The following is a 113,876-nucleotide window of genomic DNA, read 5'->3' as shown; positions in this document are numbered from 1 at the left end:
TCGAGCCGATGCTCGGCCGGCCGCTGCTGTTCCTGCCGCTCGTCCTCATCGGCCACGTGACCTGGCGAGTTCTCGACCGCACGTTGCCGGCGGGGGCGGGTGTGCTGCTCGGCGTCTGCTGTGTCGCGGCGATTCTCGGTGTGGAGCGGGCGTTCCCGGAGCTGGCGCGGTGGTGGTACCCGGTCGCCGCGAGCATCGCGGTGCCGTTGTTCCTCGCCGCCGTGCGCACGGCCGGTCCGACGGCAACCCGGCTCGCCGCGCACCCGGTCACCCGCTTCCTCGCCGGCTCCGCCGAGTGGGCGCTGCTGGTTGGCGGGGTCGTCACCTTCGCCGTGCTCGGACTGGTGACGTCATGAGATATCTCCACGGGTTGAACGTCCTGCGCATCCTGGCGTCCGTCGTGGTCTTCTACGACCACAGCCGCGGCTGGTTCGCGTTCGGCGGGCAACGGTGGTACGTCGACGAGACGCTCACGGACACCGTGTTGGGGCCGCTGCACCTCGACGCACTCGTGGGTGCGTTCGGGATCGCCACGTTCTTCGTGGTCAGCGGGCTCGTGATCACCTACTCGGCGCACCGGGAGAGTCCCGGCCGCTTCCTCGCACGGCGTGCCGTGCGGATCCTGCCGGTCCTGTGGGTGGTGCTGCTGGCGGTGTGGTTCCTGACACGGGCCGGCATCCCGGTCGGCGTGTTCGAACGCGTCGACACCGGCGACCTGTTCGCGAACCTGACCCTTGCGAACTTCTTCCTGTCCGGTCATCCCGGTCTCGACCTCGTGACGTGGACGCTCGTCGTCCAGATCGCCTACTACCTGTTCGTCGCGGCGACGATCCCGTTGCTGCGCCGGTGGCCGTGGCTGCCGCCGGCGCTGGCGGTCGCGCTGGTGGCGGTGCTGCTGTCGGTGGCGGCCGACGAGTCCACGACCGCCACGCACATGGTGCGCGTGGTCATCACGTTCCTGCCCATCCTGTTCATCGGTCAGCTGATCGGGTTGGTTCAGCTCGGTGTACTGCACCCGTTCGCCGGCGTGGCGTACGGCGTGTGCCAGTGGCTGCTACTCGTGCGGGCGGATCTCACGAGCGATCTGACGCCAGCCATTCCGGGATACGGCCAAATGGTGGTATGCATAGCGCTGCTCGTGATCGTCTGTGCTCGGCTGACCGGTCGCCTGGTGGCGGGGCGTTGGACCAGGGGCGTCGCCAACAGAACTTATGCCGTCTTTCTCGTGCATGTGCCGGTTCTTTACGTGACACCTCACCTACTCTCGACAACCACGGGTACGACGATGGCCTTCTTCGTCGCGATAGCTGGTACCGCGGTCGTCGCCGACCTGCTGTACCGCCTTGTCGAGGCGCCGGCGGCCCGGTGGTACCGCAGATGGGAAAATCGCGGACAGGACTCCGCAGAAAGGGCGCCGGATGACCTGGCAGGAAGAGCTGAGGCAACTCGATAGCGCACTTGCCGGTGGGGAGCTCTCGGCCAACGATTACCGCAAGCGACGGGACGAGATCCTCGCCGCGGCATCGTCCGCGCAGCCGCCCTCGCCGGTCATCGGTCCGCCGACCGGTCCGCGACCCGCGGTGCCGCCGGAGGACAAGCCGGACAGTCCCGACGCCGCCGAGGTGACGCAGGTCGTGAACGTCGACGGCGCCGAGTCCGCCGCCGAGGTGACGCAGATCATCAGCAACCCGATCAAGGGCAACAACGGGGCCAAGGCGGCGCCGGCAACGCCGGACGAGCCAACGTCACCGGCGCTCCAGCCGCCGCAGTGGGCTTCCCTTCCGCCCACTCACAACTCGCAGACCACCGTCGCCTCCTTCCCGCCCGTGCCGCCCCCGCCGCCGCAGGTCACCGGCCCCGCCGTCACTCCGCTGGACGCGCAGGACCTGTTCACCAGCAACAAAGCGCCGACGGGCGGCAAGAAGCCGCTGCTGGTCGGGCTCGTGGCGCTCGTCGTGCTGGCACTGGCCGGCGCCGCGGTGTGGTTCTTCGCCTTCAACGGCGACGAGCCGGCGGACACGGCCGGCGGCACGGGCGAGTCGACCGAGCAGACCACAGAGGAGCTACCGGAGCCGGTCGACATCACCAAGATCGAGCTGCCCGGCGAGGCGGCCGCGAACAGCGGCGAGATGGACATCACGCGGGCGAGCGAGCTGGCTGTCATCGCCCCTGCCGAGGCGACGCTCCTCGCCGACGCCGGCGCGAAGGCGCTGACCTACATCGGTCATGCCGACGGGAACTACCGCTTCCTCCTGTACGCGTACAAGAGCGACAGTCCGGCGGCGGCCAAGGAGCTCACCGGCAAGATCCTCGGCGTCCAGAAGCAGCTCGGCTTCACCGACACCACGGTCGAAGGCGTGCCGGACACCGTCACGGTGACCACGGTGAGCAACAGTGAAGCGGCCGCCGTCCGCGGCGTCTACACCTACGGTGACACGACGATCCAGCTGAGCGTGCTGCAGATCCCGGTTGGCGACCCCGCCGAGATGCACGCGCAGTTCCAGACGGCCATGACGGCCATCACGGACGCCGCGCCACCCACCAAGTAAGCAGCGACCCGACACCGCCGCCTCACTCCGCACCCAATACCCTTTGCCAGGTTATGGCGGGGTAGGGGCGCTGTCGGTGCACCATTTGTGTTGGAGGGCGAGTCCATGTCCTGGCAAGACGAGCTGGCGCAGCTGGACAGCGCGCTGGCGTCCGGGCAGATCTCCGCGGACGAGTACCGCACCCGGCGGGACCGCGTGATCGCCCAGGCCTCCGGCCAGAGCACGCCGGAACAGCCTGCGCAACCCCAGCAGGGCGGCGAGCCGACGGCCGTGTTCCGGCCGGTCCCGCCGCAGGGACAGCCGGGGTTCGGGGACCGCACGCAGGCCGTCGGCGGCGACCGCACGCAGGTGGTCGGCCAGGGCCATGGCGACGCGGACAGCACGCAGATCGTGCCGAACATGCCGCAGTTCCCGCCGCCGCAGCCGCCGCCGGCATGGGAGACCCACCAGCCGCAGCAACCGCCCATGACCCCACCCCCGTGGGCGAACGAGGAGCTGCCGCCGGAGTTCGGTCAGCAGAGCTGGCCGCGGCAGGGCCCGGAGGTCTTCGAGGAGAAGTCCAAAGGGGGCGGCGGCCGGACCGTCGGCATCATCGTCGCGGTCGTGCTGGTGCTCGCCCTCGCGGGCGGCGCGGTCTGGTTCTTCGGGTTCAGGAACTCCGACAACAACCAGGCCAACAACAACCCGGGCACCAACCAGACCCAGACCAAGGACCAGCCGACCACCACCACGCCGCCACCGCCGGACCTCCCCGATGGGCCGTTCATCGAGCTGCCCGGCGAAGAGGTGCTGAACCGCACCGAGCCGATGCAGGAGGCGGTCGCCAACAAGGAGCCGACCGACGCGGAGGCGCAGCTGCTGTCGTCCGCCGGCGTCTCCGAGGTCAGCGGCCTCGTCACCGAGGAAGACGGGCTCAGGCGCGGCATCTGGGCGTTCAAGATCGGCCCCGGCGGTGACCCGGCCGCGGTGCTGCAGGCCATCGACGAGTACTACCAGCAGGCGCAGTACGAGCTGATCAGCGACCAGAACGGGGTGCTCGCCCGCAAGAAGTCGCCGACGCCGCCGAACGAGACCGCGACCGCCTTCCGCGCCCACTACATCACCGATGGCTACGTGGTCCGAGTCGAGGCATACAGCGATGACTCGGCCAACGCGGAGGCGGAGTTCCAGGAACTGCTCGAGAAGCAGACGGAAGAGTTCCCACCCAGCTCATGATCACTAGCAGATGACGATCGACTACGCCGACGGCGCCGAGTCGGCTGTCCTGGCCGCGTTGCGGTCCGCCTCGGATGTCACCGCAGGGTCGACCGAGTTGTCGACGCTGGTCAGGACGTGGGAGACGGCGTACCACTTCTCGCCGGCCCGGCTCGGTCTGCTCGCGCCGCTGCGGATCACGCCCGGCATGCGGGTGGTCGACCTCGGCTGCGGGTCCGGCGTGCTGTCCAGAGCGCTCGGCGAGGCCGGCGCGTCGGTGGTCGGCATCGAGGGCGTCCCGGACCGGGCGGCCGCCGCACGCGAACGCTGCCGCGACCTGCCCAACGTGCGCATCGTGTCCTCGACGCTGGCTGACGGGCTGGCCACTGCGGACGGACCGTTCGACCTGGCGCTCATCTGCGGGGTGCTGGAGTACAACGACCCGTACGCGCTGCTGCCCGCGGTGACGAACGCCTTGTCGGACAACGGTGTCGTCGTGCTCGCGATCGAGAACCAGCTGGGGTTGCGGTACCTGCTGGGTGGGATCGAGGACCACCACAGCAAGGGATGGGTCGGGCTGACCGACTACCCGGGTCCAAAGGGGAGCCCCCGGACGTGGAACCGGCAGATGCTCCACCGGCTGCTCGCTGGTGCCGGTCTCACGGCCCAGCGGTGGCTGATGCCCTATCCGGACTACAAGCTGCCGAGGGTGGTGCTGGACGAGTCCGCGTTCCGGTACGGCCCGGAACTGGTGGAAAAGCTCGTCCGCGACCCGTTGCAGGGCTCGTTCGGCGGCAACGACGCGGCGGTGAACGGCCGGATCGCGCACCGGCTCACGATGGCCGAGGGCGTCGGCCACGTGGTCGCGCCGTCGTTCCTGGTCGTCGCGTCCCGGTCCCCCGAGGCGTTGGCGCAGGTGGTCGAGCCGGGGGTCGCGTGGCTGATCAGCGGTGCCCGGCGGCCGGTGTGGCGGCGGACCAGGAAGCTCACCGAGGACCTCACGCTCCAGACAGTCCACAGTGGACCTGGTGACGCGCGTTCCTGGCTGCGGCAGGAACATCTGGGGTCCGAGCCGCTGCACCCCGGCCGGGCCATGGACTCGTACCTGCTGGACGCCATGCGCCGGCACGACCTCGGTGAGCTGACGCGGCTGCTCGACCTGTGGCACCGGACGTGCCTCGCGGCGGCCCGACCACTCGACCCGGCCGACCTTCCCCACGCGTACCTGCCGCACCAGCCGACCGTGCCGGTCCTGCCACCGGACCACCTGGACGTGCATCCCGGCAACCTGATCATCGGCCAGGACGGCGGCGTCACCCGCGTGGACCTGGAATGGCACGCGGGAAACGGTGTCGACGCGGAGCTCGTGATGCTGCGGGCGCTGCTGGAGTTCGCACGTGAGGTCGTGCAGGGGCACTGCCCGCACCCGTGGTCGTCCCGCACGACCGTGCGCGGTGTGCTCGCGGAGCTGTGCCAGCTGACCGGGCTCGGCGACGCGCTGGACGGCCGCTGGGCCGAGCTGGTGGCGGCCGAGGCCGCGTTGCAGGAGCAGGTGACCGGCCACCCGGCGGAGCGGATCGCGGAGGCCATCGAGCACGACGTCACCGCAGACCACGGCGAGCCGCTGTGGCAGCTCCCGGGTGGGGTCCAGTCGCTGCGGACCGCCCGGCAGGCACAGCGGGACGCCGAGCACGAGCGGGACGCGGCGGTCGCGCGGGAACAGGAACTGACCGTCGAGCTGGCCCGCCAGGGCACGCACATCGACGACCTCACCGAGCGGTTGCAGCAGGCCGAGCACGGGCTGGCCATGGCCCGTTCTGAGCTGGACCTCAAGGACGACCGGATCGGGCGCGCGTTCAACGAGCTGTCCTCGGCCGTTCAGGAGGCGGCGGTCGCGTGGCAGGCCAACGAGCAGACGGAGGCGGCCCGCGCGGCACTCGACGCAGAGGCCACCCAGCTGCGGGCCACGCTGAACAGGACCCAGGCACGGCTCGACGCACTGGAGAACTCCACGCTCGTGCGTGCCGCGCACAAGTCGGTGTGGCCCGCCGGTCGGCTCGTGCGTGGCGTCCGCGACCTCGCACTCGGCCGTCCCGGTGACGAACCGGACGGGTTGCTGCGCCGGCTGGGCCAACGCGCGCCAGGCCTGACCGCCCGACTCACCGGCCGGTACCGGTCGCGTGCTGCGGCGGCACGCGAAGCCGGACTGCACTTCGACCTGCCGGTGCCGTCGTCGCTCGCGGTCGGCGCCGGCCAGGTGCTCGAGCTGAACGGCTGGGTCACGCACGCGTCGATCGGGGTGCATTCGGTTTCCGTGCGTGCCGGCGTGCGTGAGGTGCCGGCGAGCCGCGGCCACTACCGGCCCGACGTGGCGGCGGCGCTGCGGCCCGGTGGGGTGCGGGTGCCGGACGGAAGCGGCGTGACCGTGCGGATCCCGGTCGCCGGCGCGGACGCACCCGGCCCGCTGCCGCTGACCCTGGTCGTGACGCTCGACGACGGCACCGTGCTGTCGCGTGAGCTGCCCCCGATCGCGTTGCGGGAAACGAACCTCAGCCCTGCGGACGTCCGGTGGCCCGCCGACGGTCCGAAGGTCGCGATCGGCATGGCGACCTACCGGCCGGACCCGGACTTCCTTGCCCACCAACTGGATTCGATCCGCGCCCAGAAGCACGACAACTGGGTGTGCGTGATCTCCGACGACGCGTCCGGCGCCGACCACGTGGCGACGATCCACCGCCTCGTCAACGGCGACAGCCGGTTCGTGGTGGTGGCGAACGAGGACAACGTCGGCTTCTACCGCAACTTCGAGCGGGCACTCACGCATCTGCCCGCCGACGCGGACTTCGTGGCACTGTCCGATCAGGACGACGTGTGGGACGCGGACAAGCTCGACACGCTCATCGAGCGGTTCGACGACCCGGCCGTGACGCTCGCGTACGCGGACATGCGGCTGATCGACTCGCACGACGAGGTCGTGGCCCCGTCGTTCTGGCGGCACCGCGAGAACCAGTGGACTGACCTGGACTCGTTGCTGTTGCTGAACACGGTGACCGGCGCGGCGTGCATGGTGCGTGCCGACGTGGTGCGTGATCTCGTGCTGCCGTTCCCGCCCGGCACCCCCTCGGCGTTCCACGACCAGTGGATCGCCGCTGTTTCCCTTGCGGCGGGCCGAATCGAGTTCGTCGACCGCCCGCTGCACTCGTACCGGCAGCACGACGACGCGGTGAGCGGCCGCCGCGACAACCGGTTGGACGAGGGCATGCCGAAGGGCCTCGGCTGGCTACGACTCGCCCTGGGTGGCCGGCGCGAGGACCCCGAACTGGAGGCGGTGGCGGAGTACGAACTGCGCCGGGTCGCCCAGTTCACGACCGTGCTGCTGATGCGCCAGTGGCACCGCCTCGCCGCGGTGCGGGAACGGCTTGCCGAGCTGACCAGGGTGGAGCACGACCTGAGGCCACTCGTGACCAGGACACGCGCCGACCGCCAGCAGACGGCCGGCGCGGAACGCCGTCTGCTGGCGGCAGCGATTCGGTGGAAGTCGTTGCGGGGTAAGCGGTTACGTCTTCCGACGCGGCTGTCCTGACTCCTCCCGGTCCAGCTTTGAGTTGAGGATGTGCTGCTGGCCGAGCGTCCAGACGTTGTTCGCGAGGAAGTACACCAGCACGCCGATCGGCAGCGGGAAGACCAGACCGGACACGAGCAGGCCGGCCGGCGCCACGTACTGCATGAACCGCAGCGCCTGCGACTCCTGCCGGCGCAGGCTCATCCGGATCGTGAAGAACGTGGCCAGGCCGGCGAGGAGCATGAGCGGCACCGCGAGGCCGGCCGCGAACTCGCTGATCCACTGCGCGTCCGAGTTCCGCAACACCCAGTAGAGGCTGAGGAACACCGGGATCTGCAGCAGCGCGGGGAGGCAGCCGGCGAACGGACTGGTGCCGGCCTCGGCGTGGAGTTTCTGGATTTCCCTGGCCATCCGCTGCCGGTCGTCGCGGTACCGGTCACGAACCTTCTGCATCTGTGGGGCGAGCTTCCGCACGTTCCGTCCGGCCCGCAGCTGGCTGAGCGCCGGCCGGACCAGCAGCGCGCGAACGGTGAAGGTGAGGAAGACGACGGCCAGCGTCCAGGCCGCCGCGGGGGCGAACAGGGTGGCAAAGGCGTTGTGCCAGAAGGAGAGCAGGGCGGAAACCGGGTACAGGAAGATGTCGGACAAGGGTCGCTCCGTGAGTCGTCGGGACAGGCGGAAGCGACTGCCTGTGGATCAGGCAGTCGCGCTGTCCGATGACGGAGCTCGTGGCCGGGTACGCCCCGGCGCGTCGGGATCACGGAGACGAACCCGCAGCTGTGCCCGTTCCCGCAGGCCGATCCCGCGGAGGTGGACGGGAACCGCGGCCTCGACAGGCGCGGACAACACGACGGCGACGACAAAGGCGGCGGCGATACCCGCGGTCACGACGGTGGCCAGGCCGAGCGGGCCCTGTCCACCGAGGACCGGAAGCATCAGGAAGAGCGCGGGCAGCAACAGGGCGAGGACGAGCTTGACCCGCGCCACCACTGTCACGCTTTCCACACTACCCGGGGTATTCCGCGCTTACCTCGCCGTCGAACAGCCGCCAGTAGAAGTCGTTCATCCTCGCGGCGGCAGGTGCGTGCCGGGTCAGGATCGCTGTCACGGTGGGTGGCACGTCGTCCGGGACGTGTCCCGCGGCGCACCGGCGCACGTACTCGTTGCGGGCGATCGGAGGATGGTCCATCGGCGCTCCGCAGACCGCGATGACCAGCCAGTTGACCAGCCGCATGGCCGCGTAGTCGGCGTCGTGTGTCGCGTTCCGGTGGGCGAAGTCGCGTTCGGCGGGCGACAGGTCGAACCGCGGGGACGTGGCAAGCCCGAAGTCGGTGAGGTAGAGCCGTTCGCCGTCGGTGCGGATGTTCTCGAAGTGCCCGTCCATGTGCAGCAGCTCGCGCTGGCGCAGGACCGTCACGATCTCCGACAGCTGCCGCTCGACGGTGGCGGCCTTGCCCGCCGGGTCGTCGCGCAGCCAACCGTGCACGGCGTGGGGGATGTACTCGCTGAACAGCACGAGGCTGTGTGACGCGGCGGCCAGCGCTTCGAGCCGGGCGCGGACGGCGGGGTGGCCGTCCAGCCTGGCGACGACCGCGTCGATGTTGGCGTGCTCGGTGGCGACGGGTGGGCGGCCAGGCAGGATCCGCCAGTGGTGGAGCAACGGGAAGGACTCGGTCTCGCCCGCCAGCACCGCGTCGGTGACGGCCATGTTCGCGGCCAGCTCGCGCCACGTGTTGAAGCCCGGGCTGACGACGCCGTACTGGCAGAACGTCGGCACGTCGAAGAGGTTCGCGGTGGAGTGTGGGTTGGCGCGTTCCAGGTTGGTCAGTGGGATGCGCTTGGCGAACACCGGCACGCCGTCGACATCGACTCTGACGGATCCGCCGCCCACGCCCACGCTGCCGTCCCGCCCCGAGTCGACGAGCGCGGCCAGCTCGACGTCGTCGCGTGTGGCGAGGGAGGTCGAGATTCTCTCGTGGCGGGCCCGCCTCTCGGGCGACATCATGCCGTCTCTCCATGTGCGATCAGTGCGCTGAGCGCGGCGGCGCCGTCGAGGAGGGCTCTCGACCGGGCTTCGATGTTCGCGTCCCTGGCGGCGAGTGCGGTCGTGACCTCGTCCCACTGCCGCAGGTTCGGTACCAGTGTCTGGAGGGTGGGGATGCGGTAGCCGGCCAGGCGGAGCTGGTGGACGATCCGCGCCTGCCGGACGTCGGCGGGTGAGTACATGCGCCGGCTCGCGGTTCGGCCGGGTACGACGAGGCCTTCCGCTTCCCAGTGCCGTAAGGCGGATGGGCGGATGCCGAGTGCGTCCGCCAGCTCGGTGATGGTCATGGTGTCCGTCGGGCGTACGTCGTCGATTGGTTCTGCCGCGATCGCCTCGGCTGCCTCTCGTGCCAGTGCCAGCTCGCGGCGTTCGGTGTCGAGCCGGGCGTGTGCCGCGTCCAGGAGGGCGAGCAGGTCCGAGGCCGGGTACGCGTGTGCCGCCCGCACGATCCGCTTGGCCTCGACCGGGCCGGCGGCGACCGCGAGCACCCGGTAGGCCAGCGCGGACCGCACATGGCGTTCGTCGTAGGCCCGGTAGCCGGTGGCGGTGCGGGTTGCCGGCGGCAGTACACCGTCGCGTTCGAGGTTGCGTACCTGCTGAACCGAGTACCCGGCTCTACGCCCGACATCGACGGTGCGCATTTGCGACTTCTCACCAGCTTCCCTGCGGATTCCGCGACAAAGTCTCCACAAGCACTTGAATGAAACACTAGAACACATGAGCATCGAGGAGATCATCGAGTTCGTTGACGGCCTCGGCGGGGTCCTGACACTCCAGCCGGCACCCGGCGACGGTTCACCCGAGATCGCCTGGGGTGATTCGTTCTTCTACTACGCGCCCGACGGTGTGACCCCGAAGAACACACAACCCTTCGCCACGATCGTGACGAAGGACTACCCCGGCGACGAGTCGTCCCGGCTGAACCGGCCCGACACCTTTCGCGTGAACGTCTTCGCCGGGAAGGACGCCTTCGTCAGCTGGACCGGCCGCGCGCCCCGGGAACCGGCCACCGACGACGTCGACCCGAGCGTGGCCGACGTCGTCGTCGCCCATCCCGTCTACGGCGAGCTGGGCTGGCTGGCCGTGGTGAACCCGGGCCAACGGACGGAGGAGGCGATCCGGGAGCTGCTCCGCACGGCCCACGACCGCGCCCGCACGCGCTACGAGCGTCGAGCCACGCGGTGACCTGCGGTAACAGCCTTGGTGCCGGGTCCTGGGCGGTGCTACCGTCGGTGGACGGGCGTCGTCCTGCGCCCAACCTCCGGTTCCGGTGCTCACGCCGCCGGCGTCGCGGGGGCAAAGGGGGCCGCTGCCCTCGGGGTGCCGGTTGAGCACAGCCCTTTCCGGCGGGGATGCGCGAGCGTGAGTCGCGGGTCGCCGCCACGGAGAGGACATGTGATGACCGAGCACCGTTCTTTCAAGAAGCTCGTCCGGGCCCGTATGGCGAAAACCGGGGAGAGCTACACCGCGGCCAGGGCCAAGCTGCTCGCCGCCTCCGATCCCGGCCCCGCGCCAGTACTCGTCACGTCCGACGACACGATCCGAGTGCGGACTGGGCGTGGCTGGGAGGAATGGTTCGACCTGCTAGACGCCGAGGGCATGGGCGAGCGGACGCACCGGGAGATCGCCAGGTGGGTCGCCGACCAGCTCGGTGTCGTCCCGCTGGCCTGGCCAGCGCAGGCGGTGACCAAGAGCTACGAGCGTGCCCGCATCGGCCACGCCGTCGGCCAGAAGGACGACGGCACGTTCACCGTGAACGTGTCGAAAACCGTCGCGGTACCCGCGGAACGGCTCTACACGACGATCGTCGACGACCCGGCCCGCTGGTTCGGCGAGGACCTACGGCCACGAACGGCCACCCCGCCACGCACTGCCCACTACGACCGAGGCACGACCCGGGTCGCACTGTTCGTGGACGCGAAGGACCCCGCGAAGGCCACGGTGACCGTCCAGCAGACCCGCCTGGCCGACGCGGCCGAGGCCGACCAGATGCGTGCCTTCTGGCGGGAACGACTGGCGGGCCTCAAAACGATCGTGGAGAAGGCCGAAGTCTGAGCGCCGGGCCGCCACCCCGTCACGTGCGGGGTGGCGGTACCGCGCAGGCGGCCAGTACGTCACGCATCGCGCTGCCGAACGTGGTTGGTGAGAAGTAGGTTCGGCAGATCTCCATCAGGCCCTGCTGCACCTCGGTCCACAACACGTGGTCGGTCAGCAGCTTGTGGCACAGCTCCACCAGTTCCGACGAGGAGGCGCCGATCAGGTGGCGGGCCGTCCAACCCAGATGCAGGCCCTCGCCGCCCACCGGGGTCGTCACGAACGGTAGGCCCGCGGCCATCGAGTCCACGAACTTGATTTTCACGCCGGCGCCGTACCGCATGGGGACCACGTGCAGCAGTGCCGACTCCAGCAGCGGCCTCGGGTCGGGCACCTTGCCGACGACCTCGATCTCCTCGCCGTCCAGCGCCAGGACCGCCGGGGACGGGTCCGCGCCGACCACCCGCAAGCGCAGGTTGGGGTGGCGTTCACGCAGTGGTGGCAGCACGTCTTCTGCCAGTTCCAGCACCGCGAACTCGTTGGGAGTGCGTGGGGTCGAGTCGAAGCCGCCGAAGAACACGATGTCCCGGCGTCCTTCCCGACCTGGCACCGTCGGGGGCACCTGCGCCGGGTAGCACGCCACATGCACGTCCACACCCGGCGCGACCCGGCGCGCCCACTGCGCTTCCTCGTCGCTCACGCACACCGCGACGTCGGCCCACGTGAACGCCTCGACCTCCTGCTCCCGCAACAGGTTCGCCTGCACGGCCCAGCCTCGGCGCTCCTGCACCTCGGTCGCCGTGCCGAAATGCTGCTCCGGGCGTCGGTGGAACAACGCCTCCGCGTCGTAGACCTTCACCGCCTGCGGCTGTGACCGCGCGATCGGCACGCCGTAGCCGGCGAAGTTGTGTGGCCGGAACACCACGACCACGTCGTACAGGCCCGCCCGCTCCGCCGACCAGCGGGCCGGGTCCTCGACGCCCCACACGACCTCGATGCCGCGTTCCGCCAGCGCGGGCGCCACCTGCTCGGCGCGTTCGGACGACACGGCGAAGAACGTCACTCGTGCCCTCGGGTCGGCCGAGCGCCACGCGTTGACCACGGCCATCGTGCGGCCGTCGCCCCGGCCACGATCGGGTTGCGGCACGCGGTCGTCGATCAGCAGGACCCGGTAGGGCGCGAGTTGGTCACGCAGCCACCACTTCTGGTGCGGTCGCTCGTCGAGTCCCACCACCGGCACGCGATTGGCCAGCTCGTTCGGCCAGCGTCGCGTGAACGTCTTGTGGTTCAACCGCATCAGCTCGGTCGCCCGTGCCGACGAGCTGCTGCCGTGCCGCTCGTGCACGACCCGCGAGGTGGGCTCCAACCACGTCTGCCAGCCGTGTGCCCGCAGTGACAGCATCAGGTCCACGTCCTCGAAGTACGCGATCTCGTACTCCGGCGAGAAACCACCCGCCTCGAGGAAAGCCTTGCGCCGCACCACGAGGCACGCGGCGGAGGCGTAGTCCACCTCACGCGTGAACAGCGGCCCCTCGTCGACGGCACGGCACCAGCCGTCGCCGCCGATGACGCTGCCCGCCTCCTGCACGCTGCCGTCCGGGTTGACCAGCACCGGCGACACGGCCCCGACCTCGGGCCGGGCGTCGATGAACGCCAACAGCGGCTCCAGCCAGCCCTCGGTGACCTCGATGTCGGCGTTGAGAAAACACAGCAGCTCGGTGTCCGCGAGCCGCACGGCCAGGTTGCCGCCCGCGCCGAAGCCCAGGTTCTCCTTCATGCGCAACACGGTCGCGCCGGTCAGGTTGGCTTCGAGCCAGGCCCCGGTGCCGTCCGGCGACGCGCTGTCCACGACGATCACCCGGTGCGGCACGGGCGTGTGCTTGGCCAGCAACTCCAGGCACCGCACCACCAGTTCACGCCCGCCGTAGGAGACGAGCACGAAGGTGATCCGCGCCGGCGTCATCCCCTGGCCTTCCCGTAGGCGTCGCGCAGTGGGCGGGTCCAGCGCACGAGCTTGGTGTTCTGCCAGTTCACCAGTTCCTGCTCGACGTGCGCGAGCCGCGCGGCCTGTTCTTCGTTGCGACGGGCCAGTTCCTCGTTGCGTGCCCGCAGCTCGGCAGCCTCGTCGCGGGCGGTGTCGCGCTCGTGCCAGGCCTCCGCGAGCGGCTCGGCGAGGCGCTGCCGCTCGACGAGCATCCGTTGCCGCAGCTGCCAGTGCGCCTGCCGCAGCGCGTGGTTCTCCTCGGCCAGCAAGGCCGTGCGTGTGACGAGGTCGCCGCCCCGCGAAGCCAGCGTCCGTTCGGCCAGCTCGGCGACGCGGTCGAGGCACGACCGCAGCGACGACGCCGGGGCGAACTCGAACGCCGAACCGTCCGGACGCCGGCACTCGACGCCGAGCCACGCGCACGCGGCCGCCGTGGGCTCGTCCTCGGTGACGACGGCCGTCGCACCGGACAGCGTCGCGAGGCGGTCCTCGAATACGAGGTCCGGCGACGGCTCGGTGGTCAGCTCGTAGTCGTCGGCCGGCAGCTCACCGAGCTGGCGCAGCTGCGCGACCCGCTCCGGCAGCGTGTCCCGGTCGACGACCCGGTCCAAAAGGAGGGCCGGATGCGGCCCAGGCACGACGAACGCGGCCCGTTCGGCCAGCTCGGGTACCGCGAACGCCACAACAGGGTGCGCGGGGTCGAGCCGGGCCGCCAGGTCCAGGGCGTACGGGTCGTTGGTGCACACCACGGTCAGCGTCGCGCCGGCGGCGAGCTCCTCCGGCGCACGGTCGCGCAGCGGCTCGGTGACGAGGCCGCCGTCGGCAATGGTCGGCCGGCGCCAACCGTCGGTCGCGAACAGGCTCATGCGCCAGCCGGGCAGCCGCGCGAGCAGCTCCTGCTGTATCACCCGTCCAGGTAACTGATCCCCCAGTCCCGGCTGATCCGCACTGGTCCAGATGGCGACCGCGCCGACGCCGGGATGAGTGCTTTTCGAAGGCACTGGGCGACTGTACTGAACCCACACGGCGTGTCCCACGTCTGATACCACGTAGACCAGAGAGGCTACCCAACATGGTGTTACAGATCGTGATCGTCGCCGCGGTGGGCGTGGCGTTCCTCGCCCGGCTCACGTTCGTGCTGTACAGCCGCCTTGCGAAGCGGGACAACTGAGCTGCGTTAGATTGTGCCGACCCAACTGAGGGGACGGCTCATGACCAGCACCGACACCGACCTCTACGCACCGCCACGAGCGGTGGAGAGCCTTACGGACTGCTACTTCTATCACTCGATGGAGATCCCCGGATACGGTGAAGTAACCGGCGAGTGGGACCTGCGTGGTGACGAGCACCGCTACCTCGGTGGGGTCGACCTCGCGGGCAAGCGAGTGCTCGAACTGGGTGCGGCGAGCGGCTTCCTCACCACCCGAATGGAGCAGCAGGGCGCCGACGTCGTCGCATACGACCTGTCGGAGAACCACTCGTGGGACGTGGTGCCGTTCGCGGGCACCGACCTCGGCAACTTCGACACGGTCCGCCGCGACCACCTGCGGAAGATCAACAACGGCTTCTGGCTCAACCACAAGGCGCAGGGCCTGTCCGCGAAGCTCGTGCACGGCACCGTGTACACCGTGCCCGCCGAGATCGGCCAGGTCGACGTCGCCACGTTCGCGAGCATCCTGCTGCACCTGCGCGATCCTTTCCTGGCACTGCAGACGTCCCTGCGGCTGGTGAAGGACATGGTCATCGTCACCGACGTGTACCCGGCGTCGGAGTACCACCTGGTCGGCGACTTCGTGGACGCCCCGGACCCCGAGCCCGGCGTCACCACGCCCCTGCCGCCGGAGGCACACGGCCAGCCCAAGGCCACGTTCCTGCCGCAGTTCTGGGACCGCGCCTACGGCGACACCTGGTGGCACCTGAGCCCGGAGACCGTCCGCCGCTTCGTCGGTGTGCTCGGCTTCGAGAAGACGGAGATCACCTACCACCACGCCTTCGCGGGCGGCAACCGCACGCTGCTGTACACGGTGGTCGGGCACCGCACCCGCTAGTCACGCCGGAACAGGGCCGTCCACAGGAACGTCTGTCCGAAGTGCGGCGAAGCGTCCGGTTCCTCGCTCATGGGGCGCAGCTCGACCTCGGTCAGCTCACTGAAGATCCAGCGCAGTGAGTCGGCCGAGAACGCGAGCCCGCCGCCCAGCGTGCCATCGCGGTACAGCTCGTCGTCGGGCACCTCGGAGCCCATCTCGCCGACCGCGAAGCAGGTCAGGCCCAGGTGGCCGCCGGGAACGAGGCGCCGCTCGACGAGGTCGAGGTAGCTGACGCGGCGGTGCGGCGGCAGATGGTGAAGGCAGCCCGAGTCGTAGATCAGGTCGTACTGGCCGTCGAGGTAGTCGGGCGCGAACGCGTCACCGCGGAGGAACCGGACATCGACGCCGGCCTCCCGCGCCCGCTCCTCGCCCCACGCGATGGCCGACATCGACAGGTCGACGGCGTCGACCTGGAAACCCCTGCTGGCGAGGTAGATGGCGTTGCGGCCGGGTCCGCAGCCGAGGTCGAGCGCCCGGCCGGGACCGAGCACGCCGCGGTCGAGGTACGACACGAGGTTCTCGTCCGGCTTCGAGACGAAGAACGGCACGTTCCGGTCGCGGTCGGCGTAGAAGCTGTCCCACCAGCTAGCGTCCCTGGCGAAGAACCCGTCCAGGAACGTCAGGACGTCCTCGACCGAGCGGATGTGGCGGTCGACCATCTAGGGCTCCAGGTCGATGTGCACACCGGTCATCTCCACGGAGATGTCCCACAGGCGCCTGGCCAGCTCACGGTCGCGGGCCTCGTCGAGCGGCTGGACGACCGTCGGGTAGCCCTTGCTCTCGTTGCGACCGTCCGGTCCCCAGAACTGGCCACTCTCCACGTCCGCGCCGGCCGCCGCGTAGACCTGCGGCAGGGCACCCATCCCCACGTCCTGCGCCATGATCCGGTTGGAGACCTTCATGGCCAGCTTGCTGATCCCCGTCGGCCCGGACGACTGCAGGTTCGTCGCCGTGTAGCCGGGGTGCGCGAGGACGCTGAGCATGCCGATGCCGTTGGTGCGCAGGCGCCGGTGCAGTTCCAGTCCGAACACGACGTTCGCCAGTTTGGACTGTGCGTAGTAGCCCGTGCGGCTGTACTTCTGGTTGCCGTGCAGGTCTCCGAAGTGGATGCGGCCGCGGTGGTGCAGCCCGGAGCTGACCGTGACCACGCGCGGATTCTCGCCCTGCAGCAACGTGTTGAACAGCAGGAGCGTGAGCGCGAAGTGCGCGAGGTGGTTGACGCCGAACTGGAGCTCGTAGCCCTGCTCGGTGAGTGAGTGCGGCGGCATCATCACGCCTGCGTTGTTGATGAGCACGTCGACGTGCTCGACTCCCGCGGCGAACTCCCGCACCGACTCGAGGTCGGCGAGGTCGAGGTGACGCAGCTCGAACTTGCCGTCCGGCTGCTCGGCACGCAGCGACTCGACGGCGGCTTCGCCCTTCGCCGAGTCCCGCGCGGTCATGATCACAGTCGCGCCGAGCGTGCCCAGCGCGCGAGCTGTTTCGAGACCGAGACCACTGTTTGCCCCGGTCACGAGGAAGATCCGGCCGGCCTGGCTCTCGACGCGACTGGACAACCAGTCCGCCGCCGACCGTCTGTCCACCTCAGGTGCCTTGCTCATGGTGCACAGCCTGCCTCACCGGTGGCGGAAATTGGTCATGGCCGCAAGATTCACTTCTGTGTCGAATGTCAAGGCGGTTCTGGATCGGAGCACTCACGCTCAGTAGGTTGTCGGAATGGAACTCCGTCACCTGGGAGAATCAGGTCTGGTCGTCAGTGTGGTCGGACTCGGCTGCAACAACCTGGGCCGCCCCGGGACCGCCGCGGAGTCCCTCGCCGGCTCCCGCGCGCTCATCGGTGCCGCGGTGGACGCCGGCATCACGTTCTTCGACGTCGCCGACGTGTACGGCGCTCCCCGTGGCCGCAGCGAGGAACTGCTCGGGCAGGCGCTCGCCGGCCGCCGGGACAAGGCGGTGATCGCCACCAAGTTCGGTGTGGACATGCAGGGCGCGAACGGCGCGGACTTCGGCGCCCGCGGCTCGCGCCGGTACGTCAAACGCGCGGTGGAGGCCTCGCTGCGCCGGCTGGGCACCGACTGGATCGACCTGTACCAGGTACACCGCGCGGACCCGTCGACCCCGGTCGAGGAAACACTGTCCGCTTTGGACGACCTCGTCCGGGAAGGTCTGATCCGGTACGCCGGTGTGTGCAACCTCGCGGGCTGGCAGGTGGCCGACACGGTGTGGCTGTCCCGTACCAACCGCTGGTCGGGTGTGATCGCCGCCGAGAACCACTACTCACTACTCGAACGCGAGGCCGAGCGCGACATCATCCCGGCGTGCCAGCGGTTCGGGCTCGGGCTGCTGCCGTACTTCCCGCTGGCCAACGGACTGCTGACCGGCAAGTACCACCGGGACACCGACCCGCCGGCGAACGCCCGGCTCGCGGGCCGCACCCGCCTGCTCGCCGACGCGCCGTGGGACCGCATCGAGAAGCTGCGCGCGTTCGCCGAGGAACGCGGGCTGCCCATGTCGACCGTCGCCATCGGCTGGCTCGCCGCACAGAAACCCGTCGGCTCGGTCATCGCGGGGGCCACCACCCCGGAACAGGTGAGCGCGAACGCGGCGGGCGCGCAGTGGCACCCCTCGTCGGACGACCTGCTGGCACTGGACGAGATCTGCCCACCGGGCCGCCGATAGCTGTAGGGATATTTGCCGTCCCGCGCAATCAGCGCGGCACGCACGCTGATGTGCATGGAGGCCAACGGTTTCACCGCCACCTACGCGACGCTCGCCGACCTCGGTACGGCGCTGCGAGGTACCTGCTACGACTCGGCCGAACTGGTCGGCCGGCTGCGGAACCTGACCGTGCCGGCGGAGGCGTTCGGCACGCGCCGCAACGCCCGGTTCGCACATCAGGCCTGCTCGCAAACCGTGCGCACGGAGACCGACCGGATCTACCGGCAGACCCAGGTCCTCGGCGACGTGACGGGCGGCGTCGAGAAGGGACTGGCCGGCTACCGCGGGTTCAGCGAGGGCTGGGCCAAGAAGCTCAGCGCCGAGGAGGCCGAGCTCCAGCGACTGCAGCCGGGCGGCCACTGATGGGCGCGGGGCTCGCGGCCACGCTGACGAGCATGCGTGACGGGTACGTGGCGCAGTTGGACGGGTCGATCCGGGAGGTCACCGGCGACCCGGCGGCACTGCGCCGGATGAAGGAGGAACTCGTCCCGCAGGCGAAGCTCGCGAACGTCGCCGGTGGCGAGACGGGACGCCATGCGACCGCCGCGGAAGCAGGATGGCAGGGCGCCGCGTATGCCAGCATGCGTGCCAGGGTCCAGGGTGTCGCCGACGAGTTCGTCGACGCGGGGAACGTGCTCGCGAAGGCGGCGTACGGGTTCGAACGAGCGGCCGGCGCGCTGGAGAAGGCGTCCGGTGAGATCGGGCGGATCAAGGAGGCGTTCACCGGGGCCACCGACCCGATGATCGAGCAGGCGCGGCAGGTGCCGCCTGCGCAGGAAGCGACCGCGGCGAAGGCGTTCACCAGGAACATCGACGCGAGCGGGAAGCAGGCGACAGGCGCGGCCGCCAAGGTGTTGAAGGCGTTCGACGACCAGATGTGGGCGATCGCGTCCGACGTCGGCCCGACGAAGACCGCACAGCCAGGCCGGCAGGGCAACGAGGGATACGTGATCTACCCGAACGGCGAGGTCCGGTACGGCGGCGAGCGCGCGTGGCGCAACAACAACCCGGGCAACCTCGAGTACGGCCCACGTGCCCGCCGCTTCGGCGCGATCGGCGCCGACGGGTACCGCCGCGACCCGCGCAAGAGCCAGGGCCCGTTCGCCATCTTCCCGGACGAGGCGTCGGGCGCCGCGGCGATGCGGGACCTGATGCGCGAGACGCACAAGGACAAGACGCTGCCCGAGGCGCTGCGCACGTACGCGCCATCGAGCGAGAACGACATCCCGGCGTACGTGCGGGCCGTGGCCGACCACTCCGGCCTTGACGTCACGACGAGAACGATCGGCTCGTACACACAGGACGAGTTCGACCGCCTCATCGCCGGCATGCGACTCCACGAGAGCGCGCGGCCGGGCACCGTGTTCACCCGGGAGACCGCGCCGCCGTGGCTCCTCCCTCGGCTGGGGCCCTAGCGGGGAGCCATCCGGAGTGCGCCGTCGAGGCGGATGACCTCGCCGTTCAGGTAGTCCTGCGCGATGATCGACAAGGCCAGGTTCGCGTACTCCTCCGCCCGTCCGAGGCGCTTGGGGAACGGGACGCCGTCGGCCAGCGCCTGGCGGAACTCGTCGCTCACCGTGGCCAGCATCGGCGTGTCGATGATGCCCGGCGCGATCGTCACCACCCGGATCCCCACCGACGCCAGGTCACGGGCGGCCGGCAGGTTCAACCCGACCACGCCGCCCTTGGACGCGGCGTAGGCGGCCTGCCCGATCTGCCCGTCGAACGCGGCGATCGAAGCCGTGTTGATGACCACGCCGCGCTGCCCGTGCTCGTCGGCATCGGTCTTCGCGATCGCCTGCGCCGCAAGGGTGATCACGTTGAACGTGCCGATCAGGTTGACCTCGACCACCTTGCGGAACAGCGCGAGATCGTGCGGTCCCTTCTTCGACAGGATCCGCGCCGACGGGCCGATACCCGCACAGTTGACGACCGTCCTCAGTGGACCTTCGGCCTCGGCCGCGGCCACCGCGGACGCCACCTCGTCCGGCTCGGTCACATCGGTGGCGACGTAGGTGATCCCGTCGACCTGGGGCGCCTTCTCGATCGCGGAGGGCAGGTCGAGCGCGAAGACCCGTGCCCCACCGGCGGCGAGTGCCATGGCGGTCGCACCGCCGAGCCCGGAAGCCCCGCCGGTGACGATGGCGGAGGTGTCGGTGATCTGCATGCCCGACAGGTTAACGGGCGATCACATGTTTTCTAGCTCGGGCAGGGCTGTGTCTTCTAGCTCGGACAGGGCCGCCGATCGCCTTCGGCGAGCGGCCTCGGGTCGGTTGGCTCAGGTGGTTGCGGGCCGGTGTGCGTGGTTGCTTGCCGTAAGTGGTTGCGTGACGATGCCTGCGGACAGGGGCTCGTTCCTCACCCCTGCCCTTGGCATCGTGTGGCGGCCGCCCTCGCCAAAGAATTGCGACCCCAGCACACTCCCGAAGCACCCCTCCGTACACGCCCACCTCTAGCCCTGGTCGTCCTGGTGACGTTGTGTGAGGTGCAGCAGCAGTACGAGTGGGATGGCGGCCAGCAGGGCCAGGGCGATGAACAGGCCGGCAGCGGCGAGTAGCTCCATGCCATCCACCCTGGTTCGCGGCCTGCCGGCGGGCATCGGCCATCCGGCTTGTTCCGCCGGCCATCCGGGCGATGATGCCCGGCTACAGGTCACCGACGTACGGAACCTCGTACACCGCGGGTGACGACATCCAACCGCGCAGGGCGTGGGTGGCTCGCACGTCGTCCTCGTTGTACTCCAGCAGGCGGATGCGTTGCCGGTCGTTCGGGGCGGAGCCGTCCATGCCGACCGCGTCGCGGTACCAGCGCATGCTGTTCTCGCCACCGGCCTCCGGGTCGCGCCACCGGAAACCCGCCGCCGGGGCGATGGTCTTCAGGCCCTTGCCCCGGGAGCACAGGAAGTGGTCGCGCACGGCGCCGAACAGGTCGAACCACGCGTCCGAGGTGATGAACGCCATCACCTGCTCGGTGGTGGGGATGCCCGGCTTGCCGGCGAAGCGCTTCGCCGAGGACAGCAGCCAGCGGTTCTCGGCCAGCTCGTTGTAGCAGTAGGCGCGGAAGCTCAGCCCCCGTGCGCGGGCACGCAGCCGCACGACCATGAGCCACTGCCAGAACGCGGCGAACGACCTGGCCTCGTCGTCCGTCGGCAGCGCCTCCCACGTGGCGAACGCGTGATAGCCGGACCGCTCGCCGATGTCGACGCCGGTCAGCAGCGCGCCCCACAGGTAGGCGCCCGCGTCGCCGAAGCTCTCCATGTCGACGTCGACCTCGACCTCCGCGCGGGGCACGTCGATCTTCGGGATCCGGCGGACGACGGTGAGGTCGGCGAGCCACGCCTTGGCGAGCCCCACGGCGTCGGCCATGGGCATGCCCGTCGGCGGCAGCGACTCGTCGTTCGGGTCGACGCGAGCGAGGTCGTCGACGGAGCGGATCCCCGCCGCGCGAAGGGACACCGCCTCCTCACCGCGGATGACCAGGCTGACGTCCCGGGCCCGCTCCAGGTCCACCCGGCACACCGGCCACCACGGGCAGCTGCGGCACTCGACGATGCGTGACGGCTGGGCGAGCGCGTCGCCGCCGGCCGCCGCCGAGGTCGCGATGGACAGCCGGTCGGCGAAACGGGCGTCGTACTCGGCGAGCGCGTCGCGGCCGCCCGGCCAGGTCGGGGCCTCCATGTCGTGCCACACCACGACGTCGCCGTCGAGGCCGATCACCCCAGCGACCGCCGGGCCGGCCGCGGCCCGGCCGTTGGCCTGGAGCATGCGGTAGGCGTGCGCGAGCCGGAGCACGTCCCTCGGCTGCGGGCGGACCCGCCTGCGCTGGTCGAGCCGCCGCGCGGACGGCCACGGCGTGGACAGCGGGCTGGTCTGCGCGCCCGAACCGGGATCGCTCACCTTGTGCCGGACCACGAGCACCGGCACGTACCCGGTCTCGGTCGCGACCAGCAGGTCGATGTGGCCGCGGCGGCCGCCGGCCTCGTCGCGGGGCAGCTGGGCGGCCCAGATGAACCGGGCACCCTCGGCCATCGCGTCGAGCGTCAGCTGCTCGCGGTCGCTCGACCGCGCCTCGCGCGGGATCTCCGTCCAACCTGGACCGACCAGGCCGGCGATCTCGTCGGCGATCGAGCGGCGGTGCGCGGCCGCGTCGGCCTTGCGCTGTTCGCCCGTCGGGTCGGGCGGGGCCTGGGGAACGTCCGCCATGGCCGGGTCGTGTTCGAGGTGCACCCGGCGCCGGCAGCGGTTCACCACTCCCGAGTCGAGTAGCACCGAAGTCGTCACGGTACGCAGTCTAGGCGGGACCACCGACAAAACCGGCCCGGTACCAGTGCCGGGGCCGGTCGGCACCGCTAGGTTCATGCCCATGGCACTGCGGAAGCGCACCAAGGACGAGCCGCGGCTCACGCCGAAGAAGGCGAAGAACGCCCTCGCCGTGGTGAAGATCATCGGGCCGGCCGTCGTGCCGGTGGTCGCGCCGTACGTGGTGCGCGCGCTCGGTGAGGTGCGGGACCGGTACGACCGGGCACGGGCCCACCGGCTCGGCGTGCCCATCGAGGAGCTGGCCAGGTACTCCGGTCGGGGCGGCGCACTGCACGCCAGGATCGGGGGCGCCGCCGAAGCCATCGCCGACCTGCGGAAACGCTCCGACGCCACCGCGGACGACCAGACGTTCGCCAACCGTGCCGAGACGACACTGCGGCAGCTGGCCAGCGCGGTTCGGGCCGCCGAGCGGATGCCGACCGCGCGCCGCAAGGCCGTCCACCGCGCCGCGGCCACCGAGCTGGACCAGATCGAGGAGCGGCTGCTCCAGCGCCTCGGCGTCTGAACTCTTACCAAACCCGAACATTCCCCGATCCCTCACCGAACCTTCTCCCTCCAGAGTGGTCCCCACCCGAAGGGAGACAAACCATGAAAACGCTGATCCTCGTACTTACCCTCCTGCTCACCGGGGCAGCGACGGCGAGCGCGGACCCGTCCGAGCCGGTGACGATCACGCTCAGCCCCGAACAGGTGACGCACATGTGCGAGAAACGGCTGCCGAAGATCGAGCGGCGCGTCACGCGGCTGCTGGACCGCATCAACGGCGGCCCGGAGGTCAAGGGCTCGATCGAGTGGTTGCGGACCAGGGCGGCGACGGAGCGTGCGGCCGGACGCGAGACGAAGGCGGAGCGACTGGAGGAGAGGGCCGACCGTCGATCCGGCCGGGTCGACGACCTCAACCAGATCAAACAGTGGGCAGCCGACTTCCGCGCCCAGCACTGCGAGTCGAAATGAGGTGGCTTGCGGGCGTGCTGGCGCTGGTACCGGTCCTGATGCTCGGCACCGCATGCCGCGACGAGACCGCGCCGACTCCACCCGTCGACAACGTCGAGTCCACGTTGGACGCGATCGAATCGGAGCTGGCGGGAGACTAGGTCCATGTCGGAGGACAGTCGTGGCCTGGTGCTGGTAGTCGAGGACGACCCGGCGATAGCCGACCTCGTCGCACGGTACCTGCGACGAGACGGCTTCAGCGTGGACGTGGCGACGGACGGCGCGGCGGCACTGGCGGCGGTGCGGCGCATCCGCCCCGTGGCCATGATCCTCGACGTCGGGCTGCCCTCGATGGACGGCATCGAGGTGTGCCGCACCCTCCGTGCGGAGGGCGACTGGACCCCGGTCCTGTTCGTCACCGCCCGCGACGACGAGGTCGACCGGGTCCTGGGCCTGGAGCTGGGCGCGGACGACTACGTCACGAAGCCGTTCAGCCCGCGCGAGCTGGTGGCGAGGGTGCGCACGGTGCTACGCAGAGGCACGGTCACCGCCGACGTCCTCGAGGTCGGCAGAACGAGAATCGACCTCACCCAACGCCGAACATGGGCCGACGGCGTTGAGGTGGGGCTGACCTCCACCGAGTTCGACCTGCTGGCACAGCTGATGCGCCGCCCGAAGCAGGTGTTCGAACGGGCGCGACTACTGAGCGCGGTGTGGGGCTACCAACCCGCCGGCACCCGAACGGTGGACGTGCACGTCGCCCAACTCCGCGCGAAATTGGGCGACGCCAGCCCGATCCGCACGGTTCGGGGAGTGGGCTACGCGGCTGATCCGTCCTGAAGTGTGGTGTCCCGGCCCGGGGGGCCGGGGGGTGGGCGGCCCGGGGGGCGGGGGCCGGGGCGGGAGCGGGGGTGCCCGGGAGGAGGGGGCCGGGACGGGGGGCCGGGGCGAGGGTGCGTGGGAAGGGGTTGGCAACGGGGCTGGGGTGGCCAGGTCGTTTTATGGGTGTGGCGGGTTGGCCCACAGTGCCGGCCACGCGATGGGGCGGCACGCCGAGCCGGCTCCTCGGACCGGGGTGATGTCCCGTAGGTGTCTTCGGGACGCTCATCCTCGGTCCACCGATGATCTTGTCGGGTTACGCACCTTGCCGAGCGTCGTGGGCCTGGTCGGGCCCGCGACGGGGACATGGCTGGTGCCATGAAAGACGCGATCGGGACGTTCAACGACATGAGCGCGTCTTTCGAGACATCGCCAGACGAAACCTGGCGGTGGTCCGGACCCGTCGGTGGGGTGGAGGCACCGAAGGGAGCGCGATGCAGGCAGCGCTGGAACGTGAGTACGTCGACTACGTGCGGGCCAGCATGACCTGGCTGCGTCGGTCCGCGTACCGGTTGTGCGGGGACGCGCACCGTGGTGACGACCTGGTTCAGCAGGCGATCACCAAGCTCTACGTGAACTGGCGACGGGCACGGGCGGCGGACAACACCGACGCCTACGTTCAGCAGATCCTGGTCCGGGTGTTCCTCGACGAGCGGCGGCTTCGCTGGTCCGGGGTCTCGCTGTTCGCCGCCGCGCCCGAGGTCGTCGTCGAGCCCGACTGGCGGGTCGAGGACCGCGCCACCCTTCGCGCCGCGCTTGATCGGCTGCCGCGGCGGTTGAGTGTGGTGCTGGTGCTGCGGTTCCTGTTCGACATGTCGGTCGACGACGTCGCCACGGTGCTCCGCTGCCGTCCCGGGACGGTCAAGACGCAGACCGCGCGTGGGTTGGCGGCCATGCGGCGCCTGCTCGACGACCGCCCGCTGCCAATCACCACGAAGGAGTCCTGACATGACACGACTGCTTGACCCGCTGCGGGACGAGGACCCTCTCCCACCGTCCCGTGTGGACATCGACCAGGCGGTTCGGATCGGGCGGCGACGGGTCCGCGTGCGGTGGTCCGGTGCGGCGGTGATCGTCGTCGTGGTCGCGGTGTTGGTGCCCGTTCTCGGGCTGCCCGGCAACGGTGGTTCGTCGGTCGGGCCGGCCACGCAGCCGGAACTGGCCATCGACTATCCCGAGTTCGACCCCATGCGGCGGGTCGTCGAGGTCGGCGACGTGCGGGGGGTTGAGCCCTTCTCCTACACCACTGCCCGGCAGTGGCAGCGGGTCAACCTGCAGATCGGGAAGAGCGGGTTCGCGACGTTGACCGTGTACGCCCCTGGTCGGGAGGCCACCGACGCCGAGGGAATCATGCAGCCGGAGACCGGGACGCCGGGTCAGCCGGTCGGCGGTCGGGCTTCCTACTGGCTCAGCAGGGGATCCAACGAGGTCCTCGCCTGGCAGTGGGCCGCCGGGGCATGGGCGTTCATCAACCTCCAGAGCGCGGACGACGGCAGCGAGCCGGACCGGGACACCATGCGCGCGATCGCCCAAGCCGTCCAGGTCCACGACAAGGCAGGGGAACAGGTGGCCATGCCGTTCACGGTGCCGCTCCCCGCGCCCTACCAGCTGATCGGCACGACCACCCAGCTCCGTTCCGCGGGCGACCCGTTCGTGCGGACCGGGCTCCTCTTCGCCACGGAAGATCCCGCCGATCCGGACCGCCAGTACTCCGGCGTCTCGGTGCACGTGGAGAACGGCTCCAAGATGGCCATGCACGCCGGGGCGAACCAGAACGTGGACGGCCACCCGGCGATGGTCGCCGACCAGGAAGTGATCATCTTCGACGCTGCCGACGATTTCGCTGTCGACGTCGAGGGCACTGGTGAGGCCGACCTGCTCCCGATCGCACGGGGCGTACAGCTCGTGCCGGCGCCGAGTGACCGGTCCACCTGGGTCACCCAGCCTGTCAGCTGAAGAGGCGAGCCGGGGCAGGATGAGCCGCATGAGCCGAACGACCAGGTCGACGCTGTGGTTGCGCATCACGGCGTTCGGGCTCGCCGTGGCCGGGGTCATGGCGCTCGTCGCGGGGATCGTGTCCGTGCGGCTCGTGACGACCGCGTCTCGCGACACCATTCGGGAGACGCTCGCCGACCAGGCGGACGTGGTGGCCGCGCAGCTGAGTGACACTCGGGTGGCCGCGCCCCGGGTCACACAGATCCTGTCCGGGCAAGGGATCGACGTGGTTCGGCGCGGGGTCAACGGCGGGCTCGCCGGTCAGGACCAGGTGGCGGTGCGGGCCGCCCGTCGGGCGGGGCTCGGCCGGGTCACCGCCGAGCGGCCGTTGCACGGCAGCGCGACCATTGCCGGTGGCCTCCTGCTCGTCGAGGGACGTGCGGTGGACGGCGGAGGTGCGGTGGCACTCGTCCGTCAGGCCGAGAATTCGGCCACCGCCGGGCGCAGGCTCGTCGGGAACGTGCTCTTCGCCCTCGCGATCGGGATGGGGGTGGCCGCGGTCGCCGGGCTGCTGCTCGCGCGGCTGCTCGCGCGGCCACTGCGGCGAACAGCCGAGGTCGCCGTCGGGATGAGCCATGGGCGGCGGGACCTTCGGGTGCCGCTGGAAGGCCCCAGGGAGGTGGTCGAGGTCGGCGCTTCGCTCAACACGCTCGCGGACGCGTTGGCGCACAGCGAGGAGCGGCAACGGGAGTTCCTCCTCTCGGTGTCGCACGAGCTGCGGACGCCGCTCACCTCCGTGCTGGGATTCGCCGAGTCGCTCGCGGACGGTGTGGTGACCGGGGACGAGGTCGAGGAAGTCGGGCACACGATCAAGCAGGAGGCCACGCGCCTGGACCAGCTCGTGTCCGACCTCCTGGACCTCGCCCGGCTCGGTGCCAACGACTTTCGGCTCGACCTCACCGCCGTCGACCTCACGGTGTTGCTCGCCGAGGCCGCGCGGGTCTGGGAAAGCCGGTGTGCGGCGGCCGGTGTGGAACTTCGGGTCGAGAGTCCCACGACGCCTGTGATGGTCCGGACCGATCCCCGGCGCCTACGGCAGGTGATCGACGGGCTCGCCTCCAACGCGGTTCGCGCCACACCGGCCGGAGCGCCGGTCGTGCTGTCCCTGTACGACATGGACGGCATGATCGCCGTACTGCAGGTGCGGGACGGCGGCCCCGGGTTGTCCGAAGAGGACTACCGGGCCGCGTTCCAGAAAGGCGTGCTGCACTCGCGCTACCAAGGAGTCCGGCCGGTCGGCACCGGCATCGGGCTCGCGCTCGTGCACGGGCTCGTGACCCGCCTCGGCGGCACGATCGACGCCGGGCGCGCGCCGGAAGGTGGGGCGCGGTTCCGGATTCGGCTAAAGGCCCTCGGCAAGAACTTCGGCTAGGTGTACCGCCCTGCGGTCACTTCCCTGCTCCACCTGGGTTCGGCAGCTGAAGCCGTCCGCGATGACGAGCGTGTCCGGTGACGCGTCGCGGACCGCGGGGAGCAACACCCGCTCAGCCAGCGCCTGGGAGACCTCGTAGTGCTCGCGTTCGAAGCCGAAGTTCCCGGCCAGACCGCAACAACCCGCCGCAAGGCGCTCGTTGCGTACACCCGCCCTGGACAGCAGCGACGTCTCGGCCGTGAACCCCAGCGTCGCGTGCTGGTGGCAGTGCACCTGTGTGATCGCCTCGCGGGAAACGACCGGCGGCGTCCACTGTGGTGCGTAGGCGGCCAGGAAACCCGCCAGGGTGAAGGCGTTCACTTTGGCACCAACGAGTTCCGGCAGGTCCTCACGAAGTGCCGACAGGCAGCTGGGTTCCAGGCCAACGACCGGGGTGTCCCCGAGTACGCGTGCGGTGCGGCGCATCACCTTGCGGGCCACCGAAAGCTGTCCCGTCGACACCCAGGTCAGACCGCAGCACACCGACTTCGCCGGCAGCACCGGGTCGAAGCCCGCCGCGCGCAGGACCCGGACGGCCGCGATGCCCACCGACGGGCTGAAGTGGTTCGTGAACGTGTCCGGCCACAACACGACCGGTTTCCCACCCTCACCCGGGTTCCTGCGCAGCCACCGGGTCAACGTCTCTTCCGCAACGGCCGGTAGCGCACGCTCCTGCGCGATGCCGCCCATTCGCTTGAGCAGTCGAGAAAACCGGGGCGAGGCCATGGCCTTGTTGGCCACGCGCGGCATGCGTGAAGCCAGCCGCAGCCACACCGGCAGCCAGCCCATCGAATAGTGCGACGCCGGACGCAGCCGCCGCTTGTAGTGGTGGTGCAGGAACTCCGCCTTGTACGTGGCCATGTCGACGTTCACCGGGCAGTCGCTCCGGCAGCCCTTGCAGGACAGGCACAAGTCGAGTGCGTCCCGCACCTCCGTCGACCGCCAGCCGTCCGTGATCACCTCGCCGGCCAGCATCTCGTACAGCAACCGGGCGCGGCCGCGGGTCGAGTGCTTCTCCTCGCCGGTCACCTGGAAGCTGGGGCACATCACGGAACCGCTGTGGTTACGGCACTTCGCGACCCCGATGCAGCGCCGGGCCGCCTGCCCGAAGTCACCGCCGTCGTGCGGGTAGGAGAAGGCCGTGCGTACCGGCGTCAGCGGCACGAACCGCAGGTTCTCGTCGACCCGGTGCGGGCGCACCACCATCCCCGGGTTCATCCGGTCGTCCGGGTCCCAGAACGCCTTGAACCGCGCGAAAAGCTCGAGCACCGCCGGCGAGTACATGCGGGGCAACAACTCCGCACGCACCTGCCCGTCACCGTGCTCGCCGGACAGCGTGCCGCCGTGCCGCGCGACGAGATCCGCGCCCTCCTCGACGAACCGGCGAAACCGCGCGACTCCCGCCGAGGACCCGAGATCGAAGTCGATCCGCATGTGGATGCAACCCTCGCCGAAGTGGCCGTACGGCACCCCGCGCAAACCGTGCCTGTCCAGCAACGCACGCAGGTCCCGCAGGTATGCGCCAAGCCGCTCCGGTGGCACGGCCGTGTCCTCCCAGCCCGGCCACGCCTCCGAGCCGTCGGCCATGCGGGTCGAGATGCCGGCGCCCTCCTCCCGCAGCCGCCACAGCTCCCGCTGCCGCGCGGGATCGGTCAGCACCTCGTGCGGCACGCCGACCGCGGAGGCGATCTCGTGTGCGGCCGCCGCCCCGTCGACCTCGACGAACAGCCACGCACCGCCCTCCGGCAACGCGGGTGGCGGCTCGGGATGGCGCAACGCACGCAACGCGACGATCCGCTCGTCCATGCTCTCCACGGTCAGCGGGTGGTGGGGCAGGATCGCCGGCACCGCGTCCGCCGCGGCCACGTCGTCCGCGAAGCCCAGCACGAGCAGCACCCGATCGGCGGGCAGCGGCACCAGCCGGACCGTCGCGCCGAGCACGGTCACGCACGTGCCTTCCGTGCCCACCAACGCCTTCGCGAGGTTGCGACCGTTCTCCGGCAACAGCTGGTGCAGCGGGTAGCCGGACACCTGCCGCCCGAACCGGCCCAGCTCGGTCCGCAACACCGCCAGGTTGTCGTCCACCAGCGCGCGAAGTTCCTCGGGAAGCTCGGTCCCCACGGTCATCCGGACGCCGTCGTAACGAAGTACGTCCAGCGACACGACGTTGTCGAGCGTCGTTCCCCACGCGACCGAGTGCGCGCCACACGAGTTGTTGCCGATCATGCCGCCGAGCGTGCAGCGGCTGTGGGTGGACGGGTCTGGACCGAACGTCAGCCCGTGCGGCGCTGCCGCGGCCCGCAGGTCGTCGAGCACGACCCCCGGTTCGACGAACGCCGTCCGCGTCTGCGGGTCGATGGTCATGGCCCGCAGTCGGGTCAGGTCCAGTACGAGCCCGCCGCCGCACGCGTTGCCGGCGAGGCTGGTGCCGCCGCCGCGTGGGGTGACCGGAACGTCGAACTCACGGGCGGCGGCGACCGCGGCCACCACGTCGTCGACGCTGTCCGGCCGCACCACGACGGCGGGCACCTGCCGGTAGTTGGAGGCGTCCATCGTGTACAGCGCTCTGGTGGCGGCGTCGAAGCTGACATCGCCGGACACCGTCTCCACCAACCTGCGCCGAAGATCCACGACCTCCGATGCTAGGCCGCGTCAGCCCTTGAGGACGTCCTCGATGGCGACGCTCACAGGCGTGGTCGGCCGGCCGATGAGCGCACGCAGCTCGCCGGGCGTGTGCCCGAGCAGGCCGCTGGCGATGTCGCCGTCGATGGCCGCGACGAACCCGGCGACCTCCGGCGGCATGCCCACGCCGACGAGGTGCTGCTGGAGTTCCTCGACCGACAGGTCCCGGTAGGTGACCGGGCGGTCGGCGGCCTTCCCGATCTCCTCGGCGAGCTCGGGGAACGTCCACGCGACGTCACCGGTCAGCTCGTAGACCTTGTTCTCGTGGCCCGGCTGGGTCAGCACGGCCACCGCGGCGTCGGCGAAGTCCTTGCGTGATGCGGAGGCCACGCGCCCGTCGCCGGCGGCACCGACGATCTCACCGTGCTGCGCGCCGAGCTTGAACGTCTCGACGTAATTCTCGTGGTACCAGCCGTTACGCAGGAAGGTGTAGGGCAGACCGCTCGCGAGGATGGCCTCCTCTGTCGCCTTGTGCTCCGGCGCGAGCACCAGCGGCGACGTGTCGGCGTGCGGGGCGCTCGTGTAGATGATGTGCCGCACGCCGGCCTGCTTGGCCGCCTCGACGACGGCCGTGTGCTGCGCCACGCGCTGGCCCACCTCGCTACCGGAGATGAGCAGGACCTTCTCGGCGCCCTGCAGGGCCGGGGCAATGGTCTCGGGCCGGTTGTAGTCGAGCTCCCGCACCTCGACGTCACCCAGGTCAGCGGCGGTGTTGCGGGCCCCGGCCGCGAACTTCACGCCCTGCTTGCGCAGCCCTTCGACAACGTGGCGACCCAACTGGCCGGTGGCACCGGTGACGACGATCATGCTTGCACTCTCCTTTGGTTAGTACTTTCTATGGGTTAGTACTACCATAGCAGTGTGAACGACGAGTTGGTGTTCGACGTCTTTGCGAGGAACTGCACATCCCGCGAGACGATGGAACACGTCACCGGCCGTTGGGGGGTGCTGGCGATGGTGGCGCTACTCGACGGCACGACCAGGTTCAACGCCTTGCGGCGGAGGGTCGACGGCATCAGCGAGAAGATGCTGAGCCAGACGCTGCAGGCGTTGGAGCGGGACGGTCTGGTGCTACGCGAGGCCCGGCCGACGATCCCGCCACACGTGGAGTACAGCCTGACCTCGTTGGGCCGGGACGTGGCGGACAAGCTGTTCAAGTTGATCGAACTGCTGGAGAGCCGCATGCCGGAGGTCATGGCCGCCCGTGCGTCGCACGAAAAGCGCACTTAACCGAGCGGGGCTCACAAAACGGTACAAGCGCCCTACGCTAGGACACTGTGAGTCGAAGACGAGGAACTGACGACGCCACCGGCGTCCGAGGGTTCCTGCTCGCGTCCTCGTCGGCCGCACTCGCGATCGCCGCCCACGGCCTCGCCGGCGGCGCGGTCTCCGACTTCACGTTCACGGTCCTGCTCGCCAGCCTCCTCGCGTGGGGCGGCATGTCACTCGCCCGCCGCGGCGGCACCACCGCGTTGGTCGCCGTGCTCGGCGTGACGCAGGCGTGCCAGCACGTGCTGCTCACCGAGCTGTCCAGCCGCCACCGGGACGGGCCTGCCGTGTTCGACGGCTGGACGATGTTCGCCACCCACGCGGTGGCCACCGTGCTCACGGCCATACTCCTGACCAGGGCCGGGGCCGCCCTCACCACGATCGCCTCCGCGTTCGCCTGGCTGATGGGCGCGCTTCGGGTGCTCGTCGCCGGACCGGTCCCGCCGCGACCCGTCCCCGCCGGCACCTCCCTTCCCGCACGGCCCGGGGCAATCCTGGAAGTCCAGTTCCGTCAGGTCTGCGCGCGGCGCGGACCACCCGCTACCTCCTGAGAAATCCCCACACAGCCGGCTCGCGTGGCGCGCCGGTGTTCCCACCTACCTCTCAGGAGCAACTCACCCATGTCCACCAAGCGCTTCTTCGCGCGTGCCGGCGTCGTGACGGTCGCCGCCGGTATCGCCACCCTGTTCAGCGGCGGGCTCGCGTCCGCGCACGTCACCGCGAAGGTGCTCGGCGAGCCGGCACAGCAGGGCGGCTACACGAAGATCACGTTCCGCGTACCGAACGAGGAGGCTGACGCCGGCACCACCAAGCTCGAGATCAAGCTGCCCGCCGACTCCCCCATCACCTCCGCCCGGACCAAGCCCATGCCGGGCTGGACCGCGCAAATCACCCGGGTGACCCTCGACAAGCCGATCGAGGTGCACGGCGCCGAGGTCAAGGAGGCCGTCAGCACGGTCAGCTGGACGGCGAGCGGCACCAGGATCAACCCGGGCGAGTTCCAGGAGTTCGAGCTGTCCGTCGGGCCACTGCCCGAGAACAGCGACCAGCTGGTCATTCCCGCGATCCAGACCTACGACAACGGCACCGTCGTGGCCTGGGACCAGCCGCCCGCCGAGGAGGGCGCCGAGGAGCCGGAGCACCCGGCGCCGGTCGTCGCACTCGAACCGGAGGGCGACGGCGACCACGGCACCGCGGCGGCCAACACCGCGCCCGACACGGTCTCGACGGACACCACCGAGGCCGCGGCCGTGAGCAGCACCGACGACACCGCCCGCTGGCTGGGCGGCGCCGGTCTCCTGGTCGGCGCCCTCGGCGTCGGTTTCGGCGTCGGTGCGACGCTGCGGGCCCGCCGGCCCGCCCCCGCAACCCCGACGACAACGACAACCCCAGGTGACGACTCATGAAACGGCTTCTGGCCGTGCTGGCGTTGGCGGGGCTGGGGCTGTTCGCCCTGGCCGCGCCCGCGTCCGCGCACAACTCGCTGATCAGCAGCAACCCCGCCGAGAACGCCTCGATGGAGGCCGGACCGCAGACGGTCGTGCTCACGTTCGACCAGCCGGTGCAGGACGGTCAGGGGCTCAACTCGGTCGCGATCACCGGTCCGGACGGCAAGGAATGGCAGGGTGGCCCGGCGACGGTGGACAGCAACGTCGTCTCCGCGCCGGTGCGTGAGCTCGGCCCACGTGGCGTCTACACGATCGGCTACCGGGTCGTGTCCGCCGACGGCCACCCCGTGTCCGGGAAGGTGACGTTCACGCTCACCAAGGACGGCAACGGCACCCCGGCGGAGAACACCGAGGACGCGCAGGCGCTGCCCGGTGGTTCTGGTGACGAGGACGGCGGCCTGCCCATCTGGGTGTGGCTCGTCGGCGCGGCGGTACTGCTTGGCGCCGGGCTGTTCGTGGCGCTGCGCATTGGCGGTAAGTCGGCGGAATGACGGCGCCTCGGACCACCGCGTTCGGCCGGTTGCACCTGGTCGGGGCCATGGTCGTGACGGCAATGGTCGGCGTGCTCGTCGGCCTGCTGCTCACGCCCGTGACCCCCATCCCTGGTGTGCCGGAGCCGGACGCGGTGGTCCGGTACGGGCTGCCGATCGCGCGGGTGTTGTTCGACCTGGCGGCCGTGGTGACCGTCGGGCTGAACCTCCTGCCCATCCTCGTCGGCCTGACCAGGCCGAAGGCGGCCGCGCAGGTGCTGGCCGGAGCCCGGCGAGCCGCCGCGTTCAGCGCGCTGACGCTCGCGGTGTGCGCGTTGATCGCTCTCGTGCTGCAGACCGCCGAGGTGCATCCGACGCGGGACGGCTCGGGAATCTCCCCGGCGGCGGTCGTCGACTACGTGGTCGCGGTCAGCGCGGGCAAGGCACTCGTGTTCGTGGCCGCGGTCGCGCTCGTCTCGTTCGGGCTGTCGATCTGGGCCGTGCGTTCCGGCGACGCGGTACCCGCGGAACTGCGTGCCGCGGTGGCGTTGTTCGCGCTGCTGCCACTGCCGGTCACCGGCCACGCCACGGACTGGCGCTGGCAGGACTACGCGATGATCTCGATGGAACTGCACGTGCTCGGCGCGGCCGTGTGGACCGGCGGGCTCGGTGCGGTCGTCGTGGTGCTCGCGACGAACCGCACGCTCCTCGCCGCCACACTGCCCCGGTTTTCCAGGCTCGCCACCGCCTGCCTGTGCGTGGTCGCGGCGACCGGCCTGTTCAACGCGGTGGTCGAGCTCGGCTCCGTACCCGGCCGGAGCCTGGTCGACAGTTTGTTCGGCACCGGCTACGGCACCCTCGTCATCCTCAAGCTGGTGTGCTTCGGTCTGCTCGCTGCACTCGGCGCCAACATCCGCTGGCGGTTGCTGCCCGGGGTCGTGCGCCACCAGCGGACCACGCTCGCCGGCTGGGCCACCCTCGAGCTCGCCGTCATGGGGGCGGCGTTCGGGTTCGCGGTCGTACTCACGCGGACGCCCGTCGGCTAGCTTTTGGTTGCTATTCTTTTTCGATTCAGCCCACGGTTCGGCCCAACTGAACGATGAACGGCGCGTGGGCGACCGTTCGTCGTCTCACCGACGGTGTGTGCGCGGTCACACCTTCAGTCATAAGGCGAAAATCGGGCCAACGCCGAAAGGTCAGTCCCGCTCGGTGAACTGCGTGTACGAAAGGGGCGAACGACGCCGGATGGAAGAGAGCCTCCGCATCGCGCTGTTGCCCCGCCGCTCCAACTCACGGCGGCTGATCCAGCCCGCCGCGTGATGCCGGTAGGCCTGGGACAGCAGGACCAGCTCCGCCAGGAAGTCCGCCGCACGTGCTCGACTGCCGCCCTCGGGGAGGCGGGCGACCAGGGGAAGTTGATTCTCGACGACCTGGTCGAGAATCCGTGCAGAGTCGAGCGCGCGTTGCGCGCTCCTGGACTTCCTGGTCCCCCTAGCCACCAGATGAACACCTCGTTCGGGGAGCGGACAGAGGCTAGTTCCACTCAGCGTAGCGTGCTTCGCGCAAACGGCGACCCCCGCCTTTAGTCCGAAAGTATGAACCTTCCGGAAGGCGGCCACGACATGCGAAGACATTCGAACGAGCACACGAGGGTCTCGTAGGCCGGCGACCATGCGTTACGGGCGCTGGGCCACATGGGTCAGGTGTAGCGCGCCCAGCGGGCCAACGTGTTACCCGAACGGACATCCGCCATCCGCCGGAACAGCTCGGCGCGCACCCCGGGCCGGCTTCCGATGATCGGCAGGACGCTGGTGATCAGCTTCAGCTCGCGCACCGCCCTGAGCACGGCGAACCCCGACCAGCGGGTCACGTCCATGCCGTACGTGCGGACCAGCTCGCGGTAGCGGCCGGCAGGCTCACCGAACCGCACCACCCCCACGGCCAGCGGCGTCAGGTCCCACTCCGGCGGGCCGTAGCTGGACGAGTCGAAGTCGCACACCACAGAGCCGGCCGGGCTCGGGATGAGGTTGCCGAGGTGGGCGTCGCCGTGCACCAGCGACGGCGGCGACGGGAAGTCCAGCCGGGACAGCTGATCGGCCACGTCGTCGTACCGGTCCTGGAGAAACGCCAGGTCAGCGGGATCCAGGTCGGTCGCCTCGCCGATCCGGGCCCGAACGTCGGCAAGCGGCTGCCATGGCGGCAGCCAGGAGGCCGGCTGGGGCAGATCGTGGATGCGGCGCAGGAGTTTGCCCAGGTCACGGCCTCGCGGACGCTTGCCGCCGGCCGGCACGGCCTCCCAGACCGTCGCCACGTAGCCGTCGTACTGCACCGGCTGGGCGACGCCCGGCAGTAGCCGGACCGCCGGCACGTCGTGCTCGGCCAGCCAGGTGGCCACCTTGACCACCTTCTCCACCCGGTGGCGCAGCGCGGTGGAGGCGCCGATACGCACCACCACGGGCGCGCTGGCCAGGCGGAACACGGCGTTGGCCGTGCACTTGATGAGCGTGGCCCCGACCGGGTCGAGCCCGGCCGCAGCGCACACGCCGGCGAGCGCCTCGGTCAGACGCTCGCCGGAGAACGGACCGCCGTCGGAGCCGGCACTACTCCGAACCGTGTCCGACGGGGATCCCGAGGTCGGCAACACGGTCACGACGACCTCGTCAGGCCTTTTTGGTCTCGTGGAACCTGCCGATGAGGTCCGCCAGGTCGCGGGCATCGGCGTAGTTGCGGCGCTTGTCGGCCTCGAACCGCAGTGGCTCCAGCCGGTCCCGCACACGCTGCGACTTCAGGTGTTGAGCCAGGTCAACGGCCTGCACACCCACCTTGGCGCCGTGGTCGATATCGCCGTCGAGCAGGTGGTTGGTCGCGAGCGAGGAGAGGTTGAACGCCTTGTTGCGTGCCACCTCGTCGCCGTACGAGTCGATCGCCCTGGTCAGCGCCGGGATCGCGTACTTCGTGTGGCGGGCGTCGACCTTCTGCGCGAGCACCGTGTGCACGGTGCCGATCATCGAGTAGACGTCGTCCTCGTTGAAGAACTTGACCCAGTCGGCGGCCTCGCCGTGGTTGGCGCGGGCGAACTCGTCGCGGGTCCGGCCGATGAGCTTCATCGTCTGGTCCTCGTGGCCCATCATCGCGTATGCCCACGCCTGGTTGGCGCAGATCACCGCGACGGCCAGCTCGGAACCGGACTGCTGCGCGGCGATCTGGCCGAGCTGGAACATCTTCAGCGCGTCGTCCGGGGCTTCCTTGTGCAGGTAGACCCGGCCCATGCGGTACAGGATGTTCGCGACCAGCTCATCGCTCTCCCCGGCCTTCGCGAGCTCCAACGCGCGACCGAAGTGGTTGCGCGCCGAGTCGATGAGACCGACGTCGAACGATGTCCAACCCGCGAGGTTGTGCAGGTCGGCCAGCGCGACGTGAAGTCTCCGCTTGACCACGTCCGTGCCGGACGAGTTCAGCATCTGCTGCCCCCACGACAGCTGCGCGACGACCGCGTCCCGACAGAATCCGCCCCCGTACTGGTAGTCCAGCGAGCGGAGCGCCCTGGTCGCGGCCTCGACCTGCCGGACATCGGTCATGCCGATCCGGCCCGGTGCCGGTGTCAACACCGGGTTGGACACCCACGATCCCGAGTCCGCGCCGAGTACATGCGCACCGACCGCGACAGCCGCGGCATGCGCAAGAAACTTCCGACGCTTCACGTTCTCCGGCTCCTCAGCCTCCGGGACCTCCCGCGACTCGGCGACCTTGGCGGCCGTGACTTCGTCGTACGCGAGGCCCATGTATCCCCTGGGGACACCCAGGCCGTCGGCGATCCGTGCCAGGACGTCGTAGGCCATGACCTGACGACCCTTGAGGATCTCCGACACCTCGGACTGTGACTGACCGGTCATCGCGGCGATCTGTCGTTGAGACACACCTCGGCGTCGCAGCAGCTTGTAGATCGTGCTGACCTCCCGCCCGGCGAGGGCGCTACGCATCTCTGGGTCTTCCCACGCCTCCGGCGTAACAGAAGAGCTCTGAGACCCGATGGAGTTCATTCCGCCCCCTCACAGTCCACTGGGCGTCAGGCGCAGACTAAGCGCACTTCACGAACCGCTAAAAGTCCAGATCGGCGAAGGCGATCGGTCCTGCCGAACTTTGCCGACCGTTCACCGTGGATCGGCCGCCGATCGGCGCTATGACGAACCAATCTGTGTCTTAAAGCACCAATGTAGTTGGTTGTAAGCGTACGAGCACGGAGGGAAGCCGGGACTGTGGAACTTGTCAGCACGGCGCCACCGAGCCCTGTAACAGAGGACGCGGAACAACGTCGCGAGTTGCATGGTTCCTCCCTCGGAAGACAGGTCTGGCGCATCAACTGCGGTGACGTGGTCAACCGGGAACGCTGTCTCACCGTGCTCGTGGAACGGAATCGGGTGGTCCTGGTAGGGCCGCCGGGCGAAACCGCGGTACTCAACGCAGGCCAACTCGGCCAGTTGCGGGTCGCGCTTCGCGAGGCCGCCGAGCAGGCGGAAAGGTAGCGGTGACGTTTCGATGGACGAGATCCTCGGACAGGTGCTCCGCAACGCGGTGTGGGAACGGCTCGACATGCTCGCCGAACTCGCCAACCGCGCTGACGCACCGTCCCTGCTGTCCGTGGCACGTTCCGAGCTTCCCAGGCTGACGGAGGGTTGGCGAGCCATGCTCGCCGCCCACGAGCCGGACGAGAAGGGAAACTGCCCCGCGTGCTCGTCGCGGTGGCGGCAGCAGAAGGCGCCTTGCTCTGTCTGGCAGGCGGCCTACGAGCACCTGGTGGCCGGCGGGCTCGCGCCGACGACGCAGCCCGCACGTCACGCGGCCCGCACCCGCGTGACGCACAGCGGCCGGCTGGCCACGGGCACCAGGTAAACGACGGCCCCCTCGCCCGCCGCGACCCCGCGCGGTGCGTGGCTGAGGGGAGCCGGACAGGTCGGCGGTCCGGGTTCGTAAGCACCCCCGAGCACTACGAACCCGGATCGTCGGTCACAACCAAGACCTCGGTCACAACTAAAAAGCTCCGCGAACCGGTGTTGTTGTACTCCCCTCCCCCGACCAACATCGGTTCGCGGCTCCACGACCGGGCGACCCCTGTCTGCGGAAAGCGCAGACAGGGGTCGTTCCGCGTGATGTTGGGGGGGCGACCCCCCCAAACCCCCCACGGTGCGGTTGGTTCCTGACCCAGCGTGGTTACGTTTGGCGTTCGCAGCTTCGCTGGTCGCTGCTTTGCTGCCTTGTGTTCACTTTTTCTCTTGCTCGTCTGGCCATGTATACACAATCTGGTGGTACCTCCTGTCCTCTCCAGGCAGGATGGAAGTAGTGCCGTCGCAGTAGGAGAACACGTGGCAACCCAGGTTCCGTTGCGAAAGCAACCAGTGCAGCAGCGCAGTGCCAAACGCGTCGAACAGATGCTCGAGGCCTGTGCCGCACTCATCGACGAGCTCGGCTACGACGGGGTCACCACCACCCTGATCGCCGAACGTGCCGGGGTCGCCGTCGGGTCCCTCTACCAGTTCTTCCCCGACAAGCGGGCCGTCGTGCAGGCGCTCACCAAGCGCCACCTCGACCACTTCACCAAGGAGATCGAAGGTCGCCTCGACTGGGGGAACCTCGAGCACTGGTGGGACGGCGTCGACACGATCATCGACATCTACGTCGAGATGTACCGGACCATCCCGGGGTTCAGCCGGGTCCGCTTCGGCGACGTGATCGACATCCGGTTCATCGAGGACGGCCGGGACAACAACACCGTCATCTCAGAACAGATCGCACACGTGGTCGCCAGCAAGCACGACATCCCCGTCGAGAGCCTGTTCCGGCAGATCACCGTGGCGTCCGACATCGGCGACGCCATCCTCGCGCTGGCGTTCCGGCGCAAGCTCTTCGACGAGGACGACATGATCAACGAGGCGAAGCAGGTGGTCAGGGCCTACCTCGCCGGACAGATGTACGCCAAGGACTAGCCAAAACACTGCCCCTCACCACGGTAGGTGGGCACGGTCGCGGTCACGCGGTCGCCGGTCAGCACGTGGTACTCGGTGAACCGCTCCGCCAGCTCACCCGCCTTGGTGTGCCGTAGCCACACGCGGTCGCCCACGCGCAGGTCCTTCGCCGCGCGACCGTTCACCGGGGTCTGGACCTCGCCGGCGCCTTCTGTGGCGATCAGCGACAGGCCGGTTGGCAGGTACGGCGTCGGCGTGCGGTCCTTGCCAGCAGGCCCGGACGCGATGTAGCCACCGGAGAACAGCGTGGCCGTGCGCTTCCTGGGCTTGCGGACCACCGGCAACGCGAACAGCACCGCGGGCGCCGGGGTGAACCGCCGGTAGTTGTCGAACAGGGTCGGCCCGACCAGGCCGGAGCCCGCCGCGACCTCGGTGACCGACTGGTCGAAGCCGGTCGTCTCGATGCTGCCCGTGCCGCCGCCGTTGACGAACTCCAGGTCGGCGACCTTCTTGATCTCGTGTACAGCCTCCGCACGGCGAGCGGCCAACTCGTGCGCCGAACGGTCCTGCATCCAGCGCAGCACCGCGCCCATCAGCGGTTTGCCGGCCGGCTGGTCACCGAGTCCCGCGATCTGGCCCTCATAACCCATGAGCCCCACGAGCCGGAAACCCGACCGGTCCCGGATCTCCGTGGCGAGCGCCCGCGCCTGCGCCGGGGTGAAGACGGGCGAGCGACGGGTGCCGACGTGAGCGATGTCACGGCCGAACACCGGCCGCCACGCCACGTCCAACTCGAGGCAGACCCGGATCTCGGGGTGACCGGTGCCGAGCGCGGCGTCCACGATGTCCAGATGCGCCACTGAGTCGACCATGATCGTGACCAGCCCTCTGGCGTGGTCGTCGGCCGCCAGCTCCCGCAGCGCGGTGTGGTCGACGGTCGGGTACGCGACGAGGATGTCGACGTCGGCCAGGTCGCCGCCGGCCCACCCATGTGCCAGCCACAGCGCCTCGGGCAGCGAGTACGCCATGACACCGGCGAAGCCGTCCTTACGCAGCACCCGCTCGATCAGGTGCCGGACGCGGACGGACTTGCTGGCGATCCGGATGGGCCGCCCGGCAGCACGCCGCACCAGGTCGTCGGCGTTACGGTCGAACGCGTCGAGGTCGACGATCGCGAGCGGGGCTTCGAGTTGCTTGGTGGCCGCGTCGAGGCGGGCACGCAACGTTTCGTCTGGCACATACCAACGGTACGGCCACGCTCACGTCAGCGACACCAGCCGCGCGCCACCATCCGCCTCGATGATGGTGCCGGTCAGGTTCACGTTGGTGGCGGCCATGGCCACGACCTCGGCGACGTCGTCCGCGGTCGCCACCCGGCGGGCCGGCAGCACCTGCGCGGCCTGCGCGAAGTAGGCCCGGCGTCCGCTCTCCGGCATGACGTCCCACCAGGGCGTGTCGACCAGGCCGGGTGACACGCCGTTGACGCGGATGGGCGCGAGTTCGACGGCGAGCGGCTTCACGAGCGACTCGACCGCCCCGTTGACGGCCGCGATACCGGCGGTGCCCGGCATGCCCGCCCGCGCCGTGGCCGCGCTGACCACGGTGATCGAGCCGGTGGGCGCGAGGTGGGGCAGCACTGCCTGGACGGTCGTGACGTGGCCCCAGAACTTGGCGTCGAACGCGTGGCGGAGCGTGTCGAGATCCAGCGTGCCGATGGGGCCGAGACCGTCGGTGCCGCCGAGCGTGACGACCAGCCAGTCGATCGTGCCGATGGTCTCGGCGACCGCGGTGATGGCTCTGTGGTCGCCGCCGTCGGCCTGGTGGCCGATCAACTCCGGATCGGAGAGGGCGACGCTGTCCAGGCGCTCGGAGTTCCGGCCAACCACGTGCACGGTCGCGTGCGCCCGCAGGCGGCGGGCCGTGGCCAGGCCGACACCGGAGGTGCCGCCGACGACGAGTGCGGTGCTCATGCTGTCCTCCTAATTCGAACCGAACCGTCTCGGTTCAAAATTACGCTAGCATGGCGGTGATGAACGAACAATCGGTGCGACCGGGACGCAAGCGCAGCGAGGAGAGCCGGCAGGCGATCCTCGTCGCGACGTTGGAGCTCACCGCGGAGCTCGGCTACGCGGGCCTCACCATCGAGGGCATCGCGGCCCGGTCCGGGGCCGGCAAGCAGACGATCTACCGCTGGTGGCCGTCGAAGGCCGACGTGCTGCTGGAGGCGCTGGCGATCAAGGCGGACGTGGTCGTCTCACTCCCCGACAAGGGGAGCTACGCGGCCGACCTGCGCCACTTCGTGGTCGCCAGCTTCGCCCTGGCAGCCAGGCACCCGGTCGCGGACGCGCTGCGAGCGCTCATGGCCCAGGCACAGCTGGACCCGGAGTTCCGAAAACGGTTCTGGGCGGCATTCCTCCAGCGCCGCCGGGACGCGCTCCGCGTGCTCATCGACCGGGCGGCCGCCCGGGGCGACCTGCCGGCCGGCGCGTCCGCGGACACGGTCATCGACGCCGTGTTCGGCATCGTCTGGTACCGGCTGCTCACCGACCGGCCGCCCGACGAGCAACTGGCCGACGAACTGGTCACCTTGATTTCCGGAAGGACATCCCCATGACCGTCTTCATCACCGGCGCCACTGATGGCCTTGGCCGCGCGCTCGCGGACCGACTCGCCGCCGACGGCACGACGCTGATCCTGCACGGCCGCGACGCCGGCAGGCTCGCGGAGACCGCAGCCGCCATCCGGGACACCCACGGCTCAGGAGTCCACACCGTGCTGGCCGACCTGTCCGAGCTGGCCCAGGTCCGCAAGCTCGCCGCGGACGTGCGGGGTCTGACCGACCGGCTGGACGTCTTCGTCAGCAACGCCGGCGTCGGAAGTGGCCTGCCCACCGGGCGCACGCGGCAGACCAGCGCGGACGGCCACGAGCTGCGGTTCGCCGTGAACTATCTGGCCGGGTTCCTGCTGACACTGGAGCTGCTGCCCCTGCTGCGGCAGTCCGCACCGGCCCGCATCGTCAACGTCGCGTCGCTCGGTCAGCACCCGCTCGACTTCGACGACCTGATGATCGAGCGCGGCTACAGCGGCGCCCGCGCCTACTCGCAGAGCAAGCTCGCGCAGATCATGTCCGGCTTCGAGCTGGCCGGCCGCCTGCCCGCGAGCGAGGTCACGGTCAACAGCCTGCACCCCGCCACCTACATGCCGACGAAGATGGTCGTCGAGGAGATCGGCCACACGGTCGACACGCTCGAAACGGGTGTCGACGCGACCTACCGACTGGCCGTCGGCGCCGACGTCGACGGCGTGACCGGCCGTTTCTTCGACCGGAAGCGGGACAGCAGGGCCAACGAGCAGGCCTACGACGCGGCCGCGCGGCACGAGTTGTGGCGACGCAGCCTCGAACTCGTCGACCACCCGGACGTCGCCTGAATCAACCTGCGAAGATTCTGCTCCTGGCGAGCTATTACCCGGGAGTAACCATGGCTGTGGAGACGAACCCGACGACGTCGTGGCGCAACTGGGCCGGTACCGAGGCGGCGGTCGCCACCGAGGTCGCGCGGCCCAGGGACCTCGACGAGCTGTCCGCCGCGGTAGCCGGCGCCAAACGGACCGTGCGGGCCCGGGGCAGCGGCCACTCGTTCACCGCGGTCGGCGCGGCGCACGACCGGGCGCTCGACCTCTCGGCGTGGACCGGTGTCGTCTCGGCGGACGCGGCTTCCGGCCTGGTCACGGTGCGGTCCGGCACCACGCTACGAGAGCTGAACGCCGAGTTGGACCGCCTGGGCCGCGCGATGACCAACCTGGGGGACATCGACGCGCAAACGATTGCGGGCGCCATCTCGACCGGCACGCACGGCACGGGCGCCCGGTTCGGCGGCATCTCGACGCAGGTCGCCGGGTTCGAGCTGGTGCTGGCGGACGGCTCGGTGGTGACGTGCTCGCCGGAGGAGCGGCCGGAGCTGTTCGCGGCCGGCCGGGTCGGCCTCGGCGCGTTCGGCGTGCTCTCGACGGTGACGTTCCAGACCGAGCAGTCGTTCGTGCTGGCCGCCGAGGAACGGCCGGAGCCGCTGGACGACGTGCTGGCCGCCCTGGACGACAACTGCGCGGAGAACGACCACTTCGAGTTCTACTGGTTCCCGTACGGCCGCAACGCGCTGACCAAGCGGAACAACCGGCTGCCGGCGGGCACCGTGCCGGAGCCGCTGTCCAGGTCACGGCAGTTCTTCGAGTACCAGCTCATGGAGAACACGGTGTTCGGCGCCGTTTGTCGTGTGGGAAGAGCCGTTCGTCCGCTTGTGCGACCGCTCAACCGCTTGTCGTCGGCGGTGCTGTCACCGCGGGCGTATTCGGACGTTTCGCACCGGGTCTTCGTGACCAACCGGAACGTGCGGTTCGTGGAGTCGGAGTACGCGGTGCCGAGGGAGTCGCTCGCCGACGTGCTGGGTGAGCTGCGGGCGCGGGTGCCGAAACTCGCGGACCCGGTGATGTTCCCGGTGGAGATCCGAGTGGCGGCGGCGGACGACATCTGGCTGTCGACGGCTTACGAGCGGGACTCCGCCTACATCGCGATCCACCAGTACGTCGGCATGCCCTACCAGGAGTACTTCGATCTGTTCGAGTCGATCGCCGGCACGGTCGGCGGGCGGCCGCACTGGGGGAAGATGCACTCGCTGGACGCGTCCGTGCTGCGGGAGCGCTACCCGAGGTTCGACGAGTTCACGGCGCTGCGGGCCTCACTCGACCCGGACGGCAAGTTCGTGAACCCGTACCTGTCACGCGTCCTGGGCGTCTAGCGCCTCGTCGACCGGGGTGTCTCCGCCGACCAGCTCGTACACGTGGCCGGCGGTGTCCGGCCGGTCGAGCACGGCGACGAGCACGGTGGCCACGTCGTCTCTGGGAACCACGCCACCGCCGACGTCCTCGGCGAGCTGGACCTTGCCGGTCCCGGGATCGTCGGTGAGGAGTCCGGGCCGCAGGATCGTCCAGTCGAGCCCGTCGCGGGCCATGACGTCCTGGTCCGCGGCGTCCTTGGCGCGCAGGTAGGCGGCGAAGACAGGATCGACGTCGGGGTCTTCGGCCCGGCTCAGTCCCATGGCGCTGACCTGCACGAACCGTCGAACGCCTGCCTGCTCGGCCGCGTCGGCGAGGAGCACGGAGGCGGCCCGGTCGACGGTGTCCTTGCGCTCGGCGCCGCTGCCCGGCCCGGCGCCGGCCGCGAAGACCACGGCGTCAGCGTCAGCCATGGCGGCCGCCACGTCCTCGACCGCGGTCTCCTCGAGGTCGAGCACGAGCGCCTCGCCACCGGCGGCCGCGACGTCCTCGACGTGATCTGGATTACGCACGATGCCGATCACGGTGTCGTCGCGCTCGGCAAGCAGCTTGGTCAACCGGAGGGCGATCTTGCCGTGACCGCCCGCTATGACAACCCTCACGCGGCGGCGAGGATCTGCTCGTAGGCCAGCTCGTTCAGCCAGCGGTGGGTGGCGTCGACATCGGCCGGCACGCGGTCGGCACGCCCGGGCAGGTCCATGCGGACCTCGGGGCCCGGGGCGGCGGACGCGATACCAACGCCGTAGGCACGAGCACGCGGCAGACAGTTGACCAGGTAGTCGTTGGTGATCACGACCGACATGGGCAGCACCATCGCGGCGTCGCAGTACCGCAGGAACGGCACGGCGTTGATGAGCCCGGTCCGCCAGTGCCGAGCGACGGCGAGAGCGCCGACGATGCGCACGGCAGGCGCCGGGACCCGTCCGGTGAACTCCGGCCACACCCAGGTGGCCACGGTGGCCCGGTCGACCTCGGGAGCCTGCCCGAGGCAGATCCGCTCGGCGTGGGCGTCTGGCATGAGCTGGGCGACGAGAGAGATCCGCCGGCCGAGCAGCTTCATCTCGGGGAGCACGATCCCCTGCCACCCGAGGTCACGCGCCGCGGCGGTGGCCAGCTCATCGACCTTTGCCGGCAACTCGACCGGAGGGACGAGCGGCGATGGCACCGCCGTCAAGTTGTCCGAAACCGCCGTGCGTCCTGGTATGCCCGTCACGAACCCAGCCCTCTCCGGTACCGCCGCGAGCGTTGGCGTGCCATCCCCTGCCAACCACGACGTTTTTGGTTACATGACTGGCCTACCAGCCAGCACCCCACCAACCGCAGACGAAACCCCCCTTCCTGCGACCGGCGGCGCTGAGCGGTCGGTGACCGGTCGACGATCGGCATTGAGACTTCGGCCCGACAATGCGGCCGTCTGGGTGAGTCTTCCGCCGACCGGCTGAACTCACCACAACACACAAAGTTGCCCCCCGCAATTTGCACAAACGGCCCCGACCAGCAAAGAAGATCAACACACCCGACAACACCCACCCGAACCCCCACTCACCGACACAACACCCCAAACCACCCGATCAGCGGTTGAAACCCAAACAAACACCCACCCCACAAAGGCAGGAAGCGGTCACGATCAACCCCCCACCGAGACCAACTCGCGACTTGTCACCCGTAAAGTGACGAACACAACGAAAACGACAAGAGAATAAAACTTCAAAGGTCAGACAAGCCCAAAGAGGAGCCACCCCAAGACCACGAAGCAGACAACCCCAAATATGAAATCCGCCCACGTCCCCCGAGCCCCAACACACACGTAACCTCGATGTGCGGAGCACGAGGAGCCCCAGGTCAAGCACCGAAGAGTGAAGAGAAGGATGCCCGAGGTGACCCAGAACGATGGGGTCCGGGGCGAGCCCCGGCTGGGGGTGTGGGGGCTCGGCCCCCACAAAGAATGACGATGATCGCCAAGACGGAAGCCGTGCCCGGCGAACAGCCGAGCCCAGCGATCGGGTGGGCGAGGGGGGAGTTGAACCCCCACGTCCTTACGGACACACGGACCTGAACCGTGCGCGTCTGCCATTCCGCCACTCGCCCGAGTGGTGCGAAGCGAAGCGTACACGGTCGTCGATCTGGTTTGCACATCGCCCTGTCCTTGGGCTCGGACCCAGATACGATCGACCGAGGAGCACACGTGAGAGGAGGGACCCATGGGCCTCGGGCAGCGGCTGAACCGTAAGTTGGAGAACGCTGTGGGCAACACCTTCGCGCGTGTGTTCGGTGGCAGTGTGGTGCCCCAGGAACTGGCGCAGGCGCTGCTGCGTGATGGTGAGGTCAATCTTCGTGAGCTGGCCGGTGGCCGGCTCCTGGCCCCCAATCACTACATAGTGCAACTGGGAGCTCAGGACTTCGGTAACTTCGCCGGAGAAGAGGACCGCACTACCGCGCTGCTCGCGGACTGTGTCGAGGAATATCTCGCGGAGCAGCAGTGGGACACATACGGTGACGTCGTAGTCTCCCTGGAGCGCTCCGACGCGCTGCACACCGGACAGTTCCGAATACGCTCGACCGTCGACCCGGACGTCAAGGCTCCGGCCAGGGCACCCGGACACGCACGGCCGGCACAACCCCGCAACGCAGGAGACCGATCCATGAGCCAGCCTCCCGGCTACGGCCAACCGCCCGAGGGCGATCCTTACGGACAGCAGTACGGCTATGGCCAGCAAGGCCAGGGCTACGGGCAGCAAGGTGGCTACGACCAGGGTTACGGCCAGCAGCAAGGTGGCTACGACCAGGGTTACGGCCAGCAGCAGGGTTACGACCAGGGCTACGGCCAGCAACAGCAGGGCTACGGCCAGCAGGGCTACGACCAGGGGTATGGCCAGCAGCAGGGCGGCTATGACCAGGGTTACGGCCAGCAACAGCAGGGCTACGGCCAGCAAGGGTACGACCAGGGTTACGGCCAGCAAGGCGGCTACGACCAGGGCTACGGCCAGCAACAGCAGGGCTACGGCCAGCAGGGCGGTTACGGCCAGGGTGACCCGTACGCCCAGCAGGGCTACGCGCCGCCTGCCGTGCAGACCGGCCCGCGCCAGCTGAACGCGAGCCTGCAGCTCGACGACGGTTCGAACCGCACCTACTCGCTGAAGCAGGGCGGCAACGTGGTCGGCCGCGGCCAGGACGCTGACTTCCGGCTGCCGGACACTGGGGTGTCTCGTCGGCATCTGGAAATCACCTGGGACGGGCAGTCGGCGACGCTGGCCGATCTCGGTTCGACCAATGGCACTACGGTGAACGGCACCCCGGTGCAGACCTGGCAGCTGGCGGACGGAGACGTGATCCGTATCGGTCACTCGTCGTTGGTGTTCCGTACCCAAGGCTGACATCGCTCATCCGGGCGGTCTCACCTATCCCCTCAAGGCGGGAGCGTTCGCAGCAGGTGCCAGAGCTGGTTGTGCAGCTGACCAGAGCAGGGTTTCTCGCCCTGCTCTGGTTGTTCGTGCTGGCCGCGTTACGGGTGGTTCGATCCGACCTGTACGCGGCTGCCGGTATCCGGGTGGCCGTACCCGGGTTCCGCCGTTCGGCGGCGAAGAAGAGCAGGGGCAAGGCTCCCCGACAGTTGGTGGTCACACACGGGGCGCTGGCCGGTACCCGCATCTCGCTGGACGGCCGGCCGATCATGATCGGCCGCGCGGACGACTCCACGTTGGTGCTGGACGACGACTACGCGTCCACGCGGCACGCGCGGATCTCGTTGCGCGGAACGGACTGGTACGTGGAAGATCTGGGCTCGACTAATGGGACCTACCTGGACCGGGCTAAGGTCACGGCACCCCAACGGGTGCCTCTCGGGGTTCCCGTCCGAATCGGCAAGACGGTGATCGAGCTACGGTCATGACCCTCGTCCTTCGCTACGCCGCCCGCAGCGACCGGGGCCTGGTGCGTTCGAACAACCAGGACTCCGTGTACGCCGGACCGCGCCTGCTCTCACTAGCCGACGGCATGGGTGGTCACGCCGCGGGTGAGGTGGCCAGCAAAGTCGTCATCGCCGCCCTGGCGCCGCTGGATGACGACGAACCGAGCGATGATCTGCTCGCCCAGCTTCGGGAGGCGACGGCCGCGGGCAACGGCGCCATCGCCGAGCTCGTGGCGAGCGACCCCGAGCTGGACGGCATGGGGACGACGCTCACCGCGATCCTGTTCGCCGGCAGCCGGATCGGTCTGGTCCACATCGGCGACTCGCGGGCCTACCTGTTCCGCAACGGCCAGTTCTCGCAGATCACGCACGACGACACGTTCGTCCAGTCGCTGATCGACGAGGGTCGCATCACCGAGGACGAGGCGGCCACGCATCCGCAGCGCTCACTGCTGCTGAAGGCGCTGACCGGCCACGAGGTCGAGCCGAACCTGACGGTCCGCGAGGCGAGGGCCGGCGACCGTTATCTGCTGTGTTCAGATGGTCTGTCCGGCGTGGTGAGCCACGAGACGCTCGCCGACACGATCAAGATCCCGGACGCGCAGGAGTGCGCGGACCGCATGATCGAGCTCGCGTTGAAGGGCGGTGGTCCGGACAACGTGACGGTGATCGTCGCGGACGTCGTGGACATCGACTTCGGCGAGGACGCCCCGATCGTGGGCGGAGCGGCCGGCAACGGTCAGGACCAGGCCCCACCGCCGGACTCGGCGGCGTCGCGGGCCGGCGCGCTCACCGCGCCCCGGGAGATCCCGAAGCCCCCGCCACCGGTCGCCCCGCCACCGGATCCGAAAGTGAAAAGGCGCAGACGGTTCCGCGTTTTCGCTCTCATCTTCGTGATTCTGTTGCTCCTCGGCGGCGGAGCCGTGGCAACCTGGGTTGTAGTGAACCAACAATATTTCGTCGGCGAGGCCGAGGACGGCGAGATCGCGATCTTCCAAGGAGTTCGCGGCAGCATCTTCGGTGTCTCGCTCAACCGCCAGGTACAGGGCTCATGCGACCCTGCCATCCCGACGTGCGACAAGTTCTACGTCGAGGACCTCAAGCAGCTGGGCCGCGAGGCGGTCCTCGAGGGCACGGAGAGCTTCGACAGCATTCCCGAGGCGCGGCAGTTCATCCGAGGGCTGCGCACGAAGTACCCGCTGCCGACGTGTGAGACGTTGCAGAAGGAGCAGGAGCAGGCCGCGGGTCAGACCGGGGCCACGACGACCACTCCGCCGCCTGCCGGTCCGACCACGACGACGTCAGCGCCTGCGCCCACCACGTCTTCCGCTCCGGCGACCACGTCCGGTGCCCCGGAGGCCGTCACACCCGAACCTGGCGTGAACTGTCGCGAACCCCGCGAGGGCGGCGGCTGATGACACAGCCGGGCTCGGTGGGGTTGCTGGCAGGGCAGTCCGGCGACGCAGAAGGCAAGACCGCTCCGACCCGACGCGGCACGGAACTGTCGATGCTGGCGTTCGCGGCCGGTCTGGTGACGGCCGCGCTGATGCTCGTCGAGATGAACCAGAACGAGGCGCTCTCGCTCCGGATCCTCTGGTATGGCCTCGCCTACCTGGCTCTTTTCGGGATCGCCCACGTCGCGGTCCGCAAGTGGGCGCCGTACGCGGACCCGCTGATCCTGCCGTGCGTCGCGCTGCTCAACGGCATCGGCCTGGTGATGATCTACCGGCTGGATCTCGCTGGCGCGGAGAAGGCGCTTCGGGTGAACGCCGAGTTCCAGAACGCGGTGCCGAAACAGATCCTGTGGACGACGATCGCGCTGGCGATGTTCCTCGTGGTCCTGTTCGTGCTCAAGGACCACCGCACGCTGACCCGCTACGGGTACACGTTCGGCATGGTCGGCCTGTTCCTCCTGGCCCTGCCGGCGGTGCTGCCGGGCGCGATCGCGCCGCCGATCAACGGCGCGAAGATCTGGCTGGTGGTCGGACCGCTGTCGATCCAGCCGGGTGAGTTCGCCAAGATCCTGATGCTGATCTTCTTCGCGGCGTTCCTGGTGTCCAAGCGCGACCTGTTCATGGCCGCCGGACGCCGCGTGATGGGCATCGACCTGCCGAGGGCCAGGGACATGGGCCCGATCCTGGTCTGCTGGGCGGTCTCGGTCATGGTCCTGGTCGCCGAGAAGGACCTGGGCAGCTCGCTGCTGTTCTTCGGCACCGTGCTCGTGATGCTGTACGTGGCGACCGAGCGGGCCATCTGGGTCGTGGTCGGTGTCTCGCTGTTCGTGGGCGGTTGTCTGCTCGCCTACCAGCTGTTCGACCACGTGCAGGTGCGTGTGGCGGCCTGGCTGGACCCGTTCGCCAACTACGACGAGGGCGGCGGTTACCAGATCGCCCAGTCGCTGTTCGGGCTCGGCACCGGCGGGGTCGCCGGAACGGGTCTCGGCGCGGGTCGGCCGGACATCGTGCCGCTCGCGAACTCGGACTTCATCACCGCGGCGATCGGCGAGGAGCTCGGCCTGATCGGGCTCGCCGCGATGCTGCTCGTGTACATGATGCTGGCCATGCGGGGCCTGCGCAGCGCGATCGCCGTGCGGGACACGTTCGGCAAGCTGCTCGGCGGCGGCCTCTCGTTCACCCTGCTCATGCAGGTGTTCGTGGTCGTCGGCGGGGTCACCAAGCTGATCCCGCTCACCGGTATCACGGCCCCGTTCCTGTCCGCGGGTGGCTCGTCGCTGCTCGCCAACTACATCCTGGTGGCGCTTCTGCTGCGGATCTCCGACGCCGCACGCAAGCCGCAGACCGGCCAGAAGCCCAAACCGGCCAACCAGGCCCCGATCGCGGAGGCACACACGGTCATGGTGGAGCGGCCCCAATGAACACACCGCTACGCCGCGTCGGCCTCGCCATGCTGGCGATGATCGTGCTGTTGCTGGCCAACGCCACCTACATCCAGATGGTCAAGGCGGACGAGTACCGCGCCGACGCCCGCAACCGGCGAGTCCTGCTCGAGGAGTACTCGCGGCAGCGCGGCAAGATCCTGACCTCGGACGAGGTCATCATCGCCAACGTCCAGTCAACGAGCGACAGCCCGCAGTACCAGCGGACCTACCTCAACGGGCCGCTGTACGCGCCGGTCACCGGCTTCTACTCGCTACGGTACGGCTCGACGGGCCTGGAGTCCTCCGAGAACGAGATCCTCAACGGTTCGGACGACCGACTGTTCGTCCGCAGACTGTCCGACCTGATCACCGGCCGCGACCCGCGCGGCGGCAACATCGTCACCACGATCAACTCGAAGGTGCAGACCGCCGCGTACGACGCGATGTCCCAGAACGAGTTCACCGGCGCGGTCGTGGCGATCAAGCCGGACGACGGCCAGATCCTCGGGTTGGTGTCGACACCGTCGTTCGACCCGAACGGGCTGGCCGTGCTGGACGCGGCCGCGCAGTTGAAGTACTACGACCAGATCCAGGACAAGAACAACCCGGCGAAGCCGATGCTGAACCGGGCGATCTCGGACAACTACACCCCCGGCTCGACGTTCAAGCTGGTCACGGCTGCGGCCGCGCTCGCCGACGGCAAGGACAAGAACAGCCAGGTCACGACGTCGCCTGGCATCAACGTGATCAACGGTGACACGAACTGTGACACCGACTCGGACACCTGCCTCGCGAACTACAGCCGCAGCAGCTGCGGCGACGGCACGTTGCAGGGCGCGCTCCAGAAGTCGTGCAACACCGCGTTCGCCCAGCTCGCCGACCAGCTCGGCGAGGAGAAGCTGCGTGACCAGGCGGCCAAGTTCGGCATTGGTCAGAGCGATCTGGACATCCCGATGTCGGTGGTGCCGTCCTGCATCGGTCCCCGCGACCAGTGCATGGTGATCGCCGACCGGCCCTCGCTGTTCCAGAGCGGCATCGGGCAGAAGGACGTGCGGTTGACGGCGCTGGAGAACGCCTCGATCGCCGCCACCATCGCCAACGGCGGCAGCCGGATGCGCCCGCAGCTCGTGCAGAAGGTCCTCGCGCCGGACCTCGACGAGATCTCCGGGTACAACTCGGACGAGGTCGACGAGGCGATGTCGCGTGACGACGCCAACGAGCTGCGCGACATGATGATCGAGTCGGAGAAGAACACCAGCGGCCCCGGCAAGCGCGACGACCTGGTCATCGCGTCCAAGACCGGCACCGCCGAGACCGGCGTCGACCCCAAGGAAACCCCGCCGTTCGCCTGGTATGTGGCGTTCGCCCCTGCCGAAAACCCCCAGATCGCGGTCGCAGTGGTGGTAGAAAGCAGGGACGTTGCCGCGACGGGCGGCAAGCTGGCCGCCGGTGTCGGGCGCGCCACCATCAATGCCCTGGTCGGGGGGAGCTAGAGATGCTGACGTCTGGGCAGCTCCTGGCCGATCGCTACCGGCTCGCCCGCCGCATCGCCGTCGGCGGCATGGGTGAGGTGTGGGAGGCAGCGGACACGCGCCTGGACCGCCGCGTCGCCATCAAGGTCCTCAAGCCGGAACTGTGCGGGGACGCCGAGTTCCTCCACCGGTTCCGCACCGAGGCCCGCACGACCGCGTCACTGAACCACCCGGGCATCGCCGCCGTACATGACTATGGCGAGACCAACGCGGTCGTCGACGGCCCCAAGGACACTGCCTACCTCGTGATGGAGCTGGTCGACGGCGACCCGCTCGCGGCCATTCTCGCCAAGGAGCGGCGGATCAGCGCGGAACGCACGCTCGACATCCTGGAACAGGCCGGAAACGCGCTGCAGGCGGCACATGAGCGTGGCTACGTCCACCGCGACGTGAAGCCGGGCAACATCATGGTCGCCCAGGCGCCGGACGGCCGAACCGTGGTCAAGCTGACCGACTTCGGCATCGCGAAGGCCGCCGACGCCGCCCCGGTCACGAGGTCCGGCATGGTGATGGGCACGGCGCACTACATCGCGCCAGAACAGGCGCTCGGGCACGAGGCCGAGCCGGCGAGCGACGTGTACTCGCTGGCGGTGGTCGGCTACGAGTGCCTTTCCGGACACCGCCCTTTCCTGTCGGAGAACGCCGTGACCGTCGCGATGATGCACATCCGCGACGCACCGCCACCGTTGCCCCCGGACGTGCCGCCGTACGCGCGGGTCGTCATCGAGGCGACCCTGGTCAAGGACCCCACCCAGCGGTACGCGAGTGGTGGCGAGTTCGCGGCCGCGGTCGCTGCCGTGCGTGCCGGCCACCCGCTGCCGGCGCCGTCGGGGCGGGTCGCGGCCGGGCACTACGTCGGTCCGCCGCCGCACATGACCAACCCGGGCATGCTTCCGGTCGGACCACCGAGCATGCCGCACACGGTGCCGCCACCCGGCACCGGCTCGTTCCCGCTCGGCCCACCGCCCCCGCATCCACCGCCCCGGCGGAACCGGGCGGGTCTGTGGGCCCTGCTCATTGTTCTCGGCGTGATACTTCTGGTGCTCGCCGTGCTCGGCGTGGCATCGTTGCTCAACGCCAACCGGGAGACCGACGGCAGGTCGACGCCAGAGACCACGACGGTGCCAGCCGGTCAGGCAGGCGAGGACAGTGACGACACCCCGGGCAACCCGCCGACGGGTCTCCCGCAGGGCAAGTTCGTGCAGATCGACGAGTCCGTCTACCTCGGCCGACCGGCCGGGCTCGCACATGACCTGCTCGAGGAGGACGGCCTCGTGCCGGTCGTGGAGAACCAGCTCGGTAAGGAACCGGACGACTACGGCCGGTGCATGGTGGTCGAGGTGACGCCGAGCGGGCGACAGCAGGTGGGTACGGAAGTGCTGGTGCGCTGCGAAGAAGATGAGGAACCGCCGCGATGATTGACCGCGGGAATCGCCACCCAACGGGCATTATGGGCGCACCCCCGACGAGGATCGAGACGAAAGACCGATGACCACACCGAGACTGCTCTCGAACCGCTACGAGCTCGGCGACACGCTCGGTTACGGCGGCATGTCCGAGGTGCACAAGGGTCGCGACGTCCGCCTCGGGAGGGACGTCGCCGTAAAGGTGCTTCGCGCCGACCTGGCCAGAGACCCGCAGTTCCAGGAGCGGTTCCGGCGCGAGGCCCAGAACGCGGCCGCGCTGAACCACCCGGCGATCGTCGCTGTGTACGACACCGGCGAGACCAGGACCGAGAACGGCCCGCTGCCGTACATCGTCATGGAGTACGTCGACGGGCGGACGCTGCGCGACATCGTGAAGACCGAGGGCCCGCTCCCTGGCCAGCGCGCCATGGAGATCATGGCCGACGTCAGCGCCGCGCTGGACTTCTCCCACCGCCACGGCATCATCCACCGTGACGTCAAGCCGGCCAACGTGATGATCACCAGGACCGGCGCGGTCAAGGTGATGGACTTCGGCATCGCCCGCGCCGTCCACGACGGCCAGGCCGCGGTCACCCAGACGGCCGCCGTGATAGGGACCGCCCAGTACCTGTCGCCGGAGCAGGCCCGCGGCGAGACGGTCGACGCCCGCAGTGACGTGTACGCCGCCGGCTGTGTGCTGTTCGAGCTGCTGACCGGCGAGCCGCCGTTCACCGGTGACTCCCCCGTGGCGGTCGCCTACCAGCACGTGCGCGAGGACCCGAAGCCGCCGTCCGCGCTGAACCCGCGCGTGAACCCGGCGCTGGACGCCATCGTGCTGAAGGCCATGTCCAAGGGCGCGCCGAACCGGTACCAGTCGGCCGCGGAGATGCGCACCGACCTCGTGCGGGTGCTGTCGGGCCAGCGACCGCTCGCGCCGATGGTGATGACCGACGAGGACCGCACGACGATCCTCGGACAGGGCCGCCCCACCAGCGCGATGCCGCAACCGCGCGGCCGGCACCGCCCCGCCGCGCTCGCCGACGACAACGACGACTACGACCCGTACGAGGACGAGGAGGAGGAACGCCGGCGCCGGCGCCGCAAGGGCTGGCTCATCGTGGTGTTCTCGATCCTCGGCGTGGCACTGGTCGCCGTGCTGATCTGGCTGATGAGCAGCGTGTTCGGCGACGAGCGCGCGTCCGACCAGGTGACAGTGCCGGACGTGACCGGGCAACTGCTCGAGGACGCCCGCAGCTCGCTGTCCGACCAGGGCTTCCGGCCGCAGATCGAGTACCGGACGTGCGAGGCGACCCCGACGAGCGAGCCCGGTCGATGTGGTCCGGAGTCCATCAACAAGGTCGTCGACACGAACCCGAAGCCCGGCTCGAAGATGGTCAAGACCGACCCGCTGACCCTGATCGTCGGCAAGGCGGCGGACAAGGTCGCGGTGCCCGACCTCACCGGCAAGACGCCGGACGAGGCGAGGGCGGCGCTGGAGCAGGCCGGCTTCACGCTCGACCCGACCACCACCGAGGAAGAGGTCGAGGACGAGGAACAGGAAGGCAAGGTCATCGGGCAGGACCCGGTGGCCGGCTTCCAGGCCGCCAAGGGTTCGCCGGTCAAGATCACGATCGGCAAGGCCAAGGAAGAGGTCGACGTGCCGAACGTGGTCGGCGACGACTTCGATTCGGCCAAGGAGGAACTCGAGGGCCTCGGCTTCAAGGTCAAGCGGGTGGACCAGGACTCCGACCAGCCGCAGAACCAGGTGATCGACCAGAACCCGAAGAACGGTGAGCAGCCGCCGGGCACGGAGATCACGCTGACGGTGTCGAAGGGTCAGCAGCAGCAAGAAGAAGAAACGATCACCATGCCGAACCTCGTTGGACTGTCCGCGAACGAGGCGGTCAGCCAACTGCGTGGCCTGGGCTGGACCGGCAACCTCATCGAGCAGCCGGGCGAGACGACCGACCCGACCGAGATCAACGAGATCACCGAGCAGCAGCAGCGCGAAGGCTCGCAGATCAAGAAGGACGAGAACGTGGGTGTGATCATCGCGAGGCAGCTCGGCAACGGGCGTTAACCTCCGATGCAGATGCGTACCGCCGTCGTCGGGGCCGGTGTGGTCGGCCTCTCGACGGCGTACGCGCTGCTGCGGCACGGCTCGGACGCGGTCGTGTTCGAAACCGGCAAGCCGATGTCCGCCCGCTCGGCTGGCAGTTCACGGATCTTCCGGCTGGCACATGGTGACCCTGGCCTGGTCGCCTACGCCGCGGCGGCCGCGGGCCTGTGGGCGGACTGGACACACCGAGCCGGCAACCGACTCGTCGGCCAACAGACCACGGTGATCACCGGCCCGAACGCCCGCGACTGGGCAGAGGCGATGACCGACGCCGGCGTCGACCACACCCTGGTCGACGAGGTGGACCCGTCACTGGGCCTGCCAGTGCCGGAACTGCCAGGCCCAGCGCTGATCGACCCGGCGGGCGGCGTCATCGACGCGCCGGCAACCGGCCGGTTCCTCCGCGCCGCGATCGGTAACCGGGTACGCGAGGAACACATCTACCGGATCGTGCCCCACGACGACTGGGTGGAGGTCCACGGTTCGGGCGGTGTCCACGAGGTCGACCACGTAGTGATCGCCGCGGGCCGCGGCTCGCTCGAGTTGGCCGCACAGGTGGATCTGTACCTGCCCACCGAACTGTCCCACCACGCGCGCTTCACGTTTCGTCTGAAGGAACCGGACGCGGTCCCGCCCTGCTGGATCGACGGCACGCAGTCATGGCGTGACGGCATCACCAGCTACCAGCACGTGTCCGGCCCAGGCCTCTGGTCGATCGGCCTGAACATGCCCCCGGATGCGGAGGCGTGGGAACTGGGCCGCGAGGAGGTCGTCGAGGAGTCCCGAGACCTGGCCCGAACCTACGTCCGAGAAACCCTGGTAGGCGTGACGGACGAAATCGTGGAAGAGATCTACTGCGACTCCCCGTCCACCCTGGGCGACGGCATCCACGTGGCGACCACGGGCCCGGTCACAGCGGTGTGGGGCGCGCACCTGTTCAAACACGCCCCGGCAATAGGCCAAACCCTGGCGAACGCGGCCATCAACGACGTCTCCCCACAGCTCCCACCCGCGGAGTGAGTTGGCCTCCGGCCCCCGGTATCCAGCGTACGGGCGAGGACCGACAGAAAGACGGGCCAGAACGGCAACCGTGAACGCGTTCACCCACCCAACCCGAGCGAATGGCCCACTCGTGCACCAGGGGCCCCCCGATTTCAACGCTACCGGTTAGCACCGACAGTTCCGGTCGCATCTACTCGCGGTTGTCCACAGGCCGCTGACACGCGTCGGCCCGGACACGGATCCCCCGCTCGCACGCTGGGTGGACCTATGCCCCCGGCTAGCCGGCTCCGTTCCCGCCGCCACTGCACCACGCCGACAGACCAAACGTCGCGGTTATCCACAGCTAGGTGAGTTATCCACAGCCCGCGCTCGACGCGGCAGAAATGTCGGTGCCATGCCGTAGCGTGGTTCGAGGGGGCCGGAGGCCACGCCGGGCACCGGCGGCGGCCCGGCACCGGCGGCGTTCCGGTCGGGCGCTACGGGCGGGCGGCCGCGTCCGCCAGGGTGCGCATCGCGTTCTCCAGTTCGCGGACGCGTTCCTCCGGGACGTGGTGGCCCGCGCTCGCCAGCCAGTTGGCCAGCATGCGGTGGCCGCCCTCCGTGAGGACCGACTCCGGGTGGAACTGGACGCCTTCCACGGGTAGGTCGCGGTGGCGCATGGCCATCACGACGCCGGACTCCGTCCTGCCCGTCACCTCGAAGACGTCCGGGATCGTGTCCGGGACCACGGTCAGGGAGTGGTAGCGCGTTGCCGTGAACGGGTCCGGCAGCCCGGTCAGCACGCCGGTGCCCTTGTGGTGGACCTGGCTTGTCTTGCCGTGCAGCAGTTCCGGGGCGCGGTCGACCGTGGCGCCCCACGCGACGCCGATGGCCTGGTGGCCGAGGCACACGCCCAGGAGCGGCCGTCCGACAGAAGCGCACCAGCGGACCACGTCGATGCTGGCTCCCGCCCGTTCCGGGGTACTCGGACCGGGGCTGAGCAGCACGGCATCGACGTCGTCGAGCACGGACGGGGACGTCAGTTCGGGGGCGTCGTTGCGTAGTACGACACACTCCGTTCCCAGCTGGGCCAGATACTGGACCAGGTTGTAAACGAAGCTGTCGTAGTTGTCGACCACCAGGACGCGCATGCGTCAACGATACTGCCCGAAGGAGTCCCTGTGACGGACCTGGCTCGGCGACTGGGCACCCTCGACGCCACCGCCATCGGGCTCGGTTCGATGCTCGGGGCCGGGGTGTTCGCCGTCTTCGCGCCCGCCGCAGCCAGTGCTGGTGGGTGGTTGCCGCTGGCCCTCCTGCTCGCCGGGTTCGTCGCCTACTGCAACGCCGTGGCCTCCGCGCAGCTCGCCGCCGTGTATCCCTCGTCCGGTGGTGCCTACGTCTTCGGGCGGGAGCGGCTCGGGCCGTGGTGGGGGTTCACCGCCGGGTGGGGGTTCGTCGTCGGCAAGATCGCCAGCTGTGCGGCGATGGCACTCACCTTCGCGTCCTATGTGGCGCCCGGCGTGGCGAAACCGGTCGCGGTCGCGGCGGTCGTCGTGCTCGTCGTGGTGAACCTGCGTGGGATCACGCGGACGGCGATCGTCACCAAGATCTTGCTCGCGGTCGTACTTTCCTTGCTGTTGTTGATAATCGTACTGTCCATATCGGATGGTCCGGCGTCGGGGAGCGGTCCGGTCGAGGCGGTCGGGCCGCTGGATGTGTTGCAGGCGGCCGGTTTGCTGTTCTTCGCCTTTGCCGGGTACGCGCGTATCGCCACGCTCGGTGAGGAGGTCCGCGATCCCCGGCGCACCATTCCGCGTGCCATCGTCGGGGCACTCGCCGGAGCACTCGTCGTCTACCTCGCGGTTGGCTTCACCCTCCTGTACACCCTTGGCGTACAACGACTTTCGACGTCGAAGGCGCCGCTGGCCGACACCGCCGCTCCACAGTGGATGGTCACCGTCGGCGCCGCGGCCGCCAGCCTCGGTGCGTTGCTGGCGCTCATCACCGGCGTGGGACGGACGACGCTCGCCATGGCGCGGGAGCGGGACCTGCCCCACTGGCTCGCGGCCGTGCACCCGCGGTTCGCCGTGCCGCACCGGGCGGAAGTGGTCGTCGGTGTGCTCGTCTGCGTGCTCGTGCTCACCACCGATCTCCGCGCGGTGATCGGCTTCTCCTCGTTCGGGGTGCTCGTCTACTACGCGGTCGCGAACCTGTCCGCGGCCACCCAGACGGGTGAAGATCGCCGCTGGCCCAAGGCACTCAACATCGCCGGGTTGATCGGGTGCCTGGTGCTCGCCGGCACACTGCCTCTCGGCTCTGTGCTCGTCGGCCTCGGCGTCTTCGCGGTCGGGCTGGCCGGCCGCGCGCTCACTGGGTGGTTGTCACGTTGTTGAACGGCAACAGCGGCTCGGCCCACGGGAACACCACGAACATCAGCAACGCGACGACCCCGAGCACGAGCGCGACCGCCAGCGTCAGCCGCACCGCGAACGGCCCCGGCAGGTTACGCCAGATCCAGCCGTACATCAGACGGTCTCCTTCAGCTCCGGCGGCGTCCACGTCGGCTTGGCCGGGTCCTTCGCCCACTGCTTGACCAGGACGGCGTGCACGATCAGCCGCTGCTTGTCCGAGAAGCGGGGATGGCACGTCGTCAGCGTCATCAACGCGGCCTGCTCACCCGCGCTCGGTGCCGTCTCCGACCCCGGCACCGGTGCCACGACCAGCCCGTCGCTCGGCGTCACGATCTGCTGACCGATCACGTCGGCGTACGGGCCGCCGAGCACGGAGACGCCCTGGCACTGAGCCTCCCGGCCCTTGCCCTCGGCCCAGCCCGCCTTCTCCTCCGCCTTCGGCAGGGCGCGGTAGACGAACCAGTTGTTCTGCGTCTCGACCACGATCGCGTCGCAGGAGTTGATCAGGTTGATGTCGTTGAACGGGGCGCCTTTGCCGACCCGGTGCCCGGCGACGGAGAAGTTGCCCGCCTCGCCCGGGTACGCGGTGTTCGTGTAGTGACCGGGGCCGATCTCGAGGCTGGCCGGCGTGGTGCCCTCGACGATCGTGAACTCGTAGTCGGCGCCGAACGCCGGGATGTACATCTTCGCGAAGCCGTCGCCCTCGCCGAGACCGGTGAAGTGGTCCTGGCGCTGCGGGTCTTCCTTGGTCTTCCACTGGCTGTCCAGCGCGGCGGCGGCGTCCCGCTGCTTGCCGGCGGAGACCAGGTCCGTCCAGTACACCTCGTAGACCACGAACAGCAGGACGACCAGGCCCAGCGTGATCAGGATCTCACCGAAGGTCCGGACGGCCGTGCGCACCGGGTCGCGCTTCGGCGGCACGAACTGACGCGGCAGCTTGATGCGGACGGTCGGCGGTTCGGTCACACGCGGGCGCGGCGACGGGGGACGATGCCCCAGATCACCGGAGATACGGCCCGCGCCCCGGCCGATGTGCTCCACGGTGCCCACGCGCGCTCCTCTCGGTCCCCCGACCTATGGGTTCGCCGAGGCCCTCGGCTACGTTAACGTGTTGCAGAGTGGTGTTTGTGCCCAAGCTACACGCCAGTGAGGACTCCCATGCCTAAGTCCAAGGTCCGCAAGAAGGCGGTCTACACGCCACCGGCTGACCGCCGCACCCCGGTCAAGGTCAAGTCCGCGGGTCCGTCGCACCCCCTCTATGTCGGGGTGATGCTTGGCGTGATGATCCTCGGGCTGGCGTGGCTGGTCGTGAACTATATCGCCGGGGAGAGCATTCCCTTCATGTCCGACCTCGGCAACTGGAACTTCGCCGTCGGCTTCGCCCTCATGATCGGCGGCCTGCTGATGACGATGCGGTGGCGCTGACCTGCCATCGGTTGGCTGGCATGCACCCGTTCAGCGCATTGTGATTGAACCACACGGGTGTAAGTCATCCCCAGTGTGGACAACTGCTGTGGATAACCCTCACAGGCCGCACTCCTGAATCCGGAGCGTGACAGCAGCCGTGACCCCGCCACCTGCGACTCCACCTTCGAAAGAGTGGTCTCCGCAGCCCGCAGTGGCGGTGCTGGCCTGGGGACTCGCGGCCGCGGCAGGCACCTGGGCCGCGTTCGCCGATGACGCACCCGGTCGGGTACTGATCGGGGCCGTCGCGCTGGCGCTCGCGGCCACCGGGGTGTTCACCATCGTCGCCCGCCCACGCCTGTCCGCCGACAACGAGGGCATCGCGGTGCGCGGGCTGACCGGCACCCGCAGGTGGACGTGGGCCGAGGTGAACGTGCGGCTGGTCCGCACCAGACGCCTCGGCCGGGAGACCGCGACGGTGGAGATCGACGCCGAGAACGCCGAGCCGCCCGACCTGGTCGTGCTCGGCCGGTTCGACCTCGGCGCCGATCCCGAAGACGTCGTCGACGAGCTGCTGGCGCTGCGCACCTAGACCGGGTAGCAGTACCCGACCGTCGTCGTCACCACGCAGTGGGTGTCCATGACCGACACCCGCAGCGCGACCAGCGCCACCAGCACCACCACCAGCGCCACACACGACCAGACCTGGAACTGGGTGAGCTTGCTGGTCTTCGGTGCGTACACCAGTGCGGCCGTCGCCAACGCGCCCGCCACCAACCCGCCGAGGTGACCGGCCAGCGAGATGCCCGGCAGAGCGACGCTGAGGAAGATGTTGACCCCCAGCAGCGTCAGCACCGGCGTCGGGTTCATCCGCGACCGGAACACCACGACGGCGATACCGCCGAACAGGCCGTAGATCGCGCCCGAGGCCCCGACCGTGCTGTCCTCCACCCCGGAGAACAGCATCACCGCGGCCGAGCCGCCGAGCAGCGAGATGAGGTAGACGGCCAGGAACCGGACCCGGCCGAGCGCCACCTCGAGATCCCGGCCGAGCACCCACAGCGCGAACATGTTGAAGATCAGGTGGACGGGCCCGAAACCGCCGTAGTTGCCGAAGTGCAGGAAGCCGGACGTCAACAGGCGCCAGTAGTCGCCCTCCGCGACCGCGGCGGGGATGAGCGTGCCGTAGAGGTACACGCTCGACTGCTGGTTGTCGACGACGCTCTGCGCCTGCAGCGCCATGACCGCGAACACCAGCACGTTGATGCCGATGAGCACCGGCACCACGACCAGCTGCTTGACGCCGGCGCGTGCGCCACCGACGGTGCGGGCCGGCCGTATCGTCTTGCTGCCCTCGGCGACGCAGTCGACGCACTGGTAGCCGACCGACGCCTCACGCAGGCAGTCCGGACAGGCCGGCCGGTCGCACCGCACGCAGCGCAGACCGGTCGGCCGGTCGGGGTGCCGTACGCAGGCGGGCAGGTCCTGCTGCCTGTTGACGGACACTCAGGCTCGCTCGACCGAGACCCGCTCCACGACGATGTCCTCCAGCGGCTTGTCCTGGGGACCGGTCTTCGCCGTCGCGATCGTGTCGACGACGTTGCGGGACTCCTGGTCCGTGACCTCGCCGAAGATCGTGTGCTTGAAGTTCAGCCAGGTCGTGGGCGCCACCGTGATGAAGAACTGCGAGCCGTTCGAGTCACGCACGCCTGGGTTGGCCATGCCGAGCAGGTACGGCTTGTTGAACTGCAGTTCCGGGTGGAACTCGTCGGCGAACTCGTAGCCGGGGCCGCCGCGACCGGTTCCGGTCGGGTCACCGGTCTGGATCATGAAGCCGTCGATGACCCGGTGGAAGATCATGCCGTCGTAGTACGGGCCGGAGGACCCGCCCTGGGCGTTGCGTGGGCCGTACTGCTTGGTGCCCTCCGCCAGGCCCACGAAGTTCGACACCGTCTTTGGCGCCTGATCCGGGAACAGGGTGACCCGGATGGGGCCCTTAGAGGTGTGCAGTGTTGCCGATACCTTCGTCCCGACGAGGGACTCGTTGCTGTCTGCCACCCGGTCATCGTGCCATCTACAGCAGGATCGGTCCGGAAGGGGCAGGATGGTAGCTGTCCGGACAAGCCACCCTGGAGCAGACTATGGACGATGTGAAGGCCATGACCCGGGCCGGGGAGACGGTCGGCAAGGCCGTCGGCTCCGGCTGGCGCACGGCCCGTCGCAGTGCCAAACGCGCTGGTCAGGCAGGCATTGACGCAACATCCCGGGCCGCGCACACCGCGGACCGCAAGCTCACGGAGCGCGGGGTCGCGCCCCGGCAGCTCGCGGGGGCCCTTGCCGAGGGCGCCGAGGTAGCCAAGCAGGAGGTCGTGAAGACCACCCGCCGCGCTCGGCGCAAGCTGGCCAAGAAGGCCAAACACACGCGCAAGGACCTGGCCAGGGCCGCCAAGCAGGCCCGCAAGGACGCCTTGAAGGGTAAGGCGGCCAAGCAGGCCCGCAAGTCGGCCAAGCAGGCCAAGGCGGATGCCAGGAAGCTCAAGAACACGGTCAGGGCGGAGGCGACGAAGCTGAAGACGCGGGCGCAGGAGGAAGCGGCCGCACTGAAGCTGGCGGAGGCACCGAAGCGCAAGCGTCGGTGGCCGAAGCTGCTGCTGTTCGGGATCGTTGCCGGCGGCATCGCCTACGTGGTGCGCAGCAAGGCGGCGGGACAGCAGGAGGCCGTGCCGGAGCCGCGGCGGGACGAGACGGCGAAGCCGGATGCCGCTCGTGCCGAGTCCGACGTCTCGAGGAACGGCCAACCGCAGAAGTCGAGCACGAAGCGATAGGTGTTCGCGTTCCTCGGCCCGTCGGCTCATCCGCCGGCGGGCCGAGGTCCCTCTACAGCCCGAGTGCGCTGATCGACTCCTGCGCGATCTGCTTGGCCTTGATCGTCTGTTCCTGGTTGGTGACGACGATGACCGCGGACGCGTCCTTGGCGACTGCGTAGACCGCCCCGGTGTCCTTGGCCTCGGCGCCGCCCTTCCAGCCGCCGGTCAGCTCGGCCGGGTTGGAGGTGGCGACCGGCGCGGCCGCGTCGACGAGCCCCTTCGCGACGGCCGCGTCACCGGTGTAGACGCGGACGGTCAGCTGCACCGACCCGTCCGGGCGGTAGAAGAAGCACGCCGGCGGCTGGTCGGCCGAGGTCTGCACCTTGGACACCCGCTGCCCGTTCGTCTCCTCGACGTAGGTCTCCTCGAGGTACGGACAGGGACCGGCGCCGGTCGGCTGGGGATCCGCCGGTAGTTCGGCCGGCGCCTGGGTGGCGGTCGACGTGGGGATCGTCGTGATCACGGTCGGGTCGTCCGCGGGCTCCTCCGCACAGGCGGTGAGCGCGACCAGCAGCACAGGACCGAGCAGGAGGACGCGTTTCATAGGCCGCTGAGTCAACCACATCGCGTCATCGGGCCTCGTAGGGGTAACGCTACGCACGCAGCAGGTCACTGACGCCGAACGGCTGATTGCGAAGCGAGTACACGCGACTAACGTGAGAGAAAGTCACGTTAACTCGTGGAGGCGACGCATGATCCGTCGAGTGGCTTTCGTGTCCGCCCTGGCCGTCGTTCCGCTGCTGACCGCGGCGCCGGCGCAGGCCATCCCGAAGTGCAATGCCGGATACCAGTGCGACCGTGCGTACTACACGGACAACACGCACGACGTCCAGGTCGGCGGCTTCACCCTGTTCTGCGACGGCTCGACCATCCAGTGGGGTGAGACGACCAGGTTCCAGGTGACCACACAGGCGAGATGCCCTGACTGACAATCCTGCCGCGAGCAGCCCAAGACGGCTTGACCGCTGATCCACCACCTGCAGGGCCGGACCGCAGGACGAACGTGGTCTGGCTCGTCAGCATGGCCGGTGCGGACCGTGGCTATCCAGAAGATCATTCTTGGAGAGCCAAGGGAGCACATGGAGCAGTTCGCCGAGAGCGGGTCCGGCCGGCGTGGTGTTCGTTAGGCCGAAGGCCAAGCGTGCCCGCCCGAAAACGAGGGGCATACCAAGGGCACGCCACGTGACCGGGCTGGACCGCACGGCCCCAGACGGCGGGTTCAAATCGTTGACCTGGGCCTTGCCCTAGGTCGTCTTCGTGGAGACGAGGGGAATCGAACCCCTAACCCCTGCCTTGCAAAGGCAGTGCTCTGCCAATTGAGCTACGTCCCCGTGCCAGCGTGAGGTCGCGCTCACGCTGGGCTGGCGGACCTGGGGTCCGCCAGCCACGTGGCTTGCGTCAGGCCTTCTTGCCCGCGGCAGGAGCGGTAGCCTCGCGCCACAGGTCGTCCTGCGCCTTGGCCGACTTGTTGCGGCGAATCACGAAGAGAACGCCGCCAGCCACGGCTGCCAGTGCGAGAAGCTTCTTCACGTCCATTGCCTCCTTCGGCAAAACAAGACTATCCGTCCGCGACCCCTGTTGATCCTTGCGGGCGGCCCCACAAGTCTGCCACAGGTGCGGGTTGTGGGGGTGTGTGCCTGGGGGATCAAAAGCCGGGTTCGGTGCGGCTTGAAAATGAGTACGGACGACCCCGATTTGGCAAGGTCGTCCGTATTCCGTGGGCCTAGGAGGACTTGAACCTCCGACCCCTTCGTTATCAGCGAAGTGCTCTAACCGCCTGAGCTATAGGCCCCGGATGCGAGGAGAAGACTACCTCACGCGGATCATTCACGTTCCGCCAGGGTGACTTCCAGGCCTCCGGCCAGGTCAGCGGACACGTTGTAGATGAACGCGCCCACTGTGGCCAGTGCGCTGAACAGCACGATGTTCACCGCACCGATGATGGCCGCCACGCCGAACACGCGGCCGGCGCTGATCAGTGGCTCGCTCGACTCGCTCGAGCCCTGCAGCAGTTCGTCCGAGATGCCGTTCAGGTTGTCCCACACGCCCATGCCGTCCAGCACGGCGTACAGGATGCCCACCGCCACCAGCCACACGAAGAACAGCGCCACACCCAGCACCAGCGACAGCTTCAGCACCGACCACGGGTCGAAGCGCTTGATCTGCAGGTTCGCCCTTCGCGGGCCGCGGCCCGGGCGGCGAAGCGCGCTGGGTGCCGCCGCGCCGACCCCGACCGCGCGGAGCGGACCGGTGGACGACGGGCTGCCACTGTCCAGGTTCACCGCCGAACGGGCGGGTGCCGGGGTGCCATCCGGTGGGGTGGGGGTGCGGATCGGGTTGTGCGGCACGTTGACCGTCGGTGCGTCCGAACCGCCGAACAGTCGCTGCGCGGCGGAGCCCGTCACCACCGGGCGTTCCACCTGCACGGTCTTCTCCCCCGACCCCGGAGGTGGGGTCGGGCTCAACGGCGGTTGCTGGGCGGGCTTGTGCTCGCTCTGCACCCGCTGCCACGGCGGCGGGGTGCCGTGGCTCAGCTCCAGGTCCTCGGCGCCGGCCACTGGTGGAGTGGCCGGCGGCTTGTTTCCGTTGCCCTCGTGGGTGCCCCCGGCGGCCTGGTCGACCTGCTTGGCCTGGCCGCTGGTGGCGATGGCGGACGTGCGGTCCGCCTCCGCTCCCTGGTCGGTGCGTCCGGGCTTGTCGGGTGGTGTCACGCGGGTCCCCTACAGTGTGTCGCGGCTCTACTGTGCCGGCGTCTCGCCGCCGTCTTGGGTGATGACGCCTTGCTCGCCGTCGGCGTTGCTTTCCTCCGGCGAATCGGTTGAGACGTTGCCGTTCTCGACTTCCGCACTGCGGGCGATCGCGACCAGGGTGGTGCCGTCGCCGAGGTTCATCAGGCGCACCCCCTTCGTCTGCCGGCCCGCCTTGCGTACCTCCCTGGCCGAGGTCCTGATGACCCCGCCCGCGGAGGTGATCGCGTACAGCTCATCGTCCTCGTCGACGATGACTGCACCTACAAGCCTGCCACGCCTGCTGTCATATTGAACGGTGAGCACGCCCTTGCCGCCCCGGCCCTGGACCGGATAGTCGTCGATCGGGGTGCGCTTGGCGTAGCCGCCGTCCGTCGCGACCAGCAGGAACGTTCCCTCGTGGACCACGCCCAGGGTCAGCAGCTCGTCGCCGTCGTTGAACCGCATGCCCAACACGCCCGAGGTGGCCCGGCCCATCGGGCGCAGTGCCTCGTCGCTCGCGTGGAACCGGATGGACTGGGCGCCGGCGGACACCAGGAGCAGATCGTCCTCCGCCGAGCACAGCACCGCACCGACCAGTTCGTCGTCCTCGCGCAGGTTGATGCCGATCAGGCCACCGGCGCGGTTGGAGTCGAAATCGGACAGTCGGCTCTTCTTGACCAGACCGCTCTTCGTCGCGAGCACCAGGTACGGCGCGACCTGGTAGTCCTTGATCTCGATGACCTGTGCGATCTGTTCGTCCGGTTGGAACGCCAGCAGGTTGGCCACGTGCTGACCACGTGCGTTGCGGTTGGCCTCCGGCAGCTCGTACGCCTTGGCTCGGTACACCCGGCCCTTGTTCGTGAAGAACAGGATCCAGTCGTGTGTGGAGCACACGAAGAAGTGCGCCACGATGTCGTCCTGTTTGAGCCCGGCGCCCTGGACGCCCTTGCCGCCACGCTTCTGCGCCCGGTACAGGTCCGTCTTGGTGCGCTTCGCGTAGCCGGTCCTGGTGATGGTGACGACCACGTCCTCGACCGCGATCAGGTCCTCGACCGACACGTCGCCGTCGAACGGGATGATCTGCGTGCGCCGGTCGTCGCCGTGCTTGTCGACGATCTCCATGAGCTCGTCGCGGACGATCATCCGCTGGCGCTCCGGGTTGGCCAGGATGTCCTGCAGGTCGGCGATGTAGGTCTCGATCTCGGCGAGCTCTTCGACGATCTTCTGCCGTTCGAGGGCGGCCAGGCGGCGCAGCTGCATCTCGAGGATGGCGTTGGCCTGGATCTCGTCGATCTCGAGCAGCGAGATCAGGCCGGTGCGGGCCTCGTCGACCGTCGGCGAGCGGCGGATCAACGCGATGACCTCGTCGATCGCGTCCAGCGCCTTGACCAGACCGCGCAGGATGTGGGCCCGCTCCTCGGCCTTGCGCAGCCGGTAGCGGGTACGCCGGACGATGACCTCGACCTGGTGCTTGACGTAGTGCCGGATCATCTGGTCGAGCCGCAGCGTGCGGGGCACGCCGTCGACCAGCGACAGCATGTTCACGCCGAAGTTGTGCTGCAGCTGGGTGTGCTTGTACAGGTTGTTCAGCACGACCTTGGCGACCGCGTCCCGCTTGAGCGTGATCACGATCCGCATGCCGGCCCGCTTGGACGACTCGTCGTCGACGTTCGCGATGCCGCCGATCTTGCCGTCACGGACGAGCGCCGCGATGTTCTCGATCAGGTTGTCCGGGTTCACCTGGTAGGGCAGCTCGGTGACGACCAGGATCGTGCGTCCCTTGGCGTCCTCGTCGACCTCGACCACCGCACGCATCCGGATCGAGCCGCGGCCGGTGCGGTAGCAGTCCTCGATGCCACGGGTGCCGAGGATCAGGCCCTTGGTCGGGAAGTCCGGGCCCTTGATCCGCAGCATCATCGCGGCCAGGGTCTCGTCGTCGGAGGCGTCCCAGTTCTCCAGCGCCCACACCACACCGGACGCGACCTCGCGCAGGTTGTGCGGCGGGATGTTGGTGGCCATGCCGACCGCGATGCCGTTGCTGCCGTTGACCAGCAGGTTCGGGATGCGGGACGGGAGGACCGTCGGCTCCTGCGTCTTGCCGTCGTAGTTGTCGGCGAAGTCGACGGTCTCCTCGGTGATGTCCTGCAACATCGCCATCGCGAGGGGCGTCATGCGCGCCTCGGTGTACCGCATGGCGGCTTGTGGGTCGTTGCCCGGTGAGCCGAAGTTGCCCTGTCCGTCGATCAGGGGGTAGCGCATCGACCACGGTTGGGCCAGGCGTACGAGGGCGTCGTAGATCGCGGAGTCGCCGTGGGGGTGGTAGTTACCCATGACGTCACCGACGATGCGGGAGCACTTGACGTGGCTGCGCTCCGGACGCAGGCCCGTGTCGTACATCGAGTACAGGACACGGCGGTGGACGGGCTTGAGGCCGTCGCGGACGTCCGGCAGCGCGCGGGACACGATGACGCTCATCGCGTAGTCGATGTAGGAGCGCTGCATCTCGTGCTGGATGTCGACCGGCTCGGTGCGGTCGTTGTCCGGCGGGACAGGCGGCAAGGTCTCGGTCACGAAGTTCCTTTCAAGCGCATTCCGTGACGACTACACGTCGAGGAAGCGGACGTCCTTGGCGTTGCGGGTGATGAACGAGCGGCGGGCCTCGACGTCCTCGCCCATCAGCACGCTGAACAGCTCGTCGGCGGTGGCTGCGTCGTCGAGCGTCACCTGCAGGAGCAGGCGGTGCGCCGGGTCCATCGTGGTCTCCCACAGCTCGTCGGCGTTCATCTCGCCGAGACCCTTGTAGCGCTGGATGCCGTCGTCCTTGTTGATCTTCTTGCCGGACTCGAGCCCAGCCTTCATCAGGCCGTCGCGCTCGCGGTCCGAGTACGCGAACTCCGGTTCGGTCCGCTGCCACTTGATCTTGTACAGGGGCGGCTGCGCCAGGTACACGTGACCGTGCTCGACCAGCCCGCGCATGAAGCGGAACAGGAACGTCAGCAGCAGGGTTCGGATGTGCTGGCCGTCGACGTCGGCGTCCGCCATCAGCACGATCTTGTGGTACCGCAGCTTCGACAGGTCGAAGTCCTCGTGGATGCCCGTGCCCAGCGCGGTGATCAGGCTCTGGACCTCGGTGTTCTTGAGCACCCGGTCGATGCGGGCCTTCTCCACGTTGATGATCTTGCCGCGGATCGGGAGGATCGCCTGGAACCGCGAGTCCCGCCCCTCCTTGGCCGAGCCGCCCGCGGAGTCGCCCTCCACGATGTAGAGCTCGCACTCCTCCGGGTTGGTCGACCGGCAGTCCTTGAGCTTGCCTGGCAGGCCGCCGATGTCGAGCGCGCCCTTGCGGCGAACGAGCTCCCTCGCCTTGCGGGCCGCCATCCGGGCCTGCGCCGAGGAGACCGACTTCGTGACGATGGTCCGTGCGTCGGACGGGTTGCGCTCGAACCAGTCGGCCAGCATCTCGTTGGCGTTCGTCTGCACGAACGTCTTGGCCTCGGTGTTGCCGAGCTTCTGTTTGGTCTGGCCCTCGAACTGCGGCTCGGCGAGCTTGATGGAGATGATCGCGGCCAGGCCCTCGCGGATGTCGTCGCCGGTGAGGTTCTGGTCCTTCTCCTTGAGCAGCTTCTTGTCGCGCGCGTACACGTTGACCACACGGGTCAGCGCGGCGCGGAAGCCCTCCTCGTGGGTGCCGCCCTCGGCCGTGTTGATCGTGTTGGCGAACGTGTACACCGACTCGCTGTAGCCGGTGTTCCACTGCATCGCCACCTCGACCTCGAGGCCGTCGCCCTTCGCCTCGAACGCGATGACGCTCGAGTGGATCGCCTCGCGGGTGTGGTTGATGTGCTTGACGAAGTCCTCGAGCCCGCCCGGGTAGTGATACGTACGGTCCTTGACCCGCGCGGCCTGGCCGTCGGCGTCCTCGTGCGTCTCCTCGTCCGACACCCGCTCGTCACGCAGGACCATCGTGAGGCCCTTGTTGAGGAACGCCATCTCCTGGAGGCGGCGCGCGATGGTCTCGGCGTTGTACGTGGTGGTCTCGAAGATCTCGCCGTCCGCCCAGAAGGTGACCGACGTACCGGTGCCCTCGGTCTCGCCGTGTTCGGTCAGCGGCCCCGGCTCGGAGCGGTCGTAGCGCTGGCGCCAGACCTTGCCGTTGCGGTGCACCTCGATGTCGAGCTTGGTGGACAGCGCGTTGACCACGGAGACACCGACGCCGTGCAGGCCGCCGGACACCGCGTAGGTGTCGCTGTCGAACTTGCCGCCCGCGTGCAGCTCGGTCAGGACGATCTCGACCGTCGGCCTGTTGTACTCGGGGTGGATCTCGACCGGGATGCCGCGGCCGTCGTCGACGACGCGCACGCCGCCGTCGGCCAGCAACGTGACCTCGACCTTCGTCGCGTAACCGGCCATCGCCTCGTCGACGGAGTTGTCGACGACCTCCTGGATCAGGTGGTGGAGGCCGCGCTCACCGGTTGACCCGATGTACATGCCGGGGCGCTTGCGAACGGCTTCGAGGCCTTCCAGTTTCTTGATGGAGGACGCGTTGTACTCATGGTTGTTGTTCGCCACGGGCGGGGGTTCTCCTGTTCGGAAAGGGCCTGGCCGTTCGCCAGTCTCAATAGTACTGGTGCACGACCGCAGAATGCGGCGAACACACCCCTAGCTCCGTCACAGACGCCCGGAAGGGCTCCCGACCGATCCCGTACGCGTACGTGGACCCTCGAAGGCGGATTTCACACCTTCCGCCCCCGGTAGCGCCACCCGGGGTCACCCGTAGGTGTCGCGAGGCCCCCGACCACGCACATGTCGTGGTCCGTAGCGCCAGCTCGGCGCGGTCGGACCGAGCACCTTCAGCCGCTTGACCACGTCGTTTCCGACGGCGGCGGCGATCTTGACGAGCAGCTGCTTCTGCAGCAGCCGCAGCTGGGTGGCCCACGCGGTGGAGTCGGTCTGGACGGTCAGCTCGGCGTCCTTGAGCTCGACGGGCCGCGCGTGCTCCGCGACTTCCTCGCCGACGATCACTGACCATCGGTCGAAGAGCCGGCCGGTGGTCAGCTGGCCGTTCCAACCGCGTTCGAGGGCGATGCGGCCGACGAGCCGGCCGAGGGGCTGGGGATCACGCTCGTCGGCGCCGGCAGCGGACCAGCGGCGCCTGCGCCGGTTGACCGCGCCCGCGCCGCGTGCGACGGACTTCTTCTTGGCCTCGGGGCCGCCCGCCGCGGCCTTCGCGGCGGCCAGGGCGGCACGCGCGAGGTCCGAGCCACGAAGTTGTGGATAGTCACCGTCCGTGGTGGAACGCGGATCCTTGTCAACATCAACACCCTTTCGGGTGGTCAGGTCGCCCGATTCACCCCCATCTGGGGTTGCGGAGGGACGCGGGGTGACCGTGTTATCCACACTATCCACAGGTTTGTCCCCAGGTGTGTGACCGGTCACAGCACCGTGTGTCACTCCCCGTGTCGCTCGCTGTCGATTACTCACGGTTGACCTCCCCGTCGGCGACAAGGTAGCGAGCGCCAGCCAACTCGCTCGGCACATCCTCCGCCACCGCGGCGGTCACGAGCACCTGTTCTGCCGCGACCGCCACTTCGGCGAGTCGCTCTCGCCTGCGGCGGTCCAGCTCGGCGAACACGTCGTCGAGCACCAGCACCGGCTCGCTGCCGTCGGCGCGCAACAGCTCGTAGGAGCCGAGCCGCAGCGCGAGCGCGAACGACCACGACTCCCCGTGCGACGCGTACCCCTTCGCGGGGACCTGGTCGAGCGTCAACTCCAGCTCGTCGCGGTGAGGGCCGACGAGGCTCACCCCCCGGTCCAGCTCCTGGTCCCGGTTCGCCACCATCGCGGCGAGCAGGGCGTCGGTCAACACCTCTCTGTCCGCGCGTGCTCCGGCCGTGCCGTACTCGTCCGGGAACGAGTCGGCGATGCCCGACCGGTACCGGATCGTCGCCGGCCGCGACTCCGGGGCGACCCCGGCGTACGCGTCGGTGACGTGCGAAGCCATGTCCGCGACCAGGTCCAGCCGGGCGGCCAGCAGCTCGGCGCCATGGCGGGCGAGGTGCCCGTCCCACACGTCGAGCGTGCCGATGTCACCTTTCGAGCCGGCCCGCCGGGCGTGGCCGGACGACTTCAGCAACGCGTTCCGCTGCCGCAGCACCCGGTCGTAGTCGGCACGGACCCCGGCGTACCGGGGGGCACGCAACACCAGGAGCTCGTCGAGGAACCGGCGTCGCTCGCTCGGGTCGCCCCGCACGAGCGCCAGGTCCTCCGGCGCGAACAACACCGTGCGCAGGATCCCGAGCACGTCCCTCGTCTTGGGGACGGGTGCCCGGTTCACCCGCGCACGGTTGGCCTTGCCCGCGGTGATCTCCAGTTCGATCGTCAGCTCGCGGCCCTCGTTGACGATCGCGGTCCGCACGATCGCGCGGGTGCAGCCGTGCCGGATCAGCGGCGCGTCGGTCGCCACCCGGTGCGAGCCGAGCGTCGCCGCGTAACCGAGGGCCTCGACCAGGTTGGTCTTGCCCTGCCCGTTCTGGCCGACCAGCACCGCCGGCCCTGGCTCCAGCTCCAGGTCGGCGTGCTTCCACGAGCGGAAGTCGGTGACCTGTAAGTGTCGGACGTACACCTCAGCCTTGCGTGCTGCCCGCGCCGGAGGACGGGCCCGCCGCCTGCACGGCATGCCCGCCGAACTGCTGGCGCAGCGAGGCGACGGCACGCATGGCCGGCGAGTCGTCCTGCCGCGAGCGGAACCGGGCGAACAGCGCCGCCGAGATCACCGGCGCCGGCACCGCGAGGTTGATGGCCTCCTCGACGGTCCACCGACCCTCGCCGGAGTCCTCGACGTGTCCGCGTAGGTCGTCGAGTTCCGGGTCGGAGTCCAGCGCGCGGACCAGCAGGTCGAGCAGCCAGGACCGGACGACCGTGCCGCGCTGCCACGCCTTGACGACCCCGGGCACATCCTCGATGATCTTCGCGGCCTCGAGCAGTTCGAAGCCCTCGGCGTAGGCCTGCATCAGGCCGTACTCGATGCCGTTGTGAATCATCTTCGCGTAGTGGCCGGCGCCAACCGGGCCCGCGTGCGCGAAGCCCTCCTCGCGCGGACCGTCCGGGCGCAGCGCGTCGAAGATCGGCATCACGCGCTCGACGTCCTCGGCGTCGCCGCCGACCATGAGCCCGTAACCGTTGTCCTTGCCCCACACACCACCGGACACCCCGCAGTCGAGATACGCGATGTCCTTCTCGGCGAGCAGAGCCGCGTGGTTGGTGTCGTCGGAGAACCGCGAGTTGCCGCCGTCGATCACCAGATCACCGGCGGACAGCAGACCACTCAGCTCCGTGACCGTCTGGCGGGTCGGCTCGCCGGCCGGCACCATCACCCACACGACGCGAGGCCCGGACAGCTTCGACACCAGGTCGGCGAGTGACGTCGCGTCGCTCACGTCCGGGTTGCGGTCGAAACCGACCACCTCGTGGCCGGCCGCGCGCAACCGCTCGCGCATGTTGAAGCCCATCCGGCCGAGACCGACGAGACCGAGCTGCATTGCTTCCTCCTGGAAAGGCGATCAGCCGGGGAGGCGCACCGGCATGAGCAGGTGCAGGTACCCCGGAGTGACATTTCCATCGTCACCCACCGGCTTGATCAGTGCCGGGCGACTCGGTGTGGTGAAGGACAACTCGGCACGGTCCGCGTGCAGGGCACCGAGTCCCTCCTGGAGGAAGCTCGGGTTGAACGCGATCGTCACCGGCTCGCCGTTGTACTCGACCGACAGCTCTTCCTCCGCCGAGCCCTCGTCGTCGCCGCCGGCGGACAGGCGCAGGCCGCCGTCCCCGAACTCGAGCCGGACCTGGGTGCCGCGCTCGGCCACCAGCGACACGCGCTTGATGGCCTCGACGAGAGCCCCCACCTCGACGATGGCGGCCGCGGTCTGCTCGGACGGCAGCAACTGGCGGTAGCGCGGGAACTCGGTGTCGAGGAGCCGGCTCGTGGTGCGCCGTCCGGATCCGGACAAACCGATGAGCCCGTCGCCGGGCGCGAGCGAGAGCTCCACGGTGGCGCCTGCCGTGCCGAGTGCCTTCGCCGCGTCGGCGAGCGTGCGTGCCGGGACGAGCACCGCGAGCTCACCCTGACTCGCGAGCCCCTCGTCGGGCTTCCACTCGAACTCGCGCATCGCCAACCGAAACCGGTCGGTCGCCACGAGCGTGAGCTTGTTCCCGGCGATCTCCACGCGTACGCCGGTCAGCATCGGGAGCGTGTCGTCCTTGCCGGCCGCCACCGCGACCTGACTGACCGCGAGCCCGAACACCTCGCCGGCGAGTTCGCCGGCATGAGGTGGCATCGCCGGGAGTTGTGGGTAGTCCTCCACCGGCATGGTTGGCAGCGAGAACTTCGCGCTGCCACAGGTGATCGACACGCGTGCGCCGTCGACGAGGATCTCGACCGGTTGCGCCGGAAGGGACTTGGTGATGTCCGCGAGTAGCCGGCCGGACACGAGCGTGCGGCCACCGTCCGCGATCGTTGCCGCGACGCCGACGGTCGCCGACACCTCGTAGTCGAACCCGGAGATCGTCAACCCGTCGGACGAGCTCGCGTCCAGGAGAATCCCGCCGAGAACGGGAACCGGCGGTCTGGTCGGCAGGCTGCGCGCGACCCATGCGACGGCGTCGGCGAGACCGTCGCGCTCGACGCGGATCTTCATGAGAGTCCTTTCCAGACACGAGGAGCTAGGCGCTCACGGGACGTCGCCGAAGGGGCTGCACTAGACGTTGGTCGCCACCGTAGAGCGTGCGCTTCCGCCGCTCCACTCGGGTCCTCGCTTGTTTGCATCCACTTCGCGACGCATGCGTTCGCGCGCATGCACACCCCTGCTTTTTCTTTGTTGATAACCCTTGAAGAGAAAAACAGTAGTCGTAATAGGTGCTGTGGATAGTGTGGATAACCCTCATACCGCCACGTCGCGACGTATCGAGGCCTGGGGATGGAGCCTGGGGAGAACTGTGGGACAACTCGGGGTCGCCGTGGACAACTCGAACCTGTGCAAGGTTGATCCACAGTCGGTCCCCAGTTGTCCACAGGATGGTCCCCAGAAGCGAGGCGTTCGCCCCCAGGTTGTGCACAGGACTGGGGATGCCCACGAATCCCCTTTCCGGGTGATGGGCGGTCGAGAGTGCGACGCAGGACACATCGACGGACACGACAGAATTGCGAAACTTCCTGCCATACAAGGAAGTTCGGGCCGCCGAGTGGGCAGCTGAGCGGGCAGTGGAGTGGGCAGTGGAGTGGGCAGTGGAGCACGCGGAAGAACGGGCTCCGTCGTGCGGAGCCCGTGTCAGTTCGCGCGGAGCCTGCCGAGCGCGCATCGGCCTGAGCGGAGCGCCCACCGCGTCAGCCGCGGGCGCGCTGCTTGATCCGTGAGGTGAGTTCCTGGACCTGGTCGTAGACACGACGCCGCTCCGCCATCTCCTTGCGGATCTTCTTCTCCGCGTGCATGACGGTCGTGTGGTCGCGGCCGCCGAACGTCTGGCCGATCCTCGGCAGCGACATGTCGGTCAGCTCGCGGCACAGGTACATGGAGATCTGCCGTGCCCCAGCGAGCGCCTTCGTCTTCCCGGGTCCGCACAGGTCGTCGAGCGAGACGCCGAAGAACTCCGCCGTGACGGCCATGATCGTCGCGATGCTGATCTCAGGGATCTGCGAGTCGGGGATGAGGTCCCGCAACACGATCTCGGCGAGGCCGATGTCGACCGGCGACTGGTTCAGTGAGGCGAACGCGGTGACGCGGATGAGCGCGCCCTCGAGCTCGCGGATGTTGTGCTCTATGCGGGCCGCGATGAACTCGAGCACCTCGGCCGGCGCGGGCAGGCGGTCCTGTGCCGCCTTCTTGCGGAGGATCGCGATGCGGGTTTCCAACTCCGGCGGCTGGATGTCGGTGATGAGCCCCCACTCGAACCGCGTGCGGAGACGGTCCTCCAGGGTCTCCAGCCGCTTCGGCGGCCGGTCGGACGACACCACGATCTGCTTGTTGGCGTTGTGGAGGGTGTTGAAGGTGTGGAAGAACTCCTCCTGGGTTCCTTCCTTGCCCTCCAGGAACTGGATGTCGTCGACGAGCAGGATGTCGATGTCGCGGTAGCGCCGCTGGAACGCGACCTTGCGGTCGTCGCGCAGCGAGTTGATGAAGTCGTTCGTGAACTCCTCGGTCGACACGTACCGCACGCGCATGCCGGGGAACAGGCGCTGCGCGTAGTGGCCGACCGCGTGGAGGAGGTGTGTCTTGCCGAGCCCGGACTCGCCCCAGATGAACAACGGGTTGTACGCGCGGGCCGGGCCCTCCGCGACGGCGACGGCGGCCGCGTGCGCGAACCGGTTGGACGCGCCGATCACAAAAGTGTCGAACGTGTACTTCTCGTTGAGCCGGGTCTTGGAGGTCTGCGGCTGCGCGGGCGCGGTGAAGGGCTGCCCGCTGGACGGCTGACCGGTCATCGTCGGCCAGATCTCGTGGACGGTGGCGAGCGCGTCGCCTTCCTCGTCCACCTCGTCGTTGTCCGTGCCGTCGCCGATGCCGTTGTCGATCGCGCCAGGCGGCTTCACAGTATTACTAGGGTTCACTGGCTTGATGGGTGCCATCACGAGCGTCTGCTCGACGAGCCCGGGGATGCCGGGCCGCGGCCTCGGGGGTGGGGGCGGCGGTGGTGGCATCGGCGGCGGGGGCACCACGACCGGTGGCGACTGCTGGGTGCTGACCGGGTCGACCTTCACCGCGAGCGAGACCACGCGGCCGAGGCGGCGGGAGAGTGCGTCGGTGATCGGTTCGCGCAGTGCCCGCTCGATCGCGTCCTTCGCGAAGTCGCTCGGCGCGGCGAGCAAGGCGGTGCCGTCGAGCAAACCAATGGGTCGGGTCACCCGCATCCACGCCCGCTGCTGCGGGGAAAGCGTGCCGGCGGACAACTCCCGCACGACCTGCTCCCACACCACACTCAAGTTCATCTGCTGCTCGGACACCTACGAGCTCCCCTCCCCTCGCTGGCCTTGCACCATCACCGCTACCCCTCGCTGTGTCGGCACCCTGGTGCGGCCCGCCGGGAGGCGAACGGCTGGAGCGGCCCGGCTCGGCAGCATCCACAGGGTTGTCCACAACTGTGCACGAAGGTACGACGGACCGCAGCGGAACCCGCAGGAGGCCCTGCCGAATCTTCTGCAGCGCAGTGGGCTCCCACTCCCTCTGGCCAACCAAGAGCACGCACGCTAACAAGCCCCGGCGCATGCCACAAGACGCAGGCCTGGGCAAGCACCCAACGTGCGCGGCGTGTCGCCCAGCGGCCCCGGATATGGCGCCTGGGTGGGGTGCCGTACCCTGTGAAGGTCTCCCGTCAGTTGTGGGTGAGTCCTGCGCGCCGTCAGGCCGCGACGGGGACAGCAATACTGAGACGAGCCAGTAAATCGGGAGATCCAGCCGTGAGCAAGCGTACTTTCCAGCCGAACAACCGGCGCCGGGCGAAGACCCACGGGTTCCGCCTGCGCATGCGTACCCGTGCCGGCCGGGCGATCCTCGCGGCTCGTCGGCGCAAGGGTCGCAAAGACCTCTCCGCCTGAGCAGCTTGCTCCCCGCGCCCAGTCGACTTACCGGCAGCGACAACTTTCGGCTAGTGACAAGGAAGGGCCGCCGCGCTGGGCGACCCCGGCTCGTCGTACACGCCATCACGGCCGAGGAGGTCGCTCGCTTCGGCGCGGGCAGTGTGCGGGGAGTCGACCGTGTCGACCCGGCGCTCGCCGAGGTCGACGCGGTCCCCAGGGTGGGGTTCGTGGTGAGCAAGGCGGTCGGTAACTCGGTGGTCCGCCACCGGGTGACCCGCCGCCTACGCCACGTACTGCGAGATCGTCTGGGAACCGTGCGGCCCGGCTGCACGTTGGTCGTTCGAGCGCTGCCGCCCGCCGCTTCGGCGGCGAGTGCCGACCTCGGGAGCGACATCGAAGCCGCCTTGCGGCGGCTGCGGCTAGGCCGCGAAGACAGTGACACCGGCGGTGCCAAGTGACCACCCTGCCCGACACCGAGGACCATGCCGAACGCAAGGCAGGTCCGGTGGCGCGGGTGCTTCTCGTGCCCGTCAACTTCTACCGGCGATGGATCTCGCCGGTGCTTCCCCCCAGCTGCCGGTTCGAGCCGAGCTGTAGCGCGTACGCCGTCGAGGCACTCACGACCCACGGCGCACTGCGCGGCTCCTGGCTCACCGTGCGCAGGCTGCTGCGCTGCGGGCCGTGGCATCCCGGTGGATACGACCCGGTGCCGCCCCGACACACAGACCTTGATGAGCCGGCCAACGCCAGGACCGCCGGCCCGGAACAAACAGCCGCCAAGGAGTAGCTCTCGTGCTCGACTTCATCTACTACCCCGTGTCCTTCATTCTCTGGTGCTGGCACTGGGTGTTCGGGCACGTCTTCGGTGAGGCGAGCGGTATCGCCTGGGCGCTCGGCATCGTGTTCCTGGTCTGGACGCTCCGGGCGATCATGTTCAAGCCGTTCGTGAAGCAGGTCCGCTCGATGCGGACCATGCAGCAGTTCGCGCCTGAGATGAAGAAGATCCAGAAGAAGTACGCGAACGACCGGCAGCGTCAGGCGCAGGAGATGCAGAAGCTCCAGCGCGAGCACGGCTTCAGCCCCTTAGGTGGCTGCCTGCCGATGCTGATGCAGATCCCGGTGTTCATCGGTCTGTTCCACGTGCTGCGGTCCTTCGGCAACAGCCCTCACGAGAACTACTTCTTCGACGCGAGCGGTGTCAGCTCGTACCTCCAGGCCAACCTCTTCGGCGCGGGTCTGTCGAACTTCATCACTCAGCCGCAGGACCTGCTCACGAAGTACGGCGCGAGTGACCGCACCGCGGTCATCCTCGTGTCGATCCCGCTCATGATCCTGGCGAGCGTCCTGACACACCTGACGGCTCGCCACTCGGTCGAGCGTCAGAATCCCGAGTCGGCCACCCCGCAGACCGCGATCATGAACAAGCTGACCCTGTACATCTTCCCGCTCGGTGTGCTGATCTTCGGCTTCTTCTTCCCGATCGGCCTGCTGATCTACTGGCTGTCGAACAACACCTGGACGCTGATGCAGCAGCGGCTCGTCTACAAGCGGATCGACCGCGAGGAAGAGGAGAAGAAGCAGGCTGCCATCGAGAAGCGGACCAACCTCGCGCCGAAGCCGGGCGCGAAGCCAGACCAGGTTCGCAAGCGCGGCACCGCCCCGGCGCCTGGCGCCAAGCCTGACCCGAACGTCAAGCCCGCGCCCAACGCCAAGGCCGCCGGCACCGCCAAGAAGAACGCGTCGACGAACAAGCCGCAGCCCGGTGCGAAGCCCGCGCCCAACGCGAAGGCCGCGGGCACGGCCCGCTCGAAGCCCGCCGCCAACGACAAGTCGGCGAAGTCCACCGAGTCGTCCGCCAACGGCAACGGCTCCACTGTTTCCGGTCTGAGTTCAGACCGTTCCCGCAAGAAGAACACAGGCCGGAAGAATCGCTGACGCGGCTGATCCGGACCTGGAGAGGAGAAGTCGTGCCGGAGACGGTGCAGGAGTCGGGTGCTGACGGGGTCGCTGCCGGCGCCGAGGAAGAGCTCACCGATGGGGGTAGCCAGAACGGCGAGGCCGACCGGGGCTCGTCGAGCGAGGACCTCCTCGTCCGCGAGGGCGACATCGCTGGGGACTACTTGGAGCGGCTGCTCGACCTCGTCGACTACGACGGAGATATCGACCTCGACGTCGAGGCCGGTCGTGCGGTGGTGAGCATCGATGGCGGTGAAGATCTGGAGAAGCTCGTCGGCCCTCGGGGCAACGTGCTCGAGGCGCTGCAGGAGCTGACCCGTCTCGCCGTCCAACAGGAGACCGGCACTCGCAGCCGGCTCATGCTGGACATCGCCGGATGGCGTGCCGACCGTCGCGAGGAGTTGGCTGAGCTTGGTCGGGAGACCGCCGAGCGCGTGCTGGCGGACGGCGAGAAGATCCGCCTCCAGCCGATGACTCCGTTCGAGCGGAAGGTCGTCCACGACGCCGTCGCTCAGGTCGAAGGTGTGCACAGCGAGAGCGAGGGTGAGGACCCACGGCGGCGTGTCGTGGTCTTCCCCAAGTCATGACTGTTTCACGTGAAACATCGATAGCGGTTTTTGGTGAGGGCCTGACGGCGGCGGTGCAGTTCGCGGAACTGCTCGCCGCCGTCGGCGTTGAACGGGGTTTGATCGGCCCGCGTGAGGTCGAGCGCCTCTGGGACCGACACCTCCTCAACTCGGCCGTCGTCGCCGAGGCCATCCCCGAGGGCGCTCGCGTGGTGGACCTCGGGTCCGGCGCGGGACTGCCCGGCGTGCCGCTGGCCATCGCCAGACCCGATCTCGAGGTCACTCTTCTGGAACCAATGGCTCGACGGGTGGCGTGGCTGACCGAAGTCGTCGATACTCTCTCGCTGTCCGCACATGTAGTTCGGGGCCGCGCGGAAGACCCGGCCATCAAGCAGCAACTCGCGGGCGCCGATGTAGTCATCGCGCGGGCGGTCGCTCCGCTTGCTCGACTCTGGACGTGGAGCGCCCCCCTGCTTCGACAGGGTGGCCGGCTCGTCGCGCTCAAGGGCGAGAGTGCGGGCGAAGAGGTCACGCGTGACGGCCCCGCGGTGACCCGAGCAGGTGGCTCGCTTCCGGTGGTCGAGCAGTGCGGAGTCGGCGTTCTGGAGGTGCCGACCACCATCGTCGTGGTCGAGCGCCTCAACGAGCAAAAGAGCGGACGCAAACCGCGACGCGCGGGCAAGCATGCGCAGCGACATTGAGTCCTGCACGTCATGATGGAGCGAGTAATTGTTTCACGTGAAACAGCACGATTTTGTGCCGACTGAGGCGAGGTGCAGCCACCGATGACCGGACGCCATGATGTCCAGGGCGCGAGCGATGCCATGCATGACAACGTGGAGGCCGCGGTCGCGGTATCCGGGTGGACGCCGATCGCCGAAGAGGCAGAGCGAGCCACCCGCATGCTGCACCCGAAGACCAACCTGCCCAGGCCGTCTCGACGCCGCGTCATGACCGTCTCCAACCAGAAGGGCGGCGTCGGCAAGACGACGAGCGCGGTGAACCTCGCCGCCGCGCTCGCCATGCACGGGCTCAAGGTGCTCGTCATCGACATGGACCCTCAGGGCAACGCCAGTACCGCACTCGGCGTCGACCACAGGTCCGGCGTGCCGTCCATCTACGAGGTGCTGATCGGCGAGGTGTCGCTGACGGACGCGGCGGCGGTCAGCGACCAGTCCCCCAACCTCTACTGCGTGCCGGCCACCATCGATCTCGCCGGCGCGGAGATCGAGCTGGTGTCGATGGAGAGCCGCGAGTCCCGGCTCAAGGAGGCGCTGCCCAACGGCGCGCTGGACGACCTGAACCCGGACTACGTCTTCATCGACTGCCCGCCCTCGCTCGGCCTGCTGACCGTCAACGCGATGGTCGCCGCCGACGAGGTCCTGATCCCGATCCAGTGCGAGTACTACGCGCTGGAGGGTCTCTCCCAGTTGCTGCGCAACATCGAGCTCGTGCAGAACCACCTCAACCCCGGCCTGCACGTCTCGACGATCCTGCTGACGATGTACGACGGGCGCACCAAGCTCGCCGATCAGGTGACGGCGGAGGTCCGGAAGCACTTTGGCGGCACGGTCCTGCGTACTGTGATCCCGAGGAGCGTGAAGGTGTCCGAGGCACCAGGCTTCGGGCAGACGGTGCTCGCGTACGACCCGGGTTCGCGGGGTGCGATGAGCTACCTCGACGCGGCCCGGGAGATGGCCGAGCGCGGGTTCGGCGAGGAGTAGGAAGCAGCACATGAGCGAGCGCAAGGGTGGGCTAGGCCGAGGTCTCGCGGCATTGATTCCGCAGGGGCCGGCCGACGGCGCGGGCGGGATGAAACTGCCGACGGCGCCCCGGCCGAAGCCAGCAGCGGTAGCGGGCAAGCCGGCTGAACCGAGTGGTTCGGTCGGCGGTGCCGTGTACAAAGAGATCCCGGTCGGCGCGATCAAGGCCAACCCGAAGCAGCCTCGTCAGGTCTTCGACGAGGACGCGCTCGCCGAGTTGGAGCACTCGATCCGCGAGTTCGGGCTCATGCAGCCCATCGTCGTCCGCGAGCTGGGCGACAACTCGTACGAACTGGTCATGGGCGAGCGGCGGCTCCGTGCCGCCCAGCGCGCGGACCTCGGCAAGATCCCGGCCATCGTCCGTCAGACGGCCGACGAGGCCATGCTGCGCGACGCGCTGCTGGAGAACATCCACCGCGTGCAGCTGAACCCGCTCGAAGAGGCGGCGGCCTACCAGCAGCTGCTGGAGGAGTTCGCGGTCACGCACGACGAGCTGGCCTCCCGCATCGGGCGCAGCCGGCCGGCCATCACCAACACGATCCGACTGCTGAAGCTTCCCCTGGCGGTGCAGCGCCGGGTCGCGGCAGGTGTCCTGTCGTCCGGGCACGCCCGCGCTCTGCTCAGCCTCGAGGACGCCGGACACCAGGAGGAGTTGGCCGCCCGGATCGTGGCCGAGGGGATGTCGGTCCGTGCCACGGAGGAGGCGGTCGTGCTCCTCAAGAACGCGGCGCCGCCCAAACCGAGGGCCACCCCGCGCAAGCCGATCCAGGCGCCGGGCCTTCAAGACGTCGCGGACCGGCTCTCGAACGCGTTCGACACGCGTGTGAAGGTCGAGTTGGGCAAGCGCAAGGGCAAAATCGTGGTCGAGTTCGGCTCGGTGGACGATCTCGAACGTATTGTCGAATTGATGTCCAAAAATGGGACAAATCGGACTCGTGACGAGGCTTAGGGATCACCCCAGGGCCTTACGTCACGGTGACGATGACTTCCCGTTGATCAACAACTACTGAGCGCGAGCGACCGCTCGCTCGATCAGACCGGCGTAGATGTCGCCGAGCGAGCGGCCCGCAGCCTCCGCCGCCATCGGCAGGAGCGAGGTCTCGGTCAGTCCCGGCGACGAGTTCACCTCGAGGAAGTACGACGTACCGTCCTCGGCGATGATCGCGTCGGTCCGGGACACATCCCGCAATCCCAGCAGCCGGTGCGCCGCGACGGCGAGGTCCGCCACCGCGTCCGCCGCGGCCTGCTCGAGCCGGGCCGGCCGGTGGAACGTCGTGAGCCCGGCGGTGTAGCGGGCGGTGTAGTCGTAGACACCGGTCTCCGGCTCGATCTCGACCGCCGGCAACGCCACCGGACCGTCCGAGCCCTCGACGACCGTCACCGCCACCTCGACGCCCGGGACGAACCGCTCGGCCAACACGGTCTCCCCGTACGCGAGGCAGCCGACCATCGCGGCCGGCAGGTCCGCCGCGTCGCGGACGACCTGCGCGCCGAGCGCCGAGCCGCCCTGGTCCGGCTTGAGCATCATCGGTAGGCCCAGCCGGTCGACCATCGCGTCGAGGACCGGCTGCGCACCCAACTCACGGAACGTGCTGTGCGGCAGCACCACCCAGTCCGGTGTCGCGAGTCCAGCACGGGCCAGCTCGGTCTTGGCCGTCGGCTTGTCCCACGCACGGCGGCACGCGTGCGAGTCCGCACCCACGTACGGCACGTCCAGCATCTCCAGCACGGTCTGGATGGAGCCGCCCTCACCTTCGACGCCGTGCAGTGCGACCACCACCGCGTCAGGGCGGTGCACCCGCAGCCGCTCAAGCAACGCCGAGTCGGCGTCCCACTCGTCGACCGTGAACCCGACCGAACGCAGCGCGGCCGACAGCCGCCGGCCGGATCGCAACGAGACGTCCCGCTCGTGCGAGAGTCCACCCGAGAGCACCGCAACGGCCAGATCGGACACCGAACACCCCTCAGTAACGACGCACCATCCACTGCGACCGTACACAGTGGATATCTGCCAGGAACTGCTTGCGGTCAGGCGATTTCCGGACCCGGCACCTGCGGTCCGGAACCGGCACGCTGGTTGATCGGCCCGAACGTGTTGGCGAGCTCCAACTCGTCGGCGAGCACGGCCGCGAGCCGGCGCACGCCCTCGGTGATCCGCTCCGGCGTCGGGTAGCAGAACGACAACCGCATCTGCCGGCTGCCGAAGCCGTCCGCGTAGAAGCCGGTGCCGGACACGTACGCGACCCGCGCGGTGACCGCACGCGGCAGCATCGCCTTCGTGTCCACGCCGGGAGGCACGGTCATCCACACGAAGAAGCCACCCGCCGGCACCGTCCACGAGCAGCCGGCCGGCATGTACTGCTCCAGCCCCGCCAACATCGCGTCCCGCCGCTCCCGGTACTCCGACTGGAAGGACTTGATCAGCCCTTTCCAGTCGTGGGTCTTGAGGTACCGCGAGACGATCATCTGGTTCAGCGCGGGCGGGCACAGCGTGGCCGACTCCGTCGCGAGCATCAGCTTCTCGCGCACGGCGTGCGGCGCCAGCGCCCAGCCGACCCGCAGACCGGCGGCGAACGTCTTGGAGAACGAGCCGAGGTACACCACGTTGTCCGGGTCCATGGACCGCAGCGCCGGGTAGGTCTGACCGTCGAAACCGAGGAGACCGTACGGGTTGTCCTCCACGACCAGCACCCGGTGCTGCCGGCAGATCTCCAGGATCTCCGCGCGCCGGGAAACGGCCATGGTGACACCGGCGGGGTTGTGGAAGTTCGGGATCGTGTACAGGAACTTGACCCGACGCCCGGCTGCCTCGGTCGCCGCCAGCGCCGCACGCAACGCCTCCGGGACGAGCCCGTCGGCGTCCATCGCGACATGCACGACGTCGGCCTGGTAGGCGGCGAACGTGCCCAGCGCGCCAACGTACGAGGGCCCCTCGGCCAGCACGACGTCACCAGGATCACAGAAGATCCGGGTCACCATGTCGAGCGCCATCTGCGACCCGACGGTCACCACGACGTCGTCCGGGTGGCCCGAGATGCCCTCGAGCGCCATGATCTCGCAGATCTGGTCCCGCAGCTCCGGCAGCCCGTGTGCGGACCCGTACTGCAGCGCGACCAGGCCGTCCTTGCTGATCAGGTCGGCGATCTCGGTCGACAGCGAGTCCAGCGGAAGGGCCGTGAGGTTCGGCATGCCACCGGCCAGCGACACCACCTCAGGGCGGCTGGCGACGGCGAAGAGAGCTCGTACCTCGGAGGCGGTCATGCCTGCCGCGCGGGCGGCGTAGCTGCGCAGATGTGGATCCAGACTGCGGCTGCCTGCAGGTTCGAGGGACATACGCGCTCATCTCGCCGGGTAATACGCTCTCGAGCGGTGCTCGCTGTGCGAGCGACGCTCGAACGAGTGTAACTGGCGCGATAATCACGTCCTGCCGGTTCCTGCTGAGGAACAAACGGGCTTATCCTGGGTGTCGCACACGTGGGTCGGGGCTCGTTCGGAGCCCAGGGTGGGAGGTCAGGTGTCGCGACGCGTCGTGGGCGTCACGCTGGACAACCTAGAGGATCTCCCGAAACACAGCCGTTCGTGCGTGTACTGGGAGCTCGCGCCGCACCTCAAGGAGCAGGCGGAGGAGTTCGGTACCGCGGACCTGGAGAAGGAGGCCTGGGTCTCCAGCGTGCTCCTGGAGTGGGGTTCGTGCGGCCGGATCGTGTACAGCGACAAGCTGCCGGTCGGGTTCGTGCTGTACGCCCCGCCGACGGCCGTGCCGAGGGCGTCGGCGTTCCCCACCTCACCGCCCAGCCCGGACGCGGTCGTGCTCACCGGCTTCTACGTGCTCCCCGAGTTCCGCCGCGGCGGCCTCGGCCGGATGCTCGTCCAGGCGGTGGCCAAGGACCTCACCCGTCGCGGCGTGAAGGCCATCGAGTCGTTCGGCGACGCGAAGCCGGACGAGGAGCACTCCTGTGTCGTGCCGTCCGACTTTCTCCTGAGCGTCGGCTTCAAGACGGTCAGGCCGCACCCTCGTTGGCCCCGTCTGCGCCTGGAGCTTCGGTCGGCACTCGGGTGGAAGGAAGACGTCGAAGCGGCGCTGGAGAGGCTCCTGGGCACCGTTTCGGTGTCCACGGCGCACCCCGCCCTACAGCAGCAGTAGCTGAAACAGCCCCCGGAGTGATCACTCCGGGGGCTGTTTCATGTGAAACATCGACGATTCTCGCTCCACAAGCTCCGCTCGTTACTCGGCCTTCGCCAGCTCGTGGCGGAGCACGTCCTCGAACGTGAACGTGCCCGTCGGCTGGTCGTTCTCCCCGAGCAGGTAGAGGCGCTTGACCGCGACCAGGATGCCCTCGGCCACCACGTCCCGGAAGGACGGGTCGGACAGACGGCGGCGGTCGTCGGAGTTGGTCAGGTAGCCGATCTCGACGCGGACGGCCGGGCAGCGGGTGAGCCGCAGCGTGTCCCAGGTCTTGCGGTGTGCGCGGCAGTCCCGTAACCCGGTCCGCACGACCAGCTCACGCTGAATGAACCCGGCGAGGGTCTCCCCGATGGTCGACGTGTTGCCGGTCGCCGTGCCGAAGTGGAAGCTCGCCACGCCTTCGGCCACCGAGGACCGGTTGGCGTCCGAGTGCAGCGACAGGAACAGGTCGCCACCCACGTCGTTCGCGAAGTGCGCCCGATCGGCCTCCGACGGGCACTGATGCGGGCCGCGGGAAAGCAGGGCCTGCATGCCGGTCGCAGCCATCTTGCCCTCGAGCCGGCGGGCCAGGTCCCACACGAGGTCGGCCTCGTTGACGCCGGCCACCGAGACACCGGCGTCCTGGCCGCCGTGGCCGGGGTCGATGACGATGCGCTTGCCACGCAGCCGGGGGCCCGCCCTGCGGACTCGTTCCTGCTCACGCAGCAACACCGGCGAGCCACCTCGCGCACGAGGGGACAGCTGGCGCAGCCCCCGCACCGTCTCGGCGCCGCAGATGCCGTCCACAGTGAGCCCGTAGTCGCGCTGGAACGTCCGCAGCGCGGCCTCGGTCTGCGCACCGAACAGGCCGTTGGGACGGCCCGCGTCGTAACCGAGCTCCAGCAGCCGCTCCTGCAGCGCCAGCACGTCGTCCCCGGTGACCGGTGACGACACGAGGTACGCGAGAGGGCGGGCGCCGAGCTGGTAGGTGGCGTCCTTCAGCGCGCGGTAGGTGGCGGGGCCCACGAGGCCGTCGACGATCAGGCCACGCTGTTGCTGGAACGTGGCCACCGCGTGCTCGACCGCCGCGTCGTAGGTCGCCGGCGTGGCCGGCGGGGCGGCCGGCAGGAGGCCGAGCCCCGCGAGCGTCGCGCGGACCTCGGTTACGGCCGGTCCCTGGTCACCGCGGCGGAGTACCCGCATGCACCCCTCGCTCGGGTCAGGCACCGACCCGAGTCGGCGCGGTTTTGCCATTCCTGTCGCAGTATGGCTGCTGGTCCACTATTCTGCCCTGCCACTCGCCGTACGGCGCGGAGGGTCACTTCCCGCGTCGACACGGTCACCGCTATGCACAAGCGGCGCACACCCTGTAGACGGTGTGCGCCGCGTCGTGGTTTCGGGTCAGGCCAGGTAGTCCGAGAGATCGTTCAGCAGGGCCGCCTTGGGGCGCGCGCCAACGATCTCCTTCACCTTCTCGCCGCCCTTGAAGACCATGAGGGTGGGGATGGAGAGGACCTGGTAGTCGCGTGCCGTGGCCGGGTTGGCGTCCACGTCCAGCTTCGCGACAGTGATCTTGTCCTTGTGTTCCGAGGCGATCTCCTCGAGCACGGGCGCGACCATCCGGCACGGCCCGCACCACGTCGCCCAGAAGTCCACCAGCACGGGCTTGTCGCTGTGGAGAACCGCCTCGTTGAACGAGGCGTCGGTGACTTCGACGGTGTTTCCGGCCATGTTCTCTCCTTTGTGATGTTCGCTTCGCCCAGCTAGTTCTGAGTCGCGGCGTACCCGCCGCCAACGAGTTCGGGAGCCACTTCCGCGTTGTCCGACTCACCGTGCTCGGCGAGCCAGCGCTCGGCGTCGATGGCGGCCGCACAGCCTGAGCCGGCTGCCGTGATGGCCTGCCGGTAGGTCCGGTCGACCAGGTCACCGGCGGCGAACACCCCGTCGATGTTGGTGTACGTGGACTGCGGACGAACCTCGACGTACCCGTCCTCGTCGAGGTCAACCTGACCCTTGACGAGCGAGCTGCGGGGGTCGTGCCCGATGGCCATGAACACGCCGGTCACGTCCAGCGTCGACTCCTCGCCGGTCACCGTGTTGCGGATCCGCACCCCGGCCACGTTGCCCTCGCCGTTCACCTCGAGTACTTCGGAGTCGAGCTGCCAGCGGATCTTCTCGTTCGCCTTCGCCCGCTCCAGCATGATCTTCGACGCCCGGAACTCCTGGCGCCGGTGCACGATGGTCACCGAACGAGCGAACTTGGTGAGGAACGTCGCCTCCTCCATCGCGGAGTCGCCACCGCCCACCACGGCGATGTCCTGGTCGCGGAAGAAGAAGCCGTCACAGGTCGCACACGCGGACACACCGTGTCCGAGCAGCTCCTGCTCACCGGGCACGTGGAGGTAGCGGGCCGCGGCGCCCATCGCGAGGATGACCGCCTTCGCGGCGTACCGGACACCGTTCGCGGTGACGTACTTGACCGGGCCGTCGAGCTGGACCTCTTCCACGTCCTCGGCCCGCAGCTCGGCGCCGAACCGCTCGGCCTGCGCCCGCATCTGGTCCATCAGGTCCGGGCCCATGATGCCGTCGCGGAAGCCGGGGTAGTTCTCGACCTCGGTGGTGGTCATCAGCGCGCCGCCGAACTGCGTTCCTTCGAACACCAGCGGGTTGAGCTGGGCACGAGCGGCGTAGACAGCCGCCGTGTAGCCGGCCGGGCCGGAACCGACGATGATGACCTCGCGGACGTTCTCGGACATCTGACCTCCGAAGCGGAGCGCTCTTGTCTGCGCACTCGTGTAACACGATCGTAGGGGCCTGTTGTTCCACGCGTGTGGCGTGACGGGGCGCACTCAAGCTGGACACGAGCAAAGCCGCGTGCGGGACGCACGCGGCTTGTCGAGTCTGTTCAGCCCAGGGATTTGTTGGTGAGGACGGTGGTGCACTCGGGGTCGACGATCACCAGCCGGAGCCGGTGAGCGCCCTCGCCCCCGGCGAGCAGCGCCGCGACTCCCTCGTTGCCGCTCATCATCACCTCACGGACCCCGATCACCTGTGTGGTTTCGATGTCGTGTTCGGCCAGGCAGTCCTTCAGGCCCTGCTCGTCACCCAGCGGGCCGTAGTCCTTCTTGCCCTGCAGCCCGCTGATGGACGCGCCGAGATCCTCGGGCTCGATCTCCATCGGAGCGGTCTCGCCTGTGGTGGCGCCGTCCTGCGCGACCGGCGAGCCGGCTTCCTCCCCGGGCAGCGCCACGAACGTCACCGCGACCGCGGCCGCCGCGGTGGTCAGGATCCCCGCGGCCCACCCCATCCTTCGGTTGCGCTTGCGGCGTGCGCCGGCCATGTCGACGACCGGTGCCATGCCCGGTTGGGCGGGTCGGCTCTTCGCGGCCTCGGCCGCGATGGCGGCGTCGAGCTGCGCGGCGAAGTGTGCGGGCATCGGCTCGACCGGCCGGTCACCGAGCGCCTTGAGGTCCTGCCTGACGCCGTCCAGCGCGGCCAGCGCGGCCTGTGCTTCGGGGTCGCGGTTGACCTGCGCCCACAGTGCGGCGGACTGCTTGGCATCCAGCGCCCCGGCATGCAGGTCGGCGAGTACGTCGACAGACAACGGCGGCCGAGGTGCGGCCCCCGTTCTTCTGCTGTCGGTCATCGTCCCTCCCCGTGGCGCCGTGCTGGCACGTCCCGCCTGACAACTGCGCCATCTGGGACGTTCGCATCTGCACTCGGGTTCCGTAGATGTCCGAGAACTTTGGCCAGTTTCGCCCGACCGCGGGCACACCGGCTCTTCACGGTGCCCTCCGCGATCCCCAGCATCTTGGCCGTCTCGGCCACCGAGTAGCCCTCAACGTCGACGAGGACGATCGGTACGCGCTGGTCCTCCGACAGCTCACCCAGCGCCTTCTGCACGACGAGCGTCGTCTCCCGCTCCGACATCGAGTCACGGGGAGCGGCCGGCTCACCTGGTCCCGTCTCGGGCAGGGGCACGGTCGGCCGTGCCTGCCGCCTGCGCACGCGGTCGAGGCAGGCGTTCACCACGATCCGGTGCAGCCACGTGGTCACCTGTGACTCGGCCCGGAACGAGCTGGCCGCGCGGAACGCGGAGATGAACGCCTCCTGGAGCGCGTCGGAGGCCTCCTCCGGATCTCGGAGGGTGCGCAGGGCGACCGCCCACATCCGATCCCGGTGCCGGCGGACCAACTCCCCGAAGGCACGCGGATCTCCTGCGGCATGTGCCGCGATGAGGTCGGCGTCCGAGCTGGCAGCGGTGGTCACGGACTGAGGATATCGGTCGCCGTTTCAACGTTTCGGGGTGTGGCCACAGACACGTGTAACGCCGTCACCGAACGGAGTGGCTACTGGGCCCGGATGAACTCGACCTCACCGAAGGCGGTCTTGTTGCCGTCGCCCAGTTTCGTGATCCAGACGCACAGGTACTGGGTCGGCTCGGCGCTGTTCAGCTGAATCTCCGTCTTGCCGCTCTGCAGCGTGGCCTCCCCGATCACCTTCGTCTCCTCGAGGGTCGGGTTGGCGGACGGGGCCGTGCGGATCTCCACCACCGTGTTCGGGCTCGGTGAGTCGATCACCACCGAGGCGAACTTCACCGGCTCCGCGAACGACGCCATCAGCCCGACCCCGGGCTTGAGCGCGGGAAACTGCTGTTGGTAGGTGTCGGTCCGCCATTCGGTGCCCGGGTCGCCGTCGGTGGCGAAACCCACTCGCCTCGGGTTGTCCGGGGTGCCGCCGATGTTGAACACCTCGATCGACGCCGGCTCGATCGGGCCGGCCGGTTTCGGCGCTGGTGGCGGCGACTCGCCGTTCGACAGGTCCGGTTGCTCGACGACGAGCGTGTCGCCGGAGCCGCCGCTGTCCTCGCCGAAGAAGTCGATCAGCATGGTGCCCAGCCAGGCGAGAATGGCGACCATGGCGATCGCGAGCGCGGTGACGCCGATGGCCAGCTTGCGTCGCTTCTTCCGGTCACGTGACGGGGGTTTGGTCGTCCACACCGCCTCGGTGTCCTCGTCGACCGGTTCGGCGACCGGGCCGAGGAACTCGGTGCGCTCCACGGAGTCGGCCGCCTGCTCCAGGACGGCGAGCAGCGTCGCGCTGGTGTGGATGGCGCCGATGTGGGTGTCCTCGAGGCAGCGGATGGCGACCGTGGACAGCGCGGGCGGGATGTAGGCGGACAGCACGTTCGGCGGCACGATCGAGCCGTCCGGGGTGACCGGTGCCGGCGGGACGGCTGCCGGTCCGCCAGGCAGCGGCCATCGGCCGGTGATCAGCAGGTACAGGATCGCGCCGAGGCCCTTGACGTCGTCGCGCGGCACGGCCTCGGCCAGCGCGCCGGGGAACGCGAGCCGCAGCATGCCGTCGGGTGTGACGCGGATGCGTTGCGGGTGGTCCACACCCAGCACGAGACCGGCGTGGTGGGCGCGTTCGACGGCGGACGCGAGCGGCTCGAGCAGCCTCGCCGCGTTGGCGCCCGGCAGCGGACGTTCGGCGATCAGGTCGACCAGGTCCGTGCCCGCCGACCAGTCCGCCACCACGATGCCCAGCAGGCCTTCGCCCGGTGAGACACCGTTGCCGAGACCGAGCACGTCGAGCACGCGGGCAGTGGCCGGGTGGTTGAAGGCGGCGGCGTGCGTGGCACGTTCGAGCGTCCGCCTGGCGGCCTGGGCCTGCTTGGCGTTACCAGGGTCGCCGACCAGCACGGTCAGCGCGACGTCACGGCGTAACTGCCCGTCGCGGGCCCGCCACAGGTGCGCGTTGATCCGTAGGTCGTGTCCGAACTGGGCGAGCAGGCGGTACCGACCATCGCCGATCACGGCTCCGGGCAGCAGGAAACTCTCCCCGCCAGGCTCGCCGCCGGGGGTCAACTCGCCGGTCAATGACTCGGTTCGTCGCGTGGCCACTGCTCTCTCCCCGCCCAGCGCACAGGCGCCCCTAGGGCCCCCAGGCGGTCCATCATTGGGTTGCCGGTCAGATTGAGCCTACGTGACTTGCGCTGGTAATTCCCGTCGTTGGCGACTACCGGCGGCGTACCAGTCGGGTGATTCGCGAAACAGCGGGCTGCAACTCGGGCACCTTGAACACCGTGAGCAGGCCGAACGCGACGACGGTGGTCAACAGGCCCTGCACGACCAGCTTGAGCCACGCGGTGAGCCACGGTCCGACCGAGTCCGGCAGGACGCGGTCGAGCAGCAGGGAGGCGCCGACCGCGACGAGCACGCCGGCGCCACCGGCAACGACCGTCTGCGCGATGACCTTGACCACCCGCATGCTCTGCAGCCTGCCGAGCCGCACCCACAGCCACATCTGGCCAAGCACCGCGCCGACCACGAACGAGAGCGAGTTGACCAGCATCACGCCGATCACCACGTCCTCCGGCCGCAGCCGGTCCGCCACGAGGTACAGCATCGGGATCTTCACCACGGTCATCACGACCATGATCAAGGTCGGTGTCCGCGCGTCCTTCATCGCGTAGAACACCCGGATCTGCAGCATGACCAGAGCGAACGGCAGGATCCCGAACGCCGAGAACGCGAGTGCGGTGCCGAGCCGCTGCGCGTCGGCGACGCTCGCCTCACCGACTCCGAACAGCGCGACGCCGATGGCCGAGCCTGCGATCGTGAGCACCGCGGACAGCGGCACCAGCATGACCGTGGACAGCCGGCTGCCGAGCGAGAGGTCGTCGATGAGCTTGTCGGTGTCGCCGTCGGCCGCGGCCCGGGACAGCCTCGGCATGATCGCGGTGAGCAGCGAGACGCCGATGACCCCGTACGGCAGCTGGAACAGCAGCCACGCGTTCGCGTAGATCGCGGCACCGCCCGGCGCGGCCGCGGTCAGGACACGGGTGGTGATCACCATGCCGATCTGGCTGATCGCGACGTAGGCGAGGATCCACAGCGCGAGTCCGCCGAACTCACGCAGTCGCGAGTCGAGGCCCCAGTTCCACCGGAACCTGAAGCCGGACCGACGGAGAGCTGGTAGCAGCACGAGTGCCTGCACGACGATGCCCAGCGTCACGCCGATGCCGAGCACCAGGAGCTTCACGTCGCCCATGCGGACGGGGTTCAGCGAGATCTCGCCCGGCACGATGGCGTAGGCCCCGATGGTCAGCATGATGACCACGTTGTTGATCACCGGTGCCCACGCGGTCGGTCCGAACACGTGCTTGGCCTGCAGGATCGCCGACAGCAACGCGAACAGCCCGTAGAACACGATCTCGGGCAGCAGCAGGTACGCGAACGCGGTGGCCAGTTCGGCGTTGGCCTGGCCGGTCGAGTCGTCCATGTACAGCCGGGTGAACAGCGGCGCCAGGGCGACCGCGACGACCGTGCCGCCCACCAGCAGTGTCATGCCGACCGTCAGCAGCCGGTTCGTGTACGCCTGACCGCCGTCCGGGTCGTCCTGCGCACGGACCAGCAGCGGCACCACCACGCTCGCGAGCACACCACCGAGGAGCAGCTCGTAGACGATGTTGGGCAGCGTGTTGGCGACGGTGAACGAGTCGTTGACGACCGTGAGACCGGCCACCCAGGCCAGCTGCACCTTCCACAGGAACCCGGTGATCCGGCTGACGAGCGTGGCGACCGCCATCGAGCCGCTCGCCTTGGCGAGTGACGGCGCCTGCCGCGGCGATCGCTGGTCCACGCTATGCGCCGTGCTGATGGTCGCTCCGCTGCGCGATCTGTTCACCCGATCCCGTCCTCGCCTCGCCGGCCCGCGCCGCCTTCACCCGCCGGAAGATCCGGAAACCGGCCAGCAACACGAGTACCACACCAGCGGTTCCGGTCACGGCCACGCTGATGATGCCGTACGAGGTCGAGTTGAGCTCCAACCGCACCGGCGCGCCGAGAGATGTGCCACCCGGCGTGGTCAGCTTCACGTCCACGCTGAACCGGCCGGACCGGCTCACCTCGGCCGGGATGTAGCGCTGGTTGCGGGAGAACGGCGGGATCCGGATGTTCTGGACGGACTCCGGGTGCAGGCCGGGGACCGAGCTCAGGTTGATGCGCACCACGATCGTCACCGGCAGCCCGTTGTAGATGCCGACCGGGATCGGGCTGTCCCCAGACGCGAACGAGAGCGGCCGTCCGGGATTGTTCACGACAACCATGTCCCGCAACGCGTCGAGCTGGGCTTCCGCCTGGTCGACCGCCTTGTCGGCGTCCTGGACGCGGCCGCGCCACGCGGTCGACACGCCACGCAGCAGCCCGTACTGGATGGGGGCCAGCAGGTCGTTCGGGTCGACGTTGCTCGTGTTGTCGTCGGCCATCGCGTCGAGCATGTCCCGCCGGGTGGCGTTGATCCGCATCACCTCGGCGGTGACCTGGGTGGGGATCTCCTGTGCGTTGTCCTGCGGGGTGAAGGCGATGTCGCCCGTGGTGCCGCCGTTGGGCGAGTTCACCGCCTGGTCCAGCGGCAGAGGGCTCGCGAACCCGCCGTCGAACAGCTGCCTGGCCAGCAGCAGGAACTGTTCCAGCTCGGCGTTGGAGGCGAGCCAGCGCCGCGGCGGGGCGATCAGCACCTCGCCGCCGACCCGCTCGTCGAACGCGGCCCGGTAGGCCAGCGCGGCGAGCCCGGTCTGCACGGACGTGCCCGTGTCGGGGACGGCGCGGCCGTCGATGGTCGGCGTGGCGGAGGCAGGACGCGTGAGCGCGTCGGAGACGAGTGAGTCGACGGGCAGGGCACGGACGGGGTTGGCCGTCTGGGTGCCGTTGACCGCGTACGGGGCGCGGCCCTCGACCTGCTCGAGATGGGCGGGGTCGGCGAGGATCGTGGCCGGTGAGACGTTCGCCAGGTCGATCAGGGTGCGCTCGTCGAACGAGCCGCCCGTCGGCCAGTAGACCCCGGCCAGCGGCTCCACCGACAGTTGCTTGGCCACGATCGACGAGCCCGTGAGCGACAGCTGCTCTAGGTCGACCGCGCCGGCACGGGACAACGCGACCAGGTCGGCGTCCGCGTACGGCACCGCGATGACGCAGTGACCGTTGGTCAGGTCCCGGACCCGGCCAAGCCAGTCGGTGGCCGCCTGGGCGCCCTTGCCGGCCACGAGCTGGCCGCCCGAGAGCCGGACCTGGTAGCCCTGGGTCATCTTGGCCACGGTCTCCAACAGGTCCGGGTCGACCGCGAAGCAGACGGAGCGCAGCAACTCGTCGCTCGCCTCCGTCGCCGTGCGCACGGAGTTGACCAGGTTGAACAGCCTCCCGCCCACGGTCAGCGAGTCGGCGAGCTCATCGTCGGCGAGCACCGTCTTGCCGTCGGTGGTGGGCAGCCGCCTCGGCTGCTCGTCCAGCAGCGGCCACAGGAGCGTGAGCGCAGGCGGCGCGGTCTTCGGAGTGGCGTCGGGGCCGCCGGGCACGGACATCACCGGCAGCGCGATCGAGACGGCGGCGAGGCGGGCCGGGTTCCCGTAGTCCGGCTGTCCGTTCACGTTCACCAGCAGCGGGTACACGCCGGGCTCGTCGATCTTCAGCGTCTTGTCCGCGCCGCGGATCGGGATGGTGACCTCGAGGTTGGCGTTGTCACCCGGCTGGAGTGTCTTGCTGACCTCCTGGAAGACGCCGGTTGCCGCATCGGTGTTCTGGCCCTGGATGTCCCGCAGCGCCTTGTCCGAGTCGACGGCGTCCCCGCGCTGAAGGCGGACCCGGATCTGGTCGATACGCCGGTCGCCGGTGTTGGCGACCCGGCCCTTGACCGTGATCGACGTCGTGGCGGAGGTGACGACCCGCGGCGAGAGCTCGGTGACGGTCAGTTCCAGGAGCGACTGGGCACCGGTCACGGACGGCACCGGCTGTCCGATGGGTTGCTGCGCCGTCGCCGGCGCGGCGATCGGCGCCGACAGTCCGAACAGCGCGGCCGCGAGCGTTGCCGCAGCCAGTCGCCAGCCGCGCGTCATGGTCGCCTCAGCCCCCATCAGCTTCTACCGAAAGTTCTTCCTCGCTCGGGGCCACCTCGAGCAGCTCCAGCGCCTTGCGGACGAGGCGGCGCTCATCGGCGTAGGCAAGCCTGTCCTCCAGCTCGTCGAGAGCGACCCAGTCGACCTCGGTCACCTCGACGTCCTCGTCGGAAAGATCCCCACCGCGCTCCTCCATCAGGAAGTGGTGCACGGTCTTGTGGATCCTCCGCCGTTCCGCGACGAACCAGTAGTCGATGGTGCCGAGCGGTCGAATTATCTCGCCGACGATGCCGGTCTCTTCCCCGACCTCCCGCACGGCGGTCTCCTCGGGGGTCTCACCCTCCTCTATGTGGCCTTTCGGCAGCGACCACAGCAGCCGACCGCGCCGGTCGAGGCGGCCGATGAGCACCACCTTGTCCCGCGCGAAGTTGATCACGACGCCGCCGGCGGAGGTCTCGTCGACGGCCGCCATCTTGCGCCCGCGTCGTCGGCCGCGGCGCCGCGACGGGACGCCACGCGACCTGCCGGACGACTGGGGCATGTTCGCGATCGTAATGCGGGGATGGCGTCCGGGTTGACTGATCAGTGCCAGTTACGCTGGTTCCCCGTGTCGCAACCCCAGACCATCGACGTCCGTAACCGTGAATCGGAGGAGCAGGTGCGCTTCCCCGTGGCCGACGAGCTCGCCTCCCGGTTCACCGAAGCCGGCCATCAGCTGTTCCTGGTGGGCGGGACGGTCCGGGACGCGCTGATGGACCGGCTGGGCAACGACCTCGACTTCGCCACCGACGCGCGGCCGGAGCGGGTGCGTGAGCTGCTGACCGGGTGGGCGGACGCCATCTGGGACACCGGGATCGCGTTCGGCACCATGGGGGCGACCAAGCGCGGCACCACCGTGGAGATCACCACGTTCCGGTCCGACTCCTACGACCGGATGAGCCGCAACCCCGAGGTGAGCTTCGGCGACTCGATCGCCGCGGACCTGGTCCGGCGGGACTTCACGGTCAACGCCATGGCCATCGACATGGCGACGAAGAAGTTCGTCGACCCGCACGACGGCCGAGGCGCGCTGAAGAAGCGAGTGCTCGACACGCCCGCGACCCCGCAGGAGTCGTTCGCGGACGACCCGCTGCGGATGATGCGTGCGGTCCGGTTCGTGAGCCAGCTCGGCTTCACCATGGCGCCCCGGGTGCTCGACGCCATCCGCGAGATGAACGGCGAGATCAACCGGATCACCGCCGAGCGCATCCAGGCGGAGCTGTCCAAGCTGCTGTGCGGTCGCTACCCGCGTCGTGGGCTGGAGCTGATGGTCGACACCGGCCTCGCCGACCACGTGCTGCCCGAGGTGCCGGCGATGCGGCTGGAGATCGACGAGCACCACCAGCACAAGGACGTCTACCACCACTCGCTCGTGGTGGTAGACCAGGCGATCGACCTGGAGGAGCCGGACACCGAGCCGGACCTGGTGCTGCGGCTCGCGGCGCTGCTGCACGACATCGGCAAGCCGCCCACCCGCCGGTTCATCGAGGGCGGCGGCGTGAGCTTCCACCACCACGAGGTCGTGGGCGCCAAGATGGTCCGCAAGCGTTTGCGCGCGTTGAAGTACTCGAAGGAGATCGTCGAGGACGTCGCCCAGCTCGTGTACCTCCACCTGCGGTTCCACGGCTACGGCAAGGGCGAGTGGACTGACTCGGCCGTGCGCAGGTACGTGACAGACGCCGGTCCCCTGCTGTCCCGGCTGCACAAGCTCGTCCGGGCCGACTGCACAACCCGAAACCGGCGCAAGGCCGCCGCACTGCAGCGCACCTACGACGACCTCGAGGCCCGGATCGCGCGGATCGCGGCCGAGGAGGACCTGGCGCGGGTGCGCCCGGACCTGGACGGCAACGAGATCATGCGCCTGCTCGGGCTGCCGCCTGGTCCGCTGGTCGGCAAGGCGTGGCGTTACCTCAAGGAACTGCGGCTGGACCGCGGCCCGCTGGATCACGACGACGCGGTCGCCGAGCTGCGGAAGTGGGCCGAGTCGGAGGGCATCACCCCGTCAGCGGAATAAGGGTTTGCGGCCCAGGCCGCGGCGTGGCTACGTTGTCGATCAATCCGAGACAGGTGTTCTCCCAGAAGTACGCCGCAGAACGAGAACCCCACCTCGTATCGAGGTGACTGGAGCGGGCGGCACGGTCCTTTGCCGTCCCCTCGTGTGGAGTTTCTCGTGAAGATTGGTCTCGGCCTGCCCGTCTCCGACCCGGTCGCACTGCTCGACTGGGCTCGTCGCGCCGACGCCGGCCCGTTCAGCACTCTGGGCCTGCTCGACCGGCTCGTCTACGACAACCCCGAGCCGCTGGTCACGCTCGCCGTGGTCGCCGGCGCCACCACCCGCGTCCGCGTGCAGACCGAGGTGCTGCTGGCCCCGCTGCGTGAGCCCGCGCTGCTGGCCAAGCAGGCCGCGACGCTGGACCGCATGTCGGGTGGCCGATTCGTGCTCGGCCTCGGCGTCGGCGGCCGCGTCGACGACCACCTCGCCACCGGCATCGACATCCGCACCCGTGGCCGGCGCCTGGACACGCAGATGGCGATCATGCGGCGGGTATGGGCGGGCGAGCCCTACGGCGACGAGGTCGGCCCCATCGGTCCCGCACCCGCCCGGCCAGGTGGTCCCGAGGTCCTGTTCGGCGGGTTCCAGCCCGCCGCGCTTGCCCGGGTCGCTCGTTTCGGTGACGGGTTCCTCGCCGCCGCCCCGCCAGCCTGGGTCGGCGGATTGATCGACACCGTCCGCACGGCGTGGGCCGAGCACGGCCGTGACGGCTCACCTCGCATCGTCACCCAGGCCAACGTCGCGCTCGGACCCGAGCACGTGATCGACGAGGCACGGACCGCCATGGCCGCCTACTACGCGTTCACCGACCGGGCGGACTACATGGTCGAGGGGATGCTCACCACTCGCGGTCAGATCCGCGAGGTCACCGCACGGTTCGGGGATCTCGGCGCGGACGAGGTCATGCTCTACTGCCACGGCCGCGACCCGGACCAGGTCAACCGGCTCGCTGACCTCGTCGGCTGACCAGTTCGAACCCGGTGATCCCGGCCAGGTACAGGACGGTGGCGGCCACGATCAGGGTCACCGACTCGCCGTTGGCCGGGATCACGGTCGCCGCGATGGCGACCGCAAGCGCTTGCGTGATGTTGAACAGCATGTCGTAGAGCGCGAACACCCGGCCGCGGGCCTCGTCGCCGATGTCGCGTTGCACGGCCGCGTCGACGCACAGCTTCACGACCTGGCCGGTGTAGGCGATGAGGAACGCGGCGAGCAGCGTGGTCGGCAGCAGCATCGGCAGGCCGAGGCCGAACTGGGTGAGCGCCGCGCCACCGAGCGCGAGGAACAAGGTGCGCTTGCGACCAAACCTCGTGACCAGCCGCGCGGTGGTGAGGCCTGCGATGAAGATGCCGAGGCCGCCGGCGCCGAGCACCACGCCGAGACCGGGTAGGCCGGCCTTGATCGGCCCCCAGTCCTCGAAGCTGTTCCGCATCAGGATCACGGTCAGCAGCAGCGAGATGCCGAACGACGCCCGGTGAGCGAGCAACGCGCAGAACCCGGCGGCCACGCTCGGTGTGTGAGCGGCGACGCGGCCGCCGTCGAACAGGCCGTGCGCCACGGCCGCGACGGCGGTGGCCGGCTCGACGACCTGGTCCGGGCCGAGCGCACCACGGGCGAACCGGCCGGCCAGCCACGCGGCCAGCAGAGATCCGACGACCGCGACGGCCGTGGTCAACCCGGAGCCCGCGTCGTCCTCGCCGAAAACGGCACGCAGGCCAACCGCACACACCCCGCCGAAGACGGACACCACGGCACCGAGGGTCACCGACAGCGCGTTGGCCTCGACGAGGTTGAGCACCGGCACGACGTGCGGCAGCGAGGCCGACAACCCGGCCCCGACGAACCGGCTGATGCCGATCACGATCAGTGCCAGAAGTAACAGAGGGAACCCGTCGACCCCGCTCGCAACGCACACGGCGGCCAACGCGATGCACGCCCCCCGCGCCAGATTGGCCGCGACGAGCACACGGCGGCGGTCCCAACGGTCCAGCAGCGCGCCGGCGAACGGCCCAACGGCGGAGTACGGCAACAGGAGTACGACGAAGCCGACCGCGATCTCGGACGGCGTCACCGCCCGCTCGGGGTTGAACACCACGGCGCCGGCGAGCCCGGTCTGGAAGAGACCGTCACCCCACTGTGAGGAGAAACGGCTGAACAGCAGCCTGCGGAACCCGCCGATGGCCAGTAATCGGCGAGCCCCGATCCGGATGTGGTGTGGATCGGGAACCGTCTGCGGAGATCTCTCCGCCGTCTCACTCACGGAGGACCAGCCTACGGCGGATGGCGTAAAGACCCCGAGGGGCGGGTCGGCCAGGACCCACGATCAGGGAACGCACGCCCAGGACACGCCGGGTGACGCGACGCGGTTCACCGAGCCGAGGTTTCAGAAGACACGGAAGCGAGCCGGTCCGCGTTGTCCGCGGACACAGCTCGCCCCGAGTGCGGTGGACACCCAGGTCGCCTCACGGCGGTTGGCGCAACGTGGCTCCAGCCGAACGGTATTCCACGAGGGCAATTCTGGTTGAGCCCGGGGGACACAATGGTGTCCAGCCACCTGCAGCAACGAGCGGGTTCTCGCCGTTGTTCCCGAAGAACCGAAGTGCTGCTGGATTCCCGGTCGGCGGATGGGATCATGTGACCGTGCGATCCGACGCTCCCGACGCGGCTGTCGAGCCGGGCACGCTGCTCGTGGCGGCACCCAGCCTGACCGACGCCAACTTCCGCCGCACGGTCGTGTTCGTCATCGACCACCGGGGCGAGGGCACGTTAGGCGTCGTCCTCAACCGACCCAGCGAGGTACCGGTCGACGACGTGCTGCCCAACTGGGGTCCGCACGTGACCAATCCCGGGTCGGTGTTCGTTGGCGGGCCGGTGGACCAGAAGACCGCACTGTGCCTGGCCGCGATGCGCACGGGTGAGGAGGCGGCGGGAGTGAAGGGCCTGATCGGGGTACGTGGCCCGGTCGCGCTCGTCGACCTCGACGCCGATCCCGAGGTGTTGGTGCCGAAGTTCCGCGGCCTGCGGGTGTTCGCCGGCTACGCGGGCTGGGACGTCGGCCAGGTCGCGGGTGAGATCGAACGCGGCGACTGGATCGTGGTCCCCGCACTGCCCAGCGACGTGCTCGCGCCGGCCGAACACGATCTCTGGGGTCGGGTCCTGCGGCGCCAGGGAATGCCGCTGGCGCTACTCGCCACCCACCCCGGCGACGTGCGTACCAACTGACTCCTTCTTCAGCGCGGCGAGGTCACAGCCGCCGCACTGGCAGCCCTTGCAACCGGCCGGCAGCTCCGGCTCGGGTGCCGGCACGGCCTCGGCCGCCCGGTGTCCGAGCACGCCCCCGGCCGCCGCGATGACCAGCATCCCGGCCAGTGCGATCACTGCCGCCACGATCGTGGCGGCCCCGGTCAGGAGGAGCGACACCCCACCGCCGACGACGCCCACCCAGCCACCGACCGCGATGGGCAGGCCGGCGACCTTGTTGCCGACCCGGAAGGTCTCGTCGTCCCGGAGCGTGGCCGGCGTGCGGACGCCGCCGAACCGGTTCCGTGGCAGCCGCTCGAGGAAGCCGAGGAGGCCGAGCACGGCCAGCACGAGTCCGATCACCAGTGGCACGAGCGCGACGAAGAACACGACGTCGATGGTAGGTGGTGACCTCCAGGACACCAGCCGGCCACCCTCGTGGGGTGTGCTGCACGCCATGCGAACCCGTGTGCTTGCCAGTTCGATCGCGGCCGCGCTCGTCGCCGGCCTCGTCATCTCGCCGGTCGCGGCCGCCGCGCCAGGCGTGCGGCTGCTCGGTGAGCGGATCATCCCGCCCGGCACGTTCGAGGGCACCACGGTCGGCGGCCTGTCAGGCATCGACCGCGACCCCCGAACCGGCGGTTACGTGCTCATCAGCGACGACCGCTCCACCCTGCAGCCGGCACGCTTCTACACAGCGACCATCGACGTGAACGCCCGCGGCCTCGGTGAGGTCAAGCTCACCGGCACCGACCCGTTCTTACGTGCCGACGGCACCACCTACCCGACCGGCACCGTCGACCCGGAGGACATCCGCGTCGACCCATGGACCGGTGACTACCTGTGGAGCCAGGAAGGTGACCGGGTCGTCCAGCCGGACCGCCAGGTGCTGATCGATCCGTCGATCCAGTTCGCCAAGCGGGACGGCAGCCATGTCCGAACACTGCCGCTGCCGCCGGTCGAGCGGATGAGCGCGGAGAACCGAGGGCCACGACAGAACCAGGCACTGGAGGCGTTGACGTTCGCCGGCGGCGGTTCACTCGTGGTGAGCGCCATGGAAGGGGCGTTGCTCCAGGACGGTCCGGAGGCGACGCCGGCGAACGGCACGTTGTCCAGGATCACCGTGCAGACCAGGTCCGGGCGGGTGCTGGCGCAGTACGCCTACCCGCAGGAGCCGGTGTTCACCCAGCCCAACCCGCCCGGCTCGTTCTCGAACAACGGGGTCACGGCGATCCTCGCGTCGGGCCATGGCCGCTTCCTGCTGCTGGAGCGCTCGTTCGTCACAGGCGTCGGCAACAAGGTGCGGCTGTTCGAGATCGACGTGCGGGGCGCGGCGAACGTCGCCGGCCTCGACTCGCTCGCCGGCCGGGACGTGCGTCCGGTACGCAAGAAGCTGGTCGCCGACCTGGCCGACTTCGACCTGTCGACCGTGGACAACATCGAGGGCATGACCTGGGGCCCGACGCTGCGTACCGGTGAGCGCACGCTCGTGCTGGTCAGTGACAACAACTTCGCCGCGAGCCAGGTGAGCCAGGTGGTCGCGCTCGCGCTCCGGTAGAGCGGCGGAAAGGGGCTTGGCGTCCGGCGCTAGACTTGCTATATGAGCGCCGGACGCCTGCTCCTTAGCCGGCCGCGCTGACCGGACCGACCCGGAGGTCAGTGCGGCGAACCCCTCATGCCTGCCGGCAGAGGGGTTTTTTGTGTTCGGAGCAGAGCAACCAGGGAAGGACCCACGATGAGTGACGAGGCCACCGACGCAACGCCCGCTCACCGCTACACCGCCGCGCTGGCCAACTCCATCGAGGCGCGCTGGCAGGAGCGCTGGGCCGAGCGGGGCACCTTCGAGGCGCCCAACCCCGCCGGCCCGCTGAAGGGTGACGTGCCCGCGGACAAGCTGTTCGTGCAGGACATGTTCCCGTACCCGTCCGGCGCGGGCCTGCACGTCGGTCACCCGCTGGGCTTCATCGGCACGGACGTGTTCGCCCGCTACCACCGTATGACCGGGCGGAACGTGCTGCACACCATGGGCTTCGACGCGTTCGGCCTGCCGGCGGAGCAGTACGCGGTGCGGACCGGGCAGCACCCACGCAAGACGACCGAGGAGAACATCAGCCGCTACCTGCACCAGATCCGCAGGCTGGGGCTGGGGCACGACGAGCGGCGCCGCGTCAGCACGACCGACCTGTCCTTCTACCGCTGGACGCAGTGGATCTTCCTGCAGATCTTCAACTCCTGGTACGACGAGGAGCAGGACAAGGCCCGGCCGATCAGCGAGCTGGAGGCCGAGTACGCGCAGGACAAGCGCCGCACGCCGGACGGGCGTGGCTGGTGTGAGCTGACCCGCGTCGAGCAGCGGAAGATCATCGACTCGCACCGCCTGGTGTACCTGTCCGAGGCGCCGGTCAACTGGTGCCCTGGCCTGGGCACGGTCGTGGCCAACGAGGAGGTCACCGCCGACGGGCGCAGTGAGCGGGGCAACTTCCCCGTGTTCCGCAAGAACCTGCGTCAGTGGATGATGCGGATCACCGCGTACGCCGACCGTCTGGTCGACGACCTGGACCTGCTGGAGTGGTCCGACCAGGTCAAGACCATGCAGCGCAACTGGATCGGCCGCTCGTCCGGCGCGCACATCCGGTTCCCGGTCGACGGTGACGCGATCGAGGTCTTCACCACCCGCCCGGACACCGTGTTCGGCGCGACCTACATGGTCCTGGCGCCCGAGCACCACCTGGTCGACCGGGTCGTGCCCGACGCGTGGCCCGCGGACGTCGACGAGCGGTGGACCGGCGGACACGCCACACCCAAGGACGCCATCGCCGCCTACCGGCAGGCCGCGTCCCGCAAGTCCGAACTGGACCGCCAGGAGAACAAGGAGAAGACCGGCGTCTTCGTCGGCGTGTACGCGACGAACCCGGTCAACGACACCAAGATCCCGGTGTTCATCGCCGACTACGTGCTGATGGGCTACGGCACCGGCGCGATCATGGCGGTGCCCGGCCAGGACCAGCGGGACTGGGACTTCGCGACGGTGTTCGGGCTGCCGATCATCCGGACCGTCCAGCCAACCGAGGGCTTCGACGGCGAGGCGTTCACCGGCGAGGGTCCGGCGATCAACTCGGGCTTCCTGGACGGGATGAACGTCGACGAGGCCAAGAAGGGGATCATCGCGTGGCTGGAGCAGCACGGCCACGGCGAGGGCAAGCTGCAGTACAAGCTGCGTGACTGGCTGTTCGCGCGGCAGCGGTACTGGGGCGAGCCGTTCCCGATCGTGTTCGACGAGGACGGTCTGCCGCACGCGATCCCCGAGCGCATGCTGCCGGTCGAACTGCCCGAGGTCGACGACTACTCGCCGACCACCTTCGACCCGGACGACGCCGACTCGGAGCCCTCGCCGCCACTGGCCAAAGCCACCGAGTGGCTCGACGTCGAGCTGGACCTGGGCGACGGGGTCAAGAAGTACCGCCGCGACGCCAACGTCATGCCGCAGTGGGCGGGTTCCAGCTGGTACCAGCTGCGGTACGTGGACCCGACCAACGAAGAGCACATCTGCGAGCCGGAGAACGAGAAGTACTGGCTGGGCCCGCGCCCGGAGATCCACGGCCCGAACGACCCGGGCGGCGTCGACCTGTACATCGGCGGGATCGAGCACGCCGTGCTGCACCTGCTGTACGCGAGGTTCTGGCAGAAGGTGCTGTACGACCTGGGTCATGTGTCGGGCAAGGAGCCGTACCGCCGGCTGTTCAACCAGGGCTACATCCAGGCCTACGCCTACACGGACGCCCGCGGCGTGTACGTGCCGGCCGAGGAGGTCGTCGAGCGGGACGGCAAGTTCTACTGGGAGGACCAGGAGGTCCGCCAGGAGTACGGCAAGATGGGCAAGAGCCTGAAGAACGTCGTCACGCCGGACGAGATGTGCGAGCAGTACGGCGCCGACACGTTCCGGTTCTACGAGATGGCCATGGGCCCGATGGACGTGTCGCGACCGTGGGCGACCAAGGACGTCGTCGGCGCGCAGCGGTTCCTGCAACGCATGTGGCGCAACGTGGTCGACGAGGAGTCCGGCAACGTCAACGTCAGCGACGAGGAGCCCGACGAGGCGACGCTGCGCGCACTGCACAAGGCGATCGCGGGTGTGCACGCCGACTACGCGAACATGCGTTTCAACACGGCGGGCGCGAAGCTGATCGAGCTGAACAACCACGTGACCAAGACCTACGGCAACAACCCGGCGCCGCGGTCGGTGGTGGAGCCCATGGTGCTGATGCTGGCGCCGCTGTGCCCGCACGTCGCCGAGGAGATGTGGACCCGGCTGGGCCGCGACGAGTCCCTGGCACACGGCCCGTTCCCGGTCGCGGACGAGACGTACCTGGTCGAGGACACCGTCGAGTACCCGATCCAGGTCAACGGCAAGGTCCGCAGCCGAATCACGGTCGCCGCGTCGGCCACGCAGGACGAGGTGAAGGCCACCGCGCTGGCCGACGAGAAGGTGGCCGCGCTGGTCACGGGCGAGCCGAAGAAGGTGATCGTGGTCCCTGGCCGCCTGGTCAACGTGGTGGTCTAGACACCCGGACATGGGACCGCGCCGCTGGCATCGATCGCTCGGGGGGCTACGCGACCGATGCCAGCGGCGCGCGCGAACATTGTGGCACCTTGTTGGCCGACTGCTAACTAATCGTTAGCACTTGCGCACGAAATGCCCATTGTCGTGTTCGGATGATCGCGAAGAGTGTTCACAACGCGGTGAGACCCTCGCGAAGGGCGCCGATGATCACCGCTGCCGAATGGGGCGGCAGGATGAACATCGCCCTCCCCACGATCTGGCTGGCGAGCTGGATCTCACCCGTCTCCGGCACCCGAACCAGGCCGACCTGGCATCGCGCCGCCCGCGGTCTCCCGCTGTCGTACTGCACGATGTCGACGACTCGGACCGAAATCCACTCAGGGCCCCCAGCTGACATACCGGTGTAACGACGGACATCGCGATCGATGACGTCACATGGCCGCACGAGCTGCGATGAACGCCTCGACCGCCTGCTCGACGTCGGCCGTGGAGTGCGCCGCGGACATCTGGGTGCGGATGCGGGCCTTGCCGTGCGGCACCACCGGGTACGAGAAGCCGATCACGTAGATGCCCTGTTCCAGCAGCAGGTCCGCCATCCGCCCGGCCTTGGCCGCGTCGCCGATCATCACCGGGATGATCGGGTGCTCGCCCGGCAGGAGATCGAAGCCGGCGTCCGTCATCCGTGACCGGAACAGAGCCGTGTTCTCCCGCAACCGCGTCAGCAGCTCACCGGACGACGACAGCAGTTCCAGCCCGGCCAGCGCCGCGCCCACGATGGACGGGGCGACCGAGTTCGAGAACAGGTACGGCCGCGACCGCTGCCGCAGCATCTCGACGATCTCCGCACGACCGGACGTGTAGCCGCCGCTCGCCCCGCCCAGGGCCTTGCCGAGCGTGCCCGTGACCACGTCCACCCGGTCGGTCACGCCGAACAGCTCCGGGGTGCCGCGGCCGGTCGGACCGACGAAGCCGACCGCGTGCGAATCGTCGACCATCACCAGCGCGTCGTAGCGGTCCGCGAGTGCGCAGATCTCGTCCAGCGGCGCGAGGTAGCCGTCCATCGAGAACACGCCGTCGGTGGCGATCAGGCGGTACCGAGCGCCTTCGGCCTCCTTCAGCCGCTGTTCCAGGTCGGCCATGTCCCGGTTCTTGTACCGCAGCCGCTTCGCCTTGCACAGCCGGATGCCGTCGATCACCGACGCGTGGTTGAGCTCGTCGGAGATCACCGCGTCCTCGGGGCCGAGCAGTGTCTCGAACAGGCCGGCGTTCGCGTCGAAGCACGAGCCGTACAGGATCGTGTCCTCGGTGCCGAGGAAGCTCGACAGCGCGGCCTCCAGCTCCTTGTGCTGTTCCTGCGTGCCACAGATGAACCGCACCGAGGACATGCCGAAGCCCCACCGGTCCAACGCGTCCTTCGCCGCCTCGACAAGCACGGGGTGGTCTGAGAGCCCGAGGTAGTTGTTGGCGCAGAAGTTCAGGACCGCGGCACCTGTACCGACCCGCACCGACGCGTTCTGCGGTGTGGAGAGGACCCGTTCGGCCTTGTACAGCCCCGCTTCCCGGATCGTCACCAGCTCGTCGCGCAGGTTTTCCTTCATGGCGCCGAACATCAGCTCTCCGTCCAATCCATGATGACCTTGCCGCACCGGCCGTCCCGGGCGGTGGCGAACGCGGTGGCGTGCTCGGTGTAGGGGAACCGGTGGGTGATCACCGGGGAGATGTCCAGCCCCGCCTGCAGCAGAACCGACATCGCGTACCAGGTCTCGAACATCTCGCGGCCGTAGATCCCCTTGATCGTCAACATCTTCAGCACCACGTTCGACCAGTCGATGGGGATCTCCGACGCGGGCAGGCCGAGCATCGCGATCCGCCCGCCGTGCGTCATGTTCGCGATCATTTCGCGCAACGCCGACGGCTGCCCGGACATCTCCATGCCCACGTCGAAGCCCTCGGTCATGCGTAGCTCGTCGTACACGTCGTGGATCTTCGTGGTGGCCACGTTCAGCGCCAGGCTGACGCCCATCTTCCCGGCCAGATCCAGCCGAGGTTCGCTCACGTCGGTGATCACCACGTGCCGGGCGCCGGCGTGCCGCGCGACCGCCGCGGCCATCAACCCGATCGGCCCCGCCCCGGTGATCAGCACGTCCTCACCCAGCACCGGGAACGTCAGCGCGGTGTGCACGGCGTTGCCGAAGGGGTCGAAGATCGCGGCGACGTCGAGGTCCACCTCGTAGTTGTGGACCCACGCGTTCTGCTCGGGCAGCACGGCGTACTGCGCGAACGCGCCCGCCGTGTGCACACCGAGCCCGACCGTGTTGGCGCACAGATGTCGACGTCCGGCCCGACAGTTGCGGCAGATACCGCAGATCAGGTGCCCTTCGCCGCTGACGAGATCACCGACCTTGACCTTGGTGACCGCTGCCCCGACCTCGACGACCTCACCGACGAACTCGTGCCCGACGACCAGGGGCACCTTGATCGTGTTCGCGGCCCACTCGTCCCAGGACTCGATGTGCAGGTCGGTGCCGCAGATACCGGTCCGCAGCACCCGCAGCAACACGTCCCCGGGTCCCGGCGTGGGGTCGGGCACGTCGGTGAGCTCCAGCCCCGGTGCCCGGTCAGCCTTGACCAGAGCCTTCACGCCCGTCCTCCCGCCTGCTGATGTCTCATGCGCTCAGTCCGCCGCGCGAGTGATCTTCCACGGGGAACGGAACATCAGGTTGCCGATCCGCACGTAGCTCGGCCGGCGGATCACCAGGGAGCCGGCCGTGACCGAGCCGGACAGCACGAACCGCGGCCGTCCCGGGCCGTTGCCCACCTTGTCCTTGACCGAGCCCGCGGTCATGCGCACCGCGTCACTGACCACCGACGCCCGTTCCGGCAGGACGATCTTCACCGTGCCGCCGCCACAGTTCAGCTCGATCCGCACCTCGCTGTGGGCGATCGTGGCTTCGCTGAAGTCCAGCACGGTCGAGCCGAGCCGGTTGTAGACGACCAGCTGACGCGGCACCGTCCATTTCCCGTCGCGCTTGAGTGTGGCCATGGTGGCCCGCAGCTCAACTGGCTTCTCCCGCACCGGTGAGCTGGGATCGCTGTGGGTGAGCCCCGGCAGGTCGACGAGCACCGCGTTCAGGTCGCCACGGGTTTTCGCGGCAAGGGCGCGGTCGGTCCGTTCGGTGAACTCGTCCAGCGACAGCAGGCCGTGGCCGATGGCCTTCTGTAGCACGTTGACCACGTGCGAGCGCTCGGCGTCCGAGACACGGAAGTCGCGAGGATCCAGCTGTTTCTCCCCGTTCACGCCCTTAACCGTAGGCCATTGAGTTGGTCGGCCAGTGCAGATCCTGGTGCCGGACCGATGCGCACGGTGTCCGCGTTGACGGTCGTGACCATGTACCGACCAGCGGCGGTGTCGACGTAGCACAACGGCTGTGGGCGGTGGCTCGAGTACAACTCACCAGCGCCGACCGTCGGCAGCCTGAGCAACTCCTGAACCTGCCGTATCTCCGGGCGCGCGCGATGGGCGACGACACCACCTTCCGCGCGCTGCCGTCCGTGCCTGTCAGTGGCCCGCAGCTCGGAGAGCGAGACGACGACCGGCGCGCCGGACGCGGGTCGGGTCTGAGGGAGTTCGGCGATCAGCCGCTCGACCAGCCGACGGGACTGGGCGCCACTCAGCTCGATCATGCCGTCCTGCCGACGGACCGCCAGAATGCCTTCGCGCCCGGCGCCGGCCGCCAGCACCGCCGTGGTCGTGCCGTCGTGGGTGAACCAGCCGTAGTAGGCGACATCCTGCCGACACAACAGGGCGAGCGACACGGCCACTTCGCGGTCGAGACGGCCATCCCTGCCGCGCCAGCCGAGCTTGGTGAGCTGCGCGGTCACGTCGTTGGTCGCCGGTGCCGTGTCCCGCCACACCGGGGCCGAGGCCAGGGTGGGATGAAGCTCGCCGAACCTTTCCCGCTCAACGAGGGCGGCCAGGGCGGATGCGGGCAGCCGAACTGGTGCGGGCAGCACCACAGGATCCCCCAAAGCGTGTCAGTCGTCCTCGTACGCGTCGTCGCCAATGACCGGCGGAGCGGTGAGCAGCTCGTTGCCGAACAGGTCCTCGGGATCGCCACCCTCGAGGTAGGTGGGCGTCTTCCGTTCGGTGTCGTCCTCACCGCGGCCACGCCCGCCCCCCATGGGCATACCGCCGCCCATGCCGGCACCCGCACCCCGCGCTCCGGCCGGCCCGAACGTCGAGTTGGCACGCGCTGGATGTGGCTCGGCACCGACACCGGAAGCACCGCCGCGAGGCAACGCCCCACCAGCGGGCCCACCGCCACCCGGCCCACTGCCACGCGGTCCGAACTCACCAGGACCGCCACGGTTCAATCCTGGCGGATAGCCGCCACCCACCCCGACAGGCCCGAAACCGGCCACCGGCGCACCCCCGGTCGGCACCGGCCTGCCTTGCCCAAAGTCGGTGGACGGCAGCGGCGTGCCGACGGGCTGCTGACCGGGCGAGAACCCACCCGGGGTCGTCGTGCCGGCGGGCCCCACCTGTCCAGGGATTGGTGGCGGCGTGGTGACGTTCGGTCTGCCCGCGGGGCCGGTGTCGCCCGGCCCGGGTCCGCCGACAGGCCCAAAGTCTCGCGCCCCGCCGACGCTGCGATCGTCGGGTCCGGAGCTGGCACGCGTGTCGCGAAAGTCCTCGGAGTTGATCGTGTCTGGCTGGTCGAATGTGACTCCGGCCTGGTCATCAGCCAGCTCGCCATACTTCACGGGGAGATTGTCAGTGTTGTAGAGGCTCGCCCCGCTGTACACGTTCATGACGTCGACGTTGTGCTGGGCAGCGCCTTTGTATTCCTCGACGCGCTGCGCATACGGAATCCATTCCGCAGCCGACGCAGATCCCCACGCCGGCACTTCACCTGGCTCGGGCGGCATGGGCACGACACTGTTCTTCGCACGAGAGTACGAACCCGACTGCCGATCGGTCAGATCCTCGGAAATGCTGAAGTGGTGGCTCGCGATCTCGTGCTCGGTGAGCAGAGGTCCAGCACCCCGTCTGGCCTGGCCAGCGGCATTGCCTTGCCAGGCGGACTCCATCTCATCGACCAACTGCTGGATCTCACGGGCCCGATCCCGGTAACGGCCAGAAACACTCTTCACGATCGCCGCGCCGGCGGCCAACCCCTCGGGTCCCCCACCATTGTGGAAGTTGTCGTAGATTTCCCGCCCACTCATCTCGGCCATCAGTTGGCCTCCTTGACGGTGGCTATCGCCGCCGCGGCGACCTGCTTGGCCAGAGCGCAGGATCCTTCAGCGTCAAGCCGACTGGCGACGGTGGCATAGAACGCCAAGGTGTCTGAGACCCCAACGACGATTCCACAGTGTCCGGTCGCGCGGTTGTCGTTGGCATCGACGAATACCCCAGGATAATCCTCCACCATCGTGGGCTCGAAATACGCTTCCAGCTCACGCCCGCGGTAGGTGTCGGACAAGCCGCCTTCGTTGCCGAGGAGCCAGCTGACGGCAACGGACTGGGCAGCGCCAAACCAGCCACAGCCTGGACCAGGCTCGGTGTGAGGGCGGCCAGGTGGGTTCACGGTGAAGCTGCTCAGTTGGGCCGAGGTGAGAGATGTGCAAGGCTCGGCAAGAAATGCGCTGGCATCAAGCGGGACAGCGACCTTCGGTGCTTCGTTCTTCGTTGACGTCGGAGACGCTGAGCTAGTCGACTCGGCAGTGGATGTGCGAGGCGGCTCACTGCCTGGATCTGCCTGCGGGGTTCCGTTGGCGGTAGTGGTGCAACCCGCAATCGCTGCTATCGCGGCGAGTGCGGTGACGAGTCGTGTGGTTCGAGGTGTCATCGGTACTGGTCCGCGTTCCGCAGCGTGTCGGTGTTGGTCTCTTCGGTCGTGGCGTATTGTTCGCGAGTCGTTTGCAGCTTCTGGATAATGCGATCGGCGTAGTCGTACATAGCCGCGTTGTGCGCTTGGCCGTTGACCAGCGATTCGCGCGCAGCCTTGGCCTGGGCGAGGCTTGGCCCGTCGTCAGCCGGCGGCACGATGTATCGGATCGCGTCTCCGATGTATATCCCGTCGTCGCGGATGTCGTCGCGGATCTTGGTCCACTTGGTGATGATGTTGTCCAGGTGGGCTAGGTCCGTGAAGACGTAGTTGCCGCCCTGGCCGCCGCCTCCGCTGGCGCCGTATGGCATGTAGATCGACTTTTTTGGTGATTCGCCCTGTGGGTCTCGGCTGGGCACTTCCCCTCCCCTTGGTGCGTGTACACATATTTCGTGTTCACGCAGTTACGGAGAATACTCGTTGGAGGTCAGGGGAGGGCTGGATCGTGGGGATTCACCCGAACAGGGTGAATCAGGCTGTGGTGCCGTCCGCGTTGATGCGGGCGAAGCGGGTGTGCGGGACCAGTGCGGGTGGGATCACGACCGAGCCGTCCGGCTGCTGGTTCTGTTCCAGGATCGCCACCAGTGTGCGGCCGATCGGGAGGCCCGAGCCGTTGAGGGTGTTGGCGAAGCCGCGTTTGCCGTCCTTGGACTTGGTGCGGATGTTGGCGCGGCGGGCCTGGAAGGTGCCGAAGTCCGACACGCTCGAGATCTCTCGGTATCGCTGCTGGCCTGGCAGCCAGACCTCGATGTCGTAGGTGCGTTCGGCCGAGAAGCCGATGTCGCCGGCCGCGAGTTTCACCACCCGGTATGCCAGGCCCAGTTCTCGCAGGCACGCCTCCGCGTGGGACAGCAACACCTCGAACTCCGCGCTGGCCCGGTCCGGGGTGCAGAACCGCACGATCTCCACCTTCTGGAACTGGTGGACGCGGATCAGGCCTCGGGTGTCCTTGCCGTACGAGCCGGCCTCCGAGCGGAAGCACGGCGTGTTCGCCGTGTAAGCGAGCGGGAGGTCTTCCGCGGCAAGGGTTTCGTTCGCGTGCAGGTTGGTGAGTGGCACCTCGGCGGTCGGGATCAGGTACAGCTCACGGTCCGCCACGCCGGTGCGGAACAGGTCTGCCTCGAACTTCGGTAGCTGGCCGGTGCCGGTCATGGTCGGTCGGTTGACGATCACCGGCACGTTGAACTCGGTGTAGCCGTGGCGCTCGGTGTGCAGTTCGAGCAGGAACGCGGCGATCGCGCGCTCCAGCCGGGCACCCGCGCCTCGGGTCACGCTGAACCGAGGGCCGGACAGTTTGGTGGCCCTGGCGAAGTCGAAGATGCCGAGCTTCTCGCCGATCGTCACGTGGTCGGCCGGCTCGAAGTCGAGCTTCGGCGGCTCGCCCCACGCGCTGACCAGCTCCGCGTCCTCGTCGGTGTTGCCGTCCGGCAGGTCGTCGCTCGGCAGGTTCGGGATGCCCAGCAGGTACTCGTCCAGCTCAGCGGCCAGCTTGCGCTGCTGCTCCTCGAGGTCCTGGACGCGGGCCTTCAGCTCCTTCGCCCGCTCCCGTATCGCGGTCACGTCCTCGCCGCGCTTG

Annotated in this window: 111 protein-coding genes, 3 tRNA genes and 1 pseudogene (2 of these 115 cut by a window edge); 56 read left to right on the top strand and 59 right to left on the bottom strand. The window is 69.1% G+C overall.

The window, feature by feature from the left end:
- From VF106_RS43285 to VF106_RS43265, 5 genes are all read left to right on the top strand, one after another.
- Positions 1–356: the final stretch of a hypothetical protein gene (locus tag VF106_RS43285; protein ID WP_330845855.1), read on the top strand. It extends 466 nt beyond the left edge of the window; only the last 356 of its 822 coding nucleotides appear in the window; its start codon lies beyond the left edge, outside the window; the stop codon is at positions 354–356.
- Complete coding sequence (locus VF106_RS43280) at positions 353–1,453, top strand: acyltransferase family protein (protein WP_330845854.1); 1,101 nt, start codon at positions 353–355, stop codon at positions 1,451–1,453. Before VF106_RS43285 ends, VF106_RS43280 begins: the two co-directional genes overlap by 4 nt.
- Positions 1,419–2,549, top strand: a complete 1,131-nt coding sequence (locus VF106_RS43275; RefSeq protein ID WP_330845853.1) for a hypothetical protein — start codon at positions 1,419–1,421, stop codon at positions 2,547–2,549. Before VF106_RS43280 ends, VF106_RS43275 begins: the two co-directional genes overlap by 35 nt.
- A gap of 105 nt (positions 2,550–2,654) precedes the next feature.
- Positions 2,655–3,764, top strand: coding sequence for a hypothetical protein (locus VF106_RS43270; protein WP_330845852.1), 1,110 nt, complete (start codon positions 2,655–2,657; stop codon positions 3,762–3,764).
- Between the two features lie 10 nt (positions 3,765–3,774).
- Entirely contained in the window at positions 3,775–7,326 is a 3,552-nt protein-coding gene (locus tag VF106_RS43265) for a glycosyltransferase (RefSeq protein WP_330845851.1), read from the top strand.
- Here the strand turns inward: VF106_RS43265 and VF106_RS43260 are convergent.
- From VF106_RS43260 to VF106_RS43245, 4 genes are read right to left on the bottom strand one after another with little or no spacing between them, the layout of a single operon-like run.
- Positions 7,300–7,953, bottom strand: a complete 654-nt coding sequence (locus tag VF106_RS43260) for a membrane protein insertase YidC (RefSeq protein WP_330845850.1) — start codon at positions 7,951–7,953, stop codon at positions 7,300–7,302. The genes VF106_RS43265 and VF106_RS43260 overlap by 27 nt on opposite strands.
- A gap of 48 nt (positions 7,954–8,001) precedes the next feature.
- A complete protein-coding gene (locus tag VF106_RS43255) occupies positions 8,002–8,301 on the bottom strand; it encodes a DUF6412 domain-containing protein (RefSeq protein WP_330845849.1) in 300 nt (99 codons plus the stop codon).
- Between the two features lie 10 nt (positions 8,302–8,311).
- Positions 8,312–9,310, bottom strand: a complete 999-nt coding sequence (locus tag VF106_RS43250) for a serine/threonine protein phosphatase (RefSeq protein ID WP_330845848.1) — start codon at positions 9,308–9,310, stop codon at positions 8,312–8,314.
- On the bottom strand, positions 9,307–9,990 hold the full coding sequence (locus VF106_RS43245) for a MerR family transcriptional regulator (RefSeq protein ID WP_330845847.1): 684 nt from the start codon (positions 9,988–9,990) through the stop codon (positions 9,307–9,309). The genes VF106_RS43250 and VF106_RS43245 overlap by 4 nt, the downstream gene beginning before the upstream one ends.
- Before the next feature lie 76 nt (positions 9,991–10,066).
- On the opposite strand from VF106_RS43245, the gene VF106_RS43240 reads away from it, so the two are divergent.
- Both VF106_RS43240 and VF106_RS43235 read left to right on the top strand, forming a co-directional pair.
- A complete protein-coding gene (locus VF106_RS43240) occupies positions 10,067–10,534 on the top strand; it encodes a DUF6194 family protein (RefSeq protein WP_330845846.1) in 468 nt (155 codons plus the stop codon).
- Positions 10,535–10,747: 213 nt separating this feature from the next.
- Positions 10,748–11,404 (top strand): hypothetical protein, encoded by a 657-nt coding sequence (locus VF106_RS43235; RefSeq protein WP_330845845.1) that lies wholly within the window; start codon positions 10,748–10,750, stop codon positions 11,402–11,404.
- A 19-nt stretch (positions 11,405–11,423) separates the two neighbouring features.
- Here VF106_RS43235 and VF106_RS43230 read toward each other — a convergent pair whose 3' ends face one another.
- Entirely contained in the window at positions 11,424–13,346 is a 1,923-nt protein-coding gene (locus VF106_RS43230) for a glycosyltransferase (protein WP_330845844.1), read from the bottom strand.
- A complete protein-coding gene (locus tag VF106_RS43225; protein ID WP_330845843.1) occupies positions 13,343–14,275 on the bottom strand; it encodes an SH3 domain-containing protein in 933 nt (310 codons plus the stop codon). The genes VF106_RS43230 and VF106_RS43225 overlap by 4 nt, the downstream gene beginning before the upstream one ends.
- Before the next feature lie 303 nt (positions 14,276–14,578).
- On the opposite strand from VF106_RS43225, the gene VF106_RS43220 reads away from it, so the two are divergent.
- Positions 14,579–15,415: a class I SAM-dependent methyltransferase gene (locus VF106_RS43220; protein ID WP_330845842.1), complete on the top strand. Its 837-nt coding sequence runs from the start codon at positions 14,579–14,581 to the stop codon at positions 15,413–15,415.
- Here the strand turns inward: VF106_RS43220 and VF106_RS43215 are convergent.
- Both VF106_RS43215 and VF106_RS43210 read right to left on the bottom strand, forming a co-directional pair.
- Positions 15,412–16,113: a class I SAM-dependent methyltransferase gene (locus VF106_RS43215; RefSeq protein ID WP_330845841.1), complete on the bottom strand. Its 702-nt coding sequence runs from the start codon at positions 16,111–16,113 to the stop codon at positions 15,412–15,414. The two genes, VF106_RS43220 and VF106_RS43215, sit on opposite strands and share 4 nt — an antisense overlap.
- Positions 16,114–17,055 (bottom strand): oxidoreductase, encoded by a 942-nt coding sequence (locus tag VF106_RS43210; protein WP_330845840.1) that lies wholly within the window; start codon positions 17,053–17,055, stop codon positions 16,114–16,116.
- Between the two features lie 115 nt (positions 17,056–17,170).
- Between VF106_RS43210 and VF106_RS43205 the strand changes: the two genes are divergently transcribed.
- From VF106_RS43205 to VF106_RS43195, 3 genes are read left to right on the top strand one after another with little or no spacing between them, the layout of a single operon-like run.
- A complete protein-coding gene (locus tag VF106_RS43205; protein WP_330845839.1) occupies positions 17,171–18,133 on the top strand; it encodes an aldo/keto reductase in 963 nt (320 codons plus the stop codon).
- Between the two features lie 54 nt (positions 18,134–18,187).
- A complete protein-coding gene (locus VF106_RS43200; RefSeq protein WP_330845838.1) occupies positions 18,188–18,535 on the top strand; it encodes a hypothetical protein in 348 nt (115 codons plus the stop codon).
- Between the two features lie 32 nt (positions 18,536–18,567).
- On the top strand, positions 18,568–19,587 hold the full coding sequence (locus VF106_RS43195) for a hypothetical protein (RefSeq protein ID WP_330845837.1): 1,020 nt from the start codon (positions 18,568–18,570) through the stop codon (positions 19,585–19,587).
- Here VF106_RS43195 and VF106_RS43190 read toward each other — a convergent pair.
- Together VF106_RS43190 and VF106_RS43185 are read right to left on the bottom strand one after the other, a co-directional pair.
- Positions 19,584–20,339 carry an SDR family NAD(P)-dependent oxidoreductase gene (locus VF106_RS43190; RefSeq protein WP_330845836.1) on the bottom strand — a complete coding sequence of 252 codons (756 nt, stop codon included), beginning with the start codon at positions 20,337–20,339 and terminating at the stop codon, positions 19,584–19,586. The two genes, VF106_RS43195 and VF106_RS43190, sit on opposite strands and share 4 nt — an antisense overlap.
- Positions 20,340–20,817: 478 nt before the next feature.
- Complete coding sequence (locus tag VF106_RS43185) at positions 20,818–22,452, bottom strand: TM0106 family RecB-like putative nuclease (protein ID WP_330845835.1); 1,635 nt, start codon at positions 22,450–22,452, stop codon at positions 20,818–20,820.
- A gap of 82 nt (positions 22,453–22,534) precedes the next feature.
- Here VF106_RS43185 and VF106_RS43180 point away from each other — a divergent pair, with 82 nt between their 5' ends.
- From VF106_RS43180 to VF106_RS43150, 7 genes are all read left to right on the top strand, one after another.
- Complete coding sequence (locus VF106_RS43180) at positions 22,535–22,996, top strand: DUF6474 family protein (RefSeq protein ID WP_330845834.1); 462 nt, start codon at positions 22,535–22,537, stop codon at positions 22,994–22,996.
- An 83-nt stretch (positions 22,997–23,079) separates the two neighbouring features.
- A complete protein-coding gene (locus tag VF106_RS43175; RefSeq protein WP_330845833.1) occupies positions 23,080–23,445 on the top strand; it encodes a hypothetical protein in 366 nt (121 codons plus the stop codon).
- Entirely contained in the window at positions 23,442–23,585 is a 144-nt protein-coding gene (locus tag VF106_RS43170; protein WP_330845832.1) for a hypothetical protein, read from the top strand. The genes VF106_RS43175 and VF106_RS43170 overlap by 4 nt, the downstream gene beginning before the upstream one ends.
- A gap of 4 nt (positions 23,586–23,589) precedes the next feature.
- Entirely contained in the window at positions 23,590–24,264 is a 675-nt protein-coding gene (locus VF106_RS43165) for a response regulator transcription factor (protein WP_330845831.1), read from the top strand.
- A 473-nt stretch (positions 24,265–24,737) separates the two neighbouring features.
- Complete coding sequence (locus tag VF106_RS43160) at positions 24,738–25,250, top strand: SigE family RNA polymerase sigma factor (RefSeq protein WP_330845830.1); 513 nt, start codon at positions 24,738–24,740, stop codon at positions 25,248–25,250.
- A gap of 1 nt (position 25,251) precedes the next feature.
- Positions 25,252–26,259 (top strand): hypothetical protein, encoded by a 1,008-nt coding sequence (locus VF106_RS43155; protein ID WP_330845829.1) that lies wholly within the window; start codon positions 25,252–25,254, stop codon positions 26,257–26,259.
- Positions 26,260–26,287: 28 nt separating this feature from the next.
- Entirely contained in the window at positions 26,288–27,670 is a 1,383-nt protein-coding gene (locus VF106_RS43150) for a sensor histidine kinase (RefSeq protein WP_330845828.1), read from the top strand.
- Here VF106_RS43150 and VF106_RS43145 read toward each other — a convergent pair.
- On the bottom strand, positions 27,641–30,262 hold the full coding sequence (locus tag VF106_RS43145) for an FAD-binding and (Fe-S)-binding domain-containing protein (RefSeq protein ID WP_330845919.1): 2,622 nt from the start codon (positions 30,260–30,262) through the stop codon (positions 27,641–27,643). The genes VF106_RS43150 and VF106_RS43145 overlap by 30 nt on opposite strands.
- Positions 30,263–30,361: 99 nt before the next feature.
- Positions 30,362–31,198: an SDR family oxidoreductase gene (locus tag VF106_RS43140; RefSeq protein WP_330845827.1), complete on the bottom strand. Its 837-nt coding sequence runs from the start codon at positions 31,196–31,198 to the stop codon at positions 30,362–30,364.
- Positions 31,199–31,309: 111 nt separating this feature from the next.
- Between VF106_RS43140 and VF106_RS43135 the strand changes: the two genes are divergently transcribed.
- The 5 genes from VF106_RS43135 (at position 31,310) to VF106_RS43115 (ending at position 34,624) form a co-directional block, all read left to right on the top strand.
- Positions 31,310–31,621, top strand: a complete 312-nt coding sequence (locus VF106_RS43135) for a winged helix-turn-helix transcriptional regulator (RefSeq protein ID WP_330845918.1) — start codon at positions 31,310–31,312, stop codon at positions 31,619–31,621.
- Between the two features lie 47 nt (positions 31,622–31,668).
- On the top strand, positions 31,669–32,211 hold the full coding sequence (locus VF106_RS43130; RefSeq protein WP_330845826.1) for a hypothetical protein: 543 nt from the start codon (positions 31,669–31,671) through the stop codon (positions 32,209–32,211).
- Between the two features lie 69 nt (positions 32,212–32,280).
- Entirely contained in the window at positions 32,281–33,066 is a 786-nt protein-coding gene (locus tag VF106_RS43125) for a YcnI family copper-binding membrane protein (protein WP_330845825.1), read from the top strand.
- Positions 33,063–33,599, top strand: coding sequence for a copper resistance CopC family protein (locus VF106_RS43120; RefSeq protein ID WP_330845824.1), 537 nt, complete (start codon positions 33,063–33,065; stop codon positions 33,597–33,599). The genes VF106_RS43125 and VF106_RS43120 overlap by 4 nt, the downstream gene beginning before the upstream one ends.
- Positions 33,596–34,624: a CopD family protein gene (locus VF106_RS43115; protein WP_330845823.1), complete on the top strand. Its 1,029-nt coding sequence runs from the start codon at positions 33,596–33,598 to the stop codon at positions 34,622–34,624. Before VF106_RS43120 ends, VF106_RS43115 begins: the two co-directional genes overlap by 4 nt.
- A gap of 150 nt (positions 34,625–34,774) precedes the next feature.
- Here VF106_RS43115 and VF106_RS43110 read toward each other — a convergent pair whose 3' ends face one another.
- The 3 genes from VF106_RS43110 to VF106_RS43100 form a co-directional block, all read right to left on the bottom strand.
- Entirely contained in the window at positions 34,775–35,077 is a 303-nt protein-coding gene (locus VF106_RS43110; protein ID WP_330845822.1) for a hypothetical protein, read from the bottom strand.
- A 200-nt stretch (positions 35,078–35,277) separates the two neighbouring features.
- Positions 35,278–36,222, bottom strand: a complete 945-nt coding sequence (locus VF106_RS43105) for a phosphotransferase family protein (RefSeq protein WP_330845917.1) — start codon at positions 36,220–36,222, stop codon at positions 35,278–35,280.
- 16 nt (positions 36,223–36,238) lie between these two features.
- Positions 36,239–37,618 (bottom strand): NsdA family TPR-like regulatory protein, encoded by a 1,380-nt coding sequence (locus VF106_RS43100; RefSeq protein ID WP_414639197.1) that lies wholly within the window; start codon positions 37,616–37,618, stop codon positions 36,239–36,241.
- Positions 37,619–37,795: 177 nt separating this feature from the next.
- Here VF106_RS43100 and VF106_RS43095 point away from each other — a divergent pair, with 177 nt between their 5' ends.
- The 3 genes from VF106_RS43095 to VF106_RS43085 all read left to right on the top strand — a co-directional run bounded on the left by VF106_RS43095 (position 37,796) and on the right by VF106_RS43085 (position 39,559).
- On the top strand, positions 37,796–38,101 hold the full coding sequence (locus VF106_RS43095) for a hypothetical protein (protein WP_330845820.1): 306 nt from the start codon (positions 37,796–37,798) through the stop codon (positions 38,099–38,101).
- Positions 38,102–38,114: 13 nt separating this feature from the next.
- Positions 38,115–38,468 (top strand): hypothetical protein, encoded by a 354-nt coding sequence (locus VF106_RS43090; RefSeq protein WP_330845819.1) that lies wholly within the window; start codon positions 38,115–38,117, stop codon positions 38,466–38,468.
- Positions 38,469–38,938: 470 nt separating this feature from the next.
- A complete protein-coding gene (locus tag VF106_RS43085) occupies positions 38,939–39,559 on the top strand; it encodes a TetR/AcrR family transcriptional regulator (protein WP_330845818.1) in 621 nt (206 codons plus the stop codon).
- On the opposite strand, the gene VF106_RS43080 is transcribed toward VF106_RS43085, so the two are convergent.
- Positions 39,556–40,776: an amino acid deaminase/aldolase gene (locus VF106_RS43080; protein WP_330845817.1), complete on the bottom strand. Its 1,221-nt coding sequence runs from the start codon at positions 40,774–40,776 to the stop codon at positions 39,556–39,558. The two genes, VF106_RS43085 and VF106_RS43080, sit on opposite strands and share 4 nt — an antisense overlap.
- 21 nt (positions 40,777–40,797) lie before the next feature.
- Entirely contained in the window at positions 40,798–41,508 is a 711-nt protein-coding gene (locus VF106_RS43075; RefSeq protein ID WP_330845816.1) for an SDR family oxidoreductase, read from the bottom strand.
- A gap of 59 nt (positions 41,509–41,567) precedes the next feature.
- Between VF106_RS43075 and VF106_RS43070 the strand changes: the two genes are divergently transcribed.
- Genes VF106_RS43070 through VF106_RS43060 form a run of 3 tightly spaced genes read left to right on the top strand, consistent with a single transcriptional unit; the run spans position 41,568 to position 44,331 of the window.
- Positions 41,568–42,152, top strand: a complete 585-nt coding sequence (locus tag VF106_RS43070) for a TetR/AcrR family transcriptional regulator (protein ID WP_330845815.1) — start codon at positions 41,568–41,570, stop codon at positions 42,150–42,152.
- A complete protein-coding gene (locus VF106_RS43065) occupies positions 42,149–42,967 on the top strand; it encodes an SDR family NAD(P)-dependent oxidoreductase (protein WP_330845814.1) in 819 nt (272 codons plus the stop codon). The genes VF106_RS43070 and VF106_RS43065 overlap by 4 nt, the downstream gene beginning before the upstream one ends.
- Before the next feature lie 50 nt (positions 42,968–43,017).
- Positions 43,018–44,331, top strand: a complete 1,314-nt coding sequence (locus VF106_RS43060; protein ID WP_330845813.1) for an FAD-linked oxidoreductase, L-gulonolactone oxidase family — start codon at positions 43,018–43,020, stop codon at positions 44,329–44,331.
- Here the strand turns inward: VF106_RS43060 and VF106_RS43055 are convergent.
- From VF106_RS43055 to VF106_RS43045, 3 genes are all read right to left on the bottom strand, one after another.
- Positions 44,311–44,970, bottom strand: a complete 660-nt coding sequence (locus VF106_RS43055) for an NAD(P)H-binding protein (RefSeq protein WP_330845812.1) — start codon at positions 44,968–44,970, stop codon at positions 44,311–44,313. The genes VF106_RS43060 and VF106_RS43055 overlap by 21 nt on opposite strands.
- Positions 44,967–45,581 carry a hypothetical protein gene (locus tag VF106_RS43050; protein ID WP_414639196.1) on the bottom strand — a complete coding sequence of 205 codons (615 nt, stop codon included), beginning with the start codon at positions 45,579–45,581 and terminating at the stop codon, positions 44,967–44,969. The genes VF106_RS43055 and VF106_RS43050 overlap by 4 nt, the downstream gene beginning before the upstream one ends.
- A gap of 792 nt (positions 45,582–46,373) precedes the next feature.
- Positions 46,374–46,456, bottom strand: a tRNA-Leu gene (locus tag VF106_RS43045).
- A 113-nt stretch (positions 46,457–46,569) separates the two neighbouring features.
- On the opposite strand from VF106_RS43045, the gene VF106_RS43040 reads away from it, so the two are divergent.
- The 8 genes from VF106_RS43040 (at position 46,570) to VF106_RS43005 (ending at position 57,230) form a co-directional block, all read left to right on the top strand.
- Positions 46,570–47,742, top strand: a complete 1,173-nt coding sequence (locus VF106_RS43040; protein WP_330845810.1) for an FHA domain-containing protein — start codon at positions 46,570–46,572, stop codon at positions 47,740–47,742.
- A gap of 56 nt (positions 47,743–47,798) precedes the next feature.
- On the top strand, positions 47,799–48,257 hold the full coding sequence (locus tag VF106_RS43035; RefSeq protein ID WP_330845809.1) for an FHA domain-containing protein FhaB/FipA: 459 nt from the start codon (positions 47,799–47,801) through the stop codon (positions 48,255–48,257).
- Complete coding sequence (locus tag VF106_RS43030) at positions 48,254–49,690, top strand: PP2C family protein-serine/threonine phosphatase (RefSeq protein ID WP_330845808.1); 1,437 nt, start codon at positions 48,254–48,256, stop codon at positions 49,688–49,690. The genes VF106_RS43035 and VF106_RS43030 overlap by 4 nt, the downstream gene beginning before the upstream one ends.
- Complete coding sequence (locus tag VF106_RS43025; protein ID WP_330845807.1) at positions 49,690–51,150, top strand: FtsW/RodA/SpoVE family cell cycle protein; 1,461 nt, start codon at positions 49,690–49,692, stop codon at positions 51,148–51,150. Before VF106_RS43030 ends, VF106_RS43025 begins: the two co-directional genes overlap by 1 nt.
- A complete protein-coding gene (locus VF106_RS43020) occupies positions 51,147–52,646 on the top strand; it encodes a peptidoglycan D,D-transpeptidase FtsI family protein (protein WP_330845806.1) in 1,500 nt (499 codons plus the stop codon). Before VF106_RS43025 ends, VF106_RS43020 begins: the two co-directional genes overlap by 4 nt.
- Before the next feature lie 2 nt (positions 52,647–52,648).
- Positions 52,649–54,103: a serine/threonine-protein kinase gene (locus VF106_RS43015; RefSeq protein WP_330845805.1), complete on the top strand. Its 1,455-nt coding sequence runs from the start codon at positions 52,649–52,651 to the stop codon at positions 54,101–54,103.
- Positions 54,104–54,173: 70 nt separating this feature from the next.
- Positions 54,174–56,171, top strand: a complete 1,998-nt coding sequence (gene pknB, locus VF106_RS43010) for a Stk1 family PASTA domain-containing Ser/Thr kinase (RefSeq protein WP_330845804.1) — start codon at positions 54,174–54,176, stop codon at positions 56,169–56,171.
- A 12-nt stretch (positions 56,172–56,183) separates the two neighbouring features.
- Complete coding sequence (locus VF106_RS43005; RefSeq protein WP_330845803.1) at positions 56,184–57,230, top strand: NAD(P)/FAD-dependent oxidoreductase; 1,047 nt, start codon at positions 56,184–56,186, stop codon at positions 57,228–57,230.
- Between the two features lie 458 nt (positions 57,231–57,688).
- On the opposite strand, the gene VF106_RS43000 is transcribed toward VF106_RS43005, so the two are convergent.
- Positions 57,689–58,342, bottom strand: a complete 654-nt coding sequence (locus VF106_RS43000; protein ID WP_330845802.1) for an aminodeoxychorismate/anthranilate synthase component II — start codon at positions 58,340–58,342, stop codon at positions 57,689–57,691.
- Positions 58,343–58,372: 30 nt separating this feature from the next.
- Here VF106_RS43000 and VF106_RS42995 point away from each other — a divergent pair, with 30 nt between their 5' ends.
- Complete coding sequence (locus VF106_RS42995; protein WP_330845801.1) at positions 58,373–59,587, top strand: APC family permease; 1,215 nt, start codon at positions 58,373–58,375, stop codon at positions 59,585–59,587.
- Here VF106_RS42995 and VF106_RS42990 read toward each other — a convergent pair.
- Positions 59,562–59,720 (bottom strand): hypothetical protein, encoded by a 159-nt coding sequence (locus VF106_RS42990; RefSeq protein WP_330845800.1) that lies wholly within the window; start codon positions 59,718–59,720, stop codon positions 59,562–59,564. The two genes, VF106_RS42995 and VF106_RS42990, sit on opposite strands and share 26 nt — an antisense overlap.
- Positions 59,720–60,547 carry a class E sortase gene (locus VF106_RS42985; RefSeq protein WP_414639202.1) on the bottom strand — a complete coding sequence of 276 codons (828 nt, stop codon included), beginning with the start codon at positions 60,545–60,547 and terminating at the stop codon, positions 59,720–59,722. Before VF106_RS42985 ends, VF106_RS42990 begins: the two co-directional genes overlap by 1 nt.
- Before the next feature lie 216 nt (positions 60,548–60,763).
- Here VF106_RS42985 and crgA point away from each other — a divergent pair, with 216 nt between their 5' ends.
- Complete coding sequence (gene crgA / locus VF106_RS42980) at positions 60,764–61,030, top strand: cell division protein CrgA (protein WP_330845798.1); 267 nt, start codon at positions 60,764–60,766, stop codon at positions 61,028–61,030.
- Positions 61,031–61,223: 193 nt separating this feature from the next.
- Positions 61,224–61,601, top strand: coding sequence for a PH domain-containing protein (locus tag VF106_RS42975; protein WP_330845797.1), 378 nt, complete (start codon positions 61,224–61,226; stop codon positions 61,599–61,601).
- Here the strand turns inward: VF106_RS42975 and VF106_RS42970 are convergent.
- Together VF106_RS42970 and VF106_RS42965 are read right to left on the bottom strand one after the other, a co-directional pair.
- A complete protein-coding gene (locus VF106_RS42970) occupies positions 61,598–62,515 on the bottom strand; it encodes a rhomboid family intramembrane serine protease (RefSeq protein WP_330845796.1) in 918 nt (305 codons plus the stop codon). The two genes, VF106_RS42975 and VF106_RS42970, sit on opposite strands and share 4 nt — an antisense overlap.
- The gene (locus VF106_RS42965) at positions 62,516–63,067 is read right to left on the bottom strand and encodes a peptidylprolyl isomerase (protein WP_330845795.1); all 552 of its coding nucleotides are present in this window, start codon (positions 63,065–63,067) and stop codon (positions 62,516–62,518) included.
- Between the two features lie 83 nt (positions 63,068–63,150).
- On the opposite strand from VF106_RS42965, the gene VF106_RS42960 reads away from it, so the two are divergent.
- Positions 63,151–63,834, top strand: coding sequence for a hypothetical protein (locus tag VF106_RS42960; RefSeq protein WP_330845794.1), 684 nt, complete (start codon positions 63,151–63,153; stop codon positions 63,832–63,834).
- Positions 63,835–63,886: 52 nt separating this feature from the next.
- Here the strand turns inward: VF106_RS42960 and VF106_RS42955 are convergent, their stop codons facing one another.
- Positions 63,887–64,420, bottom strand: a complete 534-nt coding sequence (locus tag VF106_RS42955) for a DUF2020 domain-containing protein (protein ID WP_330845793.1) — start codon at positions 64,418–64,420, stop codon at positions 63,887–63,889.
- Between the two features lie 148 nt (positions 64,421–64,568).
- On the opposite strand from VF106_RS42955, the gene VF106_RS42950 reads away from it, so the two are divergent.
- Positions 64,569–64,805, top strand: coding sequence for a DUF6289 family protein (locus tag VF106_RS42950; RefSeq protein ID WP_330845792.1), 237 nt, complete (start codon positions 64,569–64,571; stop codon positions 64,803–64,805).
- A gap of 329 nt (positions 64,806–65,134) precedes the next feature.
- Here the strand turns inward: VF106_RS42950 and VF106_RS42945 are convergent.
- The 11 genes and pseudogenes from VF106_RS42945 to dnaA form a co-directional block, all read right to left on the bottom strand.
- Positions 65,135–65,207, bottom strand: a tRNA-Ala gene (locus tag VF106_RS42945).
- Between the two features lie 88 nt (positions 65,208–65,295).
- Positions 65,296–65,406, bottom strand: a pseudogene (locus tag VF106_RS42940) (DLW-39 family protein); the annotation flags it as partial.
- A 188-nt stretch (positions 65,407–65,594) separates the two neighbouring features.
- Positions 65,595–65,668: transfer RNA gene (locus VF106_RS42935), tRNA-Ile, on the bottom strand.
- A 31-nt stretch (positions 65,669–65,699) separates the two neighbouring features.
- The gene (locus VF106_RS42930) at positions 65,700–66,434 is read right to left on the bottom strand and encodes a DUF3566 domain-containing protein (RefSeq protein WP_414639201.1); all 735 of its coding nucleotides are present in this window, start codon (positions 66,432–66,434) and stop codon (positions 65,700–65,702) included.
- A gap of 180 nt (positions 66,435–66,614) precedes the next feature.
- Positions 66,615–69,176: a DNA gyrase subunit A gene (gene gyrA / locus VF106_RS42925; protein ID WP_330845791.1), complete on the bottom strand. Its 2,562-nt coding sequence runs from the start codon at positions 69,174–69,176 to the stop codon at positions 66,615–66,617.
- Between the two features lie 30 nt (positions 69,177–69,206).
- Positions 69,207–71,174: a DNA topoisomerase (ATP-hydrolyzing) subunit B gene (gene gyrB, locus VF106_RS42920; RefSeq protein WP_330845790.1), complete on the bottom strand. Its 1,968-nt coding sequence runs from the start codon at positions 71,172–71,174 to the stop codon at positions 69,207–69,209.
- Between the two features lie 198 nt (positions 71,175–71,372).
- A complete protein-coding gene (locus VF106_RS42915) occupies positions 71,373–72,011 on the bottom strand; it encodes a DciA family protein (RefSeq protein ID WP_414639194.1) in 639 nt (212 codons plus the stop codon).
- Positions 72,012–72,078: 67 nt separating this feature from the next.
- The gene (gene recF, locus VF106_RS42910; protein ID WP_330845789.1) at positions 72,079–73,227 is read right to left on the bottom strand and encodes a DNA replication/repair protein RecF; all 1,149 of its coding nucleotides are present in this window, start codon (positions 73,225–73,227) and stop codon (positions 72,079–72,081) included.
- Position 73,228: 1 nt separating this feature from the next.
- Complete coding sequence (gene gnd / locus VF106_RS42905; RefSeq protein WP_330845788.1) at positions 73,229–74,143, bottom strand: phosphogluconate dehydrogenase (NAD(+)-dependent, decarboxylating); 915 nt, start codon at positions 74,141–74,143, stop codon at positions 73,229–73,231.
- 21 nt (positions 74,144–74,164) lie between these two features.
- The gene (gene dnaN / locus VF106_RS42900) at positions 74,165–75,298 is read right to left on the bottom strand and encodes a DNA polymerase III subunit beta (RefSeq protein WP_330845787.1); all 1,134 of its coding nucleotides are present in this window, start codon (positions 75,296–75,298) and stop codon (positions 74,165–74,167) included.
- Between the two features lie 686 nt (positions 75,299–75,984).
- A complete protein-coding gene (gene dnaA / locus VF106_RS42895; protein ID WP_330845786.1) occupies positions 75,985–77,598 on the bottom strand; it encodes a chromosomal replication initiator protein DnaA in 1,614 nt (537 codons plus the stop codon).
- 453 nt (positions 77,599–78,051) lie between these two features.
- Between dnaA and rpmH the strand changes: the two genes are divergently transcribed.
- The 8 genes from rpmH to VF106_RS42855 all read left to right on the top strand — a co-directional run bounded on the left by rpmH (position 78,052) and on the right by VF106_RS42855 (position 83,405).
- Positions 78,052–78,189 (top strand): 50S ribosomal protein L34, encoded by a 138-nt coding sequence (rpmH, locus tag VF106_RS42890; RefSeq protein WP_330845785.1) that lies wholly within the window; start codon positions 78,052–78,054, stop codon positions 78,187–78,189.
- 5 nt (positions 78,190–78,194) lie between these two features.
- Positions 78,195–78,629 (top strand): ribonuclease P protein component, encoded by a 435-nt coding sequence (gene rnpA, locus VF106_RS42885; protein ID WP_330845784.1) that lies wholly within the window; start codon positions 78,195–78,197, stop codon positions 78,627–78,629.
- On the top strand, positions 78,626–78,958 hold the full coding sequence (gene yidD / locus VF106_RS42880) for a membrane protein insertion efficiency factor YidD (RefSeq protein ID WP_330845783.1): 333 nt from the start codon (positions 78,626–78,628) through the stop codon (positions 78,956–78,958). Before rnpA ends, yidD begins: the two co-directional genes overlap by 4 nt.
- 5 nt (positions 78,959–78,963) lie before the next feature.
- A complete protein-coding gene (yidC, locus tag VF106_RS42875; protein WP_330845782.1) occupies positions 78,964–80,106 on the top strand; it encodes a membrane protein insertase YidC in 1,143 nt (380 codons plus the stop codon).
- 32 nt (positions 80,107–80,138) lie between these two features.
- Positions 80,139–80,714 carry a Jag family protein gene (locus tag VF106_RS42870; RefSeq protein WP_330845781.1) on the top strand — a complete coding sequence of 192 codons (576 nt, stop codon included), beginning with the start codon at positions 80,139–80,141 and terminating at the stop codon, positions 80,712–80,714.
- The gene (gene rsmG, locus VF106_RS42865; RefSeq protein WP_330845780.1) at positions 80,711–81,394 is read left to right on the top strand and encodes a 16S rRNA (guanine(527)-N(7))-methyltransferase RsmG; all 684 of its coding nucleotides are present in this window, start codon (positions 80,711–80,713) and stop codon (positions 81,392–81,394) included. The genes VF106_RS42870 and rsmG overlap by 4 nt, the downstream gene beginning before the upstream one ends.
- 123 nt (positions 81,395–81,517) lie before the next feature.
- Complete coding sequence (locus tag VF106_RS42860) at positions 81,518–82,417, top strand: ParA family protein (protein ID WP_330845914.1); 900 nt, start codon at positions 81,518–81,520, stop codon at positions 82,415–82,417.
- 10 nt (positions 82,418–82,427) lie between these two features.
- Entirely contained in the window at positions 82,428–83,405 is a 978-nt protein-coding gene (locus tag VF106_RS42855; protein ID WP_330845779.1) for a ParB/RepB/Spo0J family partition protein, read from the top strand.
- A gap of 54 nt (positions 83,406–83,459) precedes the next feature.
- Here the strand turns inward: VF106_RS42855 and VF106_RS42850 are convergent, their stop codons facing one another.
- Positions 83,460–84,410: a D-alanine--D-alanine ligase family protein gene (locus tag VF106_RS42850; RefSeq protein ID WP_330845778.1), complete on the bottom strand. Its 951-nt coding sequence runs from the start codon at positions 84,408–84,410 to the stop codon at positions 83,460–83,462.
- A 74-nt stretch (positions 84,411–84,484) separates the two neighbouring features.
- Positions 84,485–85,789, bottom strand: a complete 1,305-nt coding sequence (locus VF106_RS42845) for an aminotransferase-like domain-containing protein (RefSeq protein ID WP_330845777.1) — start codon at positions 85,787–85,789, stop codon at positions 84,485–84,487.
- 181 nt (positions 85,790–85,970) lie between these two features.
- On the opposite strand from VF106_RS42845, the gene VF106_RS42840 reads away from it, so the two are divergent.
- Complete coding sequence (locus VF106_RS42840) at positions 85,971–86,600, top strand: GNAT family N-acetyltransferase (protein WP_330845776.1); 630 nt, start codon at positions 85,971–85,973, stop codon at positions 86,598–86,600.
- 81 nt (positions 86,601–86,681) lie between these two features.
- On the opposite strand, the gene VF106_RS42835 is transcribed toward VF106_RS42840, so the two are convergent.
- The 9 genes from VF106_RS42835 to VF106_RS42795 all read right to left on the bottom strand — a co-directional run bounded on the left by VF106_RS42835 (position 86,682) and on the right by VF106_RS42795 (position 97,057).
- Positions 86,682–87,824, bottom strand: coding sequence for an N-acetylmuramoyl-L-alanine amidase (locus VF106_RS42835; RefSeq protein WP_330845775.1), 1,143 nt, complete (start codon positions 87,822–87,824; stop codon positions 86,682–86,684).
- A gap of 198 nt (positions 87,825–88,022) precedes the next feature.
- Entirely contained in the window at positions 88,023–88,352 is a 330-nt protein-coding gene (gene trxA / locus VF106_RS42830; protein ID WP_330845774.1) for a thioredoxin, read from the bottom strand.
- Between the two features lie 32 nt (positions 88,353–88,384).
- Positions 88,385–89,377, bottom strand: coding sequence for a thioredoxin-disulfide reductase (trxB, locus tag VF106_RS42825; protein ID WP_330845773.1), 993 nt, complete (start codon positions 89,375–89,377; stop codon positions 88,385–88,387).
- 149 nt (positions 89,378–89,526) lie between these two features.
- Positions 89,527–90,267, bottom strand: coding sequence for an RsmA family anti-sigma factor (locus VF106_RS42820; protein ID WP_330845772.1), 741 nt, complete (start codon positions 90,265–90,267; stop codon positions 89,527–89,529).
- Complete coding sequence (sigM, locus tag VF106_RS42815; RefSeq protein ID WP_330845771.1) at positions 90,264–90,890, bottom strand: RNA polymerase sigma factor SigM; 627 nt, start codon at positions 90,888–90,890, stop codon at positions 90,264–90,266. Before sigM ends, VF106_RS42820 begins: the two co-directional genes overlap by 4 nt.
- Positions 90,891–90,970: 80 nt before the next feature.
- Entirely contained in the window at positions 90,971–92,527 is a 1,557-nt protein-coding gene (locus VF106_RS42810) for a protein kinase family protein (RefSeq protein WP_330845770.1), read from the bottom strand.
- Positions 92,528–92,642: 115 nt separating this feature from the next.
- Positions 92,643–94,268, bottom strand: coding sequence for a murein biosynthesis integral membrane protein MurJ (gene murJ / locus VF106_RS42805; RefSeq protein WP_330845769.1), 1,626 nt, complete (start codon positions 94,266–94,268; stop codon positions 92,643–92,645).
- A gap of 1 nt (position 94,269) precedes the next feature.
- The gene (locus tag VF106_RS42800; protein ID WP_330845768.1) at positions 94,270–96,534 is read right to left on the bottom strand and encodes a DUF6049 family protein; all 2,265 of its coding nucleotides are present in this window, start codon (positions 96,532–96,534) and stop codon (positions 94,270–94,272) included.
- Positions 96,524–97,057, bottom strand: a complete 534-nt coding sequence (locus tag VF106_RS42795) for an NUDIX hydrolase (RefSeq protein WP_330845767.1) — start codon at positions 97,055–97,057, stop codon at positions 96,524–96,526. The genes VF106_RS42800 and VF106_RS42795 overlap by 11 nt, the downstream gene beginning before the upstream one ends.
- 66 nt (positions 97,058–97,123) lie before the next feature.
- Here VF106_RS42795 and VF106_RS42790 point away from each other — a divergent pair, with 66 nt between their 5' ends.
- Together VF106_RS42790 and VF106_RS42785 are read left to right on the top strand one after the other, a co-directional pair.
- Positions 97,124–98,569: a CCA tRNA nucleotidyltransferase gene (locus VF106_RS42790; protein WP_414639192.1), complete on the top strand. Its 1,446-nt coding sequence runs from the start codon at positions 97,124–97,126 to the stop codon at positions 98,567–98,569.
- 156 nt (positions 98,570–98,725) lie between these two features.
- Positions 98,726–99,574 carry an LLM class flavin-dependent oxidoreductase gene (locus VF106_RS42785; RefSeq protein WP_330845765.1) on the top strand — a complete coding sequence of 283 codons (849 nt, stop codon included), beginning with the start codon at positions 98,726–98,728 and terminating at the stop codon, positions 99,572–99,574.
- Here VF106_RS42785 and VF106_RS42780 read toward each other — a convergent pair.
- The gene (locus VF106_RS42780; protein WP_414639190.1) at positions 99,546–100,868 is read right to left on the bottom strand and encodes an MFS transporter; all 1,323 of its coding nucleotides are present in this window, start codon (positions 100,866–100,868) and stop codon (positions 99,546–99,548) included. The genes VF106_RS42785 and VF106_RS42780 overlap by 29 nt on opposite strands.
- 380 nt (positions 100,869–101,248) lie before the next feature.
- On the opposite strand from VF106_RS42780, the gene VF106_RS42775 reads away from it, so the two are divergent.
- Positions 101,249–101,830: a YqgE/AlgH family protein gene (locus VF106_RS42775; protein ID WP_330845764.1), complete on the top strand. Its 582-nt coding sequence runs from the start codon at positions 101,249–101,251 to the stop codon at positions 101,828–101,830.
- Here VF106_RS42775 and VF106_RS42770 read toward each other — a convergent pair.
- Positions 101,792–102,238: an SdpI family protein gene (locus VF106_RS42770; protein ID WP_330845763.1), complete on the bottom strand. Its 447-nt coding sequence runs from the start codon at positions 102,236–102,238 to the stop codon at positions 101,792–101,794. The two genes, VF106_RS42775 and VF106_RS42770, sit on opposite strands and share 39 nt — an antisense overlap.
- Before the next feature lie 67 nt (positions 102,239–102,305).
- On the opposite strand from VF106_RS42770, the gene VF106_RS42765 reads away from it, so the two are divergent.
- Both VF106_RS42765 and leuS read left to right on the top strand, forming a co-directional pair.
- Positions 102,306–103,406 carry an esterase-like activity of phytase family protein gene (locus tag VF106_RS42765; protein ID WP_330845762.1) on the top strand — a complete coding sequence of 367 codons (1,101 nt, stop codon included), beginning with the start codon at positions 102,306–102,308 and terminating at the stop codon, positions 103,404–103,406.
- 177 nt (positions 103,407–103,583) lie between these two features.
- Positions 103,584–106,409: a leucine--tRNA ligase gene (leuS, locus tag VF106_RS42760; protein WP_330845761.1), complete on the top strand. Its 2,826-nt coding sequence runs from the start codon at positions 103,584–103,586 to the stop codon at positions 106,407–106,409.
- A 169-nt stretch (positions 106,410–106,578) separates the two neighbouring features.
- Here the strand turns inward: leuS and VF106_RS42755 are convergent, their stop codons facing one another.
- The 9 genes from VF106_RS42755 to serS form a co-directional block, all read right to left on the bottom strand.
- Positions 106,579–106,758 (bottom strand): hypothetical protein, encoded by a 180-nt coding sequence (locus VF106_RS42755; protein WP_330845760.1) that lies wholly within the window; start codon positions 106,756–106,758, stop codon positions 106,579–106,581.
- Between the two features lie 82 nt (positions 106,759–106,840).
- Complete coding sequence (gene kbl / locus VF106_RS42750; RefSeq protein ID WP_330845759.1) at positions 106,841–108,019, bottom strand: glycine C-acetyltransferase; 1,179 nt, start codon at positions 108,017–108,019, stop codon at positions 106,841–106,843.
- Positions 108,019–109,050 carry an L-threonine 3-dehydrogenase, zinc-binding type gene (tdh, locus tag VF106_RS42745; protein WP_330845758.1) on the bottom strand — a complete coding sequence of 344 codons (1,032 nt, stop codon included), beginning with the start codon at positions 109,048–109,050 and terminating at the stop codon, positions 108,019–108,021. Before tdh ends, kbl begins: the two co-directional genes overlap by 1 nt.
- A gap of 33 nt (positions 109,051–109,083) precedes the next feature.
- Entirely contained in the window at positions 109,084–109,707 is a 624-nt protein-coding gene (locus VF106_RS42740) for a DUF1707 SHOCT-like domain-containing protein (RefSeq protein WP_330845757.1), read from the bottom strand.
- The gene (locus VF106_RS42735) at positions 109,704–110,423 is read right to left on the bottom strand and encodes an ESX secretion-associated protein EspG (protein ID WP_330845756.1); all 720 of its coding nucleotides are present in this window, start codon (positions 110,421–110,423) and stop codon (positions 109,704–109,706) included. The genes VF106_RS42740 and VF106_RS42735 overlap by 4 nt, the downstream gene beginning before the upstream one ends.
- A 21-nt stretch (positions 110,424–110,444) precedes the next feature.
- Positions 110,445–111,584 (bottom strand): hypothetical protein, encoded by a 1,140-nt coding sequence (locus VF106_RS42730; RefSeq protein WP_330845755.1) that lies wholly within the window; start codon positions 111,582–111,584, stop codon positions 110,445–110,447.
- Between the two features lie 62 nt (positions 111,585–111,646).
- Positions 111,647–112,261: a DUF3558 family protein gene (locus VF106_RS42725; protein WP_330845754.1), complete on the bottom strand. Its 615-nt coding sequence runs from the start codon at positions 112,259–112,261 to the stop codon at positions 111,647–111,649.
- Positions 112,258–112,659: a PE domain-containing protein gene (locus VF106_RS42720; protein ID WP_330845753.1), complete on the bottom strand. Its 402-nt coding sequence runs from the start codon at positions 112,657–112,659 to the stop codon at positions 112,258–112,260. The genes VF106_RS42725 and VF106_RS42720 overlap by 4 nt, the downstream gene beginning before the upstream one ends.
- A gap of 112 nt (positions 112,660–112,771) precedes the next feature.
- Positions 112,772–113,876 carry the 3' portion of a serine--tRNA ligase gene (gene serS, locus VF106_RS42715; protein ID WP_330845752.1) on the bottom strand. 185 nt of this gene lie beyond the right edge of the window, so the window shows 1,105 of its 1,290 coding nt (coding positions 186–1,290); the start codon falls outside the window, past its right edge — the gene reads right to left on this strand; its stop codon occupies positions 112,772–112,774.

It is taken from the genome of Actinophytocola sp., from assembly GCF_036378875.1.
In the GTDB taxonomy this organism is placed as follows: Bacteria; Actinomycetota; Actinomycetes; order Mycobacteriales; family Pseudonocardiaceae; genus Actinophytocola.
The sequence above is the reverse complement of the archived record's forward strand: the minus strand, read 5'-3'. Positions and strand labels throughout refer to the sequence as shown.

Excerpts from the sequence above, each read along its gene's own strand:
- VF106_RS43180 (WP_330845834.1), top strand. The coding sequence starts at position 22,535 with ATGGCACTGCGGAAGCGCACCAAGGACGAGCCGCGGCTCACGCCGAAG.
- VF106_RS43220 (WP_330845842.1), top strand. The coding sequence starts at position 14,579 with ATGACCAGCACCGACACCGACCTCTACGCACCGCCACGAGCGGTGGAG.
- VF106_RS42795 (WP_330845767.1), bottom strand. The coding sequence starts at position 97,057 with ATGCCCCAGTCGTCCGGCAGGTCGCGTGGCGTCCCGTCGCGGCGCCGC.
- VF106_RS42725 (WP_330845754.1), bottom strand. The coding sequence starts at position 112,261 with ATGACACCTCGAACCACACGACTCGTCACCGCACTCGCCGCGATAGCA.
- VF106_RS43205 (WP_330845839.1), top strand. The coding sequence starts at position 17,171 with ATGGAACTCCGTCACCTGGGAGAATCAGGTCTGGTCGTCAGTGTGGTC.
- VF106_RS43275 (WP_330845853.1), top strand. The coding sequence starts at position 1,419 with ATGACCTGGCAGGAAGAGCTGAGGCAACTCGATAGCGCACTTGCCGGT.
- VF106_RS43135 (WP_330845918.1), top strand. The coding sequence starts at position 31,310 with ATGGAACACGTCACCGGCCGTTGGGGGGTGCTGGCGATGGTGGCGCTA.
- trxA (WP_330845774.1), bottom strand. The coding sequence starts at position 88,352 with ATGGCCGGAAACACCGTCGAAGTCACCGACGCCTCGTTCAACGAGGCG.
- VF106_RS43120 (WP_330845824.1), top strand. The coding sequence starts at position 33,063 with ATGAAACGGCTTCTGGCCGTGCTGGCGTTGGCGGGGCTGGGGCTGTTC.
- VF106_RS43265 (WP_330845851.1), top strand. The coding sequence starts at position 3,775 with ATGACGATCGACTACGCCGACGGCGCCGAGTCGGCTGTCCTGGCCGCG.
- VF106_RS43150 (WP_330845828.1), top strand. The coding sequence starts at position 26,288 with ATGAGCCGAACGACCAGGTCGACGCTGTGGTTGCGCATCACGGCGTTC.
- VF106_RS43215 (WP_330845841.1), bottom strand. The coding sequence starts at position 16,113 with ATGGTCGACCGCCACATCCGCTCGGTCGAGGACGTCCTGACGTTCCTG.
- VF106_RS43165 (WP_330845831.1), top strand. The coding sequence starts at position 23,590 with ATGTCGGAGGACAGTCGTGGCCTGGTGCTGGTAGTCGAGGACGACCCG.
- VF106_RS42860 (WP_330845914.1), top strand. The coding sequence starts at position 81,518 with ATGCATGACAACGTGGAGGCCGCGGTCGCGGTATCCGGGTGGACGCCG.
- VF106_RS43140 (WP_330845827.1), bottom strand. The coding sequence starts at position 31,198 with ATGATCGTCGTCACCGGTGCCACCGGCCAGTTGGGTCGCCACGTTGTC.
- VF106_RS43015 (WP_330845805.1), top strand. The coding sequence starts at position 52,649 with ATGCTGACGTCTGGGCAGCTCCTGGCCGATCGCTACCGGCTCGCCCGC.
- VF106_RS43240 (WP_330845846.1), top strand. The coding sequence starts at position 10,067 with ATGAGCATCGAGGAGATCATCGAGTTCGTTGACGGCCTCGGCGGGGTC.
- rsmG (WP_330845780.1), top strand. The coding sequence starts at position 80,711 with ATGACTGTTTCACGTGAAACATCGATAGCGGTTTTTGGTGAGGGCCTG.
- VF106_RS43030 (WP_330845808.1), top strand. The coding sequence starts at position 48,254 with ATGACCCTCGTCCTTCGCTACGCCGCCCGCAGCGACCGGGGCCTGGTG.
- VF106_RS43250 (WP_330845848.1), bottom strand. The coding sequence starts at position 9,310 with ATGATGTCGCCCGAGAGGCGGGCCCGCCACGAGAGAATCTCGACCTCC.
- pknB (WP_330845804.1), top strand. The coding sequence starts at position 54,174 with ATGACCACACCGAGACTGCTCTCGAACCGCTACGAGCTCGGCGACACG.
- VF106_RS43060 (WP_330845813.1), top strand. The coding sequence starts at position 43,018 with ATGGCTGTGGAGACGAACCCGACGACGTCGTGGCGCAACTGGGCCGGT.
- VF106_RS43000 (WP_330845802.1), bottom strand. The coding sequence starts at position 58,342 with ATGCGCGTCCTGGTGGTCGACAACTACGACAGCTTCGTTTACAACCTG.
- VF106_RS43040 (WP_330845810.1), top strand. The coding sequence starts at position 46,570 with ATGGGCCTCGGGCAGCGGCTGAACCGTAAGTTGGAGAACGCTGTGGGC.
- VF106_RS43170 (WP_330845832.1), top strand. The coding sequence starts at position 23,442 with ATGAGGTGGCTTGCGGGCGTGCTGGCGCTGGTACCGGTCCTGATGCTC.
- VF106_RS43020 (WP_330845806.1), top strand. The coding sequence starts at position 51,147 with ATGAACACACCGCTACGCCGCGTCGGCCTCGCCATGCTGGCGATGATC.
- dnaN (WP_330845787.1), bottom strand. The coding sequence starts at position 75,298 with ATGAAGATCCGCGTCGAGCGCGACGGTCTCGCCGACGCCGTCGCATGG.
- crgA (WP_330845798.1), top strand. The coding sequence starts at position 60,764 with ATGCCTAAGTCCAAGGTCCGCAAGAAGGCGGTCTACACGCCACCGGCT.
- VF106_RS43235 (WP_330845845.1), top strand. The coding sequence starts at position 10,748 with ATGACCGAGCACCGTTCTTTCAAGAAGCTCGTCCGGGCCCGTATGGCG.
- VF106_RS43005 (WP_330845803.1), top strand. The coding sequence starts at position 56,184 with ATGCGTACCGCCGTCGTCGGGGCCGGTGTGGTCGGCCTCTCGACGGCG.
- VF106_RS43245 (WP_330845847.1), bottom strand. The coding sequence starts at position 9,990 with ATGCGCACCGTCGATGTCGGGCGTAGAGCCGGGTACTCGGTTCAGCAG.
- gnd (WP_330845788.1), bottom strand. The coding sequence starts at position 74,143 with ATGCAGCTCGGTCTCGTCGGTCTCGGCCGGATGGGCTTCAACATGCGC.
- VF106_RS42950 (WP_330845792.1), top strand. The coding sequence starts at position 64,569 with ATGATCCGTCGAGTGGCTTTCGTGTCCGCCCTGGCCGTCGTTCCGCTG.
- VF106_RS43175 (WP_330845833.1), top strand. The coding sequence starts at position 23,080 with ATGAAAACGCTGATCCTCGTACTTACCCTCCTGCTCACCGGGGCAGCG.
- VF106_RS42955 (WP_330845793.1), bottom strand. The coding sequence starts at position 64,420 with ATGAAACGCGTCCTCCTGCTCGGTCCTGTGCTGCTGGTCGCGCTCACC.
- VF106_RS43145 (WP_330845919.1), bottom strand. The coding sequence starts at position 30,262 with ATGGACGCCTCCAACTACCGGCAGGTGCCCGCCGTCGTGGTGCGGCCG.
- VF106_RS43155 (WP_330845829.1), top strand. The coding sequence starts at position 25,252 with ATGACACGACTGCTTGACCCGCTGCGGGACGAGGACCCTCTCCCACCG.
- VF106_RS42855 (WP_330845779.1), top strand. The coding sequence starts at position 82,428 with ATGAGCGAGCGCAAGGGTGGGCTAGGCCGAGGTCTCGCGGCATTGATT.
- VF106_RS43210 (WP_330845840.1), bottom strand. The coding sequence starts at position 17,055 with ATGAGCAAGGCACCTGAGGTGGACAGACGGTCGGCGGCGGACTGGTTG.
- VF106_RS43025 (WP_330845807.1), top strand. The coding sequence starts at position 49,690 with ATGACACAGCCGGGCTCGGTGGGGTTGCTGGCAGGGCAGTCCGGCGAC.
- VF106_RS43115 (WP_330845823.1), top strand. The coding sequence starts at position 33,596 with ATGACGGCGCCTCGGACCACCGCGTTCGGCCGGTTGCACCTGGTCGGG.
- VF106_RS43075 (WP_330845816.1), bottom strand. The coding sequence starts at position 41,508 with ATGAGCACCGCACTCGTCGTCGGCGGCACCTCCGGTGTCGGCCTGGCC.
- VF106_RS43200 (WP_330845838.1), top strand. The coding sequence starts at position 18,188 with ATGGAGGCCAACGGTTTCACCGCCACCTACGCGACGCTCGCCGACCTC.
- kbl (WP_330845759.1), bottom strand. The coding sequence starts at position 108,019 with ATGTTCGGCGCCATGAAGGAAAACCTGCGCGACGAGCTGGTGACGATC.
- VF106_RS43160 (WP_330845830.1), top strand. The coding sequence starts at position 24,738 with ATGCAGGCAGCGCTGGAACGTGAGTACGTCGACTACGTGCGGGCCAGC.
- VF106_RS43230 (WP_330845844.1), bottom strand. The coding sequence starts at position 13,346 with ATGACGCCGGCGCGGATCACCTTCGTGCTCGTCTCCTACGGCGGGCGT.
- VF106_RS43125 (WP_330845825.1), top strand. The coding sequence starts at position 32,281 with ATGTCCACCAAGCGCTTCTTCGCGCGTGCCGGCGTCGTGACGGTCGCC.
- VF106_RS42765 (WP_330845762.1), top strand. The coding sequence starts at position 102,306 with ATGCGAACCCGTGTGCTTGCCAGTTCGATCGCGGCCGCGCTCGTCGCC.
- trxB (WP_330845773.1), bottom strand. The coding sequence starts at position 89,377 with ATGTCCGAGAACGTCCGCGAGGTCATCATCGTCGGTTCCGGCCCGGCC.
- VF106_RS43100 (WP_414639197.1), bottom strand. The coding sequence starts at position 37,618 with ATGAACTCCATCGGGTCTCAGAGCTCTTCTGTTACGCCGGAGGCGTGG.
- VF106_RS42845 (WP_330845777.1), bottom strand. The coding sequence starts at position 85,789 with ATGTCCCTCGAACCTGCAGGCAGCCGCAGTCTGGATCCACATCTGCGC.
- VF106_RS42990 (WP_330845800.1), bottom strand. The coding sequence starts at position 59,720 with ATGTACGGCTGGATCTGGCGTAACCTGCCGGGGCCGTTCGCGGTGCGG.
- VF106_RS43190 (WP_330845836.1), bottom strand. The coding sequence starts at position 20,339 with ATGCAGATCACCGACACCTCCGCCATCGTCACCGGCGGGGCTTCCGGG.
- VF106_RS42960 (WP_330845794.1), top strand. The coding sequence starts at position 63,151 with ATGGACGATGTGAAGGCCATGACCCGGGCCGGGGAGACGGTCGGCAAG.
- leuS (WP_330845761.1), top strand. The coding sequence starts at position 103,584 with ATGAGTGACGAGGCCACCGACGCAACGCCCGCTCACCGCTACACCGCC.
- VF106_RS43270 (WP_330845852.1), top strand. The coding sequence starts at position 2,655 with ATGTCCTGGCAAGACGAGCTGGCGCAGCTGGACAGCGCGCTGGCGTCC.
- VF106_RS43195 (WP_330845837.1), top strand. The coding sequence starts at position 18,568 with ATGCGTGACGGGTACGTGGCGCAGTTGGACGGGTCGATCCGGGAGGTC.
- VF106_RS43065 (WP_330845814.1), top strand. The coding sequence starts at position 42,149 with ATGACCGTCTTCATCACCGGCGCCACTGATGGCCTTGGCCGCGCGCTC.
- VF106_RS43280 (WP_330845854.1), top strand. The coding sequence starts at position 353 with ATGAGATATCTCCACGGGTTGAACGTCCTGCGCATCCTGGCGTCCGTC.
- VF106_RS42835 (WP_330845775.1), bottom strand. The coding sequence starts at position 87,824 with ATGCGGGTACTCCGCCGCGGTGACCAGGGACCGGCCGTAACCGAGGTC.
- VF106_RS43070 (WP_330845815.1), top strand. The coding sequence starts at position 41,568 with ATGAACGAACAATCGGTGCGACCGGGACGCAAGCGCAGCGAGGAGAGC.
- VF106_RS42820 (WP_330845772.1), bottom strand. The coding sequence starts at position 90,267 with ATGACCGACAGCAGAAGAACGGGGGCCGCACCTCGGCCGCCGTTGTCT.
- VF106_RS43090 (WP_330845819.1), top strand. The coding sequence starts at position 38,115 with ATGGACGAGATCCTCGGACAGGTGCTCCGCAACGCGGTGTGGGAACGG.
- VF106_RS42800 (WP_330845768.1), bottom strand. The coding sequence starts at position 96,534 with ATGGGGGCTGAGGCGACCATGACGCGCGGCTGGCGACTGGCTGCGGCA.